The sequence below is a fragment of the Pseudoxanthomonas broegbernensis genome (assembly GCF_014202435.1).
In the GTDB taxonomy this organism is placed as follows: domain Bacteria; phylum Pseudomonadota; class Gammaproteobacteria; order Xanthomonadales; family Xanthomonadaceae; genus Pseudoxanthomonas; species Pseudoxanthomonas broegbernensis.
In genome coordinates this window covers 207,501-322,843 of record NZ_JACHGU010000004.1, presented here as the reverse complement: position 1 = coordinate 322,843, position 115,343 = coordinate 207,501, and the positions used below count along the sequence as shown (strand labels likewise).

The following is a 115,343-nucleotide window of genomic DNA, read 5'->3' as shown; positions in this document are numbered from 1 at the left end:
GGAAGTGCGCAAGGAGATGAAGGGGCGGTACCCGAAGCACCCATGGCCCGACGACCCCTGGAGCGCGACCGCCACCCATCGCGCGAAGCCGCGCGGGACGTGATCGGCCCCTGCCGTGGCGGCCGCCGCCGCCGGCCGGTTCGGTGCGGCGCCTGCATGAATCGCCGCCATCGCCGCGCCGGCGTATGGCTTGCGCGGGGCCGGCGCTGACGTATCGTCGACACGAGGTCGACGACACTGTCGGCCTTTCCCACCTCCTCCACGGGGACACGCATGAGCAAGCTGACCATCATCACCGACCGCGCCATGGAACTGGCCGGGCAGGCCGGAGCCGGGCTGCGCCATGCCGGTTCGAGCCTGCGCCACGCCGGCCACGGTGCCGAACAGTGGATCAAGACCGGTGCCGCGCTGGGCGCGGCCCGCGCCGGGGCCAAGGCCGCCGGCAAGGTGGCGCGCCGCAACCCGGTGGCGGTGGCCGCGGCGGCGGCGGTCGTCGGTGCAGGGGTCCTGGCCTACATGCTGTACCGCAAGCGCCGCGAGCAGCGGCAATACGCACCGCTGGAAGGCCAGTCGCGCCGGATCGACTCACGCCGCGAAAACGGCACCGCCAGCGCCACCCGGGCCCGTCCGGCCCGTGCGCGCAGCCGCGTCGCACCGCCGGCCTGACTGATCGGTTCGGTGGGGTTCCCTGCACGGCGGACCGCGCTTGCAGGGCTTGGTTTTGCAGGACCGGTACAGCCGGGCGACCGCCGTGCCGCATGCATGAGCTTCGAGCCAGTCGCCGGCTATCCGCGATTCCCGCAACGAAGGCGCCCGCGCGGCCGATGGGCGCCGGGAACCGCCGGGAGATCAGGCCGGACCGGCCGGGACGTCCAGCCTGCGCCAATGGCCGGGCGCCAGCCAGCGGTCGCCCTCGCCCATGGCATCCAGGCGGTGCCGGCCCATCCCCACCCGTACCAGCCGCAAGGTCGGCAGTCCCACCGCGGCGGTCATGCGCCGCACCTGGCGGTTGCGGCCCTCGGCGATGACCAGTTCCAGCCAGGCATCGGGCACGCGCTTGCGGTAGCGCACCGGCGGATCGCGCGGCCACAGCGCCGGCGCCGGATCGAGGCGGCGCGCCCGCGCCGGCCGGGTCGGCCCGTCGTTGAGCGCGACGCCGTCGCGCAGCGCCTGCAACTGCTCCGGTCGCGGATCGCCTTCCACCTGCACCCAGTAGGTCTTGGCCTGCTTGTGCCGCGGGTCGGTGAGGCGATGGGCGAGGGCGCCGTCGTCGGTGAGCAGCAACAGGCCCTCGCTGTCGTGGTCCAGGCGGCCGGCCGGATACACGCCGGGCGGCAGGCCGAAGCCGGCCAGGGTGGGACGCGCGGGGACCGAGCGGTCGGTGAACTGGCACAGCACGCCGTGGGGCTTGTTGAACGCGACCACCATGGGGGCGTGGCGAGCGTGGGCTCAGGCCGCCGGCAGGCCCTGCCCGCCGAGCGGCCGGGTGCGCACCTGCGATTCGAAGCCGGCGATCAGCGGCCGCCCCTTGGCGATCGCCTCGCGCACGGCCGGCAGCGCCAGCGAGGCCTCGTGGCTGGCGGTGCCGTCCCAGACCTCGGTGATCCACAGGACGTCGGCGTCGGCCGCATCCTCGGCCACGATGTAGGACAGGCAGCCGGGCATGGCCGCGGTGCCTTCCAGCAGGATCGCGGCCAGGGCCGCGCGCTGGCCCGGCTGGGCGCGCATCTTTCCGATCAGTCCATGCATGCGGGGTGCTCCTCCGAAGCCGTGGCCGGGCAGCGCCGGCAGCGCCGCGCCGGCGATCAGGCTGGCGATGAAACCGCGCCGATCCATCCGTTCCCTCAGCCGGCGCGCAGGGCGAGGGCGGCGATGACGAGCGAGACTGCCGGCCGGAAGTGGGCGCGGGCGCGGGGCTTCGCGGCGCGCCCGCCGCCGCGGCGGCCCGGAGCGCCGGGTTCCGCGCGTGGCCCGGCCATCGTCGCCGTCCGCGTCATTTCCCGGCGGGCTTCACGAAGCGCAGGGTCATGCGGTCGCTCTCGCCGATGGCCTGGTACTTCGCGCGCTCGGACTCGGGATGGTTGTTCGATGGCGGCAGGGTCCACACGCCGTTGGGGTGGTCCTTGGTGTCGCGCGGGTTGGCGTTGACCTCGCTGCTGCCGGCCAGCTCGAAGCCGGCCGCCTGCGCCAGCGCGATCACCTGGGCCTGGCCGACGTAGCCGCTCTTGTCGTCGGCCGGCACGTCGGCCCTGGCCCGATGCTCGACCACGCCCAGCACGCCGCCGGGCTTGAGCACCCGGTAGAAGCCCTCGAACATGCCCTCGGCCTGGCCGGCGCCGCGCCAGTTGTGCACGTTGCGGAAGGTCAGCACCAGGTCGGCCGAGCCGGCCGGCCCGAGCACCGGGGCGGCGGGGTCGTAGCCGACGACCGCGGCCTTGCCGAACTGTGCCGGCGCGTCGGCGAACTTCTTCTCCAGCCCATCGCGCGAGCGCTGCTGGTAGTCGCGGCCGCCACCTTCGGCCACCGCCGCCGGGTCGACCACCGCGGCCACGTACCGGCCCTTGGCCTGCAGGTAGGGCGCGAGGATCTCCGCATACCAGCCGCCACCGGGGGTGATCTCGACCACCGTCTGTCCGGGGCCGATGCCGAAGAACGCCAGGGTCTGGCCCGGATGCCGGTACCGGTCGCGGGCGGTATTGGCCGGAGCCCTCCAACCGCCGTCGATCGACGCCTGCAGGGCCGCGTCGGGCGCAGGCAGGGCCGCACTGTCCGCAGGTTCGGCCGCCTGGGCCAGCGGCGCCGCCAGGGCGAGGGAAATGGCCAGCAGGCAGGCGCGGGAAAGTGACGTGCGGGTCATGGCGGTGCTCCAGCAGTGGCGGAAGCCGGCGAGCCTAGCATGCACCTGTGCCATCGCCTGCTGCAGGCGCGTGCGGGCGTGAACGCCGGCAGCGACCGGCCCGCGCCGCTGGACGATCGGACACCGGGGAACCCGTCACGGGCCCCCACCGACGTGCCGCGGGCCCGGCGGGGCCGCGCGCGCACCGGGGGCGGGGCGCTCAGCGCCGCACGTACACCCAGGCCTGGCCGCCGGAAGCCAGCCGCGCCCGTTCGCGCCGGTAATCGGCGACCTCGTAGCGGTCGGCCGCTTCCAGCTCGGCGGCGCTGATCCGAAACACGGTGCCGGCGACTTCGTCGTCCGGGTCGCCGCTGGCGCTGACGATCGGATGGAAGCGCTCGCCGCTGCTGGCCAGCACCTCCGGGTCGGTGATCTCGAGCATGGCCTTGGCGTAGCCGCGGATCGCGTCCGCGGTGCCTTCGAGGCGGCGCCCGAACGAGGCCAGTTGCACGCTTTCCGACTGCAGGGTGCCGTAGGAGAACAGCAGGATGTCGCGGGTGTCGTCCATGGGAAGGATCCGGAGGGATGCGGACGGGCGGGGGCGTGGTGCCCCTGGCCGTCCGGAAACGCGAAGCCCGGCACGTGGCCGGGCTTCGCAGGTCGGCGCATCGTGTCGACGCGCGCTCAGCCCCCGAGCGTGGCCAGCGCCGCGTTGAGCGTGGCCGACGGACGCATCGCCGGGCCGGCCTTGGCCAGGTCCGGATGGTAGTAGCCGCCGATCTCCACCGGCCGGCCCTGGGCACCGACCAGCTCGGCCAGGATCGCCGCCTCGCCTTCGCCCAGCGCCTTGGCCAGCGGCGCGAACTTCGCCTTCAGGCCCGCGTCCTGGTCCTGCGCGGCCAGGGCCTGCGCCCAGTACAGGGCCAGGTAGAAGTGGCTGCCGCGGTTGTCCAGCCCGCCGACCTTGCGCGCGGGCGAACGGTCGTTGTCCAGCACCAGGCCGTTGGCCTGGTCCAGCGCCGCGGCCAGCACGCCGGCGGCCTTGTTGCCGGTGCGCTCGGCCAGGTGCTCGAGCGAGGCGGCCAGGGCCAGGAACTCGCCCAGCGAATCCCAGCGCAGGTAGCCCTCTTCCACGAACTGCTGCACGTGCTTGGGCGCGCTGCCGCCGGCACCGGTCTCGAACAGGCCGCCGCCGGCCATCAGCGGCACCACCGAGAGCATCTTGGCGCTGGTGCCCAGCTCCAGGATCGGGAACAGGTCGGTCAGGTAGTCGCGCAGCACGTTGCCGGTCACCGAGATGGTGTCCTTGCCCTGGCGGATGCGCTCCAGCGAGAACCGGGTCGCGGCCACCGGCGCCAGGATGCGGATGTCCAGGCCGGCGGTGTCGTGGTCCTTGAGGTAGGTCTCGACCTTGGCGATCACCTGGCGGTCGTGCGCGCGCGCGCTGTCCAGCCAGAACACGGCCGGCGTATTGCTCAAACGGGCGCGGGAAACGGCCAGCTTGACCCAGTCCTGGATCGGCGCGTCCTTGGCCTGGCACATGCGCCAGATGTCGCCGGCCTCGACGGCGTGCTCGAACACCACCTTGCCGGCGTCGTCGGTGACGCGCACGGTGCCGTCGGCCGGGATGCGGAAGGTCTTGTCGTGGCTACCGTACTCCTCGGCCTTCTGCGCCATCAGGCCGACGTTGGGCACGCTGCCCATGGTGGTCGGGTCGAACGCGCCGTTGGCCTTGCAGTCCTCGATCACCGCCTGGTACACGCCGGCGTAGCAGCGGTCCGGGATCAGCGCCTTGGCGTCCTGCAGCTTGCCTTGCGCGTTCCACATCCGGCCCGAGTCGCGGATCATCGCCGGCATCGAGGCGTCGACGATCACGTCGCTGGGCACGTGCAGGTTGGTGATGCCCTTGTCCGAGTTGACCATCGCCACCGCCGGGCGCTGCGCGTACACGGCCTCGATGTCGGCCTTGATCGCGGCCTGCTGCGCTTCCGGCAGCGAGCCGATGCGCGCGTACAGGTCGCCGATGCCGTTGTCCGGGGAGAAGCCCACCGAGGCCAGCGCGTCGGCGTGCCTGGCCAGCGCGTCGTGGTAGAACCGCGAGACCGCCACGCCGAACATGATCGGGTCGGAGACCTTCATCATGGTCGCCTTCAGGTGCAGCGAGAACAGCACGCCCTGCGCCCTGGCATCGTCGATCTGCGCGTCGACGAACGCGGCCAGCGCCTTGCGGCTCAGGGTCGCCGCGTCGACGATCTCGCCGGCCTGGACCGCGGTCTTCTCCTTCAGCACCACGGTCTTGCCGTCGGCGCCGAGCAGTTCGATCTTCAGGCTGCCGGCCTTGTCGAGGGTGGCCGATTGCTCGCTGGCGTAGAAGTCGCCGGCGTCCATGTGCGCCACGTGCGACTTGGAGTCCTTGCTCCACGGGCCTATGCGGTGCGGGTGCTTGCGCGCGTAGTTCTTCACCGAGGCCGGCGCGCGGCGGTCGGAGTTGCCCTCGCGCAGCACCGGGTTGACCGCGCTGCCCTTGGTCCGGTCGTAGCGGGCCTGGATGTCCTTTTCCTTCTCGTCCTTCGGCGCGTCCGGGTAGTCCGGCAGCGGGTAGCCCTGGGCCTGCAGCTCCTTGATCGCGGCCTTGAGTTGCGGCACCGAGGCGGAGATGTTGGGCAGCTTGATGATGTTGGCTTCCGGGCGGGTCGCCAGTGCGCCCAGCTCGGCCAGGTGGTCGCCGATCTTCTGTCCCTCGCCCAGGTAGTCCGGGAACTGCGCCAGGATGCGGCCGGCCAGCGAGATGTCGCGGGTCTCCACGGCGATCCCGGCGGTGCCGGCGAAGGCCTGGACGATGGGCAGCAGCGACTGGGTCGCCAGGAACGGCGCTTCGTCGGTGAGGGTGTAGATGATCTTGGGCGAGTTCGACATGGTCTGCGGGGGCTCTCTTTCGTAACGGCGGAGACGGGCGCAGCCGGCGCGGCGTGCTGGCAGGGAGCGGGCAGCGGTCCGGCGGCGAAACCCCCATATTGTCGCGTGTTTTGCCGGGGGATGCGTGCCCCCCCGGTATGGTTCGGGCCGGGGGAGCGACGGGCGCGCGTGCGCAGGCGTCCATGCCGCCGCCGGCGAGTGGCCAAAACGGCCCTGGCCGCTGTCGTACCTGACGGATCGTCAACCGCGCGGCCGCGCGGCTGACGCTTTCCCGATTCTGTATCCGGCCGCCCCGCCCGAGACTGGCGGCCACGGGCGATGCGCCCGCAAGACCGGGGAAACCGCATGCAGCACTGGATTGACCAGCAGGATGGCCGCACCCAACTGATCGTCGTCACCGACGAGGCCGTGTACGCCGACAGGATGACGCCCGAGGCCGCCGCGCAGGCGGTCGAGGCGATGGGGTCCGGCCGCTCGCCGGCCGCGGTGTTCGGCAAGGGCGCCAAGCACGTCGGCTTCCGGGCGATGACGCGCGTGCAGTACAACGAGCACGAGACCGACATCGAGTTCCACCACCGCGACGGCAAGGACGACGAGGTGGTGTCGGTGTACATCGGCACCCCCGGCCTGCGCGAGCGCGTCTACGAGCACCTGCGCGAGCGCCTGGCCGGCCAGTTCGGCGCCTACCAGGCGCACTTCAGCCGCTGGCGCGCGGCGTTCGGGTCGCTGCTGGCGCTGACGGTGTTCGGCCTGGGCACGCTGCTCCTGCGCGCCGCCGCGATCGCGGTGCGCGCCGCCGGCGATATGGAGTACGAAGGCCGCCGCCAGGGCAGCAAGAAGCTGCTCGCCGGCCTGCTCGACCTGCTCGGCCCGACCGGCGTCAGCGTGATCGGCGGCTTCCTGGTGGTGCTGGCCGCGGTGGTGCTCTACAGCCGCCTGCGCGACCCCCAGCGCCTGCACATCCTCCAGGCCACGCCGTACGCGTTGCCGAGCCCGATCGTGCTGGGGCTGAAGTACGCGGCCCTGGGCGCGGTCTGGCTGCTGGCCCTGCGCGTCCTGTTCTGACCGGTGCAGGCGCGATGCCCGACCGGGTTGACATCACCGGCGTGGACGCTAGCGTGGGCGGCCGCCTCGCCGCCCACGCCGGTATGCCCGACCCGCGCTTCTCGCAGATGCTGTCCGCCCACATGCGCCGCATCCGGGCCAGTGCCGGCGCGGTGGCCGCCGAGATCGGCATGAGCCGCGAGTCGGTCAACAACTGGCGCAACGGCGACGCCATGCCCAGCGCCAGGCACCGCGACCGGATGGTGGCCTGTGCGAGCTACCTGCGCCTGACCGAGGCCGAGACCGACGCGTTGCTGGAGGCCGCCGGGTTCGAGCCGGAATACCCGGTGCAGCAGTCGGTCGCCGAAGGCCCGTTCGCGGCGACCGTGCGCGACGCGTTCGAGCGCATGGACCGGCTGATGCCGTATCCGATCCTCATGCTGCTCAGCCAGGCCCACTGGGGCCAGCCGCCGTTCCGCGAGGCCTTCATCGCCGAGGCGGGCCGCCGCTTCGGCGCCGCCTCGGTGCTGCACCTGCAGCCGCCGTACAGCCTGGCGATCGACCCGGCCGCGTACTTCCACGCCATCGGCGCGCAATGCGGGCTGGACGGGATCGACTCCGACCACGCCTTCGAAACGGCCTTGCGCCGCCGCCTGGCTGCCGGCGAGCGCGTGTTCTGCCTGGTCAGCCGCTTCGAACAGGGCGACCGCGCCCTGCGCGAAACCCTGGCCGGCGTGCTGCGCAGCCTCAGCGAAACCCACAGCGGCCGCCTGCATCTGCTGCTGTGCGGCGGCGAGGCGCTGGCCGACCTGAAGTACCAGGGCGGCGACCTGTCGCTGCTCAACATCGCCGACGTGCAGGTCTGGCCGGAGATGGACGAGGCCTCGCTGCGCGCGCTGCTGCGCCACGATGGCGGCGCCGCGCCGGCCGACGTCGACGCGCCCCGGCTGCTGCGCCTGAGCGGCGGCCATCCCGCGCTGCTGGATGCCGCCCATCGCCTGTTGCGCGCCGCGCCGGGGATCGACGATGCCGCCGCGACCGCGCGCCTGGCCGAACACCCGCTGCTGTGGCAGGCGCTGCTGCCGCTGGCCGTACCTGCCGAGGACCGCGCGCGCCTGTCCGGCCTGCTGGAGGCACCGCGCCTGGGCCGCGCCCGGCCCTACCTGATCGATCCGATGCTGCGCCGCCTGTACTGGGCGAACCTGCTCGCGCCGCGGGACGCCGCCGACGGCCGCTGGCTGGCGTGGCGCTGCGAGGCCGTGCGCGCGGCCGCGCGCCACGTGCTGGTGGACGCGTGAGATCGCATCCGGAGCGGGAGCGGCGCCCCCGACGCTGGCCGCGCATGGCGCTGCTGGCGCTGGCGACCCTGCTGCTGGTCGGCGCGGCGATCCCGGCGCGCTGGAACCCGCTGCTGGCCGTGCTGTTCCGGCAGGACCGCGAACTGGTCCCGGTGATGAGCCGGGGCTGGGGCGAGATCGCCTACGCCAGGGCGCTGCTGGCCGAGCGGGTCGCCGTCGAAGGCGAATGGCCGGCGACCCTGCTGCCCCCGGGCGAGACGCTGCCGGAGCACAGCGTGCTGGCCTTCGACACCGCCCGGCCCTGGGTGCTGGTGGTGGTGCTGCCGGCGCGCGGGCCCGACCGCGCGGGCCTGCACGGCGAGGTGGTGCGCTACCGCTACGATCCGGACACGCTGCTCTGGGAGTGCGACGGCCGCGGCAGCGTGCTGCCCCGGCGCTGGATTCCCGAGGGCTGCCAGGCGCCCCCCGGCTGGGGCGCCACGCAATGGCTGCTGGCGCTGCTGTCGGCGCTGCTGCTGGGCGCGATCGCCGCGGTGGCCTGGCTGTTCCACCGCAACCCGATGCTGGCGCCGCTGCAGCGCGATCCATCGCGCCTGCTGGAGGTGCCGCTCGACGACCTGCACGCGCTGGACCGCGCGCTGGGCTGGCTGCGCCAGCGCGGCGCCCTGCTGCGCGGCGCCGGCGTCGATGCCGATGCCTGGCGGCAGGCGCTGGGCTTCGACCGCGCCTCGCCGACCCAGAAGGCCGCGATCCTGGCGCTGGCGGTCGGCGCCCGTTCGCGGCGCAACACCGACTGGACCCTGCCCGGCGAGGTGTTCGAGTGGAGCCTGCCCGAGGACCTGCCGGTCAACCTCGCCCGCTGCCTGCTGTACGTGCCCGACCCGTCCTGTCCGCCGGCGGAGCTGGTGCGCGCCCTGCGCGAGCTGCGGACCGGCCAGGACGTGCTGCTGGTGCTGAGCCCGTCGCCCGCCGCCGACCGCCCGCTCTTCGCCGCCTGCCGCGATCCGGCCAACCTGCTGGTCGCGCTGGACCGGCGCGCGCAGACGCGCTGGCTGCTGGCGGCCGAGCCGGTCGATGCGCTGGTGCGGGCGATGGCGCGGCAACTGCAGGTCACCCGCATTTCGCCGTACCAGACACGCGGCGGCGTGTCGCGGCCGTCCTCGTTCTTCGGCCGGGCCCACCTGCTGGCGCAGGTGGTGAACCGGGAGCCGGGCAACCACGTGCTCGTCGGCGGCCGCCAGCTCGGCAAGACCAGCCTGATGAAGGCCATCCAGCGCCGCTTCCAGGCGCACCCGCGCGTGCGCTGCCTGTACCTGGCCCTGCGCGACCACCGCCTGGCGCCGCGCGTGGCCAGCGAGGCCGGGCTGGGTCCGGACACCGACCTGGACGCCGCGCTGTCCGCGCTGTCCGCGCAGGCCCAGGGTCGGACGCCGCTGTTGCTGATCGACGAGGCCGACCCGTTCCTGCGCCACGAGGCCGCGCACGGATATCCCGGGCTGGCGCGCCTGCGTGCGTTCAGCGAGGAAGGCCGCGGGCATTTCATGCTGGCCGGCTTCTGGGACGTCTACCAGGCCGCGACCCAGGACTACCAGTCGCCGCTGCGCAACTTCGGCGAGGTCATCGCCATCGGCGGGCTCGAGACCGCGGCCTGCCGCGCGCTGGCGACCCAGCCGCTGGAACGGCTGGGCATCGCGTTCCAGGCCCCGGCGCTGGTCGACGCGCTGGTCGAGGCCAGCGGCGAGCGCGCCAACCTCGTCGCCATCCTCTGCCAGGAATGCCTGCAGGCGCTGCCGCCGGGCAGCACTCGCATCCGCCGCGAGCACGTGCAGGCGGCGCTGGCCTCCCAGGCCGCGCAGGACGCGCTGGCCGGCTGGGCGCGATTGACCCAGGACGACGCGGCCTCGCGCCTGGACCGGATCGTCGTCTACCGCATCGCCCGGACCGGCGCGCAGCGCCTGGCCGACCTGGTCGCCCTGCTGGATGCGCACGGCGTCCGGGTGGACATCGAATCCCTGCGCCAGTCGCTGGCGCGCCTGCGCCTGGCCTGGGTGCTGCGCCAGGACGGCGACCGCTACCGCTTCGCCGTGCCGCTGTTCGAGCGCCAGTTCGACCCGTCCGAGCTGGACCTGTTCCTCGAACGCGAGCTGCGCGCCGCCACGGCGTGATGAAGATTCCTGGCCCGCGCCTGGGCTTTCCCGGTGGCGGGCGCCGGAACGGGCCACGAGCGCCAGCCCGTACAATTGCCCCAATGAATACCCCCTACCCCACCGTGCGGCTGAAGAACGCCTGGCGTTCCAGCCATCCCTGGATCTTCCAGAAGCTGGTCGAGCGGCCCGCGCAGAAGCCGCGGCCGGGCGAGATCGTCGATGCGTTCGACGTGGACGGCCAGTTCATCGGCCGCGGCTTCTACAACGGCCACTCGCGCATCGCCCTGCGCATCCTGGAGACCGACCCGGCGACGGCGGTGGATGCCGGCTGGTTCGCGGGCAGGATCGGCGAGGCGGTGGCGCTGCGGCGGGACGTGCTGAAGCTGGACGAGGTGTCCGATGCCTGGCGCGTGGTCCATGCCGAGGGCGACGGCCTGTCCGGGCTGGTGGTGGACCGCTACGCCGACCTGCTGGTGGTGGAGTTCTTCAGCGCCGGCATGTACCGCCACCGCGAATGGGTATACGCGGCGCTGCGCGAGCACTTCCCCGGCGCGCGCATCTACAGCTTCGCCGACGAGCACGTGCAGAAGCAGGAGAGCTTCGACTACCGCCCGGTGTACAGCGAAGGCGGCGCGCCGGAGCCGGCGGTGATCGTCGAGCACGGCATCCGCTTCCGCGCCGATCCGGCCGGTGCGCACAAGACCGGCTTCTTCGCCGACCAGCGCGAGAACCGGCAGTGGTTCTCGCAGCAGGTCGCCGGCAAGCGGGTGCTCGACCTGTGCTGCAACACCGGCGGCTTCGCGGTGTATGCGGCGGTGCGCGGCGCGGCCGAGGTCACCGGCATCGACATCGACGCGGACGTGATCGAGATCGCCAAGGGCAACGCCAGGCTCAACGGCGTGCGCCCGAAGTTCGTCCAGGCCGACATCTTCCCCTGGCTGCGCGAGGCCGCCGTCCGCGGCGACCGCTACGACGCGGTGGTCCTGGACCCGGCCAAGATGACCCGCGACCGCGACCAGGTGATTCCCGCGCTGAAGAAGTACCTGGACATGAACAAGCTGGCCCTGGGCGTGGTGAAGCCGGGCGGGCTGCTGGCCACGTTCTCCTGCACCGGGCTGGTGGCCGAGGACCAGTTCCTGGACATGCTGCGGCGCGCGGCCTTCTTCGCCGGGCGCACGGTGCAGGTGCTGAAGGTGGCCGGCGCCGGCGCCGACCATCCGTTCCTGGCCAGCGTGCCCGAGTCGCGCTACCTCAAGGCGGTGTTCTGCCGGGTGCTGGATTGAGCCGGCCGGTCTGAAACGGGCGGCGCGGCCTTACCGGCGGCCGGAAGCCGGCTTGGACTGCAGCCACTGGCGCAGCGCCACCGCGTTGTTGTGGGTTTCGTCGCGGGCGCCGTAGAGCAGGGTCACCGCGCCGCGGTCGAGATATGCGCGCAATTCCGCCACCGCCTGCGGGTTGGCTTCCAGCTCGGCGAAATAGCGTTCGCGGAACGCTTCCCAGCGCGCCGGGTCGTGGCCGAACCATGTGCGCAGCGCGGTGCTGGGCGCCAGGCCCTTGAGCCAGGCCTCGGCCTGCAGCGCCTCCTTGGACACCCCGCGCGGCCACAGCGCGTCGATCAGCAGGCGCTGGCCGTCCTCCGGCGCGGCGGCCGCGTAGGCGCGCTTGAGGTGGATGGCGTGGCGGCGGCGGGCCATGCGGCCAGTCTACGCCCGCCATATCGGGAGGCGTAGCGCGCGCGCGACCGGCCGGGCACCGCGCGCACCTGCCGCGACCGCCGCCGCTACACTGCCCGGATGAACCTCGAAATCGCCTCCGTGCTGGTGGTGTTGCTGCTGGCGGCCGTGCTGGTCCTGCTGTTGATGTTGCTGCGGCGCAGCGTCGCCGCCAGGGGCGATGCCCCGCTCGCACTGGAGGCCGAGCGCGCCCGCGCCCAGGCCGCGGCGGTGGAGGCCGGGCAGTTGCGCGGCCGGCTGGAGGCGCAGGAGGCCGAGCGGGAAGACGAACGCGCCCGCGCGGCCGTCCAGGCCCAGGCCCTGGCCGAGGCCTTGCAGAGGGTGGAGCGCGAGACCACCCTGCTGGCCACGCTGCAGGCCCGGCTGGTCGAGCGCGAGGCGGCCCTGGCCCAGGCGCAGGCGCGCGGCGCGGCCCTGGAGGGGCAACTGGAGGCGCTGCGCGGGGAACACCGGCACCTGCATGGCGAGCACGCCCGCGTGGTGGCCGACCTGCGGCATTCGCGGCAGGCGCAGCAGGAACTGCGCGCCTACCTGGACACCGCGCAGGAGAAGCTGTCCGGCGCCTTCGCCGAGCTGGCCGGCAAGGTGTTCGAGGAACGCGGCCGGCAGTTCGAGAAGAACGTGCTGCAGGCGACCGTGCAGTCGCGCACCGACATCGAGGGCCTGCTCAAGCCGTTCTCGGACAAGCTGGGCGAGTTCCGCCAGCGGGTGGACGCGGTCTACGGCGAGGAAGCGCGCGAGCGCGCCAGCCTGCTCGGCGCGGTGGGCGAGCTGAAGACGCTCAACCAGGACATGGCGGCGCAGGCCGCGGCCTTGACCCGCGCCCTGAAGGGCAGCGCCAAGGTGCGCGGCGACTGGGGCGAGCTGATGCTGGACAGCGTGCTGCGCGGCTCCGGCCTGGAGGAGGGCACCCACTACCAGCGCCAACAGCACGCGGTGGACGACGAGGGCGCGCGGCTGCGGCCGGACGTGGTCGTGCATTTCCCCGACCAGCGCAAGGTGGTGGTCGACAGCAAGCTCAACCTGGTGGCCTGGCAGGAGGCGATGAACGCGGCCACGCCCGAGCAGCACGACGAGGCCCTGCGCCGGCATGCGGTGGGCCTGCGCCAGCACGTCAAGGATCTGGGCGAGAAGAACTACCCCAAGGCCGTCGGCGGCGACGCCCTGGACATCACCATCGCCTTCGTGCCGATCGAGGGCGCGCTGTCGGCGGCGCTGGGCACCGACTCCGACCTGCAGGGCTACGCCTTCGACCGCCGGGTGGTGTTCGCCTCGCCCAACACCCTGATGGCGCTGCTGCGCGTCACCGAACGCCTGTGGACCCGCGACAAGGTGCAGAAGCAGGCGTTGGAGATCAGCGAGGTCGGCGGCCGCGTGCTCGATGCGCTGTCGGCCTTCCTCGCCGAGTTCGATACCGTGGGCAAGCGCCTGGACGACGCCAGCCAGGCGTTCAACCGCGCGCGCAACCGCCTGGTGGATTCCCCGCAGTCGGCGCTCAACCGCGCCCGCCGCCTGGCCGAACTGGGCAGCAAGGCGCGGCGCGCGTTGCCGGCCGAGCTGCAGCCGGACGCGATCGAGCCGTTGGCGCCGCCGGGCGCCGCGCAGGACTGATCGCCCTGCGCGCCGGAGCCGCTAATCCGGCCCCTGCACGCCCCGATCCATCGCTTCCATCGCTGCCTTTCCGTAGGGGCCGGCTCCAGTCGGCGGCCGTGCCCGGACCAAGAGCGCGCAACCGCGGCAAGCCTCGTGCACACACTTGCGCGCCGCGCACGCGCTATGACCCGTCGGTCCGTCCTGCGCCGCCCGCGCGGAGCGGGAGAAAATCCCAGGCCGCGCGATCGCGCGCTCAGCCGCCGGGAATCGGCATCGCGCCCGCCGGTACGGTCGGGTCGCGCTCCTCGTCGCGCAGGTAGTCGGGCAGCTCGCCCGCGTCGTGGCGGCGGCGATCGACGTCGATCATGTAGTTGCGCCGCTGCAGCCAGGCGTCGCGGGTCATCGCGTACTCGTCCGGCGCCGCCTCGCGCAACGCGTCCAGCGACAGAAGCTGCACGCGCGTATCCACCAGTTGCAGGCCCTGCAGGCCGATGCGCACCTTGTCTTCCTCGATCTGCCGGATCGGCGACAGCGGCGCGTCGCCCGCCAGGCCCAGCACGTCGCGCACCGTGCGCGGGCCGAAGAACGGCAGTTCGACGTAGCGCGAGGTCGACCAGCCCCACACGCCCAGGGTCTGGCCGAAGTCCTCGCGCCGGCGCTTCATCTTCAGGTCGCTGGCCGGGTCGAACAGGCCGCCGATGCCCAGGGTGGAATTGACCACGAACCGGCCCAGCGTCTGCACCGCGTCGCGCGGCCGGCCCTGCAGCACCTGGTTGACGAAGGTGAGCGGCGAGCCGAGGTTGTCGAAGAAATTGCTCACGCCCAGGCGCAGCGGCGGCGGGACCACGGCCACGTAGGCCTTGGCCAGCGGCTTGGCGATGGCGCGGTCGACGGCGTTGTTGAAGCCGTGGATGCGGCGGTTCAACGGTTCCCACGGATCGTAGGCCGGGCGCGCGGCGTCCGCCGCCGCCTCGACGGGGGCGCCATAGAGTGCGGCGTAGTCGTCCTCGGCCTCGGTCGGTACGGGCCTGTCGACGCTGGCGGATGCGTCCTCCTCGGCCGGCATGGCCTGCGCAGCGGGGGCGGCCACGGCCGCCGGGTCGCTGGGCGCGGCATCGGTATCGGCATCGGCATGCGCTGCGTCGTCGCTGGCGACGGGCATGGCGCTGGCCGCCACCGCGGCGGGTGCGGCGGGTGCGGCGGGTGCGGCGGCGGTGCGCGGCGCGCTGGCGCAGCCGGCCAGCAGCAGGGCCGGCAGCACCAGGGCCGGCAGCACCAGGCCGGCGAGCGGGCGGATCATCGGGTCGCTCCCGCGTAGTCCAGGTTCGGGTCCATCCGGTAGGCGGCGCACAGTTCGGCCAGGCCGGGCGGTTCGCCGGCCACGCGCGGCCGGGTGCCGGCGGCGGCGATGCGCGCGGCCAGTTCGGCCAGCAGCGCCAGCCCGGCGCTGTCCAGCGAGCGCACCCCGCTCAGGTCCAGCGCCTCCACGCCGGCCGGCAGCGGCTGCGCCGCCCGCCACAGGGCCGGCACGGCGGCGCGGTCGAGGTGGCCTTCCACGTGCAGTACCGCGCCGTCGCGGCGCAGGGCCGCCGGCTCAGGGGTTGCCATGCGCCGCCTGCAGGGTGCCGCTGCGCAGCTCGGCGGCCACCTGGGCGATCGGCTTCTGCCGCAGCGGGGCGTCGAACTGGCTGCGGAAGGTCTGCACGTAGGACACCCCTTCCACCATCACGTCGAAGATCTTCCAGCCGCCGTTGTCGCGGACCAGGTAGTCCACCGGCACGGGGTCGGCGCCGTCGCGCAGCAGCTCGGTGGCGACCTTGACCCCGCGGTTGCCCGGCAGCGGGGTCTCCGACTTGAGGCGGATGCGCGGCTTGCCCTCGAAGCTGAGCAGGGCCGAGCCGTAGCGTTGCATCAGGTTGTCGGACATCGCGTCGGCGAACAGGCGCACGTCGGCGTCGCTGGCGCCGCGGCCGTGCGGGCCCAGTACCAGGCGCGCGGCGTACTCGCGGTCGAAGCTGGTCCGCAGCTCGCCGTCGATGAAGGTCTTCAGCGCGGCCGAATCCTTCAGGAACTCGGTGCGGCGCTGCTGCAGCGTGGCCAGGATGCGGGTGCCGTTCTCGACCACCTGCTTGCCGGGCGTGGCGGCCGTGGCGGCCTGCTGGGCGTGGACGCCGGTGGGAACGCCTGCCAGCAGCGGCAGGGCCAGGGCGAGGGACAGGATCAGGGGCTTCATGGCAGGGGTTCTTCCATGGGTTGCGGGGGAGACGCGCCGGCTTCGCCACCGGAGGCGCCGCCGAACATGTACTTGCCGACCAGTTGGATCAGGTCGATGGCCGGCTGGGTGAAGGCGATCTCGTCGCCCGGGCGCAGCGCCTCGGGGTCGCCGCCCGGCTGCAGGCCGATGTAGCTCTCGCCCAGCAGGCCGCTGGTGAAGATGCCGGCCGAGGTGTCGGCGGGCAGCTCGGCGTAGCGCTGGTCGATGGCCAGGGTGACGATGGAGTCGAACCTCACCGGGTCCAGCTCGACCTTGTCGACCCGGCCCACGACCACGCCGCCGATCTTCACCGGCGCCTGCAGGCGCAACTGGCCGAGGTTGGAGAAGCGCGCGGTCAGCGGATAGCTGCCGCCGCCGAGTCCGAACTGGCGGTTGGTCGAGGCGAAGGCCAGCACCAGCAGCGAGGCCAGCGCCAGCACGAGGAAGGCGCCAACCGCGAATTCGAGCCTGGGACCACGGATTGCCATGGGCGGATTACCTATCGGAACGGGTCTGAACAAAGGGCATCCAGGGACGCATCACTGGAAGAGCAAGGCGGACATCACGAAGTTGAGCATCAGCACCAGCAACGAGGCGTTGACCACCGCGCGGGTGGTCGCCACCGAGGTGCCCTCGATGGTCGGCTCGGCGTGGAAGCCCACGTAGGCGGCCACCAGCGCGGCCACGCCGCCGAACACGGCCGACTTCAGCAGGGCCACGCCGAAGTCGTCCCAGAAATCCACGCTGCCCTGCAGCGCGGCCCAGAACGTGCCGTTGTCCAGGCCCAGCACCTTGACCGCCTCGAACCAGCTTGCGCTGATCGCCAGCGAGCAGAAGAAGCCGGTCAGCAGCGGCACGCACAGCACCGCCGCCCAGAAGCGCGGCGCCACCGCCTTGGCCACCGGGTCGATGGCCATCAGCTCCAGCGCCTTGATCTGGTCGGTGGCGCGCATCAGGCCCAGCTCGGCGGCGATGGAGCTGCCGGCGCGGCCGATGAACAGCAGCGCGGTCAGCACCGGCCCCAGCTCGCGGTACAGCGACAGGCCCAGCAGGGTGGACAGCGCGTCGGAGGCGCCGAAGGTGGTCAGGGTGCGGTAGCCCTGCAGGGTCAGGACCAGGCCGACGAAGGCGCCGCCCACCGCGATGATCGGCAGCGAGCGGCCGCCGGTCTTGTAGATCTCGCGCACCAGCTCGGCGAAGAAGTCGCGCGTGGGCAGCGAGGCGCGCAGCACCGACAGCGAGAACAGGCCGGCACGGCCCAGCGACTGCACGGTGGCGGTCATGGCGGCGACGCTCATTCAGGCGGCCTGCGCGCGCGCGGCGCCCGGGGCGGCCCCGCCCTCGAACGGGATCGGCCCGTCCGGCTCGCCACGCAGGAACTGGCGCAGCAGCGGGTCGTCGCTGGCTTCCAGCGCGGCCGGGGTGCCGTCGAAGACGATGCCGCCGTTGGCGATCACCACGGCCTGGTCGGCGATGGGCAGGGTCTCGCGCACGTGGTGGGAGACGATGATGCTGGTCAGCCCCAGGCTGCGCGACAGGCGCTGGATCAGGCTGGTGATCACCCCCGAGGCGATCGGGTCCAGGCCGGTGAGCGGCTCGTCGTACAGCATCAGCGGCGGGTCCAGCGCCAGCGCGCGGGCCAGCGCCACGCGCCGGGCCATGCCGCCGGACAGCTCGCGCGGGTACAGGCCGGCGGCGTCGCGCAGGCCCACCGCGTTGAGCTTCATCGCCACCAGCCGTTCCAGCACCGGCGCCGGCAGGTCGGTATGGGTGCGCAGCGGCAGGGCCACGTTGTCGGCCACGCTCAGGTCGGTGAGCAGGCCGTTGCCCTGCAGCAGCACGCCGATGCCCTTGCGCATTTCCAGCAGCGCGCGCGCGCTGCGCGGCACCTGGCGGTCGAACACCCGCACCTGGCCCGCGGCCGGGGCCAGCTCGCCGGTGAGCGCGGCCAGCAAGGTCGACTTGCCGGTGCCCGACGGGCCCAGCACCGCGGCGATGCTGCCGCGCCGGACCGTCAGGTCCAGGTCGCGCAGGATCGTGCGCCCGCCACGGTCCAGGCGGGCTCCCTGCAGGGCGACGGCATTGGCGGAAGAAGCGGACATGCGTGGGCGTGCTTTCCCTGGCGGAGGTAAGCCATCAAGCGGCGCATCATGCGCAAGGCAAACTGAATCTTAACCCATCGATTGAACCGCCAAGTACAGGAATTATCGCCGTGCGTGGTCCGTTCTGTCGCGGACGCGGCGTCGGCGATGCCTCGGCACCGGCCGTGGCGGGCCGGGCGCCCGGCTCCTGGAGGGCGTGCAACCGGAACGCCCTCTTCCGTGCGCCGCGCCCTCGCCTAGGCCCGCTCCGGCACCGCGTCTCCCGCCAGCCGGCGCAGCCGCTGCAGCGAATCGGGTTCCTCGGCGAAGGCGAGCGCCTGGCGCAGGCTGCGGTAGATGCGTTCGACGTAGCCGTGGTCGTTGAGCAGCGAGCCGGCTTCCAGCGCGTCGAAGCGGCCCGCCCGCACCTGCTCGAACAGTCGCGTGCGGAAGCGTGCGTCGAACGCGGCCGCTTTCCGGTCCAGGTCCCGCAGCCGCGATGCGCCGTCGTCGCCATCGGCCAGGGCGATGGCGCGCAGCGCCCGGATCTGGCCGAACAGGTGCCGGCGCAGGTCCACGTAGGCTGCCCGCACCGGCGAGTCCGGCCCCTGCAGCCGCTGGCCCAGGTTCTTCTGCAGGTGCTTGGCGTCCTTGACCGCGTTGACCATCTGCAGTGCCGCCATCTGGCTGCCGGTCCAGAAACGCCGGTGTTCCTCGTCCAGCGGCAGCTCCAGCCGGCTCATGAAGGCCAGCAGGTCGCCGTACACGCCCTTCACCCGCTGCTGGCACAGCAGTTCGGCGTCGACGCAGGTGCCGGGGTCCGGTGCAACCCCGGCTTCGTCCGGCCGCGCCGCGGTCAGTTGGCTGGCCGGCAGGCGCAGCGCCTGGCAGATCACTGCCAGGCTCAGGTGGCCCAGGTGGCGCAGTTCGAGGGCGACCGCGGCGGCGGCATCGGCCGATTCAAGCGCCGCATCGCCGAGAGGGCGCGCGCGCAGCCGCTCGACCCGCACCGGGCCGTCCGCCACCGCCAGAACAGGGCCACGCCGCCGGCGTTGAACAAGGTGTGGAACGGCGCCAGTTGCAGCAGCGCATTGTCGCCGAAGCCGCCCAGCCGCGCCAGCGCCTGCATGCCCCACGTCAGCGGCACCAGCAGTACCAGCGCCGGCGCCGCGGTGACCACGTTGAACAGCGTGCGCCAGCGCCAGGCGCTGCCCGCTGCGGTTGCCGCCGAGCATGCCGACCAGGTCGGTCCCCACGCTGCTGCCCACGTTCGAGCCGCTCGCCATGGCCAGCCCCTGTTCCAGTTGCAGTTGCCCACCCGCCAGCGCGGCCAGGGTCAGCATCAAGGTGGCGTGGCTGGACGGCAGGATCATGGTGACCACCAGCCCGCCCAGCGCGAACAGCTAAGGTCCCGGCCATGCCGCCCTGCTGCAGCGCGCCCATGTCCAGGCCGCCGCCGGCCAGCGCGAAGCCGCCCTTGCCGGCGTTCCGCCCGGCACGGCCATCGCCGGTACGCTCTCGCCCGCGGCGACGCCGCTGCGGCAAGATGGAGCGATGCCCGCCGCGCCGCCCGACTTCCGCCTCTACCACTCCAATTCGCTGGAAGTGCTGGCCGGGCTGCTGGCGCAGGCGCTGCGCGAACCGGTGCCGGGGCAGTCGCCGCTGGCGCCGGATATCGTGCTGATCCCGCAGGTGGCGATGCGCCGCTGGCTGCAGGCGCACCTGGCCGCCACCCACGGCGTGGTGGCCAACGTGGAGTTCCTGGCGCCGGGCCAGTTCGTGGCGCATGCGCTGGCCGCCAACCTTGGCGCCGGCGACGACGACCTGGATGCCGCCGGCCTGCACTGGCGCCTGTATGCCGCGCTGACCGACCGGGCATTGCTCGCGCAGCCGGCGATGGCCCGCCTGGCCGGCTACCTGGCCGGCGCCGATCCGCTCAAGCCCTGGACCCTGGCCCGCGAACTGGCCTCGGTGTTCGAGAAGTACCAGGCCTGGCGCCGCGACTGGCTGCTGCGATGGGAGGCCGGCGCCGACCCGGACGACCCGCAGGCCATCCTCTGGCGGCGGGTCGCCACGGGCCTGGACCACCGCGCACGCCGCATCCAGGCCTACCTGGAACGCTTCGCCGGCCCCGAGCGGCCGCTGCCGCAGGGGCTGCCGCCCCGGCTGTTCGCCTTCGCCACCCTCAACGTCTCCCCGGACGTGCTGCGGGTGCTGGCCACCCAGGCGCGCGCGGGCACCCTGCACTTCTACCTGCCCACCCCGACCCAGGAATACTGGGGCGACCTGCAGGCCCTGGGCGCGCGCCTGCGTGCCGGCGCGGCCGACCCCTTCGGCGCCGAGGACCAGGAGAACCCGCTGCTGCGCGCCTGGGGCGCGGCCGGGCGCGACTTCATGGCCCTGCTGGGCAGCTACGAGGCGGTGCATCCGTCCGGCGAGATCGCCGCCTATGCCGATCCGGAGGCCGGCCCGGGCGGCAGCCTGCTGCGGCGGCTGCAGGCCGACCTGTTCCACCGCCGCGCGCAGCCGGGCGCCGCATTGCGCCCGCAGGTCGAGGCGGACGACCCCAGCCTGCAACTGCACGCCTGCCACACCCGGCTGCGCGAGTTGCAGGTGCTGCACGACCGCCTGCGCGCGCTGCTGGAGGACCCGCGCTTCGACCCGCCGCTGCAGCCGCGCCAGATCGCGGTGATGGCGCCGGACATCGATCCGTACGTGCCCTACCTGGATGCGGTGTTCGGCGGCCACGGCCAGGGCGACCCGATCCCCTGGGCGGTGGCCGATGCCAGCCCGCTGGCCGGCGAGCCGCTGGCCGCCGCGTTCCTGCGCCTGCTGGCGCTGCCGGTTTCGCGTTTCGGCCTGGACGAGGTGCTCGACCTGCTGGCCAGCCCGCCGCTGGCCGAGGCGGCCGGGCTGGATGCGGCCACCCTGGAACGCCTGCGCGGCTGGCTGCATGCCGCCGGTGCGCGCTGGGGCCTGGACGCGGCCCATCGCGGCCGCCACGGCGCGCCGCAGGACGACGCCTATACCTGGCAGTTCGCCGTGGATCGCCTGCTGCTGGGCCACGCCACCGGCGACCCGGCGCCGGTGGCCGGGCCGGCGCAGGCGGTGGCGCCGCTGCCGGCGCTGGAAGGCGGCGCGCTGGACGCGCTGGACCTGCTGCTGCGCCTGCTGCGCGTGCTGGCCCGGTACGAGCGCGCCTTGGCCGAGGCCATGCCGCCGGCGCGCTGGCGCGAGCGCCTGCTGGGCCTGCTTGAGGCCCTGGTCCCGCACCCGCCGTCCACCCCGCGCGGGCAGCGCGCGCTGGACCGCCTGCGCACGCTGATCGACGCGTTCGCTTCGGAGGCGGACAAGGCCGGCTTCGAGGCGCCGGTCCCGGGCGAGGCGGTGCGCGCGCACTTCGCCGCGGCGCTGGGCGAGGCCGACACCCGCGCCCCGCTGCTCACCGGTGGGGTCAGCTTCGCGCGCATGGTGCCCATGCGGCTGCTGCCGTTCCGGGTGATCTGCCTGCTGGGCATGGACGACGGCCAGTTCCCGCGCCGCGACCCGGCCGCCGGGCTCAACCGCCTCACCGCCGAGCTGGGCACGCAGCGCCGCCGCCATGGCGACCGCTCCACCCGCGACGACGACCGCTACCTGTTCCTGCAGTTGTTCGCCTCCGCGCAGGACGTGTTCTACCTGAGCTGGCTGGGCGCCGACCCGCGCGACGGCAGCGCGCGCGAACCGTCGGTGCTGGTGTCCGAACTGATCGAGGCGGCCGCGGCCCAGCACCTGCCCGATGCGGACGCGGCGCGCGCGCTGGTGTTGCGGCACCCGCTGCAGCCGTTCTCGCCGGCGGCGTTCGGCGCCGGTGGCGATCCCCGCCAGTTCTCCTACCAGCGGCCGTGGCGCGCCGCCGCCGCCGGGTCGGCCGCGGCGCGCGCGATGCCGCCGCCGTGGTTCGCGGGCGACGCGCTGGAACCGGCCGCGGCCGATGCCTCGCTGCCGGTCGAGGCGCTGCGCCGCTTCCTGCTGCATCCGGCCGAGGCGTGGCTGAAGCGGCTGGGGCTGCGCCTGGCGGAGGCCGAGGCCCGCGGCGAGGACGTGGAGCCGCTGGTCGCGCCCGGCCCCGGGCTGGAGCGCGCGCGCCTGCAGCGCGCGGTGTTCGACACGCTGCTGCAGGACGACAGCGAGGCGGCCATCCATGCCGACCTGCGCGCGCGCGGGCTGCTGCCCAGCGGCGCGCCGGGACGGCGCGTGCTGGCCTCGCTGCGCCGTGAGCTGGCGCCCTACGCCGATGCCTTCGGCCAGTGGCGCGGCCAAGCGCAGCCGCGGTCGCTGGCGGTGGAGACGACCCTCGACGGCGTGCGCCTGCACGGCCGCATCGGCGAGGCCTACCCGCAAGGCATCGCCCGCCTGCGTTTCGGCAAGCCCAACGGCCCGGCCACGATCCGCAGCGGGCTGGACTGGCTGCTGGCCTCCGCTGCCGGAATCGAGCTGCCGCTCGCGGGATTCCACGAGGGCGAAGGCCGCCGCCTCGGCCCGCACCTGCGTCCGCCGCTGGCGCCGGAAGCCGCGCGCGCGGCGCTGCGCCGGCTGCTGGAACTGCGCGCGCAGGGGCTGCGCGAACCGCTGCCGTTCGCGCCCTACAGCGCGTGGGAGCTGTTCAGCGCGCCCGACCCCGTGCGCGGCGTGAAGGCCGCCGCCACGCGCTGGCACGGCAACGGCCAGAACGGCTTCGCCGAAGGCCGGCAGGCCGCGCTGCGGCTGGCGCTGCGCGGCCTCGATCCCTTCGCCGACCCGGCCCTGCTGCTGCGCTTCGCCGACCTGGCCATGAGCGTGTTCGCCGCCGTGCAGGACGGCGAGGTCCACGCCGGCGTCGATCCCGGCGCGCTGGCGGGGCTGGCCGCCGCGTTCGACGCGGAGGACGCCGGATGAGCGCCGCGCAGGACGCCTACCTCACCGTACCGCTGGAAGGCGTGCGCGCCATCGAGGCCTCCGCCGGGACCGGCAAGACCTTCACCCTGGCCACCCTGGTGGTGCGGCTGGTGCTGGAACGCGGCCTGTCGGTGGAACGGATCCTGGCCGTCACCTTCACCGAGGCCGCCACCCAGGAGCTGCGCGCCCGGGTGCGCAAGCGCCTGCTGCTCGCCGCGGAGCTGGCCGTCGACCCGGCGCGGCCCGGCCAAGGCGCGCACGATGACGCCCAGCCCGAGGCCGCGCTCACCCACGGCCTGATCGAGGCGCACCTGGCGCGCAGCGGCGAACCGCGTGCCTCCGTGTGCAGGCGCCTGCGCCAGGCCGCCGACGGCATCGACCTGGCCGCGGTCTTCACCATCCACGGCTTCTGCGCCCGGGTGCTGCGCGAGCATGCGCTGGAGAGCGGCCAGGGCTTCGACACCCCCGAGCTGCTGGCCAACGACGATGCCCTGCGCGCGGCCATCGCCGCCGACCTGTGGCGCACGCACGCGGCCGATGCCGACGGCGTCGACGACCTGGCCGCGCTGTGGCCGGAGGGCCCCCGGGCGCTGGCGCGCGACCTGTCGCTGCTGGCGCGCGAACCGGAACTGCGTCCGCCGCCGGCGCCCGCGCTGCCGGACCCGGCGCCGATGCTGCGCGCGGCGGCCCGGGGGCTCGCCGCCGCCGGCCGCGAACACGGCGCGGACTTCCGCACCGCGCTGCTGGCGGCGGTGGACGGCAAGGTGTTGCACGGCGGCAGCTACAAGGCGGCGTGGATCGAGGACCTGTTCGCCACGCTCCAGGCCTGGTGCGCGGCCGGCGACCCGGACGTGCCGTTCGACCACGCCAAGCTGCCGCAACTGCAGCGCGACACCCTGCGGGCGCGCACCAGCAAGGCCGGCGCCGGGCGCACCCCCGACTCGCCGCTGTGCGGCGCGGTGGAGGACTACGCCGCCGCGCTGGCCCGGCTCGACGAGTACCGCCAGGCGCGCCAGGTGGCGCTGCTGCACCGCCTGCGCGACGACGCCCGGCGCCGGCTGGCCCTGCACAAGCGGCAGCGCCGCGTGCAGACCTACGACGACCTGATCGACCGCCTCGCCGATGCGCTGGACGGCGCCCAGGCCGACGCGCTGGTCGCGCGCCTGCGGGCGCAGTACCGCATCGCCCTGGTCGACGAGTTCCAGGACACCGACCCGCGCCAGTGGCGCATCTTCGACCGAGTGTTCGGCGCGCGCAGCGGCGACCCGGCGCTGTTCGTGATCGGCGATCCCAAGCAGGCGATCTACGGCTTCCGCGGCGGCGACGTGGAGACCTACCTGGCCGCGCGCGCCACCGCCGAGCAGGCGCCGCCGCTGACGCACAACTTCCGCTCGCGGCCGGCCGTGCTGCGCGCGATCGATGCGCTGTACGCGCGGGCCGACGCCGCGCTCGCGGGTGGCGACCCGGCGGCGGGAACCTCGGCCTTCGCCGATCCGCGGATCCGGTTCCGCCCGGTCGCGCCCGGCGGCAACCGCGCCGATGCCGACTACCTGCGCAACGGCGCGCCGGCGCCGGCGCTGGTGCTGTGGCGCGCGCCCCCGCCCCCGCCGGACGCGGACGGCCGACACAAGCCTTACAGCGCGCCGCACTCGTGCGAGTTGGCCACCCGCGCTTGCGTGGCCGCCATCCATGCCGTGCTGGCCGACGCGCGCGCGGGCCGCGCCATGGTCGATGGCCGTCCGCTGCAGCCCGGCGACATCGCCGTGCTGGTGCGCCGGCACCACGAGGCTGCGCGCATCCGCGAGGCGCTGGCGGCGGCGGGCATCCCGGCCGTGGCCGCCGGCCGGCAGAGCCTGTTCGCCACCGCCGAGGCGCACGAGCTGCACGCGCTGCTGCAGGCCCTGCTGCACGGCGCCGACGACGGCCGCCTGCGCGCCGCCCTGGCCACCGTGCTGGTCGGCGAGGACGCGCGGCGCATCGCCGCGCTCGACGCCGAGGGCCAGGCCCTGCACCGGTGGCGGATGACCACCCTGGCCTGGCGCGACCGCCTGCAGCAGGGCGGCCCGCTGGCCCTGGTGAACGATCTGTGCGCCCAGCACGCCCCGCGCCTGCTGGGCCTGCTGGACGGCGAGCGCCGCCTCACCAACTACCTGCAACTGGCCGAGCACCTGCAGGAAGCCCAGCGCGGCGCGCTCGGCCTGCAGGGCCTGGTCGAGGGGCTGGGGCGCGCCATCGGCACCGCCAGCGCCGAGGACGATGCGCAGTTGCTGCGCCTGGAGTCGGACGCGCGCCGGGTGCAGGTGGTCACCCTGCACAAGAGCAAGGGCCTGGAATACCCGCTGGTGTTCCTGCCGTACGCCGGCATCGGCGGCAAGCCGCCGGACCCGGGCCGGCGCGTGGTGGTGCACGACGGCGCCGACGGCCGCGTGCTGCAGTGGAAGCTGCCGGAACGGGCCGGCGGATGGGAGGAGGCCAGCGAGCGCTGGAAAGCCGCCCAGCGCGCCGAGGACGCGCGCCTGCTCTACGTGGGCCTGACCCGCGCGCGCGATGCGCTGTGGCTGGCCGGCGGGCAGTTCTACAACCACGCCCAGTCGCCGCTGTGGCCCATGATCGCCGATGCGCACGCGCTCGCCGCCCTGGCGCCCGGCGCCATCGTGCTCGACGACGCGCCGCCGCCGGAGGCCCTGCCCTGGCTGCCGCCCGAGGCCGAAGGCGCGGTGCCGCCGGCGCGCATGGCCACCCGGCCGCTGGCCGGCGACTGGTGGGTCTACAGCTTCACCCAGCTCGCCCACGCCGATGCCGGCGGCGATACCTCCGCCGCGGCCACCCAGCCCGTCCCGGGCGGCGGCGACGAGCCGGCCATCGATGCCGCCACGCCCGACGAAGAAAGCGATGCGCGCTTCGGCGGCACCCGCTTCGGCGTGGTGATGCACGAGGTGTTCGAGCACGCCGACTTCGCCGCCTGGCGCCATTGGCGCGCGGGCGATCCCGCGCCGGAGGCGGAACGCGCCAGGATCGTCGAGGCCCTGGGCCACGGCGGCTATGCCGCCGCCGACATCGACGAGGGCGTGGCCGCGCTGGCCGCACTGGTGGGCCACACCCTCACCGTGGTCCTGCCCGAGGGCATCGCCCTGGCGGCGCTGGCGGACGCGCAGCGCCGGGCGGAGATCGAGTTCCAGTTCGCGCTCGCGCCCACCCGTGTCGACCGGCTGCTGGCGCTGCTGCACGCGCACGGCCTGCTGCGGGGCCGCCAGGGCTTCGGCGCGCGCCGCACCCTGGAAGGCCTGATGACCGGCCTGATCGACCTGACCTACCTGCACGACGGACGCTGGTACGTGCTCGACTACAAGTCCAACCGCCTGCCCGGCTACGGCCCCGCGCACCTGGCCGAGGCCATGGAGCACAGCGAATACCCGCTGCAGGCGCTGATCTACACCCTGGCCCTGCACCGCTGGTTGCGCTTCCGCCTGGGCGGACGCTACGACTACGCGCGCGACTTCGGCGGCGTGCGCTACCTGTTCTGCCGCGGCATCGACGCCGGCCGCGCCGATTCGCCCGGCGTGCAGGCCTGGACCTTCGCGCCGGAACTGGTGCATGCGCTCGATGCGCTGTTCGCCGGCGATGCGCCGCGAGGGCCGGCGGCATGAGCCTGCTCGAACGCCTGCGCCGCGACGGCCGGCTGCGCACCCTCGACCACGCCTTCGCCCACAGCCTGCGACGGCTGGACCCGGACACGCCCGGCGAGGTGCTGCTGGCCGCCGCGCTGGCCTCGCATGCGGTGGCCGCCGGGCGTGCCGGCTTCGATCCCGCGCAGCCGCAGGCGCTGGCCGGTGCCGACGTCGACTGGCCCGCGCCCGAGGCGTGGATGCGCGCGCTGGCCGCCTCGCGCTGGGTGTGGCGATCGGAAGACGGCGGCGCACCGGCGCCGGCCGACGCGCCGCTGGTGCTGGAACATGGCCTGCTCTACCTGCGCCGCTACCGCGAGTACGAGCGGCGCCTGGCCGCCGGCCTGCGCCGCCTCGGCGGCCAGGCGCCCGAGGCGCCGGGCATCGCGGCGCTGGCGCCGTTGTTCGCGCGCCTGTTCCCGCGGACGGGCAGCGGCGACGACCGCCAGGCGCGCGCCGCGGCCGTGGCCCTGCGCCACTCCCTGGTGCTGGTCACCGGCGGCCCCGGCACCGGCAAGACCACCACCATCGCGCGCCTGCTGGTGCTGCTGGCCGCACAGGCCGCGCAGGCCGGACGCGCCGCGCCGCGCATCGCCCTGGCCGCGCCCACCGGACGCGCCGCCGAGCGCATGGCCGAGAGCCTGCGCAAGGCCGCGCAAGGGCTGGCCGCCGAGGGCATCGACGCGCCGCTGCTGGCGCCGCTGGCCGCCGCCGGCAGCACCCTGCACCGCCTGCTGGGCACGATTCCCGATTCGTCCGGCTTCCGCCACCACGCCGACAACCCGCTGGAGCTGGACGTGGTGGTGGTGGACGAGGCCTCGATGATCGACCTGCCGCTGATGGCCAAGCTGGTCGACGCGGTGCCCGACGGCGCCCGCCTGGTCCTGCTCGGCGACCCCGACCAGTTGCCCTCGGTGGAAGCCGGCGACGTACTCGCCGGCATCCTCGCCGCCGCCGGCGACGGCCTGCGGCTGCACCCGGACGATACCGAAGCGCTGCAGCCGCTCCTCGGCGACCCGGTCGACGCCCCCCCGGCCGCGCCGGTGCGTATCGACCGCGGTCCCGGTGCGGGCGCGGACGCGGTGGGCACCGGTGCCACGCAGGCCCGGCCGCCGGACTCCCGCCTGCGCGGCGACCCCCCGCAAGCCCTGCCCGCCCGCCACGTCCGGCTCACCCGCGGCTGGCGCCAGTCCGCCGCGCTGGACCTCGCCCCGCTGGCCGCGGCCGTGCGCGAGGGCGATGCCGGGGCCGCGCTCGACCTGCTGCGCGGCGGCCGCCTCGACGGCGTGCACTACCATCCCGACGCCGCCGACCCGCTGCAGCATCCGCTCCAGCGCGAACGCTTCCTCGCCCACTGGACCGCCCTGGCCGAGGCCGGGACCCCCGCGCAGGCGTTGATCCGGGCCGGCGCCTTGCGCATCCTCACCGCCGTGCGCGAAGGCCCGCAGGGCGCGCAGACCCTCAACGCCCGCATCGAGGCGTTGCTCTCCCAGCGCCTGGCCGCCGCGCCGCAACGCAGCGCGGCCCGTGCCGGCCGCGCCCAGGGCGGCTTCTTCCACGGCCGCCTGCTGCTGGTCACCGAGAACAGCTACCGCCACCGCCTGTTCAACGGCGACATCGGCATCTGCCTGCGCGACGACGACGGCCAGCTCATGGCCTGGTTCCCCGGCGAGCATCCCGACCGGCCGCGTGCCTTCCACCCGGCCACCCTGCCCGCGCACGACAGCGCCTTCGCCATGACCGTGCACAAGGCCCAGGGCTCGGAGTTCGATGCCGTGTGGCTGGCGCTGCCGGCGAAGGACAACCGCGTGCTGTCGCGGGAGCTGGTCTACACCGGCATCACCCGCGCGCGGTCCGAGCTGCACCTGGCCGGCCGCGCGCAGGTGCTCGATACCGCCCTGCGCCGGCACGCCGTGCGCTGGTCGGGATTGGGATGGCGGCTGGGCGAACGGTCCGGGGAATGAGCCTTCCGCCTGCATCCACGAGGCGGCCGGCGCCGGCGTCGCGGATGCGGACGGAAGGGGTGCACCCGTGGTGCGGGGCGGTGCTCAGCCCAGCAGGCGGTTGATCCGCTGCACGAACGCGGCCGGGTCGGCCAGCGGCGCGCCGGCGGTCAGTTCGGCCTGTTCCAGCAGCAGGGTGGCCAGGTCGGCGGCGCGGGCCTCGTCGGTCTCGTCCTCGATCCTGCGCAGCAGCGGGTGCTGCGGGTTGATCTCCAGGGTGGGCCGGTTCTCCGGCACGGCCTGGCCGGCCTCGCGCAGCAGGTGCGCCAGGTGCGGGGCCATCTCGTGCTCGGCCAGGGCCAGGCAGGAAGGCGAGTCGGTCAGGCGCGCGGATACGCGCACCTGCTCCACGCGCTCGCCCAGCAGCGCGCCGAGCCTGTCCAGCAGCGGCGCGGCGGCCTTGGCGGCGTCTTCCTGCCGCTTCTTCTCCGCCCCGTCCAGCGGCAGCTCGCCCTTGGCCACGTGGCGCAGCGGCTTGCCCGCGTATTCGTGCAGGTGGCCCACCATCCACGCGTCGATGCGGTCGGACATCAGCAGCACCTCGATGCCCCGGGCCTTGAAGGCTTCGAGCTGCGGGCTGCCGGCGGCGGCCTTGTGGCCGTCGGCGGTGACGTACCAGATGGCATCCTGGCCGGCGGCCATGCGCCCGACGTAGTCGTCCAGCGAGACGGCCTGCGCCGCGCCCTCGCCCTTGGTCGAGGCGAAGCGCAGCAGTTTCGCGATGCGCTCGCGGTTGCCGGCGTCCTCCACGATGCCTTCCTTCAAGGTGTTGCCGAAGGCCTTGAGGAAGGCGGCGAACGCCTCCGGCGCGTCGCGCGAGAGCTTCTCGACCAGGTCCAGCACCCGCTTCACGCACGCGCCCTTGATGCGTTCGAGCTGGCGGTTGTGCTGCAGGATCTCGCGGCTGACGTTGAGCGGCAGGTCGTCGGCGTCGACCACGCCGCGCACGAAGCGCAGGTAGTTGGGCAGCAGTTCCTGCGCCGCGTCCATGATGAAGACGCGCTTGATGTACAGCTTCAGGCCCTTGCGCTCGTCGCGCCCGCCCATCAGCACGTCCAGCGGCGGCTGCGCGGGCAGGTACAGCAAGGTGGTGAAGCTCTGGCTGCCTTCCACCCGGTTGTGGGTCCAGGCGGCCGGCGCGTTGAAGTCGTGGCCCAGCGAGGCGTAGAAGCGGCGATAGTCCTCGTCCGGGATTTCGGACTTGGGCTTGGTCCACAGCGCCGAGGCATCGTTGGCCGTCTCCCATTCCGGCGCGGCATCGGCCTGGGTTTCGTCGTCCTTGCCGGCCGCGGCCCGCTTCGGCACGCGGATGGGGAAGGCGACGTGGTCGGAATAGGCGCGGATCAGCGAGCGCAGCTTCCAGTCGTCGAGGAACTCGTCCTCGCCCGGCTTGAGGTGCAGGATCACCGTGGTGCCGCGCTCCGGCACGAGGGCCTCCTCCAGGGTGTACTCGCCGCGGCCGTCGCTTTCCCACTTCACCCCGGCCTCGGCCGGGGCGCCGGCGCGGCGGGTGAGGACGGTGACCCGGTCGGCCACCACGAAGGCCGAATAGAAGCCCACGCCGAACTGGCCGATCAGGCGCGCGTCGGCCTTCTGCTCGCCGCTCATCGCCTCCAGGAAGCGGCGGGTGCCGGAACTGGCGATGCTGCCCAGGTTGGCCACCACCTCGTCGCGGTCCATGCCGATGCCGGTGTCGCGCAGGGTGATGGTGCGGGCGGCCTTGTCGCTGCCGACCTCGATCCGCAGCTCGCCCTCGCCGGCCAGCAGTTCGGGACTGGCGATCGCCTCGAAGCGCAGCTTGTCGCAGGCATCGGAGGCGTTGGAGACCAGCTCGCGCAGGAAGATCTCCTTGTGCGAGTACAGCGAGTGGGTCACCAGGTGCAGCACCTGGGCGACTTCGGCTTCGAAGGGGCGGGTCTGGGGAGCGGCGGCGGTGGTCATCGGGAGGTCCTTGTGGATGGCCGGGTCGAGCCCCCGATGTGCGAGCAGGCGGTGCGATTTCAAGGGGCATGGCGGCCGCGGCGGTCCCGCCGCCGTCGTGCGGGCCCTTCTCGCGCGGCGCCCGCCCGCTCAGCGCGGCAGGGCGTAGGCGATCACGTAGTCCCCCACCGGCGTCTCCATGAAATGGTGGCCGCCGGCCACGATCGCCACGTACTGGCGGCCGCCGGCCTCGTAGACCATCGGGGTGGCCTGGCCGCCGGCCGGCAGCACGTCCTTCCAGACCGTCTTGCCGGTGCGGATGTCGATGGCGCGGACCAGGCCGTCGGTGGCCGCGGCGATGAACACCAGGCCGCCGGCGGTGACCGCCGGGCCGCCGTTGTTGGGCGTGCCGATGTCCAGCGGCAGCCCGGAGCGGATCCCGAACGGGCCGTTGGCGCGGGCCTCGCCGAATGGGCGGTCCCACAGGGTGCGGCCGGTGGTCAGTTCGATCGCGCGGATGCCGCCATAGGGGGGCTCCTTGCACAGCAGGCCGGTGACGGGCATGCGCCAGCCGGCGTTGACGTCGATGGCGTACGGGGTCCCGGCCTGCGGGTCGCCGGCGCCTTCGGCACTGGTCTCGCTCAGGCTGCCGCCGCGGGCTTCCTCGCGCGGTGCCCAGCCGCGCCGGTCGGCCTCCTCGCGCGGGACCAGGATGTTGTAGTTGGGCATGTCGTTGTAGTTGGCCACGATCACGCCGCGGCTGGGATCGACCGCCACGCTGCCCCAGTCCGAGCCGCCGTTGTAGCCGGTGTACTCGATGAAGTGGCGGTCGGCGGTGGGCGGGGTGTACAGGCCCTTGTAGCTGGCGCGGCGGAAGTTGATCCGGCACGCCAACTGGTCCAGCGGGGTCAGCCCCCACATGTCCCGCTCGGTCAGCTCCGGCTGGGCGAGGGTGGCGTAGAGCGAATGCGGCTGGGTCCTGGCGCGGCGTTCCGGCTCCACCCCGCCGGTGGGCGCGGGCCGTTCCTCGACCTCGAACAACGACCGGCCGGTACGGCGGTCGAGGACGTAGATGTCGCCCTGCTTGCTGGGCAGGATCACCGCCGGCACGCTGCCGTTGGCGGTGGGCAGGTCCACCAGGGTCGGCTGCGAGCCGAGGTCGTAGTCCCACACGTCCATGCGCACGGTCTGGAAGTGCCAGCGCGGGCGGCCGGTATCCACGTCCAGCGCCACCAGCGCGCTGCTGTAGGCGTTCTCGATGTCGGTGCGCAGGCCGCTCCAGTAGTCGGCGGCCGAGTTGCCCATCGGCAGGTACACCAGGCCCAGGGCTTCGTCGCCCGCCGCGGTGGTCCACATGTTGGGCGTGCCGCGCGCGTATTCCTCGCCCGGGCCGGGCGGGGCGCCATCGCGTTCCGGGTGCAGCATGTCCCAGGCCCAGCGCAGGCGTCCGGTGACGGCGTCGTAGCCCTGGATCACGCCCGACGGTGCCCAGCGCATCTGCCCGTCCAGCACCTGGTGCCCGGTCACCACCACGCCGCGGACGATGGTCGGCGCCGAGGTGATGGAGACGTAGCCCGGCGGGGTGTCGCCCATGCCCACGGTGATGTCGACCTGGCCGTTGTCGCCGAAATCCGCGCAGGGCAGGCCGGTATCGGCGTCCAGCGCCAGCAGCCGCGCGTCCAGGGTGCCGCTGACGATGCGGCGGCGGCAGGCCGGCGCCGCGGACGCGGCGGTGTCGGCGGCGGGGACCTCGTAGTACGCCACCCCGCGGCAGGCGGCGGTGTAGGGAATGGACGCATCGTCCACGCCCGGGTCGAAGCGCCACTGTTCCTCGCCGGTGGCCGCGTCCAGCGCGATCACCTGGCTGCGCGCCGTGCACAGGTACAGGCGGTCGCCGACCTTCAGCGGCGTGGTCTCCGCGCCCCAGTTGCGCTCGGGGATGTCGCCGGTGCGGAAGACCCAGGCACGCCGCAGGTCGCCGACGTTGTCCGCGGTGATCTGCGCCAGCGGCGAGAACCGGGTGCCGGCATTGTCGCGGCCCCAGGCGGCCCAGTCTCCCGGGGCGGGGGCATCCTTGGGCTGGGCGCCGGGCGCGGCCGGCACCTGGGCCAGCCCGCCGGGCGCCGGCACCTGCCCGGGCTGCCGCGCGCCATGCGGCAGGAACGCCAGGGCGAAGGCGGCCACGAACACCGCCGCCAGGCTGCCGGCCAGCACCGGCACGGCGCGCCGGCGGGGCGGACGGTCCAGTCGCGGCAACAGCAGCGCCAGCACCAGGCCCAGGGCGACCATGAGCCCCAGCCGCGGCACCCAGCGCCAATAGTCCAGGCCCGATTCCCAGGCGGTCCACGCCACGGTGCCGGCCAGCACGATCCAGAACGTCCAGGCGCCGAGGTGGCGGCCGCGCCACAGCAGCGCCGCCGCCGCCAGGAGTCCGGCCCCGGCCAGCGCGTAGTACCAGGAACCGCCGAGGAACAGCAGCCACAGCCCGCCGGCCGCCATGGGCAGCCCGACCAGGACCAGGAGCGCCGCGAAGCCGCGCACCATCCAGCCCGGGTTCGGTGCGGTGACGGTGACGGGACGGTTCATCGGAAGTCTCCGGCGATGGGGTCCGCGCCACCGTAGGACGATGCGCGGCAGCGCCGGGTGAAATCGCCCGGCGGCCGGGCGCCGGCACGGGCCGGCGATGTCGTCGGCCCGGATCGCGGGGATCGCTCCGTCCTTGCCGGCCACGGCCGTGCCTTGCTCGCCATGGCCGGCGCGCGCGCCGCCGCCGGCATGCGGGGCGCGGCCGTGGGTCAGGGAGGGGGTGGGCCGTGGTCCGGCCCTCGCGTGCCCCCGGCTTGGTCGAGAGGCTCAGGCCCGCTTGCGCGCGGCGATCCATCGGTCCACGCGTTGCTCCAGCAAGTCCAGCGGCAGCGCGCCGCCGCCGAGCACGGTGTCGTGGAAGCCGCGGAGGTCGAAGCGCTCGCCCAGTTCGGCCTCGGCCTTCGCGCGCAGTTCCTGGAGCTTGATCATGCCGATCTTGTAGGCCGTGGCCTGGCCGGGGATGACCAGGTAGCGCTGCACCTCCGAGCGGATGGCCGCGTCCGGCACCGAGCTGTTGGCGCGGAAGTAGTCCACCGCCTGCTGCTCGGTCCAGCCCTTGGCGTGCAGCCCGGTGTCCACCACCAGGCGGATGGCGCGCCACATCTCCGACATCAGGCGGCCGTACTCGGAGTAAGGGTCACGGTAGGTGCCGGGCATCTCCTTGGCGAGCCATTCGGCGTACAGGCCCCAGCCTTCGGTGTAGGCGGTGCTGCGGTACTGGGTGCGGAAGGTCGGCACGCCGGTCAGTTCCTGGGCGATGGAGATCTGCATGTGGTGGCCGGGCAGGCCCTCGTGGTAGGCGATCACCTCCAGCTCGGTCCTGGGCATGGCGTCCATGTCCGCCAGGTGCGCGTAGTAGATGCCGGGGCGCGAACCGTCCGGGGTGCCGGGGTAGTAGTGCTGGGCGGCGCCGGGCTGCTCGCGGAACGGCTCCACCCGGCGCACCACCAGGTCGGCCTTGGGTAGCAGGCCGAAGTACGCGGGCAGGTGCTGCTTGATGTTGTCGATGTCGGCGGTGGCCTCGTCGATGTAGGCCTGGCGGCCGGCGTCGGTGTTGGGGAACAGGCGCGCGCCGTCGTCCTGCACGTGCGCGAAGAAGGCCTGCAGGTCGCCCTGGAAGCCGATCCGGCGCTGCACCGCCTCCAGTTCGCCGCGCAGGCGCGCCACCTCGGACAGGCCGAGCTGGTGGATCTGTTCGGCGCTCATCGCGGTGGTGGTGTTCTGGCGCAACTGGTGGCGGTAGTACGCCGCGCCGTCGGCCTGGGTGGCGCCCACGCCGGCGGCGTTCTCCGTGGCCGCGGGCAGTTCTTCCCGGGCGAAGGCGACCAGGCGGGCGTAGGCGGGGGCGACGCTGTCCAGCAGCGCCTGGCGCGCCAGCGCCTTCAGTTCGGCCGCGCGCGCGGCGGAGATGGCGCCCTTCCCGGCCAGCGCGTCGGCCTTGGCCTGGGCATCGGCCCACAGCGCGCTGTCGGCGCCGGCGTCGAACGGCGCGCCGCCGACCACCTTCAGCGACTGGTCGATCACGCCCTGGTAGGCGAAGCGCGGCGGGCGGATGCCCTGCGCGGCCGAGGCGGCGGCGCGTTCCAGCAACTGGCCGAACATGGCCGGCACCGCGTTCAGGCGCGCGACGTAGGCCAGGTAGTCCCGCTCGTCCTCCACCTTGTGGAAGTTGATCAGGAACGTGGGCAGCGAGGCATGGGTACCGCTCATCTGGTTGAACAGGTAGGTGTTGGCCATGAACGGCAGGGCGTCGCGCGCGTCCTCGTACTGGCGTTTCCACAGGTCCCAGGACAGGCGCGCCTCCGGGTCCAGGCGGTCGCGGTCGAAGTCCGCCTCCATTTCCGCCACCGAGGCCTCCAGCCAGGCCAGGCGGTCGCGCGCGGCGGCCTCGGACATGTCGTCCAGGCGGTCGTTGAGTTCCTTGCGGCCCAGGAAGGTCAACTGCATCGGGCGCAAGCGCAGCAGTGCCTCGTACTTGGCGTCGAACCAGGCGTTCAGGCGCTGCGACTCTTCCTGCGAAGGCGCCTCGGCGGCCACGGACGCCGAGGCCGACGGCCCCGTGGACGGCGACGGGGAACAGGCGGCCAGGGCCAGGGCGAGCAGGCTGAGGGCGGATGCATGGCGCACGGGAGCTCTCCGGGCAAAGGGGATGGCCCGCATTGTGTTGCCGGGCGGCGGGGCAGGCCAATGCGGAAGGTCATGCCGCCGCCGGTCTTTGCGGTACCCAGGACCACGCCCCGTGGCGGCGCCCGCGGTGGGCCCGCGCGCGACGCCGCTGCGCCGCGTGGCGCGATCATGGCCGGAGAAGGACGATGGCGCGGACGCGGTACCATGGCCGTCCTCGCCGTTTCCGCCGCAGGCCATGTCCGATTCCCCGCGCAGTGCTGCTTCCGTCACCCAGGCCCAGGCCGAGGAGGCCGTGCGCACGCTGCTGCGCTGGGCCGGCGAGGACCCCTCGCGCGAGGGCCTGCTGGACACCCCGCGGCGCGTGGCCGAGGCCTACGGCGACTGGTTCAGCGGCTACCGCGAGGACCCGCGCGAATACCTGCAGCGCACCTTCGAGGAAGTGGCCGGCTACGACGAGATGATCGTGCTGCGCGACATCGAGTACGAAAGCCATTGCGAGCACCACATGGCCCCGATCATCGGCCGGGTGCACGTGGGCTACCTGCCGGACGGCAAGGTGGTGGGCATCAGCAAGCTGGCGCGGGTGGTGGAAGCCTACGCGCGCCGCTTCCAGGTGCAGGAGAAGATGACCGCGCAGATCGCCCATTGCATCCAGGACGTGCTGCACCCGCTGGGCGTGGGCGTGGTGGTGGAAGGCACGCACGAGTGCATGACCACCCGTGGCATCCACAAGCGCGGGGTGAGCATGGTGACCTCGAGCATGCGCGGCAGCTTCCGCGCCGATGCGCGCACCCGTGCCGAGTTCCTGCGCTTCATCGAGGCGGGGCGCCGCTGAAGGCGCCTCGGGAGCCGAAGGCCATGCTCTGCCCCTGCGGGATCGACCGCGAGTACGAGGACTGCTGCGGCCGCTGGCATGCCGGCGCGCCGGCGCCCGACGCGCTGGCGCTGATGCGCTCGCGCTACAGCGCCTACGTGCTGGGCCTGCCCGACTACCTGCGCGCCACCTGGCACCCGTCCACCCGCCCCCCGGCGCTGGACCTGGACGACCCCGAGGCCCGGCGCGTGGTCTGGCTGGGCCTGCAGGTGAAGGAGCATCGCGCCGCCGGGGACCGCGCCGAGGTCGAGTTCGTCGCCCGCTACCGGGTCGGCGGCGGCAGCGCGGTGCGCATGGCCGAGCGCAGCCGCTTCGTCCGCGAGGGCGGACGCTGGTACTACGTGGACGGCGATACGGCCTGACCCGCGCGCGGCCGTGACGCGGCGCTCATGGCGACGGCGCTAGCGTGGGCGCATGCCGTCCGTCGCCGCCCCCGCCCCGCCCCCGGCCGCCGTGGCGCTGGAGCCGCGCTACCGCCAGGTGCGCGCCGCCAGCCGCGCCCTGGCCGCGCCGCTCTCGGCCGAGGACGCCATGGTGCAGAGCATGGACGACGCCAGCCCGGCGAAGTGGCACCTGGCCCATACCACCTGGTTCTTCGAGCGCTTCGTGCTGGAGCCGGTTGGCCAGGCGCCGTTGCGGCCGGAATGGAACTACCTGTTCAACAGCTACTACGACAGCGCCGGGCCGCGCCACCCGCGCCCGCGCCGCGGGCTGCTGTCGCGGCCGTCGCTGGAAGAAGTGCTGGAGTACCGCGAGCGGGTCGACGCGCGCGTGCTGCAGGCGCTGCAGGCCGGCGACCTGCCCGCCGTGGCGCGCGACCGGCTGGAACTGGGCCTGCACCACGAGCAGCAGCACCAGGAGCTGCTGCTGACCGACATCAAGCACGCGCTGTGGAGCCATCCGCTGCGTCCGGCCTACCGCGACGACCTGCCCGCGCCGCCGGCCGCCGCGCCCATGCCGCTGGCGTGGATCGCCGTGGACGAGCGCATCGTGCGGATCGGCGCGCCGCGCTGGCCGCAGGCGCCCGGCTTCGCCTACGACAACGAGTCGCCGCGGCACCGTGCGCTGGTCCCGGCGCACGCGCTGGCCAGCCGGCCGGTGAGCAACGCCGAATACCGCGGCTTCGTCGAGGACGGCGGCTACCGCGCGCCGGCGCTGTGGCTCAGCGACGGCTGGGCGAAGGTCCGGGCCGAGGGCTGGCAGCGTCCGCTGTACTGGGAACCGGACCTGGAGCGGGCCTACACCCTGGGCGGGCTGCGCGCGCTGCCGGCGCACGCGCCGGTCTGCCACCTGAGCTACTACGAGGCCGATGCCTTCGCCCGCTGGGCCGGGGCGCGGCTGCCGGGCGAGGCGGAATGGGAGCAGGCCGCCGCGCCGCTGGCGGCCGAGGGCCACTTCGCCGACGACGGCCTGCTGCAGCCGCGGCCGGCCACGGCCGCCGGGCTGCAGCAGCTCTACGGCGATGTCTGGGAATGGACCGGCAGCGCCTACCTGCCCTATCCGGGCTTCCGCCCGTGGCAGGACGCCACCGGCGAATACAACGGCAAGTTCATGTGCGGGCAGTGGGTGCTGCGCGGGGGCAGTTGCGCCACCCCGCGCGGGCACGTGCGCGCCAGCTACCGCAACTTCTTCCCGCCGCACGCGCGCTGGCAGTTCTCCGGGTTGCGCCTGGCCCGGGACGCGGCATGAGCGTGGCCGCGCGCGCCGCGCCGCCGGACCCGCACGCGGCGCTGCGCGCGGACGTGCTGGCGGGCCTGGCGCACCGGCCGCAGCGGCTGCCGTCCAAGTATTTCTACGATGCGCGCGGGTCGGCCCTGTTCGAGGCCATCACCCGGCAGCCGGAGTATTACCTGACCCGGGTGGAGCGGGCGCTGCTGGCGCGCCACGCCGGCGACATCGCCGCCGGGGTCGGGCCGCGCGCGCGCGTGGTCGAGTACGGCAGCGGCAGCGGCCTGAAGACCGAGTGCCTGCTGGGCGCGCTCCCGGAACCGGTGGCCTATACCCCGGTGGAGATTTCCGCCGCCGCGCTGGACGCCTGCGTGGCGCGCCTGCGCCTGCGCTTCCCGCGCCTGCCGATGCTGCCGCTGTGCGCCGACTTCACCGCGCCGCTGGCGCTGCCGCATCCGGCCACGGCGGCGGCGCGCACGCTGGCGTTCTTCCCCGGCTCGACCCTGGGCAACTTCGAGGACGCCGAGGCGGTGGCGCTGCTGCGGGCGATGGCCGCCACCGTGGGCGAGGACGGCCTGGCCCTGGTCGGGATCGACCTGGTCAAGGACCCGGCGGCGATCGAGGCCGCGTACAACGACGCGGCCGGGGTCACCGCCGCGTTCACCCTCAACCTGCTGGCGCGGATCAACCGCGAGCTGGGCGCGGACTTCGACCTGGACGGGTTCGCCCACCGCGCCCGCTACGTGGCGGCGCGCGAGCGCATCCAGACCCACCTGGTCAGCCGGCGCGCGCAGGCGGTGCGGGTGGCCGGCCGCCGCTTCGCCTTCTCCGCCGGGCAGGCCATCCTGGTGGAGTACAGCCACAAGTACCGCGACGCGCGCTTCGCCGCGCTGGCCGCCGCCGCCGGCCTGGAGGTGGCAGGCGCCTGGGGCGGCGAGGCCGACGGCTTCGGCCTGCGCCTGCTGCGGCGCAGGCGCGCGGCGGACTGACCGCGGCGCCTGGGGCGGCCGCGCGGCACGGATCGGCGCCACGAAGCGCACCGACGATGCGATGGCGCTCACCCGGGTGCTGCCGGGGAGCCGGGTGCGCTTGGCTATCATGGCCGCCTTCCCGATCGGCGCTGCGGCATGAATCCCGTGCCTTCCCTGCTGTTGAACCTGGCCGCCCTCGGCCTGGCGGCCTGCGCGCCTGCGCGCGGCCCCGCGCAGGCTTCGGTCGCGCCGGCCGGCACGGACCTCTCCAGCGGCGTGGATGCCGCACCTGCGCCCACCGCCTTTCGCCTGCCCCCCGGCTACGGTGGGCTGGTGCACTCGCCTTCCCCCGTTTCGCAGAGGATCTCCTCGATGCCGCACGACATCCCCGGCCTGCGCCTGGGTACCTTCCAGGGCCTGGATGCACTGCTGGTCCGGACCCCGCACGCCAGCGCCGCAGTGGCGCTGTTCGGCGGCCAGTTGCTGTCCTTCGTGCCGGCCGGGCAGGCCGATGCGCTGTGGGTGTCGCCGCAACGGGCCGCGCTGCCCACGCCGATCCGCGGCGGCACCCCGGTATGCTGGCCGTACTTCGGCCGCCAGGGGCAGACCGCCGAGGTGCCGGCGCACGGCCTGGTCCGCACCCTGCCCTGGCAACTGGCCGGTGCCCGGCGCGAGGACGACGGCACGGTGGTGCTGGAACTGGAGCCGCCGCCGCTGGCCGAGCTGGCCCTGCGCCTGCGCATGACCCTGCGCATCGGCCGCACCCTGGAGCAGGCCCTGGTCACCGAGAACGCCGGCCCCGAACCGGTGCGCTACACCGAGGCGCTGCACAACTACTTCCGCGTGGCGGACGCCGCGCAGGTGCGGGTGGAAGGGCTGGACGGGCGGGCCTACCTGGACAAGAACGACGGCATGGCCACGCACGTGCAGCATGGCGACTGGACCTTGCTGGACCCGCGCGACCCCGGCCGCAGCGACCGCCTCTACGGCGCGGCCGGCGGCGCGTACCGCCTGGTCGATCCCGGCCTGGGCCGGCGCATCGAGCTGAGCGTGCGCGGCGGGCGCACCGCGATCGTGTGGAACCCGGGCGAGTCCGCCGCGGCACGCATGGCCGACGTCGGCGCGCACTGGCGCGAGTTCCTCTGCCTGGAAGCGGCCAACGCCGGGCCGGACGTGGTCGAGCTGGCCCCGGGCGCGCGCCATGCGCTGGTGCAGACGATCGCGGTGCTGCCCCTGGAGGACTGAGCGCCCTTCTGCAGGAGCCGGTACCGTCGCCGCCGCGGCGGCTACACTGCGCGGCCATCCGGGTCGACGGCCGCGCCTGAGGCGTGGCGTCCGGGCCATCCCCTGCACACGAAAAGGCGGACGCGTGGATTCCTCCCAGCGGCAACGGCCGGGCGCACGGCGCGCGGCGCTGGTCTTCATCTTCTTCACCGTGCTGATCGACGTGCTGGCCTTCGGCGTGATCATCCCGGTGCTGCCGCACCTGGTGGAGCGGTTCACCGGCGGCGACATCGCCGCCGCGGCGCGCTGGGTGGGCGTGTTCGGCATGGTGTTCGCGGCGGTACAGTTCGTGTCCACGCCGGTGCAGGGCGCGCTGTCGGACCGCTACGGGCGGCGGCCGGTGATCCTTCTGTCCTGCCTGGGGCTGGGCCTGGACTTCGTGTTCATGGCCTTGGCCACCTCGCTGCCGATGCTGCTGGCCGGGCGGGTCATCTCCGGCGTCGCCGCGGCCAGCTTCACCACCGCCAACGCCTACATCGCCGACGTGACCGCGCCGGAGAAGCGCGCCCGCAGCTACGGCATGATCGGCGCGGCCTTCGGCCTGGGCTTCGTGGTCGGCCCGCTGATCGGCGGTTGGCTGGGCGGGATCGACCTGCGCCTGCCGTTCTGGTTCGCCGCCGGGCTGGCGCTGTTGAACTTCCTCTACGGCCTGTTCGTGCTGCCCGAGTCGCTGCCCCCGCAGCGGCGCACCGCGCGCTTCGACGTCTCCCACGCCAACCCGTTCGGCGCGCTGGCGCTGCTGCGCCGCTACCCGCAGGTGTTCGGCCTGGCCGCGGTGGTGTTCCTGGCCAACCTGGCGCACTACGTGTACCCGAGCGTGTTCGTGCTGTTCGCCGACTACCGCTACGGCTGGGGCCCGCGCGAGGTGAGCTGGGTGCTGGCGGTGGTGGGGGCGCTGAGCATCGCGGTCAACGCCGGGCTGGTCGGGCGCACGGTCAAGGCGCTGGGCGAGCGGCGCACGCTGCTGCTGGGGCTGGGCTGCGGGGTGGCCGGGTTCGCGGTGTACGGGATGGCCGGCAGCGGCTGGGTATTCATGCTCGGGCTGCCGGTGAGCGCGCTGTGGGCGCTGGCCGCGCCGGCCACCCAGGCGCTGATCACCCGCCAGGTCGGCGCCCAGGTGCAGGGCCGCATCCAGGGCTCGCTGATGAGCCTGGTGAGCCTGGCCGGCATCGCCGGACCGCTGCTGTTCGCCAACGTGTTCGCGCTGTTCGTCGGCGCCGATGCGCCGGCGCACCTGCCGGGCGCGCCCTGGTTCCTGGCCGCGGCGCTGCTGGCCTGCGCGTGGGCGGTGGGCTGGCGCTACGCGCGGCCGGGCGCGGCGACCGAGGGGGAGGACGCCGCCGCCGCGCCCGGCGGCTGAAGGCCAGGGAGGGTCAGTCGTTCTCGATGCCCAGGATGCGGCCGTCGGTGGGGTCGACCCGGATCTTCACGTCCTTGCCGTCCGGGCGCTCGGCCTCGGCCTCCCAGATGCCGTCGTCGTAGTCCACGTCGTGGACCTTGGAGTAGCCGGCGGCGGTCAGCCTGGCCTTGACGTCCTCGGCGCTCAGGCGCGAGACCATGCCCTCGGCGAAGACCTTGCCGCTGGCCGGGTCCACGCGCACGTCCACGCGGTTGCCGTCGGCGCCGGTGGCGTCGGTCTCCCACATGCCGTCCTCGAATTCCAGGTCGTCGATGCGGGTGAAGCCCTGCTCGGCCAGCAATGCGCGCACCTGCGGTTCGGTCAGGGTCTGCTTGCCGCCGGAGCCGGCCATCGCCGGCGCGGCGGCCAGCGCGGCGGCCAGCAGGGCCGGGAGGATCAGGGCGGTGGAGTTGCGCATGGGGACGTTCCTGTTTTGCGGGTTCCGGGGGCGCCACCGTGCCCGTGGCCGCTTCAGCGCCGGGTGAACGGGCGCGCGCGGCGACGGCGTGCGTTCATCGCGGTGAAGGCCGCGTATCGGTGCGTGATGCCGCGGGCGGTGCGGAACGTGCGCGTCCCATGCCTGCGAACACCTGCGCCTGGACCGTCGAGCGCGGCGGGACATGCCCCGCAGCGCCGGCAAGGGAAGGGGGGCGAGCCGCCGCATTGCCTCGGCGCGATGCGCGTTTCGGATGTGCGGACCCGGGGCATGCCCCTATGCCGGCGAGGGCAGCTCCAGCCGGGTTTCGCCCAGCGCCGCGCCCATCGGCCCCCAGCGCCGCTCGACGATCGTGCCGCCGCCGCCGCGGTCCAGTGCGATCACGGTGCTGGCCCGGGTGCCGTAGTCGGCTCCGCGGATGAAGGCCGCCGACAGCCGCCGTTCCCGTTCCGGGCCGACGCCGGTGTCGGGCAGTTGCGCGTCCGGCCAGGTGCGCTCGTCGGCCAGGGCTTCCAGCAGCGGGGCGAAGTCGTCGGTTTCACCGCCGCCCAGCCAGGCGTGCAGGCGCATGCCCAGCGCCGTGGCCTTGGGCCAGGGCGTGTCCAGCTCGGCGTTGGACAGCACGTGCACGCCGTCGGCCGGACGCAGCGCGCGCGGCCGCGGGGTGTTGCCGATCCAGGCGCAGGCCTGGCGGTCGAACAGCACCAGGTTGAATGGACGGTAGTCCGCCGCCGATGCCAGCAACGCGCGGGCGTGCTCCACCGCGCCTTCGTCCCCGCGCAGCCAGTCGCCGGCCAGGTGGCCGCGCGAGGCACCCTCCTGCGGCGCGCGCGGGTCGCGCACGTTGGTCACCAGCGCGCAGCGGCCGGCCGCGTCCACGCCCAGCCAGGTGCCGCCGGCTTCCAGGTCGCGTCCGGCCGCCACCTGCGGGGCGTCGTCCCAGCGCGCCAGCGGCGCGGTCGGGCGGGCGTGGAATTCGTCGCGGTTGCCGGCCAGGACCAGCCGCCAGCGCGGATGCGCGTTCCAGGCGAAGGCGACGACGCACATGCGGGCGGCCGGCGATGCCGGCTCAGGCGCCGCGCAGGGCCTGGCGCAGGCGCACGGCCGCCACCCAGCGCGCGGCCACCGCCGGCGAGGTGATGCACACGGCCTCGTCGGTGACGGTGGTCACCGCCCGCTCCAGCAACTGGATGTCGGCCTCGTGCTGGCGCGCCACGTGCGGGTCCTCGAAGAACACCGCGCGCTGGCAGCGCCGCTCCAGCACCAGGTCGGCGATCTGCGCGTCGCCGCCCATCGGGCCGCTGAGGTAGCGGTGCACCCAGGGCGTGTCCTGCGGCCAGCCGCGGCTCCAGGCCATCTCGTTCAGGCGCTGGCCGGTGGTGCCGGTGGCCACGCGCCGGGCGAAGCGGCTGAGCACGTCGTAGTGCTCGGCGGCGAAGGCCAGCATCTGCGGCTTCATCGCATCGTGCGCGATCAGCGCCAGGGTCTGCGACTCCAGCGCGTGGAAGCGGTCGGCGCCGGGGTCGGGCGCCAGGCCGGCGTGGACGCGCTCGTTCTCGACCCAGTCGCGCGCGCTGGCCACGGTGGAGATGAAGGGCTTGCCGTGGATCACGCACTGGCGCTTGAGGGCGATGGCCTCGGGGAAGATCGAGGACGGGTCCACCGGATCGATCAGGTAGATCGCCCCGTCCAGGGTGCGCGCCTGGCCCTCCACCCCCACGACCTCGGCCACCAGCTTCATCAGCCCGCCCTCGCGCCCGTAGGGATAGCGCTTCAGCCCCGCGTGGCCGGCGAGCATGCCCGCCGCGGCGATGGCGTCATGGGTGCGGCCCACCGCATGCAGTTCCAGGCCCAGTTCGCGGATGCCCTGGCCGCAGGCGCGCAGCCAGCGGAACAGCGCGGCGTCCTCGGTGCTGTGGTGCAGTCGGTTGGCGGCCAGGCCCAGGCGCATGGGGGGTTCCTTTCGCGTGGTGGGTGCGTGCGGCCAGTCTAACCGGCGCGGTGCGGCCGCCGCGCGACGCTCACAGCAGCCACAGCTCCACGCGCTCGTTGCGCAAGCGCGCCCACTCGCCGTCGCCGCCGGCCAGCGGCCGCAATGGACCCAGGCCGCGGGTGCGCCGCACCGGGATGCCACGCTCGATCAGCCAGGCGGCGACGATGTCGGCGCGGTTGCTGCTGGTGGTCATGGCGAACAGCTTGTTGTGCGGGTCGGCCTGGGCGAAGCCGACCACGCTGACCGCGCGGCCGCGGTTCTCCGGTTGCTGCAACCAGGCGGCCACGCGTTCCAGTTCCTGCGCCGAACTGCTCTCGAAGATCGTGGTCAGCGAGTTGAGGTTGAAGCGCAAGGTCAGTGGCAGGCGCGCGGCGCCATCGACCGCGTCGCGGTAGGCGGGTGGCAGGGCGGCCGGATCGGCGCCGGCGGCGGCCGGCGCCAGGCCCATCGGCACCAGGCCCTGCGCGCGCACCACGCGCTGGGCGCGCGGGGTGATGGAATGCAGGGCGAGGCTGCGGCCGAGCGCGGACATCATCTGCCCGCCGTAGACGTGGTAGCGCCAGACCAGGGGATAGTCCTGGCTGCGGATGCCCACCGTGTCCGGCGCCACCGCCAGGCCGCCGTCGGACACGGCCAGCGCACGCACGCCTTGCGGCAGCGGGGTGCCCAGTTCGACCACGGCCAGCGCCGCGGGGTCGTCGGCGACGGCCAGCGCCGCGCTGCGCAGATCGCGGTGGCGGCGCAGCGCCGCCGGCCGCAGCGGCCGGCCGCCGGTCAGGCGCTCGCGCAGGAATTCTTCCAGTCCGCCGGCGGCCGGGCCCAGTTGCACGCGCGGCGAGCCGATGCCGTCGTGCGCTCCGCCGGCAAGCAGTGCGCGCAGTTGCGCCAGGTCGATCCGCCGCAATGGGCTGTCGCGATGGACCACCACCCGCGCGCCGTTGAGCGCCACCAGGAACTCCTGGTCGGGCGAGGCCAGGTCGCCGAGCTGCCAGCCGGCCTCGCGCTCGCGCCGGTCCGGGCGGCGCGCCAGCATCGCCAGTTCGGCGCGGCCCTGGACCAGCGCGTCGAAGCCGGCGCCGGCACCGTGCCGGTCGATCTCCACCACCAGCGGCATGCCCTCGCGTTCGGCATGGATCTCCAGCCGCGCGGGCGCGCGCGCCACGCGGCGGATGCCGGTGTACTCCAGCGCGCGCAGCCAGTCCTCCACCAGCGCCGGCATCAGCGCCTGGCCGATCGTGTTCGAGCCGTGGATGCGCAGCCGTTCCGGTTCGTCCCCTGCGTGCGCCGGCGCGGCCGACAGGGCCGATAACGGCGCCAAGGCCGCCAGAAACCACGCGATGCGTATCAACCAAGCCGCCATGTCCGATCCCTGTCGCCGAGGCGCGGGGAGTGTGGCGGGACGGGATGACACCCGCGTGACCCGGCGGCGGCGATGCCCGCGTGCGCCCATCGCACCGCCCTGGCGGCGATGCGTGGCGGCGGCGCGGCCGCGGCCCGATCAGGCCGCGGCGGAGCGCTGCATCGTGCCCAGCAGTTCGGCGATGCTCGCCGCCGCATCGCGGCCCTCGGCCACCGCGGTGACCACCAGGTCGGCGCCGCGCACCGCGTCGCCGCCGGCGAACACGCGCGGGTGGGCGGTCTGGTAGGGCAGGCGCGGGCTGCCGTCGGCGGCCGTGCCGCCGGCCACGATGCGGCCGTTGGGCGTGCCCTTGATGCCCAGCGCGCGCATCCACCGCGGCACCTGCGGCGAGAAGCCGAAGGCGATCACCACCACGTCGGCCGCGATCACCGACTCGCTGCCCGCCACCGGCACCGCGTTGCGGCGGCCGCGCGCATCCGGCTCGCCGAGCAGGGTCTCGACCACGCGCACGCCGGTGACGCGGTCGTCCGCATCGGCCTCGATCGCCAGCGGCTGGCGGTTGAACAGGAAGTGCACGCCTTCCTCGCGGGCGTTGCCCACCTCGCGCGCCGAGCCGGGCATGGAGGCCTCGTCGCGGCGATAGGCGCAGGTGACCTGGCCGGCGCCCAGGCGGATGGCGCTGCGCACGCAGTCCATGCCGGTGTCGCCGCCGCCCAGCACCACCACCCGCTTGCCGGCCAGCGCGGGCAGGGCGAGCTGGTCTTCCCATCCGGCGATGGGCCGGCCCCAGGGGTCGTTGCCGGTGACGATGCGCCCGTTCTGGACCAGGAACGGCAGCGCCGGCAGCACGCCGTCGGCGTCCTGGCCGGGCAGCCCGCCGTCGGTGTAGCGGTAGGCGCCGGTGCCCAGGAACACGGCGTCGTATTCGTCCAGCAGCCGTTCCAGGGTCACGTCGCGGCCGACCTCCACGCCCAGGCGGAACTGGATGCCCATGCCTTCCAGCACCTCGCGGCGCTTGGCGATCACCTCCTTGTCCAGCTTGAAGGTGGGAATGCCGAACTGGAGCAGGCCGCCGATCTGCTCGTAGCGGTCGTACACCACCGCCTGGATGCCGACGCGGGCCAGCCGGTCGGCGCAGGCGATGCCGGCCGGGCCGGCGCCGACCACCGCCACGCGCCGGCCGGTCGGGGCCACCTCCGACAGGTCCGGGCGCCAGCCCTGCTCGAAGGCGGTGTCGACGATGTACTTCTCCACCGCGCCGATGGTCACCGCGCCGAAGCCGTCGTTGAGGGTGCAACTGCCTTCGCACAGCCGGTCCTGCGGGCAGACCCGGCCGCAGACCTCCGGCAGCGGGTTGGTGCTGTGGCACAGCTCGGCCGCCTCCACGATGCGGTTCTCCTGGACCAGTTGCAGCCATTGCGGGATGGCGTTGTGCACCGGGCACTTCCAACTGCAGTAGGGGTTGCCGCAGTCCAGGCAGCGGCCGGCCTGGTGCTGGGCCTCGGGCAGGCCGAACTTGCCGTACAGCTCGCCCCAGTCGCCGGCGGTGCGCAGCTCGATGGGGATGCGCCGCGGCATCTCGCGCGGCAGTTCGAGGAATTGGAACAGGTGCTTGCGGCTCATCGAAGGGGTTTCCGGCTGTTTCCCGCGCGGGCGGGGAGCGGAGAGGACCGGGCATCGCGTCCGCCGGGAATCGGGGACACGCGATCCGGCCGCGTGGCGGCGGCCAGGTGCATCGGCTCGGTCGGAAGGGCCGGGCCCGCGCGTCCGGCCCATGCGGGGCCGGCGGGGCGGGCCTGGAAGCGGCGCGCTGTCAGGCCCGGGGTGCGGGCGGCACGCCGGAGACGGCGCGTTTCTTTCGATTGCCGTGCAGCACGGCCACCGCCAGCGAACCGCAATGGCGGCCGCAGCGGGAGAGCGGGGGATGGGCGCGGCGGGCGTTCACGCCGCGCGCCTGAGGGTGTCGGCCAGCGACTCGATGCTCGCCGCCTTGGGCTTGACCAGCCAGAACTTGCCCACGTAGTCGCGGAACTCGTCCAGGATCTGCTGCGCCCAGATGCTGCCGGTCAGCTCGCGGTGGCGGCCGACCAGGCGGTGCAGGTGCTGGCGGTAGCTCTCGAAGCCTTCCGGGCTGATCCGGTGGATGTCGATCAGCTCGTGGTTGTAGCGGTCCACGAAGTCGCGGTCCTGGTCGAGCACGTAGGCCAGGCCGCCGGTGAACCCGGCGCCGAAGTTCAGGCCCACCTTGCCCAGCACCAGCACCACGCCGCCGGTCATGTACTCGCAGCAGTGGTCGCCGGCGCCCTCCACCACCGCCAGCGCGCCGGAGTTTCGCACCGCGAAGCGTTCGCCGGCGCGGCCAGCGGCGAACAGCTCGCCGCCGGTGGCGCCGTACAGGCAGGTGTTGCCCACGATCGGCGTGCTGCGCGCCTCGAACCGCGCGCCGCGCGGCGGCCGCACCACCAGGCGGCCGCCGGCCATGCCCTTGCCGACGTAGTCGTTGGCCTCGCCTTCCAGCTCCATGTGCAGGCCGCCGGCGTTGAACGCGCCGAAGCTCTGCCCGGAGGTGCCGCGGAAGTGGAGCTGGATCGGCGCCTGGTCCATGCCGTGGTTGCCGTGCGCCTGGGCGATGGCGCCGGACAGGCGCGCGCCGATGCTGCGGTCGGTGTTGTGGATCAGGTAGCGGTGCTCGCCGCCGGCCTTGTCGGCGATGGCGCCGGCCAACTGCAGGTCCAGTTGGGTGGCCAGGCTGTCGGGCGACTCGTACAGGCGCGGCGCGGCGCAGCGGCCTTCCTCGCGCGGGGCCGGGGCCAGCAGCCGCGACAGGTCCACGTTCACCCCGGCGCGCGGCGCGGCCTCGATCTGGCGCAGCAGGTCGGTACGGCCGACGATCTCGTCCAGCGAACGGGCGCCCAGCAGCGACAGCCACTGCCGCACCTCCTCGGCCAGCAGGCGGAAGAAGTTCTCCACCCGCTCGGGCAGGCCGGTGAAGTGGTTGGCGCGCAGGCGCTCGTCCTGGGTGGCCAGGCCGGTGGCGCAGTTGTTGAGATGGCAGATGCGCAGGTACTTGCAGCCCAGCACGATCATCGGCGCGGTGCCGAAGCCGAAGCTGTCCGCGCCCAGCAGCGCGGCCTTGACCACGTCCAGGCCGGTCTTCAGGCCGCCGTCGGTCTGCAGCACCGCGCGCTGGCGCAGGTCGTTGGCCACCAGCGCCTGGTGCGACTCGGCCACGCCCAGCTCCCACGGCCCGCCGGCGTAGCGGATCGAACTGATCGGGCTGGCGCCGGTGCCGCCGTCGTGGCCGGACACGGTGATCAGGTCGGCGCCGGCCTTGACCACGCCAGCAGCGATGGTGCCCACGCCGGCGTGCGAGACCAGCTTCACCGAGACCAGCGCCCGCGGGTTGACCTGCTTGAGGTCGTAGATGAGCTGGGCCAGGTCCTCGATCGAGTAGATGTCGTGGTGCGGCGGCGGGCTGATCAGGCCGATGCCCGGGCGCGCGTAGCGCAGGCGCGCGATCAGTTCGTTGACCTTGTGCCCGGGCAGTTGCCCGCCCTCGCCCGGCTTGGCGCCCTGGGCGACCTTGATCTGCAGCACTTCGGCGTTGACCAGGTACTCGGGGGTGACGCCGAAGCGGCCGGAGGCCACCTGCTTGATCTTGCTGCGCTTCTGCGTGCCGTAGCGCACCGGGTCCTCGCCGCCCTCGCCGGAGTTGGAGCGCCCGCCGAGGCGGTTCATGGCGATGGCCAGCGCTTCGTGCGCCTCGGGCGAGAGCGCGCCCAGCGAGATCGCGGCGCTGTCGAAGCGGCGCAGCAGGTCGGCGGCCGGGGCCACCTCGTCCAGCGGCAGCGGGGTGGCGGCCGGCTGGAGCGCCAGCAGGTCGCGCAGCGCCGACGGCGGGCGCGCATGCACCGCCTCGGTGTAGGCCTTCCAGTCCGAGGCCTCGCCCGAGCGCGTGGCCTGCTGCAGGGTGGTGACCACGTCCGGGTTGTACATGTGGTATTCGCCGCCGTGCACGTACTTGAGCACGCCGCCGATCTCCGGCTTCTTCAGCTCGTTCCAGGCCGCGGCCTGCAGCTCGCGCGCGTCGCGGTCCAGGCGCTCGAAGCCGGCGCCGCCCACCCGCGAGGGCGTGCCGCCGAAGCACAGGTCCACGACCTCCCGCTCCAGGCCCACGATCTCGAACAACTGCGCGCCGCGGTAGCTGGCGATGGTGGCGATGCCCATCTTGGAGATGATCTTGGACAGGCCCTTGTACAGCCCCTTGCGGTAGCTGCGGCCGATCTGCGCGGTCTCCCCGCCCTTCTTCAGTTGCAGGATGCCCTGCCGGCCCATGTCGAACAGGGTCTGGTAGGACAGGTACGGGTACACCGCGGTGGCGCCGTTGCCCAGCAGGCAGGCCACGTGGTGCGCATCGCGCGCGGTGCCGGTCTCGATGATCAGGTTGACCTCGCAGCGCAGCCCGGTCCGGCACAGGTGGTGGTGGACCGCGCCGGTGGCCAGCAGGGCGTGGACCATCGGCCGTTCCGGCACCGGGTAGCGGTCGGACAGCAGCAGCATGACCACGCCTTCGCGCGCGGCCTGCTCGGCTTCCCGGCAGATGCGCTCGATGCCGGCCTTCAGGCCCTCCCCGTCGCCGTAGGACAGGTCGATCAGCCGGTTGCTGCGCGCGTATTGCGGCATCTTCAGCAGCTCGCGCAGCTTGCGCTGGGACAGCACCGGCGAGTTGAGGATGACGTGGTTCACCGTCTCCGGGCCGGCATGGAAGATGTTGGTCTCCTTGCCGAGCTGGGTGACCAGCGACATCACGCAGTCCTCGCGCAGCGGGTCGATCGGCGGGTTGGTGACCTGCGCGAACGCCTGGCGGAAGTAATCGTACAGCGGCCGGTTGCGCTGGCTGAGCACGGCCATGGGCGTGTCGTCGCCCATCGAGCCGGTGGCTTCCTGCTGGGTCTCGGCCATCGGCCGCAGCACCAGCTCCACTTCCTCGGAGGTGAGCTGGAACAGCTTGTGGTAGCTGCGCAGGGTCTTCTCGTCGAAGGGTTCCTCGGCCAGCGAGGGGTCGATCAGCTCGGTCTGCAGGTAGGTCGCGCCCTGGTGCAGCCATTGCTTGTAGGGCGCGCGGCCGCGGTTGATGCGGTCCACCGCCTCGGAGTCGAGCAGGTCGCCGCGCTTGAGGTCGATGGCGATCATCTCGCCCGGCCCCAGCTTGCCCTTGCGCACGATGCGCTCGGTCGGCACCTCCCACACGCCGGCTTCGCTGGCGACGATGAAGTGGCGGTCGGAGGTGAGCAGCCAGCGCGAGGGGCGCAGGCCGTTGCGGTCCAGGGTGCAGGCGGCGTAGCGCGCGTCCATCGAGACGATGCCGGCCGGGCCGTCCCACGGCTCGGTGTTGAGCGCGTAGTACTCGTAGAACGCGGCCAGGTCGGCGTCCTTGAATTCCAGCGACTGGGTGGCCGGCGGCACCAGGATGCGCAGCGCCTGGATCAGCTCCATGCCGCCGGACACCAGCAGTTCGAGCATGTTGTCCAGGCTCTGCGAGTCCGAGCCGTGCATGGACACGACCGGGTCGAACTGGGCCAGGTCGAACTTGGGGGTGTGCCAGACCTTGCCGCGGGCCTGCGCCCAGCGGCGGTTGCCCTCGATGGTGTTGATCTCGCCGTTGTGGGCCAGCATCCGGAACGGATGGGCCAGCGGCCACCGGGGCAGGGTGTTGGTGGAGAAGCGCTGGTGGAAGACCACGGCGCTGGAGGCCAGGTCGGCGCGCTGCAGGTCGGGGAAGAACTGCGCCAGCTTGTCGGGCAGGACCATGCCCTTGTAGCCGATGGCGTGCGCGCACAGGGTGACGACGTAGAAGTCGGCGGCGTCGCGCAGTTGCTGCTCGGTGCGGCGGCGTGCGGTGAACAGCGCCAGGTTGAAGCTTTCCTCGTCCTGCCCGGCGCCGGCCTGGACGTAGATCTGTTCGATGGTGGGCAGTGTGTCCTTTGCCAGTTCCCCACAGACGCTCCTGTCTGTGGGCGGAGATCGCCAGCCCAGGATGCTGAGGCCGGCGCGTCGCAGTTCGTGTTCGAGCAGCGCGCGGCAGCGTTGCGCCAGCAGCGCCTCGTCGGGCAGGAACACCAGGCCGGAGGCGAAGCGCAGATGGTCGTCCAGGGCGATGCCGGACTCCCGGGCCAGTGCGCGCAGGAACGCCTCGGGCCGGCGGATCAGCAGGCCGCAGCCGTCGCCGGTCAGGCCGTCGGCGGCCACGCCGCCCCGGTGGGTCATGCGCGACAGGGCGGCGATCGCGGTGTCGACCAGCGCCCGCGAGGGCTGGTCGTCGAGCTGGGCGATCATGCCGAAGCCGCAGGCGTCGCGTTCGGAGTCGGGGTCGTAGAGCCCGTGCTGTCCCTGGAGCCCTTGGCGGTTGCGGGGGGCCATCTGTGCCTCGAAAAACAGGTGCGCCGGATGCTGCCATCCCGAACGCGGGCGAGGGCGACACCGCACACAGTTTCTCTCGAAACTTGCGCTACCTGGATGCCACCGGAAATCCGATAAAAACACAGTTGTTGCGGTGCCGCAACTGGCGGCGGCGGCCTCCCGGGAGGGTTTCGGCCATGGTTTCCCGCCGCCGGCTCCGTGCGCGTGCGCAGGGTGCGGCGCGCGGGCGCGTTCAGCCGCAGCGCAGGGCGACGATCCGCCCGTCTTCGCCCAACTCGATGTTCAAGCGCGCGCCGTCGAATTCCAGGGTGACCGCCTGCCCGGGCCGGAGCACGCGCACGCGTGCCGCGCCGGTGTCGATCCGGGCCTGTTCGGCGGCGGCTTCCTCGAACGCCTGCCCCACCAGCCCCAGCGCCTGGCTGGCATCGCACACCGGGGCCGGCGGCGTATCGGCGGCCGGCGCCTCGGCCGCCTGTTCGGCGGCGCGTTGCGCGGCGACGATCGCCTGTTCCTGCTCGGCCGCGTCGTCTTCCGGAGCGGTGGCCGGGGCGCATGCCGCCGTCAGGGACACCAGGGCCAGGAAAAGCAGGGAGTGAATCGTGCGTGCGCTCATCGCGGTGCCCGGTCGGTTCGCCGTGCGCAGAGTGCAAGAGAAGGGATTTGCAATGTGTTAATTCCGGCACGCCGCATGCGCGCGATCGCGCTTGGCCGGCACGCAGGGGAACGATGCGCCGGAGCGCCGGGCGGAGCGCCGGCGGTAGTTCGGTGTCTGCTGCGGGTGCGTCCGATGCGCTGCGCGCGTCCTAGCCGCAGCGCATGCCGGTGATCGCGTTGTTGTCGCCGGTCTCGATGATCAGGCGCGGCCCGCCGGTGGACACGGTCTGCGCTTCGGGCAGGGTCGCGGTCGCCGGACGTTCGCCGCTGCCGGGGACGACCTGCACCTGGGGGCTGTCGCTGTCGATGCGGGCACGTTCGATGGTGGCGTCGGAGGCGGCCAGCCCGACCGCGCCGCGGACCATGTCGGTATGGCACTGCCCGGAAACGATGCCGTCGATCGGGGCGACGCCGGCGATGCGCGGGCCGGCGCAACCGGCCAGCATCGTGGCGGCCAGCGCGAAGCCGGGAAGGAACAGGGGGCGGAGGGACGGTCGAGGCATGGCGCGGTGTCCGGTGACGGGGGACGCCAGCGTGGGCGACGGCCTGTGGGCGGCCGATGAAGGTGCACGGCGACGGCCAGGAAGCGACCGGTTGAAAACCCCGGAATCCTAGGGTAACGTTACCTTGTTGCGTCGAGGGGGCGGCGGGGCGGGGCGGCCGCACTGGGGCCGGACGATCGCGTCACGCGCGGGCTTGGGGAGGATTTCTGATGCTGGATTGCCTGAGGCGGGCCGTGCGCGGCCTGGTATTGGCCGTCGCCGTGGTCGGGGCGCCCTGCGCGCTGGCCACCGAGGGGCCATGGAACGTGGAGCTGCTGGAGGGCGGCTCCGGCCTGGAGAAGCCGCTGCCGGCCGACTCGCCGGTCCTGGCGGCCGATGCCGAATGGACCCTGCATGCCTGGCTCCGTGCCGACCGCCTGCCGTCCGGGAGCGTGCTGCTGGCCGGCTATGGCGATCCGCAGGCGGCCGGCCGCTTCTTCAGCAGCGAGGCCGGCGCCCTGGGCCTGCGCTGGAGCCCGGACAGCGTGCTGGCATCGCGCGCGCGCCTGCAGGCCGGCCGCTGGCAGGCGCTGGCCGCGGTCGCGCAGGGTGGCCGGCTGGCGCTGTACCTCGACGGCAAGCGCGTGGCCGAGGGCCCGGCGCCGCGCGCTGCGGTGGCCCCGCGCCTGCACTTCGGCCCGCGCACGGCCGCCGATGCGGAACGCTTCGGCGGCGACATCGCCGGCCTCACCCTGGAGCCGCGCGCATTGCCGGCCGCGGCGCTGGCCGAGCTGGCACGCCACCCGCCCGACGACGCCCTGCTGCGCCTGGAACCGGCCGCGCCGCACTGGCCGGTGCAGACCCGGCAGATGGCCGGGCAGGTCACCCCGCAGCCGCCGGCCACCCTGCCGCGCGCCCGGACGGCATTCGACCGCCCCGTCGCGCGCGCGCCCGGCACCCGCCGCGGGCTGGACGCGCGCGACGCGCATGCATGGACGGTCGGCGACTGGCACCTGGCCTCGGCCAAGGCGCTGGGCGAGGCCGGCGGCGCGGAGCTGTCGCGCACCGGTGCGGGCGCCGTGGGCGCCTGGTACCCGGCCACCGTGCCGGGCACCGTGCTGGGCACCCTGGTCGACCGCGGCGTGTACCCGGACCCGGACCATGGCCTGAACAACATGGCCATTCCCGAGTCGCTGAACCGCCAGGACTGGTGGTACCGCAGCGAGTTCGAGGCGCCCGCCGCCCTCGCCGGCCGTCACCTGCGGCTGGACTTCAACGGCATCAACTATGCCGCGGAGGTGTGGCTCAACGGCCAGCGCCTGGGCCGCACCCGCGGTGCGTTCGCCCGCGGCCGGTTCGACGTCACCGGACATCTGCTGCCCGGCCGGCGCAACGCGCTGGCGGTGCGAGTGTCGCCGCCGCCGCACCCGGGCGTGCCGCACGAGCAGTCGATGAGCGCCGGCGTGGGCCAGAATGGCGGCATGCAGGCGCTGGACGGCCCCACCTTCATCGCCAGCGAAGGCTGGGACTGGATCCCGGCGGTGCGCGACCGCAACACCGGCCTGTGGCAGGACGTGGTGGTGCACGCCAGCGGGCCGGTCGCCATCGGCGACGCCTGGGTGAGCAGCCGCCTGCCGGCGGGCGACCCTGGCGTGGCCGAGCTGGGCATCGAGGTGCCGCTGCGCAACGCAACCCAGGCCGTGGTGCGGGGAGAACTGTCGGTCGAATTCGAAGGCGTGGCGCTGCGCAAGCCGGTGGAGGTGGCGCCGGGCGAGAGCAGCGTGCGCCTGGGCGTGGACGAGTTCCCGCAGCTTCGCCTGCGCAACCCGCGGCTGTGGTGGCCCAACGGCTACGGCGAGCCGGCGCTGTACACCTTGCAGGCGGCGTTCGTGGCCGATGGCGCCGAGTCCGACCGCGCGCAGGTGCGCTTCGGCATCCGCGAGGTCACCTACGAGCTGTCGCTGTTCGATGCGCACGGGCGCCTGCGCCGGGTCGAGTTCGATCCGGCCGCCACCCCGGGCCAGCGGGTGGTGGACGTGCGCCACGAGGCGATCCGGCGCACGCCCGGCGGCTGGGCGCAGTCGTTCCTGCCCGGTGCCGAGGATTCGCCGGCGGTGCGCGCGCTGGACGACGCGCGCCTGGCGCCGCACCTGGCGATCCGGGTCAACGGCGTGCGCATCGCGGTCAAGGGCGGCAACTGGGGCACCGACGACTGGCGCAAGCGCACCTCGCGCGAGCGGCTGGAGCCGTACTTCCGCCTGCAGCGCGACGCGCACATGAACGTGATCCGCAACTGGGTCGGGCAGAGCACCCAGCCGTCGTTCTACGAGCTGGCCGACGAATACGGCATGCTGGTGTTCAACGACTTCTGGGCCTCCACCCAGGACTTCCAGCTCGAACCGCAGGACGAGGCGCTATTCCTGGACAACGCCGCCGACGTGGTCCGCCGCTACCGCCACCATCCGTCGGTGGTGCTGTGGTTCGGCCGCAACGAGGGCGTGCCGCATCCGCTGCTCAACGAGGGCCTGGACCGCACGGTCGCCGAGCTGGACGGCACCCGCCTGTACATGGGCAGTTCCAACGAGGTGAACCTGCAGGGCAGCGGCCCGTACGCCTACCGCGAGCCGGAGCAGTACTTCACCACCCTGGCGCAGGGCTTCTCGGTGGAGGTCGGCACGCCGTCCTTCGCCACGCTGGAGGCATTCGAAGCAATGGTGCCGGAGCCCGACCGCTGGCCGATCGGCGACACCTGGGCCTACCACGACTGGCACCAGGACGGTAACGGCGACACCGCCACCTTCATGCAGGCGCTGGCGCGCAAGCTCGGGCCGGCCACCGGCCTGGCCGACTTCGAGCGCAAGGCGCAATTGCTCAACTACGAGACCCACCGCGCGATGTTCGAGGGCCTCAACGCGCACCTGTGGTCGAAGAACAGCGGCCGGCTGCTGTGGATGAGCCACCCGGCCTGGCCCAGCCTGATGTGGCAGATCTACAGCCACGACTACGACACCCACGCGTCCTACTACGGGGCCAAGAAGGCCGCCGCGCCGCTGCACGTGCAGATGAACCTGCCGGCGCACGACCTGGCCGTGGTCAACAACACCGCCGGCGCGCGGCCCGGCTTGCGGGTGGCGGTGGCGGCGTACGGCCTGGACGGCCGCCCGCTGGGCGAGGACGAGGTCGGCGTGGACGCGCCGGCGGTGGCGGTCACGCCGGTGCCGGCCGCGCTGGACCTGGACGGCATCGTGCGGCGCGAAGGGCTGGCCTTCGTCGCCCTGCAACTGCGCGATGGCGAGGGTCGTGCGCTGGGCGACAACTTCTACTGGGCCTCGCGCACGCCGGACGACCTGCGCGGCCTGGACGCGCTGCCGCAGGTGGCGCTGGAGGTGGCCGCCGCGCTGCAGGCGCCGCAGCGGCTGCGGGTGAGCGTGCGCAACCCCTCGCAGGCGGTGGCGCTGGGCGCCAAGCTGACCCTGGTCGATGCGCATGGCGCGCGCATCCTGCCGGCCTACTACGACGACAACTACCTCAACCTCGCCCCGGGCCAGTCGCGGGAACTGTCCATCGAGGTGCCGGCAGGCGCGTCGCTGCGACAGGCACGGCTGCGGGTGCGCGGCTGGAACGTGGCCGCGGCCACGGTGGTGCCGGATACCGATACAAAGCGTGCCATCCCGGGCGATGATGCCCGTCCCACCGCACAGCACCAGGAGTGACCGATGCATCTTGCCGGCCAACAGCCTTCCGGAGCCGCCGGCTCCACCGGATCGTCGCGGCTGCTGCCGCTGGTGATCGCCCTGTTCTTCGCCTGGGGCTTCTGCACCGTCCTGGTGGACGTGCTGATCCCCAAGCTAAAGGCCACCTTCGCGCTCAGCTACGCGGAGGCGATGCTGACCCAGTTCTGCTTCTTCCTGGCCTACTTCGTGGTCTCGATCCCGGCCGGGCTGCTGGTCAGCCGGATCGGCTACCTGCGCGGCATCGTGCTGGGCCTGGTGATCATGGCCGGCGGCTGCCTGATGTTCTCGCCGGCCGCCTCGATGGGCTGGTATCCCGCGTTCCTGGCCGCGCTGTTCGTGCTGGCCGGCGGCATCACCATCGTCCAGGTGGCGGCCAACCCGCTGGCCGCCGGGCTGGGCGACCCGGCACGGGCGCACAGCCGGCTGACCCTGGCCCAGGCGTTCAACTCCGTGGGCACCATGATCGGCCCGCTGTTCGGCTCGGCGATGATCCTGGCCGCCGGCGTGGCCGAGCCGGAGCCGGGCATGGCCGATGCCGCGCTGGCCGCGTTCCGGGTCGAGCAGGCCGGCCACGTGCGCCTGCCGTACATGATCATCGCCGCGGTCCTGCTGGGGCTGGCGGCGCTGTGCTGGTGGGTGCGGCGCGCGCCGGTGCCGGCGGTGCGCCCGGTCAACCATGGCGACTACCTGCGCCTGCTGCGGGTCCCGCAACTGAGCCTGGGTGCGCTGTCGATCTTCCTGTACGTCGGCGCGGAGGTGGCCATCGGCAGCGCCCTGGTCAACTACCTGATCATGGTCGGCGCCACCGGTTCCGAGCACGCGGCCGGCAACCTGATCGCGGTGTACTGGGGCCTGGCCATGGTCGGCCGCTTCATCGGCTCGTGGGTGCTGCGCTTCGTCGCCCCGGGCCTGGTGCTGGCCGCCTGCGCGGTGGGCGCGGCCACCCTGGCGCTGCTGGCCGCCACCACCCTGGAAGGCACCGTCGCGGCGGTGGCGATCCTGTCCATCGGCCTGTTCAACTCGGTGATGTTCCCCACCATCTTCACCCTGTCCATCGACGGCCTGGGCGAGGACACCGCCGGCGGCTCGGGCATCCTGTGCCTGGCCATCGTGGGCGGCGCGGTGGTGCCGCTGCTGATGGGCGTGGTCGCCGACCGCGTGGGCCTGGCGCTGGCGCTGCTGGTGCCGGTGGTCTGCTACGCCTGGATCGCCGGCTACGGCCTGCTGGTGCGTTCCGGGGTGATCGGCGGCCGGCCGCGGGTGGCCGCCATGGCGGTGCCGCCGGAGGCCTGACCCCGGGTGGGAATGAAGGCCGGCGTCGCCGGACGCCGGCCTCTCGCAGGGGGGCGTTGATACAGCCTTAAGATATCGTTACCTTCTTGGCGCCGGGCGTATCGAGGTACCGGGAGGAAACAGGCCGGTGCGGCGGCATCGCGGAGGTACCGGCCGGTCCGGCCGGATAACCGCCGGCATGCCGCATGGCAGGCGATCCAACCGCCGTTCCATGAGCGGCGGGGACGACGGAGGCCGGCACGGGTAGCGGTGCCGGCCCCGGAGCGACGGGGGGTTTTCGTCGCGCAAAGATATCGTTACCCCAACCGCGGCCCAGCCGCACACGCAAACGGCGCAGATCTCTGGGAGGAGAGGCCAATGAAGAAGAAGCCGCAGCACCGCAGCACCCACCCGCCCGCCGGGCCACGACCGATCGGCCTGCTGCACAGGGCATTGCTGCCCGACGCCTGAGCGCCGGACCCCGCGCGAAACCGGGCCGCTGCCAGGCGTCGGTCCCCGTGTGGCATTCCGCACCGCAAAGGTATCGTTATCTCAAAAAACACCGCCCTGGCGCACGCATGCGACGGCAGGGAACCCTGGGAGAAAACACATGAAGAAGTCGCAACCCCGCAAGAGCCCATTGGCGGCGTCGATCGCCGCCGCCGTGTTCGGCCTGGCCGCCGCCCTGCCCGCGATGGCGCAGGACGCCGCCCCGCGGCCGGAGGAAGGTGCCGTGGAACTGGACCGCGTCGTCGTGCGCGGCGTGCGCGGGGCGCAGGCCAGCGCGATCAACGCCAAGCGCGAGGCCCACCAGATCGTCGATTCGATCTCGGCCGAGGACATCGGCAAGCTGCCCGACGTGACCATCGCCGATTCGCTGCAGCGCATCACCGGCGTGCAGTTGCGCCGCTCGGCCGGCGAGGGCGCGCTGGTCAACATCCGCGGCGTGCCGCAGGTGCAGACCACGATGAACGGCGAGCTGTACCTGGGCGCCGGCGGCGGCGACCAGTACGGGCAGCCGAACCTGGGCCGCGCCCAGCCGGACTTCGTCGACATCCCGCCGACGCTGTTCAGCGGCGTGGACGTGGTCAAGTCGCTGACCGCCGCGGACCTGGACGGCGGCATCGGCGGCACCATCTCGCTCAAGACCCATCGCCCGTTCGATTTCCAGAAGGGCTGGACCTTCAGCGCCCAGGCCGAGGGCAGCTACGGCGACATGGTCGAGAAGCTCAACGAGCAGTACTCGGCGCTGGCCAACTACCGCTCCGACCGCTGGGGCGCGCTGTTGACGGTGTCGTACTCGGACGCGTCGCTGGCCAACAAGCGCCCCAGCGTGTGGAGCAACGGCGCGCAGAAGTCCAGCGAGGAGAACGTCGGCTTCGACTTCAACGGCGACGGCGCGATCGGCGGCAACTTCGACCCGGCCAACCGCCCGCGCGAATACTTCTACAACTGGGTCGCCACCGAGCTGGAGAACCGCTACACCGAGCGCGAGCGCCTGGGCGTCAACGCCGCGCTGGAGTTCGCGTTCACCGACTCGCTCAAGCTGAACGCGGACGTGGCCTACACCGACATGCAGAACCTGGACAAGTCGGTGGCTGCGCAGTTGCACACCAGTTGGGCCACCAACCAATTGCAGCCCGGCTCGGTCGTCGACCCCAACGGCGTGCTCGAATACGGCATCTTCAACTACGGCCGCTTCCAGGCGCATTCGCTGGCCGGGGTCAGCGACTCGGATGCGCTCAACGCCAACATCGAGCTGGCGTTCGACAACGGCGGCGCGTTCCGCGGCAGCCTGCGCTACGTGCACGGCAAGTCCAAGCGGGTGTACGAGGAAGCCCGCGCCGACGCGGTGGTCAGCCGCGGCGACCCGATCACCCTTCCGGACGGCAGCACGCGCTACGCCAACATCAACGGCCTGGAGCGCATCGACGCCTCGATCGACTTCCGCGGCGCCTATCCGCGCGTGGACATGATCACCGACGTGACCGACCCGGAGAACTGGCAGCTCATGTCCACCTGGGCGCAGGGCAACCGCATGGAAGCGACCATGGACGTGTTCCGCGGCGACGGCGTGTGGGAGTTCCAGGACGGCGGCGTGCTGCGTTCGCTGCAGTTCGGCGCCCGCTACGGCGAGCGCGACTACGACTACCGGGCCTACAAGTACCTGTCGCCGGTGTCGCCCGGCCCGTGCGCCGACCCGAACCTGGCGCTGTACTACTACAAGGACCCGCTGATCGTCGATTCGTGCACCGGCGTGTCCGAGGCGCGGCTGCTGCCGTTCTCCTCGATTCCGGACTACTGGGCCCGTTTCGGCGACTTCAACCCGGTGGCGGTCGACGGGCTCGGCGGCGTCGGCCTGCCGGCGGTCGACCCGAACGTGATGAGCGACCCGGTGAAGTACCTCAACAGCCTCTATCCGGGCAACGTGGCCTACGCCCACGCGCCCGATTCGTTCGCGGTCAAGGAGCAATCCACCTCGGGATACTTCCAGGCCAACCTGGAGGGCGAGACCGGCGCCAACGGCATCCCGTGGTACGCCAACCTCGGCGTGCGCGTGGTCAACACCAAGCTGACCATCGACCAGTACCTGACCGCCGACTCGGTGTTCGTCGGCAGCCATAGCTGGAACGGGGTGAACCCGGCGCTGGGGGTGAACCGCATCGTCAACGAGTACACCGACGTGCTGCCGTCGGCCAACATCAGCTTCGACCTGTCCGACGAGCAGAAGCTGCGCTTCGGCTACAACAAGGGTGTGGCCCGGCAGAACCTGCCCGACCTGGGCCGCGGCCTGGTGGTGTTCTACGCGGCCAATGGCTCGGCGCCGGACGCGCGCCACCCGGAACTGCCGCCGGACGCGCAGATCTTCCTCAACGGCCGCGCCGGCAACCCGGACCTGGAGCCGTTCCGCTCCAGCAACTACAACATGTCCTGGGAGTGGTACTTCGCCGACGCCTCGCTGCTGAACCTGGGCGTGTTCCTGATGGACGTGGAATCCTTCCCCGGCGGCACCACCCAGAACGAGCCGCAGCCCGACGCCGACGGCGTGGTCCGCGACGGCGGCCCGGTCGAGCGCATCGTCAACGGCGGCGGCGGCACCATCAAGGGCTTCGAGATCGGCTACCAGCAGGCGTTCGACTTCCTGCCCGGCTGGTGGAGTGGCCTGGGCGTCAATCTCAACTACACCTACTCCGACGCGGCCACCGGCGGCGAGGACATCGACGGCAACGTGTTGCCGATCGGCGACAACTCCAAGCACCAGGCCAACGCGGTGGTGTGGTACCAGAAGGACAAGGTGCAGGCGCGCGTGGCCTATAACTGGCGCAGCAAGCGGTTCGGTGAAACCAACTCGGCCGCCTGGGGCGACCAGTTGGCCATCTGGAACGACGAGGTCGGCTACCTGGATGCCTCGCTGAGCTACGACGTCAATCCGCATTTCACCCTCTACCTGCAGGGCACCAACCTGACCGGCGAGAACGAGCGCCGCTACGCGCAGTGGAGCAACCAGTTCTACGACATGAACATCTACGAGCGTCGTTACTACCTGGGCGCCCGCTTCCGCTTCTGAGCGGGACGCCCGAGGGTGCCGGCCCGCCCTTCCCTGCGATGGCGGGCCGGCGCGTGGCGGGCGGGCCGGTCACCGCCGCCCGCCGGCTGCGCTAGAGTTCCAGTCCACTCCCCGGACGCCTTCGGCCGTGCCGTCCCCCTCGGCGCGGCCGCCTTTTATGGGAACGTCCGGGACCGATCCTTCCACCGACACAGGCGATCGCCCATGGTTCCTTCCACCGCCCTGCCCCGCCTGGCCGTCTTCGGCGAGGCCCTCACCGACTTCGTGCGCACCGGCGCCGACGGTTGGCGCAGCGTGGCCGGCGGGGCGTGCTGGAACGTGGCCCGGGTGGCGGCGGTGCTGGGCCTGCCCACCGGCTGGGGCGGCGCGGTGAGCGAGGACCTGTTCGGGCGCGAGATCGCCGACAAGTCGAAGGCCGCCGGGCTGGACGCGCGCTTCCTGCAGGTGGTGGCCAAGCCGCCGCTGCTGGCGATGGTCCACCAGCTCGACCCGCCGCGCTATTTCTTTCTGGGCAACGACAGCGCCGACCTGGCGTTCGACGAGGCGCGCCTGCCGGAAGGCTGGGAAGCGGCCTGCGAGTTCGCCCATTTCGGCTGCATCAGCCTGGTGCGGCAGCCGCTGGGCGCGCGCTTGGTGGCGCTGGCGCAGCGGCTGCACGCGGCTGGAGTGCCGGTCAGCTTCGATCCGAACTGCCGCAACCTGATGGATGAGCATTACCCGCCGCTGTTCGAGCGCCTGGCCGTGCTTGCGGCGGTGCTGAAGATCTCCGACGAGGACCTGCGCCATATCTACCCGGCGCTGGATGCCGGCCAGGCGCTGGCGCGGGTGCGCGCGTTGGCCCCCGGGGCGGTGCTGCTCTATACCCGCGGCGGCGAGGGCATGACCGCGTTTGCCGGCGATGCGTGCATCGAGCAGCCGGCGTTCCGGGTGCCGGTGGCCGACACGGTCGGGGCCGGCGATGCCTGCATCGGCGGCTTCCTGGCCAGCCGCCTGCTGCGCCCGGATGCCGGCCTGGCCGCGCACGTGCGCTTCGCCGCGGCGACCGCGGCGGCGGCCTGCACCCGTCCCGGTGCGCACGCGCCGACGCGGGACGAGGTGGAGCGCCTGCTCGCCTGAGGCGGGCAGGCCGTCGCAACGGCGCGCCCTTGGGCGCCGCCGCGGCGCGGCGCGCTCACACCACCTTCAACACCTCGTAGCAGGCGCCCATGGTGTGGTAGTCGGTCTTGCCGGCGGGGCTCTTCTCGTCGTCGTACTTGCGGTTGTCGCGGCCGAGGATGCGGTACCAGGCGCCATGCTCGTGGTCGACGAAGCGCGCCCAGCAGTATTCCCACAGGCGCCCGTACCACTGCCAGTAGCGCGGCTCGCCGGTGCGCGCGCCCAGCAGCGCGGCGGTGGCCAGCGATTCGGCCTGCACCCAGAAGTACTTGTCCTCGTCGTAGAAGCGGCCTTCGCGGTCGTTGCCGTAGACCAGGCCGCCATGCTCCTCGTCCCAGGCCATCGCCACGGCGCGGTCGAACAGTTCGCGCGCGCGCGGCAGGCGCCAGTCCGCCGGCGCGTGGCGGTCCAGGATCAGCAGCAGCTTGGCCCATTCGGTCTGGTGGCCGGGCTGGTAGCCCCAGGGGCGGAAGATGTTGCTGCGGTCGCCGCGGTTGTAGTCCCAGTCCACCGACCAGTCGCGGCGGTAGTGCTCCCACACCAGGCCGTCGGCGAGCGCGGCCTGGCGGCGGGTCATGTTGTCGGCCAGCAGTGCGGCGCGGCGCAGGTAGCGTTCCTCGCCGCTGGCCTCGAAGGCGGCCAGCCAGGCCTCGCAGGCGTGCATGTTGGCGTTCTGGCCGCGGTAGGGCGATACGCGCCAGTCGGCGGTGGCCTCGTCGGCGTACAGGCCGTGTTCCGGTTCCCAGAAGTGGCGCTCCATCAGCGCCCAGGTCTCCTCCAGCCAGCCGCGGGCCTCGTCCATGCCCGCCTCCAGCGCCTTGGCATAGGCCAGCACCACGAACGCCAGGCCGTAGCAGTGGTTGGTCGCATCGGCCACCTGGCGGTCGTGCAGCACCCAGGCGTAGCCGCCGGTATCGGGGTTGCGGTGCGCCTGGCGCAGGAAGGCGACGCCATGCCCGACCGCGTCGCGGTAGTCCGCCTGGCCGAAGGCCTGCCACGCCATCGAGTAGTTGAAGACGAAGCGGGTGCTGCTGACCAGGTGCCGCGTGTGCGGGTCGTAGACCGAACCGTCGTCCTTGAAGAACTGGAAGAACCCGCCGGCCGGGTCGATGCAGCGCGGATGGTAGAAGGCCATGGTGTCGCGCACGTGGCCCAGCAGGAACCGCCGCGAGCGGAAATCGGGGTGGATCGGCGAGGTGGCCGGAGCCTGGTTCATGCGGATCGTTCCATGGCACGGAATGGGAGGAGCCGGTGCGACGACGCCCGGAACGCCCGCGGCGGCGGGCAAGGTAAGGTTACCACCGATATCGCGCCGTGAATCCTTCCGGCATGGGACCGCCCGCGCGGCGCGCGGGGATCAGGAGGCCGCGGCCGAGGACTGCCGCTTGATCAGGGTGTGCTTCATCACCTGGTGGGTCGCCTCGCGGCGGCGCCCGCTGCGACGCGCGCGGATCTCCTCGAGCATCAGCGCCACCGCGTTCTTGCCCAGTGCCGTCACCGGCTGGCGGATGGTGGTCAGCTCCGGCCACAGCGTGGTGGCCACCGGGGTGTCGTCGAAGCCGACCACGGTCAACGCGTCGGGGATGCGCACGCCCGCGCCGTGGGCCACCGCCATCGCCGCGGCGGCCATGTCGTCGTTGCTGCAGAAGATCGCGGTCGGGCGCCGCTCCAGGTCCAGGAGCTGGCGCGCGGCGGTCAGGCCCGAGCGGTAGGTGAACATGCCCACCACCATGTATTCCTCGGGCATCCGCAGCCCGGATTCGGCCAGGGTGTCGAGGAAGGCCTGCCGGCGCAGTTGCGCGGAGGTATGGCTGGGATCGCCCTGGATGAAGCCGATGCGGGTGTGGCCCAGCTCCAGCAGGTACAGGGTCATCGCGCGCGAGCCCTGGTAGTCGTCGATGCGCACCGAGGAGACGCCGGCCACCGGCGCACCGGCCACCGCCACCACCGGGATGCCGCGCTCGTCCAGTTCGCGCAGGGTCTGCGGCGAATCGCACAGCGGCGGCGGCAGGATGATGCCGTCCACGCCCGCTTCCAGCAGGCGCTGGGTGGCCGCGCGCTGGCTGGCGATGCCGCCGCACTTCTCCACCAGCACCTGCGCACCGCTCAGGCTGCTCTGCTCGAGGATGCCGAGCATCAGCTCGTTGAGGTAGGCGGCCGACGGGTTGCTGTACAGCACGCCGATGCGCGCCGAGCCGGTGGTGCGCAGCGAGCGCCCGGCGAGGTTGGGCCGGTAGCGCAGCGTCTGCACCGAGGCCTGCACGCGCTCGCGCAGGTCCTGGCCCACGCGCGGGTTGCCGTTGATGACGCGCGAGGCGGTCATCGGCGAGACCCCGGCGTGCTTGGCCACGTCCAGGATCGTTACCGCGCCTGGCTTCTGGCTTTCGCGCTTGGGCATTCGCTCTTGAGGCACCGAGTCGGAATGGCGCGCCTGGAGGGATTCGAACCCCCGACCAATGGCTTCGGAAGCCACTACTCTATCCGGCTGAGCTACAGGCGCGTGGCCGGCTAGTGTAGCGGAAAACGTTTTCCGCAGAACGGCCTGCACCCCCGGTTCCGCCGGGCGAAGTCCCGCTCCCCGAAGGGCGCGGGCCGCATCGCCCGGGCGTCGCGCGCCTCAGGGCAGCAGCACCGCCCGCCCGCGGATCTTCCCCTCGCGCAGGCGCCGGTACACGTCCAGCGCCTGCTCCAGCGGAAAGGTTTCCACCTCGGTCCGGATGTGTCCGTCCTGGGCCAGGGAGATCACCTCCATCAGCTCGGTGCGCGAACCCCAGTAGGGCACGGTCACCTGGCAGCCGTAGGGCGGCCGGTTGGCCGCGTAGTGCACCACGCCGCCGCCCAGGCCGACCACGGTCAGCCGGCTGTTGCGGCCGACCACGCGCGCGCCCAGGTCCACGGTCGCCTGCGCGCCGACGAAGTCCAGCACCACGGTGGCGCCGCGCGGCCCGGCGATCTTGCCGATCGCCTCGGCCGCCGCGTCGCCGTCGCGGGTGTCCAGGGCGTGCGACGCGCCGAGCTGGCGGGCATGGTCGAGCTTGGCCGGGTCGTTGTCGGCGGCGATCAGGGTCGCCGGGGTGAGCGCCTTGAGCAGTTGCACCGCCATGTGGCCCAGCCCGCCGATGCCGATCACCACTACGGTCGCTTCCGGGGTGAGCAGCGGCAGCGCCTGCTTGATCGCGTGGTAGGGCGTGAGGGCGGCGTCGGACAGCGGCGCGGCCCGCACCGGGTCCAGCCCGCCCAGCGCCACCAGTTGCCGCGCCGAGGGCACCAGCATGTACTCGGCCATGCCGCCGTCCGCGCCCAGTCCGCCGCCCATGGTGCCCAGGCTTGCGTGGTTGTCGCAGTAGTTCTCCGCCGAGCTCTGGCAGGTGCGGCAGCGGCCGCAGCCCCAAGGCCCGTACACGGCGACCGGATCGCCTTCCTTCCAGCCCTCCACGCCCTGACCCAGGGCCTGGATCCAGCCGGCGTTCTCGTGGCCGAGCACGAATGGCCCCTTCAGCCCCAGGTCTTCGTCCAGGATGTGCAGGTCCGAATGGCATACCCCGGCGCCGGCGATCTTCAGCACCACCTGGCCGGGGCCGGGCGTGGGCCGGGGAATGTCCACGATCTCGGCCGGGCGGCCGGTCCGGATGAAACGCACGGCTTTCATGCCCGCCTCCGCAGCGTCGATGAGCCGCCAGCCTGCGCACGGGGCGGTTACATGCCGGTGAAGCCGGACGGTGCGCGCCGCGCGGGCGCCGGTGGCGGCCCGGGACGATAGACTTCCGCCATGGCATACGAACGCTACGAGACGCCGGCCCCGGCACCCGTGCCGCGCTGGCGCGAGCGCCTGGGCCAATACTGGAAGCTGCTCCGCGGCGACCGCCCCATCGGCGTGCTGCTGCTGCTGTGGCCCACCTGGTGGGCGCTGTGGCTGGCCGCCGGCGGGATGCCGCCGCCGTGGGTCCTGTTCGTGTTCACCGCCGGGGTGTGGCTGACCCGCTCGGCCGGCTGCGTGATCAACGACTACGCCGACCGCTGGCTGGACCCGAAGGTGGAGCGCACGAAGCGGCGGCCGCTGGCCACCGGCGCGGTGTCCGGGCGCGAGGCGCTGGCGGTGTTCGCGGCGCTGATGCTGGTGGCGTTCGCGCTGGTGCTGACCCTCAACGCGCTGACGGTGGGGCTGAGCCTGGTCGGCCTGTTCCTGGCCGCGAGCTATCCCTACCTGAAGCGCTACACCTACCTGCCGCAGGTCTACCTGGGCATGGCCTTCGGCTGGGGCATCCCGATGGCCTTCGCCGCGGTCCAGGGCGAGGTGCCGGCGCTGGGCTGGCTGCTGTACTGCGCCAACATCCTGTGGGCCACCGCCTACGACACCTGGTACGCGATGGTCGACCGCGAGGACGACATCCGCGCCGGGGCCAAGTCCACCGCGGTCCTGTTCGGCGACCTGGACCTGGTCGCGCAGGGCGTGCTGTACGCGCTGGCGCTGCTGGCGCTGGCGCTGGCCGGCAGGCAGGCGCAACTGGGCCCGGCCTACTGGGTCGGGCTGGCGCTGGCGGCGGCGCTGGTCGCCTGGGAGTTCCGGATGGCGCGGCATCGCGAGCGCGGCGCCTGCTTCCGTGCGTTCCTGCACAACAACTGGGTCGGCGCGGCGGTGTTCGCCGGCATCGCCGCGCATTACGCGCTGGCGGGCTGAAGGCGGGCGGCACCGGGAAGGAGCGCGGCGGTGCGCTGGCCTGCGCGGCGCCCAAGCGGAAGGCGGGCGCGACCGTGCGGATGCTTGAGCTTTGCGGCGCGGGTCGAGGGCCGCGGCGGGGGATGAATTGCAGCGGCCCATCGTCACGGCGTGCGAGCGCAGACCCAGGCATCGACCCGCGCCACCCCGGCCCGCCGCAAAGCCGCGGCGGCCGCATGCAGGGTCGCGCCGGTGGTCATCACGTCGTCGACCAGGGCCACGTGCGCCGGCAGTGGTTGCCGCGCGTCGGCCAGGAAGGCGCCGCGCAGGTTGCGCCGGCGCCGGCGGGCGTCCAGTTCCGACTGGGCCGCGGTCGCGCGTACCCGACGCAGGGCGCCGGCCCGCAGCGGCAGGTCCAGCGCCGCCGCCAGCGGGCGCGCCAGCTCCAGTGCCTGGTCGTAGCCGCGGCGGCGCAGGCGGCCGGGGTGCAGGGGCACGGGGACCAGCGCCAGCGGTCGCTCGCAGGCGACCAACGAGGCGGCCATCGATTGCGCCAGCAGCCGGCCGGCGGCCAGGTCGCCGTGGAACTTGTAGCGCGGCAGCAGCCGGTCCAGCGGTGCGGCGTAGACGAACGTGGCACGGGCAGCGTGCAGGGGGGGCGGCCGGCGCAGGCAGGCCCCGCAAGTGGCGGGCGCGGGCAGGGGCAGGGCGCAGCTTGGGCAGGCGGGGCCGGCGTACGGCAGGCGCCGGCGGCATTCGCCGCACAGGTCCAGGCCGGGGCCGCCGGACTCCCCGCACAGCAGGCAGCGCGGCGGCAGCAGGGCGGCGCCGATCCGCGCCAGCAGCGGACCGGTCCCCGCCCAGGGCGGGCGCAGGCTGTAAACCATCACGGGCGCACTCCGGTTGACAGGGCGAGGGGCGCTTTCCAGACTGCCCGCGTCCGGCCGCTGCGGCCGTCAGGAAATCCCGCTCCATGGCTTCGGAAATCCGCCACGACTGGCGCCGCGAGGAACTGCTGGCCCTGTTCGGCCTGCCGCTGCCGGAATTGCTGTTCCGCGCGGCCACGGTCCACCGCGAGCACTTCGATCCGAGCGAGGTCCAGGTCTCCACCCTGTTGTCGGTCAAGACCGGCGGCTGCCCGGAGGACTGCAGCTACTGTCCGCAGGCCCAGCGCTACCACACCGGGGTGGACGCGACCAAGCTGATGGAGGCCGACCAAGTGCTGGAGAAGGCGCGCCAGGCCAAGGCCGCCGGCGCCTCGCGCTTCTGCATGGGCGCGGCCTGGCGCAGCCCCAAGGACCGCGACATCCCCAAGGTGGCGCAGATGATCGCCGGGGTGAAGGCGCTGGGCCTGGAGACCTGCGCCACCCTGGGCATGCTCTCGCCCGGCCAGGCCGACGCGCTGCGGGACGCCGGCCTGGACTACTACAACCACAACCTGGACACGGCGCCGGAGTTCTACGGCGACATCGTCCACACTCGCCAGTACCAGGACCGCCTGGACACCCTGGAGCACGTGCGCCAGGCCGGGCTGAAGACCTGCTGCGGCGGCATCGTCGGCATGGGCGAGACCCGCGAGCAGCGCGCCGGCCTGCTGCAGGCGCTGGCCAACCTGCCCGCGCACCCGGACTCGGTGCCGATCAACCGCCTGGTGCAGGTGGCCGGCACGCCGCTGGCCGGCACCGCCGAGCTGGACCCGTTCGAGTTCGTGCGCGCGATTGCCGTCGCCCGGATCGCGATGCCGCGCTCGATGGTGCGGCTGTCGGCCGGGCGCGAGGCGATGAGCGACGAACTGCAGGCACTGTGCTTCATGGCCGGGGCCAATTCCATCTTCTACGGCGAGAAGCTGCTGACCACCGGCAACCCGGACACCGGCCGCGACCAGGCGCTGTTCGCCCGCCTGGGGCTGGTGCCGATGCCGGTCCGGGTGGATGCGGACGGGCACGACCATCCCGGCACGGTGCATGCCGACATCACCGCCCCGGCCCGCGGCTGCGCGGCATAATCCGGACGGCGGGTCGGCGGGTTGTCCGCCGGCCGGTCCCAGGGGGGAAACGCCGATGAGCCGTATCGATATCCACGAGCGCGTCCAGGCGCAGGGCCGCCTGCGCGTGGCCCAGGGACGCCAGCGCAGGCGCCGCACCGTCACCCGCCGCGACGGCGTGCGGGTGGAGGTCGACGGCCGCTGGCTGACCGGCTTCTGCAGCAATGACTACCTGGGCCTGGCCTCGCAGTTCGAGGTCGGCGCCGCGCTGCAGGACGCGGCCGCGCGCGAGGGCGCCGGCGCCGGCGCCTCGCATCTGGTCTGCGGCCACCACGCCCTGCATGAACAGTTGGAGCGGGAGATGGCCGACTGGCTGGGCGTGCCGCGCGCGCTGCTGTTCGGCAGCGGCTTCGCCGCCAACCTCGCCGTGCAGCAGGCGCTGCTGCTGGAAGAGGACGACGTCTGCGTCCAGGACCGGCTCAACCATGCCAGCCTGATCGACGCCACCCGCCTGGCCGGGTGCCGCCTGCGCCGCTACCCGCACCTGGATGCGGAGGGCGCGATGCGGCAGTTGCGCAACGCCACCGGCGGCGCGGCGATGCTGGCCACCGACGGCGTGTTCAGCATGGATGGCGACATCGCCCCGCTGCGCGCGCTGGCGCGGGTGGCGCGCGACGAGCAGGCCCTGCTCTACGTGGACGACGCGCACGGCATCGGCGTGGTCGGCCCGCAGGGGCGCGGCAGCATCGCCGAGGCCGGGCTGGGCGTGGACGAGGTGCCGCTGCACCTGGCCACGCTGGGCAAGGCGCTGGGCGGCTACGGCGCGGTGGTGGCCGGCGACGCCGGGCTGATCGAGCACCTGGCCGGCACCGCGCGGCCCTACCTGTACACCACCGCGCTGCCGCCGGCGCTGGCCGCCGCCTCGCTGGCCGCGTTGAAGCTGGCCCGGCGCGACGACTGGCGCCGCGAGCGGCTGCACGAGCTGATCGAGCTGTTCCGCGCCGGCGCCGGCCGCCTGGGCCTGGACCTGATGGCCTCGACCACTCCCATCCAGCCGCTGTTGTGCGGCGGGGAAGCGGCGGCCAGCGCGATGTCCGCCGCGGTGGAGGCGGCCGGCTTCATGGTCACCGCGATCCGCCCGCCCACCGTGCCCGAGGGCCGCTCGCGGCTGCGCGTGACCCTGTCGGCGCTGCACACGCCGCCGCAGGTGCAGGCGTTGCTGGCGGCCATCGCCCAGGCGCGCGATCGCGTGCCGGCCGCGGACCGGCACGATACGGACAGGTGAGCGCGGGACGTTGCGCGGCCAAACGCGCCAGCGGCGCGGCGGCCCGGCGGCGTGGCCTCGGCCCGCCCGCCGCCTGCGCGGACACGGGCCACCCGGCCGCGGCCATCCCGCCCGCCCGCGTGCCGGTGGCCATCGCATCGGCGACAATGGCGCCATGCACATCGAAACCCTGGGCAGCGGCCCGGACCTGGTCCTGATCCACGGCTGGGCCCTGCACGGCGGCGTGTTCGCGCCGCTGGCCCAGCGCCTGGCGCCGCGTTTCCGCCTGCATCTGGTCGACCTGCCCGGCCACGGCTTCAGCCGCGGCACCGGCCTCGCGCTGGACCCGGCCAGCGTGGTCAGCGCCATCGCCGCCCGGGTCCCGCCGGCGATCTGGCTGGGCTGGTCGCTGGGCGGGGTGTTTGCCCTGCGCGCGGCGGCGACCCTGCCGACCGTGCGCGGGCTGGCGATGGTGGCGGCCACGCCGCGCTTCGTGCGCGGGCCGGACTGGCCGCACGCGGTGGAGCCGGCCGTGTTCGAGCGCTTCGGCGAGGAACTGGGCCGCGATTTCGCCGGCACCCTGGACCGCTTCGTCGCCCTGGACACCTTGGGCTCCGAACACGGCCGCGCCGAGCTGAAGGCCCTGCGCGCGCTGCTGCACGAACGCGGCGAGCCCGACCCGGACGCGCTGCGGGCCGGCCTGGCGCTGCTGGACGGCAGCGACCAGCGCCGTGCCCTGCCCGGCCTGCGCGCCCCCAGCCTGTGGCTGGCCGGGCGCCGCGACCGGCTGGTGGACCCGAAGGGCATGGCCGCCGCCGCCGCGCGGGCGCCGCGCTCGCGCTTCGTCGAACTGGCCGGTGCCGGCCACGCCCCCTTCCTCGGCCACGTCAAGGCGGTGGCGGCCGAGCTGGCCGCCTTCGCCGACACGGCGGGGCCGTGAGCCGCACCCGCCCATCCTCCAGCGCCCCGATGGATCCCCTATTCGACCCCCGCCACATCCGCCGCGCCTTCTCGCGCGCGGCCGGCGGCTACGACGCCGCCGCCGCCCTGCAGGCGGAAGTGCGCACGCGCCTGCTGGAATCGCTGGCCTACCTCGACGACGCCGTGCCCTCGGTGGTCCTGGACGTGGGCAGCGGCACCGGCCATGCCGCGGCGGCGATGAAGAAGCGCTGGCCCAGGGCGCAGGTCCTGGCCCTGGACCTGGCCCTGCCGATGCTGCGCCAGGCCGGGAAGCAGTCGGGCTGGTGGAAGCCGTTCGCCCGCGTCTGCGCCGACGCGCGCGCGCTGCCGCTGGCCCAGGGCAGCGTCGACGTGATCTTCAGCAACCTGTGCCTGCAATGGGTGGAGGACCTGCCGGCGGTGTTCGCCGGCTTCCGCCGCGCGCTCAAGCCGGGCGGGTTGCTGCTGTGCTCCAGCTTCGGCCCGCAGACGCTGGCCGAACTGCGCGAGGCCTTCGCCGGCGCCGATGCGGCGGCGCACGTGAGCCCGTTCGCCAGCATCGCCGGGTTCGGCGACGCGCTGGTCGACGCCGGGTTCCGCGACCCGGTGCTGGACCGCGACCTGTTCACCCTGACCTATCCCGACCTGCCGGCGCTGATGCGCGAGCTGCGCGCAATCGGCGGTACCAACGCGCTGGCCACGCGCCGGCGCAGCCTCACCGGGCGGGCGCGGTTCGCGGCGGCGGCGGCGGCGTACGAGCCGCTGCGCGACGGCGCCGGACGCCTGCCCAGCAGTTGGGAGGTGATCTACGCGCAGGCCTGGGCGCCGGCGCCGGGCGCGCCCATCCGCGAGGGCGGGCACGAGATCGCCGCGGTGCCGCTGGCGGCGATCCCGATCCGGCGGCGCCAGCCCTGAGTCCCGCGCCCGGCGGCACCGCGCGTCCTTCAGGCGGCGCGCTGCACCAGGTCGCGGTGGAAGAAGTAGACCTCCTGCAGCAGGAACTTCCACTGGGTCTGGATGCTGCGGAACCGGGTGCTGGGCGTGGGCGAGCCGGCTGCGTCGATGCCCAGCCGGCGGCACAGGCGCAGCGCGCGGGCCATGTGCAGCGGATCGCTGACCACGATGGCGCGGCGCAGGCCGTGGCGCTGCATCAGCGCGCGCGCCTCCAGCAGGTTCTCGCGGGTGGTGCGCGAGGAGGTCTCGATCAGGATCGCCGAGTCCGGCACGCCGTGGCGCAGCGCATAGCGGCGCGCCACCTGCGATTCGGCGAAACGCGCGCCGCTGCCGTAGCCGCCGGTGAACAGCAGCACCGGCGCATGCCCGCGCCGGTACAGGTCCAGGCCGTGGCGGATGCGCTCCTCGAACACGGGCGATGGCCGGGCGTCGTAGGCGGCCGCGCCCAGCACGATGATCGCGTCGGCGGGTCCGGCCCGATCGTGCTGGCCGACCCAGACGATCCACGCGGCCACGCCCGCCAGCCACAGCGCCACCACCAGCACGAGGCGCAGGAGCCAGGCGATGCGCCCGCGCCTGCGCTTCATCCGCGCCACGGGCGTCCTCCCTGGCCGATCGCGCCCGGACGTGGGCCGGCGGCGCGTCCCGCCGGGTCCGGTCGCCGCGGTCCGCGGCCGCGTGGGCGGCGCGCACCGGTGTCGGCGTCGGGCGGATCGGTGTGCGGGGCCCCAAGCATGGTCCAAGGGTAGCGCATGCCCCGGACACCCCGGCAGGCGCGCAGGCTGTCCCCAGGCTGAGCGAGCCGGCGTCGCAACGGCGGGATTAAGCACCGATTCAATGCGCCATGCGAAGCTGGAGCCTCACCGGACGGGGGAATGCCCATGAAAATGCCCATAAAAGCGCGATCGCTGGCCGGCCTGGCGCTGGTATTGGCACTGGGCGGCTGCAGCACCTACGGCTACGTGGACCAGGGCGGCGGCTACTACACCGGGCAGACGGTGACCCGCTACTCCTCGGGCTCGGTCGTCTACCCCTACGGCTACAGCCCCGGCCTGTCGTACGGCCTGGGCTACTACACGCCCTACCTGTCGCCGTACGCCACACCCTACCGGGGCGGCTACTACTCCCGGCCGCCGGTCTACCGCCCCCCGCACGTGCAGCCGCCGCGTCCGGGCCACAACGGGCCGCCCACGCGACCGCATCCGGGCCACGGCGGGCCGCCGCCGCGCCCGCCCGCCGATGGCCACCGGCCCGATACGCCGCGCCAGGACGGCGCGCCATGGCGCAACCTGGAGCGCCTGCGCCGCGGCGAGGGCGCGCAGCCGCCAAGGCCGCAATACGGGCCGCGGGCACCGCAGGGGAACCGTAGCGGCGTGGAAGGTCCCAGAGCATCGCCGCCGCAGAGTCCGAGGCCGGCCGACGGGATGCGCGCGCCACGGCCGCCGGCCGCCGCCGCCGAAGGCGGCCGGATCGAGCGCGCCGCCCAGGTGCCGGTGCGGCCGATGAGGCCCAGCATCGAATCCGCGCCGCGGCGCGATTCCAGCGGGCCGGTGCGCGCACAGCGCCCGGCTTCGACGCGGACTGTGAGGCGCGACACGCCCCGGCGCTGAGTTCCCTCTTGCGTTGTGCCGCTTCTGGCCGCAAGCTAACGCGCGCATGACCATGTGCGTCACCTTCTGACCCGCATGGCACGTCCATGTCGATGTCCGGCAGGAAATCTGGATCCCCCCTGTTCCGGCCCTGTCGGACATCGACGCCCCTTCCAGCCCGGCTCGCGCCGGGCTGTGTCGTTGAAGGCTCCGGGGGCCGTTGCGGCCTCTTCGGCCAAGGGCGGGCGGGAACGAAAAAGGGGCCGGCAGTCCCCCGACTACCGGCCCCCGTGCTTCCCCGCCGCGCGCGTGGCTGGTCCCTGTTCCAAACCCAGCCGCGCCCCTGACGCATGCCGCTGCGGGTGCAGGGTAGTCGCAGCAGGAACCATGCCAAGTCCGCGCCGGGCCGCCGCCGCGACCGCAGTAGAATCGCGGCCTTGCGCCGCCATCGCCCGTGCGCGGCCAGCCGGCTTATTCCCCATGACCATGAACTCCTTCCACCGCTACGACGTGATCGTGATCGGCGGCGGCCACGCCGGCACCGAGGCCGCGCTGGCCGCGGCGCGCGCGGGTGCGCGCACCCTGCTGCTGACCCACAACATCGAGACCGTCGGCGCGATGAGCTGCAACCCGGCCATCGGCGGCATCGGCAAGGGCCACCTGGTCAAGGAGATCGACGCCCTGGGCGGCGCCATGGCCCATGCGGCCGACCTGGCCGGCATCCAGTGGCGCACCCTCAACGCTTCCAAGGGGCCGGCGGTGCGCGCCACCCGCTGCCAGGCCGACCGCGGGCTGTACCGCAGCGCCATCCGCCGCATCGTCGAGCACCAGCCGGGCCTGACCGTGTTCCAGGCCGCAGTGGACGACCTGCTGATCCAAAACGGCACGGGCGATGCCGGCGACGCCGTGCGCGGCGCGGTCACCCACACCGGCCTGCGCTTCGAGGCGCCGGCGGTGGTGCTGACCGCGGGTACCTTCCTGGCCGGCAAGATCCACGTCGGCCAGGCCCAGTACGCCGCCGGGCGCATGGGCGACCCGCCGTCCACCGCCCTGGCCGCGCGCCTGCGCGAGCGGCCCTTCGCCGTGGACCGGCTCAAGACCGGCACTCCGCCGCGGATCGACGGCCGCACCCTGGACTACTCGGTGATGGAGCCGCAGCCCGGCGACGACCCGCTGCCGGCGATGTCCTTCCTGGGCGATGCGCGCGAGCACCCGCGCCAGGTCCCGTGCTGGATCACCCACACCTCCGAGCGCACCCACGACATCATCCGCGGCGCGCTGGACCGTTCGCCGCTGTACAGCGGCCAGATCGAAGGCATCGGCCCGCGCTACTGCCCGTCCATCGAGGACAAGGTGGTGCGCTTCGCCGAGAAGCCCAGCCACCAGATCTTCGTCGAGCCCGAGGGCCTGGACGTCGCCGAGATCTATCCCAACGGCATCTCCACCTCGCTGCCGTTCGACGTGCAGCTCGAACTGGTGCACAGCATCCGCGGCTTCGAGCGCGCGCACGTCACCCGCCCCGGCTACGCCATCGAGTACGACTTCTTCGACCCGCGCGGGCTCAGGCCCACGCTGGAGACGCGGGCGGTGTCGGGCCTGTTCTTCGCCGGCCAGATCAACGGCACCACCGGCTACGAGGAGGCCGCCGCGCAGGGCCTGCTGGCCGGGATCAACGCCGCGCGCCAAGCGCGCGGGCAGGACGGCTGGGCGCCGCGCCGCGACCAGGCCTACCTCGGGGTGCTGGTCGACGACCTGATCACCCACGGCGCCCCCGAGCCCTACCGCATGTTCACCAGCCGCGCCGAGTACCGGCTGCAGTTGCGCGAGGACAACGCCGACCTGCGCCTGACCGAGATCGGCCGCGGGCTGGGCGTGGTGGACGATGCGCGCTGGGCGCGCTTTTCCGCCAAGCGCGAGGCGATCGAACGGGAAACCGAGCGCCTGCGCGCGCTGTGGGCGGCGCCGGGCAATGCGCTGGGCCGCGCGGTGGAGGCGACCCTGGGCGTGGCCGTGAGCCGCCAGGCCACCGCCCTGGACCTGATCAAGCGCCCGGAACTGGGCTACGCCGCGCTGATGCGGGTGCCGGGCCTGGGGCCGGGCACCGGCGATGCGCAGGTGGCCGAGCAGGTGGAGATCGGGGTCAAGTACGCCGGCTACCTGGACCGCCAGCACGAACAGATCGCGCGCCAGCGGCGCCACGAGGAAACCGCGGTCCCGGAAGGCTTCGACTACGCCGCCGTGCGCGGCCTGTCGGCCGAGGTGCGGCAGAAGCTGGAACGGGTGCGCCCGCTCACCCTCGGCCAGGCCCAGCGCATCCCCGGCATGACCCCGGCGGCGATCTCGCTGCTGCTGGTGCACCTGGAGCGGGTGCGGCGCGGCCGGGTGGCGTGAAGGAACGGACGGCACGTCGCAGTCCTCGCAGGCCCATGGCGAGCGCGCACTGGCAGCCGGCGTGGCTCGCTTGCCTAGGGGGTGCGCAACGCCTTGTTCCAGGGCATCCGCGCCAGCAGCCGGGCCATGCCGCAGAAGCCGGACAGGCCGGCGAACAGCAGGCCGGCACCGAGGAAGCCGGGCAGCAGCAGGAACCAGGGCGAGGCCGTCGCCGCCAGCGCGGTGCCGAGCAGTAGCAGGCCGCCGACGGCGACCTGCACCTGGCGGTTGAGTTCCGGCGGTGCGCGGCGATCGCGCGCCACCGGCAGGCCGGCGCGCTTCCAGGCATCCAGCCCGCCTTCCACGATATAGGCTTCGCAGCCGGCGGCCGCTGCCTGGAGGGCGGCGGCGTTGGCCCGGGTCCGCATTCCCGAGCGGCAGTGGAACAGCAGCGTGCGGCTTGCGCCCTGGCGCAGTTGCGGCGCGTCGGCCAGGCGGGAGACGGGGACGCAACAGGCAGCGGGGATGCGCTCGCGTGCGTGCTCGTCGGCCTCGCGGATGTCGACCAGCAGCGCGCCCTGGTCGAGCAGGGCGAGGGCGGCACGGGGAGGGATCGTTTTCATCGGCATGCCTGGGGGGAATCCGGGGGTTCGGGGACAGAGCGGTTCAGGGGCAGAACACGGACTTGAGCGCCGCCACCAGGGTCCGTACCCGAGGGTCGGCGATGCGGTAGTGCATCGTCTGCGCCTCGCGGCGGCAGGCGACCAGGCCGTCGTCGCGCATGCGCGCCAGGTGCTGGGACAGCGCCGACTGGCTGAGGTCCACCTGTTCCAGCAGCGCGCCGACGGTCATCTCGCCGTGGCCGATCAGCAGGCACAGCACCAGCAGGCGCTGCTCGTGGCCGAGGGTGCGCAGCATCGCCGCCGCCTCGGCGGCGCCCTGCTGCATGAACTTGCGGTCGGTGCGGGTGACGGGCGGGCTCATACGGCTAGTATATTAGAAGTTTCTAATTTAGAGTAACCTTAATTAACGGTTGCCGGCCCTTCCGCCCGCCGTCCAAGACAGATGACAGGAGCCAACGATGAGTACCCCGTCCTACCAGGAGCTGACCCGCGGCATCTCCCGCAACCTGACCGCGCTGCGCAGCCACAATGCCGATGTCATGCACGGCTTCGGCGCCTTGAGCAAGGCGGCGATGGCGCCCGGCGCGCTGGACGAGAAGACCAAGGAACTGATCGCCATGGCCATCGGCGTGGCCAACCGCTGCGACGGCTGCCTGGGCTTCCATGCCAAGGCGCTGGTGAAGCTGGGCGCGACCCCGGAGGAGTTCCGCGAGATGCTGGGCGTGGCCGTCTACATGGGCGGCGGGCCTTCGTTGATGTACGCGGCCAACGCGCAGGCCGCCTACGACGAGTTCGCCCGCGCGGCGGCGGCCTGAGGCGCTGGCCGGGCGATTTCCCGTAGCTGCTTGCCCGGCCGTCGTCCCCGCCTGCGCGGGGAGGCGGTGATGCGATGGCGAGCGGGAAGCCTGCCCCCGATCTACGCCCTCAGGACCGGCGCAGGCCCTTGAGCGCATCGGCCATGGCGCTGTTGAACGGCGCGGCCTGCTGCTGCGGGCGCGATGCGCCGCCGCGGGCGTTGCCGCCACCCCGTGCGTCGCGCGGCGGCCCACCGGGGCGGCTGCCGTCGCGGCGGCCCGGATCGCGTTCGCCTCCGCGCGGGTTCGCCTGCCCCGGCTCGTCGTCCAGGCGCCGGGTCAGGGCGATGCGCTTGCGCGCCACGTCCACCTCCAGCACCTTGACCTTGACGATGTCGCCGGCCTTGACCACTTCGCGCGGGTCCTTCACGTAGCGGTCGGACAGGGCGGAGATGTGGACCAGGCCGTCCTGGTGCACGCCGATGTCGACGAAGGCGCCGAACGCGGCCACGTTGCTGACCACGCCTTCCAGGATCATGCCCGGGCGCAGGTCCTTGATGTCCTCCACGCCGTCGGCGAAGCGGGCCGCCTTGAACTCCGGGCGCGGGTCGCGGCCGGGCTTCTCCAGCTCCTTGAGGATGTCGCGCACGGTCGGCAGGCCGAACTTCTCGTCGGTGAACTGCTCGGCCTTGAGCGCGCGCAGGAACGCGCCGTCGCCGATGATCTGCTTCACCCCGCGGCCGCTGCCGGCGAGGATGCGCTCGACCACCGGATAGGCTTCCGGGTGCACGGAGGAAGCGTCCAGCGGCTGCTCGCCTTCGGCGATGCGCAGGAAGCCGGCGCACTGCTCGAAGGTCTTCTCGCCCAGCCGCGGCACCTTGAGCAGCGCCTTGCGCGAGGGGAAGGCGCCGTTCTGGTCGCGGAAGGCGACGATGTTCTCGGCCACCGTGGACGACAGGCCGGAGACGCGCGCCAGCAACGCGCTGGATGCGGTGTTCACGTCCACGCCGACCGCGTTCACGCAGTCCTCGACCCGGGCGTCCAGCGCGCGCGCCAAGCGGTACTGGTCCACGTCGTGCTGGTACTGGCCCACGCCAATCGCCTTGGGCTCGATCTTGACCAGCTCGGCCAGCGGGTCCTGCAGGCGCCGGGCGATGGACACCGCGCCGCGCAGCGACACGTCCAGGTTCGGGAATTCCTTGGCCGCCAGCTCCGAGGCCGAGTACACCGAGGCGCCGGCCTCGCTGACCACGATCTTCTGCATCGCCGGCTCGGGTACCAACTTGAGCAGGTCGCCGGCCAGCTTGTCGGTCTCGCGCGAGGCGGTGCCGTTGCCGATGGCGATGAGCCGCACGCCGTGGGCGAGGCACAGCTTCTTCAACGACGCCAGCGAGGCGTCCCACTGCCGGCGCGGTTCGTGCGGGTAGATGGTGTCGGTGGCCACCAGCTTGCCGGTGGCGTCGACCACCGCGACCTTCACCCCGGTGCGCAGGCCCGGGTCCAGGCCGAGCACCGCCTTCGGCCCGGCCGGCGCGGCCAGCAGCAGGTCCTTGAGGTTGTCGCCGAACACGGCGATGGCCTCGGCCTCGGCCTTCTCGCGGGCCTGGTTGAACAGGTCCAGCAGCAGGTGCAGGTGGATCTTGGCGCGCCAGGCCAGGCGGCAGGCATTGCGCAGCCAGGCGTCGGCGGCGCGGCCACGGTCGGCGATGCCGGCCTGCAGGGCGATGCGGCCCTCGGCATAGGCGTTGCCGGCCTCCGCGTCGCTGCCCGGCTCCAGTTCCAGTTGCAGGAATTCCTCGCGGCGGCCGCGGAACAGGGCCAGCAGGCGGTGCGAGGGGATCTTCGCCAGCGGCTCGGCGTGGTCGAAGTAGTCGCGGTACTTCTCGCCGGCGGCCTCCTTGCCCTCGACCACCTTCGCGCGGATCACGCCCTCGCGCTCCAGCCAGCCGCGCAGCTCGCCCAGCAGGGCGGCGTCCTCGCCCCAGCGCTCGATCAGGATCGCGCGCGCGCCTTCCAGTGCGGCCTTGGCGTCGGCCACGCCCTTGCCGGCGTCGACGAACGACGCGGCGAACTCCTCGGGCACCTGCGACGGATCGGCGAGCAGGCCGTCGGCCAGCGGCTCCAGCCCGGCCTCGCGTGCGATCTGGGCGCGGGTGCGGCGCTTGGGCTTGTACGGCAGGTACAGGTCCTCCAGCCGCGACTTGCTGTCGGCGGCCTCGATCTGCGCGCGCAGATCGTCGCTCAGCTTGCCCTGCTCGTCGATGCTGGCCAGGATCGTGGCGCGGCGCTCCTCCATCTCGCGCAGGTAGCCCAGGCGCGTTTCCAGGTTGCGCAACTGGGTGTCGTCCAGGCCGCCGGTGACCTCCTTGCGGTAGCGGGCGATGAACGGCACGGTCGCGCCCTCGTCGAGCAGGCCGACGGCGGCGTGCACCTGCGCGGTCTGCGCGCCGATCTCCTCGGCGATGGTCTGGGCGATCTTGCGCGCGAGCGCGGCGGACATCTCGGTCATGGAGTGCGGGTTCTGCGGCGGAAAAGCGAAGGGCCGATTGTGGCAACCGCATCGTGGCGATGTAACCCGTTGACAATGCGCCGCCCGTCGCGCAGCGATGCGGCCGGCGGCGCCGGAATCCGCCGCCGTGTCCCGGTCAGCGGCCGGATGCCCGCGCCGCCGGCGTAACAGCGGGCGCGTGCGGCGGGCGGTTCATCGCTCCAGGCCCATTTCCCGCAGCAGGTGCGGCGCCGGGTACACCTTCTCCATCAGCCAGCGCATGTAGCGCATGTCCACGTGGATGGCGCGCTTGTAGCGCGGGTCGAACCACCAGCTCGCGCTCACCGCCTCCCAGTTGCTGTCGAAGTTCAGCCCGATCAGCTCGCCGCGGGCATTGAGCACCGGCGAGCCGGAGTTGCCGCCGGTGGTGTCCAGGTTGGTGAGGAAGTTCACCGTCTGGGTGCCCAGCGCCGGGTCGGCGGTGTGGCCGAAGTCGCCCGCGGCGATGGCGTCCAGCAGCGGCCGCGGGGCGTCGAAGGGCGCCTGGCCGGTGTGCTTCTCGACGATGCCGGCCACCGTGGTGACGGGAGCGTAGGCCACCGCGTCGCGCGGCTGCAGGGCTTCCACGCGGCCATAGCTCACCCGCAGGGTGCCGTTGGCGTCGGGATAGGCCGCGCCGCCCTGGCGCGGGCGCCAGGCGGTGAGCGCGCGCATGTAGGCCGGGCGCAGGCGCAGCAGCTCGCCGTCGCGGGCCTTGCGTTCGTCTTCCAGGCGCAATTGCGCCGGCAGCAGTTGCGCGGCCAGGTGCAGCAGCGGGTCGGCTTCCAGCGCGCGGCCCTGGCGCGCGGCGGCCAGGCGCGACAGCCGCGCGGGTGCCTCGCCCAGGGCAGTGGCGGCGTACAGCGCGTCCAGCCGGGCCGCCAGTTCGGCCGGCGCGCGGCCGAAGGCGGCATCGAACTCCGGCAGCCGCTGCGCATCGGGCAGGCGCTGGTAGCGGCCCAGCAGCTCGCCCAGCAGGGCCTTCTCCACCGCCGGGTCGTAGCGGCGCTGGACCTGTTCGAGCATGCCCTCGATCAGGGCCAGGTCGCGTTCCTGGTAGCCGCCTTCGCGCTGCGCGTCGGGCTTGGCCGACTCGATCCGCAGCCGTTCCAGTTGCAGGGCCGCGCGCAGCAACTGGGTCTGGCTGGCGACCAGGGCCAGCAGCAGGTCGCGCTCGCCGCTGGCCGAGGCCCGGGCCAGCACCTGCGCCAATGCGGCGATGTCGCGCGCATCGCGGCCACCGGTGGCCGCGAGCATGGCGCGCTCGTCTTCCCCGCGCAGGCGCACCGCGTCGCTGCGGCGCAGGCCCTGGAGTTCGCCGACCGCGCGCTTGCGGTTGTTCTTCAGCGATTGCAGTTGCGCGGCGTAGCGCGTGCGCGCCTCGGGCGCGTCGCGTCCGGCGCGCTCGATGGTGGCGGCCAGGGCGTCGAACACCTCCACGCGCGCCGGCAGGGTCGCGCCCACCTGCTGGGCGAACTCGGCCGCGGTGCGGTTGCGATAGGTGATGCCGGGATAGCCGGCGAGCATGGCGAAGTCGCCGGCCTTCGGGCCTTGCGCGGACACCTGCAGGTGCGAGGACGGATGGTAGGGCACGTTGTCGGGCGAATACGCCGCCGGCTTGCCGTCGCGGCCGACGTAGGCCCGCAGCAAGGTGAAGTCGCCGGTGTGGCGCGGCCACATGAAGTTGTCGGTTTCGTCGCCGTAGTTGCCGATGGCACGCGGCGGCGCGTAGGCCAGGCGCAGGTCGCGCAGCTCGAGCTGGCGGACCAGGTAGAAGGCGCTGCCGTAGTCCGTGTTGGCCACGCTGCAGCGCATCTGGCCGTCCTGTTCGCAGGTGGCGACCAGGCGCTTGGCGGCCGCGTCCACCGCGTCGTGGTAGGCACGGCCGTGCTTGCCGCGAGCGGCGCGCAGCACCGTGCCGGTGACCTCGTCGAAGCCCACGGTCACCCGCACCCGGAAATCGGGATTGGCCGGCAGTTCGGCGGCGCGGTCGGCGGCGACGTAGCCGGCCTCGATGAGGTCGCGTTGCGGCGTGCTGTTGTACTGGATCGTGCCGTAGGCCACGTGGTGGTTGGTCAGTACCAGGCCGTCGGCGGAGACGAAGGCGCCGGTGCCGCCGCCGGCGCGCACCACCGCGTTCATCGGCGCGGCGGTGAGGTCGGCCAGCGCGGCCGGGTCGCCGGCGTAGCCGGCCTGGCGCAACTGCGCGGCGACCTGCGGCAGTTGCGAAGGCATCCACATGCCTTCGTCGGCGTGCGCGGCAGTGGCCAGGGCACAGAGGCAGGCCAGGGACAGGCGGATGGGCCGGCCGATGCGCGTGTTCGGGGTCATGTCGGGTATCCGTGCGGGTGCAGCCCCGGACCGTAGCCGGCGGCGTTGCCCGGAACAACCGTCGCCGGTCATGGATGCGACGGCCGTGGTGTTTCGCGCCGATGCGAGCCCGCGTGCCGCCCTTGCAGGAGCCGGCTTCAGCCGGCGGCCGCGCACTGCGGCCAGGCATGCCCACGCCGCCATCGCGGTCGCCGCCGCGTCCTGCCGCTATCGCTCCCTTCGCCAGTTCACCGAGCCGCGCGTCTCCACCGTGCTCGACTCGATCTCCAGGTCGAAGCCCTTGCGCAGCAGGTACTTCAGGATCAGCACCTGGCCGCTGCCGACCATCGACACGCCGTAGCCGATGTAGAGCTTGGGCGAGAGGTACTTGCCCACGCCCACCACCGAGCCGCCCAGGGCGCGCGACTGGGTCACGCCGGCGTCGTCGAAGCCGAGCTTGGCGCCCAGGCGCGCGGCCAGCAGGCTGGTGCCGGCCGACATCGCCGCCGAGGCGGCGGTGACCTGATTGGCCTGGGCGCGGGTGGCGCCTTCCAGGCTGCGGCCGAGGATGAGGTAGGACAGCGCCTCGGACTGCGGCATCGACGGGTTGGACCACACCTCCACGCGCGGCTGCAGGGCGTTGCCGGTGACGTCGATGCCGGCGGTGACGTCGCCGATGCGGCGCTCGGCGCGCAGGTTCACGCGCGGGTCGGTCACCAGGTTGTTGCTCCAGGTCATCTGCCCGCGCGAGATCTGCAACTGCTGGCCGTAAGCCTCGTACTTGCCGGCCACGTCCAGCGCGCCGGTGGCGGTCATCTCGCGGCCGGGCCGGGCGCGTACCTGCAGGCGCCCCTGCAGGCTGCCGTCCAGGCCGTAGCCGCTCAGCTCGACCTGGTCGCCCAGCACCAGGGCCAGGTCCATCTCCAGCGGCGCGCTGGGGGCTTCCTCCGGGTCGACCGGGTCGGCGACGACCACGTCCTCGGACACCGAGGCGCCCTGGTCGAGGCGTTCGAGGTTGATGGTGGCGCTGGGCACGGCGACTTCGCCATCGAGGACCATGGTCTTGCCGCGGAGGCTGAACCGCAGGTCGGGCGCGGCGACCGCGCGCAGCATCGCGGTGTCGGAGACCAGCACGTCGCGGCCGTGGATGCGCAGTTGCAGCGGCGTGGCCTGGCCGTACCAGGACAGGCCGCCGTCGACATGGAGGGTGCCTTCGCCCGACTTCACCGAGGCGGCGATCCGCGCCGAACCGTCCGGTTGCGCGTCCAGGCTGCCCTTGCCCTCGCTCAGGGCCAGGCCCAGCACCGGCAGCTCGCCCTGGAAGTCCTCCAGCAGCAGTTGCCCGCCCAGCGCCGGCTGGCCGCGGGTGCCGCGCAGGCTGACGTGGCCGCGGACCACGCCGCGCGGACGCACCAGGTCCGGCGACAGCAGCTCCAGCCAGAACAGTTGCGACATGTAGGTGTAGATCTCGCCGGTCAGCGGCGAGTGGCCGTCCCAGCCAGTGTCGAAGGTGGCGTCGATGTAGCCGTCGCCCTTGAAGCCGCTGCCGAGGCGGCCGTGGATCCGGGTGGGGTCGAAGGCCAGGTCGAAGCTGAACTGGTCGTAGCGGAAGATCTCGCGGCGGGTGCGGTCGCCCAGGCGCAGGCCGCCGTCGGGCGAGGCCAGGTGCACCTCGCCGGTCCAGCGGTTGGCCTGCGGGCGCAGGTGCGCGTCCAGGGTGAGGTCGCCGCGCAGCACCAGGGCGCGGCCTTCGTTGCGCGGCAGCCAGGGATGCAGCAGGGTCAGCGGCAGGCGCTGGCTGGTGACCGACAGGCCCTGGCGCGGCCAGTCGGCCTGCGCGCACAGCGAGGCGTCGCCATCGCCGCTTTCGGCGACCGCCAGGCAGGCCGGCTGCAGCACGGTGCGGGCGCCGGCGATGGAGAACTCGGCCGGCGCCTGCAGCGACCAGGGCTGGCCGCGCACCGGCGCGATCCGCAGCCGCTCCAGCGTGCCCTGCCAGCCGCCGCCGCGGCGGCGCGCGTGGCCGGCCAGGGACAGGCGGGCGGCTTGCGCGCTCTCGGCTTCCGCCTCCAGTTGCAGGTCCTCGACCGCGCCGCGCGCACGCACGGCCAGGCGCTGCACCGGCAGGCCGGCCTGCAGGTCGGTGGCGGTCAGGGCCAGGTCGCCGCCGCGGCCGCGCCAGGGCAGGTGGCCTTGCAGGTCCAGGGCCTGGGCGGCCCAGTCGTCCCAGCGCAGGCCACGGACCTGCAGCGCCGCGTGCAGGTCCGGTGCGTGGCGCGAGCCGGTCAGGCGCAGCTCGCCCTGTACGTTGCCGGCGGCATCGGGCAGCAGGTCGTCCAGGCGCAGGGGCTGCGCGTGCGCCTGCACGTCGATGCGCTCGCCGGCGATGCGGCCCTGGGCACGCAGGCGGCTCTCGCCCAGCGCCAGCGCCAGGGCGCCTTCGCCTTCCTCGCCGCGCAGGGCGAAGCGGCCGCTGCCGTCCAGCGCGCGTCCGCGCAGGCGCCCGCCCAGGTCTTCCAGCTCCACCTGCGCATCGAAACCGGCGTCGTCGCGCGCCTGGCCGCGGCTGGCGAGCCGGCCGTTCACCCGGCCGTCCCAGCCGGGGACGAAGTAGCCCGGGTCGAAGCCGTCCAGCGCCAGCGTCAGGTCCCAGTCCAGCCGCGGGTCCCAGCCGGCCTCGCCGCTGGCCTGCAGGGTGCCGGTGGGCATGCTGGCGCGCAGCGCATGGATGCGGGCGCGGGCCGCGTCGCCGCGCACGTCCAGTTCCACTGCGGCCTGTTCGCCGCCGCGCTGCAGCGTGGCCTCGCCGTAGGCGGCCCAGCGCTGGAGCGTGCCGGCCAGGCCCAGCGTCGCCTCCACGCCGATGGCCGGCGCCGCCGGGTCCTGGCCCTGCAGCCGGATGCCCTGGGTGTCGAGCGCGAAGCGGAAGCGCGCGTCCTGCGGATCGGTGAAGTCGGCAGTGCCGCGCAGCCGCACGCGGCCCTCGTACAGTTCGAGCACCAGCGGGAGGACCTCCAGCACCTGGTTTTCCAGGCGAAGCTGCGAGGGCGCAACGACGATGTCCTGGCCGCCGTGGCGCACCCCGCCTTGCAGTTGCGCTGCGCCGCCCTCGCCCTGGGCCTGCAGGTGGAAGGCCAGCGGTTCGGGCATGGGCTCGCCGCCGAGCAGCAGCGCCGGGTCCAGGCCGTCGCTGCGCGCCTGCAGGCGCCAGCGCGGGGCGTCCTGGTCGCCGCCCAGGCTGAGCGTGGCCCGCAGCGGTTCCGGTGCCCGCCCGCCGATTCCCACTTCCATCCCCGACAGGTCGCCGCGCGCGATCAACCCCAGCCGCGCGGGGCTGCGCCCGCGCGGCGCGGGGAACACCGCGGTCACCTGCAGGTCGGCGCGGTAGTCGCGGGCCGGCTGGTAGTCGCCATGCACCGAGAACAGGCCCAGGTCGCTGTCCACCTGCAGGCGTTCGGCATGCAGCGAGCCGTTGGCGACGTCGATGCCGCCGCGCAGGCTGCGGATGTCGATGAGCGGTTCGCCACCGGAGCTCACCTTCAGGCCGTCGACCGCGATGCGGTCGGCCTGGATCGCGATCGGCATCTCGATCGCCGGCAGCGACTGCGGCCAGCGCGGCAGCTCGAACGGCTCGTCGCTGCGGGCCAGGCCCAGCTCGGCGCCTTCCAGCTCGAACGCGTCCAGGCGCAGGCGCCGGCCCAGCAGCGGGCGGATGTCCGGGTCCAGGTAGGCGCGGCGCGCGGTGAAGCGGTAGTCCTGGTAGCGGAAATCCAGGCCGTGCAGGGTCAGCGGCCCGGCCAGCGGGCCCTCGGCCCGGTCCCAGCTCAGCGAGGCGCCGGCCGGCAGGCGCGAGACGATCTGCGCCAGCAGCACGTCGCGCCCGGCCACGGTCTGCAGCAGCCAGTACAGCAGCCCCAGCGCGGCGATGGCCGCGGCCAGCGCGGCCAGGCCCGACCAGGCCCAGAACCGCCGCCGCCGGTAGAAGCGCGGCCGTGGCGCGCCGGGCGCGGGCGCGCTCACAGGTTGGCTCCCAGGCTCAGGTACACCTGGAACTGCGAGTCCGGGCGGTCCAGGCCATGGGCGATGTCCACCCGCACCGGGCCCACCGGCGAGCGCCAGCGCAGGCCCACGCCCACGCCCACGCGCGCATCGAAGCCGTCGTCGAAGGCGTCGCCGGCATCCACGAACACCGCCCCGCCCCAGGGCCCGCCGCGCAGGTAGTGCTCGTACTCCACCGAGCCGGTGACCACGTTCTTGGCGCCCAGGGCGTAGTTGTCCGGCGGCGGCGTGCGCGGGCCGACCTCGCGCCAGGCGTAGCCGCGGATGCTGCGGTCGCCGCCGGCGAAGAAGCGCAGGCTCGGCGGCATGTCCACCAGCGCGTCGGTCCAGGTGGTGCCGGCCTCGCCGCGCACGATCAGGCGGCCGTCCGCGCCCATGCCCTTGAACCAGGTGGCGCTGGCCCAGGCCTGGACGAAGCTGGCGTCCGAGCCGGCGCCTTCCACGCCGCCGCGCAGGGACACGCTGGCGCTGATCCCGCGCCGCGGGAACAGGCGGTCGTCCACGTCCACGTAGTTGGCGGTCAGCTCCGGGTACAGCAAGGTGGCGTACGCGTACAGACGCTGGCCGGTGTCCAGGTCCATGTCGTAGCTCCAGCGCTCGCGCAGCGCGTTGAGCGAGGCCACCGCGGTCCAGTGATCGTCGATCTCGCCGCTGCGGCTGGCGGTGAGCCTGAGGTTGCGCAGGTCGATGTAGTCGGTCTGCTCGTCGTAGGCGCCCAGGGAGAAGCCGTACCAGCCGTCCAGCCAGGCGAAGGCCGGCACCCGGTACTGGGTGAGCAGGCTCTTGCGCCGCTGCGCCCAGTCCAGGTCCCAGTTGAGCTTGTGCCCGCGGGCGTTGACGTAGCGCCGCTCCACGCCCAGGCGCACGCCGGTGCCGCTCTCGGTGCCGTAGCTCAGGCCGGCGGTGTAGACGTTGCGCCTGGCCAGCACCAGGTTGACGTCCACCGGCACCTGGTAGTCGTCGCCGGCGTCCTCCGGGTGCGCCTGGATGTCGATCGCGCCGAAGTAGTCCAGCCGCACCAGCGACTCGCGCAGGCGGTCCAGCTTGCCCTGGTGGAAGTAGCTGCCTTCCTCCCAGGTCACCAGCTTCTCCAGCAGGCCGGGGCGGAAGTAGTCCTGGTGGAATGCCGTCGGCCCCATGTCGTAGCGGGCGCCGCTGTCCCAGACCAGCTCGATGTCGGCGGCCTGCTCGGCACGGGTCACCCGCACCCGCCGCTGCATGAAGTCCGCGTCGAAATAGCCGCGCTCGGCCAGGCGCCGGGTGATGCCGTCCTTGCTGGCCTCGTAGACGGCGTGGTCGAACGCCTCGCCGCTGCGCGGGCGGAAGTCGTCCACGTCGCTGCGCATGTAGCGGTCCTGGCTGGCCGGGCCGATGATGGCCACGTGCGCGTCGCGCACGGTCACCGGCTCGCCCTTGTCGATGTGCAGGGTGACCACGATGTCGCCGTCGGCATCGCGCGGAGCCTCCACCTCGATCGTCGGCGAGTAGTAGCCGAACGGCTCCAGCGCCTGCCGTGCTTCCTTCTCCGTGCGTAACAGCAGGTATTCCAGCCGCGACTCGCCCTGCGGCTGGCCCAGCGAGTCGTTCAGGCTCAGGGCCAGGCGCACGTTCTGCAAGATCGCCTCGTCGGCATCGGCCTCCAGCCCGCGGATGTGCACCCGCTCGATGGTGCCGCGCGCCAGCGCCGGCCCCGCGAACGCGCCCGCCAGCACGAGAGCCAGAACGCAGTTGCGGACGAAGAGGCCTGACGACATCGGCGCAGGATACCGGGAACGGCCCGGTGCAAGCTGAAGAACGCCTTCGCCTGCGTGCTAGCATCAAGGCCGTGTGAAGGCTTGCCGGGGACGCGGTGACCGATTGTGCTGTTGCGATGGCGGACGACGACGCACGCGCGTTGTCCGGCTTGCGCGTGGCGGTGGTGGAGGACGATCCCGAACTGCGGGCCCTGCTGATGGCCGAGCTGGTCGATCGCGGCGCCTGCCCGGTCGAGCTGGACAGCGCCGAAGCGCTCTATCGCCACATGGCGGTCCATGCCTGCGACATCGTGCTGCTCGACCTGGGGCTCCCGGGCGAGGACGGCTGCAGCGTGGCCGCGCACCTGCGCCAATCCTCGCAGGTGGGCATCGTGATGCTCACCGGCCGCGGCGCGGCGCACGACATGGCGCACGGGCTCGAGCGCGGTGCGGACCTGTACCTGGTCAAGCCGGTGGACCTGGACGTGCTGGCCGCCGGCCTGATCACCCTGCGGCGCCGGCTGGAGCCGGCCGCGAGCGGGCATGCGGAGGTGCCCGTGCCAGCGCTCCCCCCGGCCTGGCGCCTGGAGGCGGCCGGCTGGCGCCTGTGCGCCCCGGACGGAAGCACCCTGGATCTGGGCCGGGCCGAGCGCGGCTTCCTGCAGAAGCTGTTCGCCACGCCGGGCCAGCCGGTCGATCGCGACACCCTGATCGCGGCCATCACCGATGCGCCCTGGGACTTCGACCCCCATCGCCTGGAGATGCTCGTGCACCGGCTGCGCGGGCGGGTGCGCAGGTCCACCGGCCGCACCCTGCCGGTGCGCGCGCTGCGCGGCGCCGGCTACCTGGTCCTGCCCGAAAACGACTGAGCCGCCCCACTCGGCGTGAGCGAGCGTGAGCGAAGGAGAGGCCCGGCTACTGATCCGGGTCTCGCCTTTATCAACAATCCCCCTGCAGCGGGTCGCCAGGCCCGCGGTATTCCGGCGCGTGTCTGCAACCGCTGCCGGCACTGGAACGATGCCCGCCGCCCGGCCAGAGCCGGGCTCAGGCAAAGGGGAAATCAGCGTGAACAAGCAGGACGACGCGACGCCGGCCACGGTGGATGGCCGGTATTCGGCCGCAGGCGGGCATTGCGCGCCCAAGCACTCGGGGCGCGGATGGCGCCGCCTGGCCGCATTGGCCCTGGCCGTCCTGGCACCGGCCGCGCTGGCCGTCGATCTCCAGTTCAGCGGGCTTTCCGATGCCGGCTACGACGGCCAGCCGGCGGGCACGGAAGTCGTGTACACCGTCCAGGTCGAGAACGGGGACATCGACATCGCCACCGGCGTGTCCGTCATCTTCGACCTGCCGGCGGGCACCACCGCCGGCACCTTGCCGGGCTTCTGCGCGGCCGATGCGATCGTGCCGCAGCGCGTGGTGTGCACCGTCGGCACCCTGTTCAGCCAGACCCCGCAGACCTTCCAGATCGGCGTGCTGACCGCCGGCCTTGCACCCGCCACCTACACCCTGCGCGGCGCGATCGGCTTCGGCGGCAACCTGCCGCATGCCACCACTCCGGTGACCAGCCTGACGGCGGACGACTTCTTCTTCGCCGACGACATCAACCCCAACAACAACACCGCCAACGAGCCGACCACGCTGATCGACTCGGGCGACCTGCGGGTCGAGAAGTCGGGCTCGCCCGACCCGGTGATCGGCGGCGGCGAGATCACCTACACCGTCACGGTCCACAACGACGGTCCCAGCGCGTCCACCGACTTCCGGGTGGTCGACAGCCTGCCGCCGGAGCTGCAGTACGCCGGCGGCTTCAACGGCGGCGGCAACTGGACCCTGGACCCAGGCACCATGACCGCCACCCACGCCGGCACGCTGGCCGCCGGCGGCAGCCGCAGCTTCACCTTCCGCGCGCGGGTGATCGCGGCCGTCGGCACCGTCACCAACAGCGCCAGCGTCGCCCCCAATCCCGGCGGCACGCCCGATACCAACCCCAACAACAACACCGCCACCGAAAACACCACGGTGACCCCGGGCGCGGACCTGGCCATCGAGAAGGTGGCCCTGCCGGCGCCGGCGGTGGCCGGCGAGCAGGTGACCTTCACCCTGACCGCGCGCAACCACGGTCCCAGTCCGGCGCAGAACGTGGTCGTGCGCGATGCGATGCCGGCCGGGCTGGTCATCGCCAGCGCGACGGAGCCGGCCGGCTGGACCTGCACCACCGATCCCACCGACACGGTCCGGGAGTGCACCATCCCGGCATTGGCCGCGGGCACCACCACGGTCTTCCAGATCGTCGCCGACCTGCCCGTCGTCGGGGCCGGCAGCAGCGGCACCATCGTCAACACCGCCACCATCGCCTCGGGTACCGCCGACCCGGACGCCAGCAACAACAGCTCCGACGACAGCTTCACCGTGCTGCCGGACGGCGCCGACCTGCAAGTGGGCAAGAGCAAGCTGCCGGCCCTGGTGGCGATCTGGAACGCGGGCGATCCGCCGGGCAGCACCGACAGCCACATGACCTCCACCATCATCGTGCACAACCATGGGCCGCGCGCGGCCCACGGCGGCATCCAGGTGGTGGACACCCTGGCCGCGGGCGAGGAGTTCCTGCAGGTCGAGGCGCCCTCGTCCTGGACCTGCACCGTCGACCAGCCGTATGCGGCGCCGCCGGCACGCCAGGCCGTGACCTGCGATCTCAACGGCGGCTATCCGGTCAACGTCGGCAACGATGCGCCGGCGCTGGCGATCGTCACCCGCGCGCGCGCGGCCTCGGCCAGCCTGGTCAACCGCGCCTGCTCCATCGATACGGGGCTGCAGACCGTGGGTGCCGCGAGCATCGTCGATCCGTACGCGGCCAACGACTGCGACAACGGCACCGGCGTGCGCACCACCGTCGAGCGCACCGACCTGACCATCGCCAAGGCGACCACCGCGCCGGCCGCCAAGGTGGTGACGATCGCCGACACCGAGGTCGTCTACACCCTCACGGTGACCAACAACGGCCCGAACGACACCGCCGGCGTGGTGGTCAACGACACCATCCCCGGCTACGTCTCGGGCGTGGGCGGCACGGCGATCACCGTCACCCAGCCGCCGGGCTGGCCCGCCTGTACCGTCTCCAACGCATCGGTGATCTGCAACTCGGGCAACGCGGTGCTGGCCAACGGCGGCACGGCGGTCATCACCATCCGCGCCACCCGTCCGCTGTACGACTCGGTCGGGCAGGGCGGCGGCACCTGTGGCGTGGCCGAGGCGCACTGCAACGTCGCCGGCGTCGGCGTGGACTCGCTGGTGCCGGGCGCCGTGGGCGAGATCGACTCGTCCAACAACCAGGCGCGCGATTGGGTGCGGGTGGAACGGATGGCCAACGTCCGGACCAGCAGCAAGACCATCACCAGCGGCGCCACCGGCCGTGCCGGCGTCGAGTCCACCTACGTGGTCACCTACATCAACCAGGGCCCGTCGACGGCGCGCGGGGTGGCGTTCCGCGACGTGTTCACCCTGCCGGCCGACGACGCCGGCTTCGTGCTGGTCTCGGCCCAGCGCAGTGGCGGCGGCGGCGCGGCCTGCACCGCCCAGCACGGCTTGGACGTGACCGCCACGCTCACGGCCGGCGGCTACAGCTATGCCAACTCGACGGGGGCGCCGGCCGAAGTGGCCATCGTCTGCCCGCGGATCGACCTGACCAACGGCGGCACCGAGAGCCTGACCATCAGGATCCGGCCGAACGTCAACGCCACCAACAGCGCCCGCAGCTTCACCAACACCGCCGATTTCTTCTTTGCCGACGCTTTGGGCAGCCCGGTGCCGGCGACCGGCAGCGACGCCAGCGGCCCCTACAACTACAACTCCGATCCCAGCATCGCCGACGACCGGAAGGACGCCACGCTGGCCTTCGACCAGGGCGAGGTGGAGCTGGTGCCGAACAAGCGCGACACCGGATTCGTCGGAGGCGTGGATCCGCTCGGCTACAGCGTGATCGATCCGGCCAGCAACATGATCACCTACGAGGTGACGGTGCGTAACGGCGGCCCTTCGGTCGCGACCAACACCCGCATCCTCGACACGATCACGCCGGAGCCCGGGCGCGAGGTGGAATTCATCGGCGCCTCGGACACCGTGGCCGGCCCGTTCCTCGGCCTCGCCGATCCGTCCTCCCGGTGCACGATCGCCGCAGGTGCCAACCCGGCCACCGGGCCCGCCACGCTGGCCCTGGACTGCCTGATGCCCGGCGCCGGCTTCGGCGGCAACGTCGATGGCGTGGTGGCCAGCGGCTCGACCGGCTCCCTGTACCTGCGCTACCAGTACAAGACCGCGCCGGCGGCCATCGGCGACGTGCTGAACAACTTGGTCGTCGCCAGCTCCGCCGAGGTCGATACCAATCCCGGCAACAACACCGTCGACGAGGACACCACCATCCGCGCCCGCGCCGACATGGCGGTGAGCAAGCGCGCGGTGGCCACCGCGCCGGATGCCGACCCGAGCGTGGCGCTGCCCGCCGCGGTGACCGAGGTCAGCGTCTGGCAGCCGTTCCATTACGTCATCGAGGGCGACAACAACGGGCCGGGCGCCTCGCTCTCGCGCGACCGCACCGGCAGCAGCCCGTTGGATGGCACCGGCACCGTCATCACCGACACCCTGCCGGCCGGCCTGGTCGTGACCGGCCCCGTCACCTGGCGCAAGGCCGGCCCGGCCCAGTTGGGTACGGTTCCCAACGGCGGCGGGTCATGCACCCTGGCCGGCCAGGTGGTCACCTGCAACGTCGGCGACGTCACCAGTAACGGCCGGGTGCGGGTGATCGTGCCTGCGCGCTGGGAGAGCTACCCGACCGGTGGCACGGCCAACAACGTGGCCAGGGTCGCCACCGAGCAATTCGACCCCGCTCCGGGCAACAACGAGGTCACCGTCCCCCTCGACGTCACCCGCGCCTCGTTGTCCGGCGTGGTGTACGAGGACCGCGACCGCAGCCCCGGCAACGGCGGCACCCGGCAGACGACCGGCGAGCCCGGCATGGACGGCGTGAGCCTGGAACTGACCGGCACCGACGCGTTCGGCCAGACGGTCAGCCGCACCGCCGTCACCAACCCGGACGGCAGTTACGCCTTCGAGGACCTGCCGCCATCGGACGCCAGCGGCTACACCATCGTCCAGACCCAGCCATCCACCCATATCAACGGGCCGGTCGACCCGCCGGCCGCGCCCGACCCGCAGGCCGCCTCGCTGGGCGGCACCTACGCCGCCGCCGTGGACGGCGCGGGCAATTCCGCCTATGCCGGCGTGGCGGTGGTCGCCGGGGATGCCGGCGTGCGCTACGACTTCCCGGAAGTGCGGCGTCCCACGCTGTCGGGCTACGTGTACGCCGACGCCAACCGCGACAACGTGCGCAACGTCGGTCCCGACCTGATCATCGCCGGGGCGACGGTCAACCTGCTAGACGCGGCCACCGGCACGCTGCTGACTTCGGCCACCACCAATGCCAGCGGCTACTACGAGTTCACCAACCTCGACCCGCTGGTGGTCTACACGCTGTCCGAACCGCTGCCAGGCAGCGGCCAGTACGACAACCGCCCCAGCGCGATCAACCCGGGCCTGATCGGCGGCAACCCCTGCCCGCCGGGGCCGGGCAACTGCGAGCCGGGCACCGGCATCGGCGACGATGCGATCACCACCGACCGCATCTCCTTCATCGACCTGGGCGCCGGCCTGGACGGCACCCAGTTCAACTTCGGCGAGGAGCTGATCAGCGCGATCACCGGCACCGTCTACCTGGACCGCAACCGCGACGGTACCCAGGACCCGACCGATCCGGGCATCCCCGGCGTGACCGTGACCGTCCAGAGCGCCGGCCCCGACGGCAACTTCGGCACCCTCGACGATCCGCCGCCGGTGGTGCTGACCACCGATGCCAACGGCCAGTACCTGTATCCCAACGCGCCGATCGGCTTCGACTACCGCATCACCGAGACCCAACCCACCGGCCTGGCCGAGGGCCAGACGCCCTTGAACGAGATCACGGTGAACAACCTCACCGATCTGGGCTCGTTCGACAACGACTTCGGCGAAGTCGCCGGCACGGTCGCCGGCACCGTGTTCCTGGACGAGAACAACAACGGCGTGCGCGACCCGGGCGAGCCGGGCATCCCCGGCGTGCAGGTCGAGCTGCCGGCCGGCACCGTGGACGCCCTGGGCAACCCGGTCACGGCCGCGACCACCGACGTCAACGGCGACTACCTGTTCGAGCACATGCTGGCGGGCACGTACACGGTGACCGAGCAACTGGCCCAGCCGGTGGTGGGCGGCACCGCCACGCTCAACGGCACCACCCTGGTCGGCAACATCGGCGGCGTCCCGATCGGCACGGTCACCGCCGTGGGCACCGTGCCCAGCGCGGTGAGCGGCATCGTGCTGCCGGCGGGGGCGCAGTCGGTCCAGAACGACTTCGGCGAGATCCTGCCGGTCTCCATCTCCGGCACCGTCTTCCTCGATCTGGACAACGACGGCGTCATCGACGTGGGCAGCGATACCGGCATCGGCTTCGTGACCCTCGTGCTGACCGGCACCGACGATACCGGCGCGGCGGTCAACGTCAGCACCACCACCGATGCCCTGGGCCGCTTCGCGTTCCCGAACCTGCGCCCGGGCATCTACGTCCTGACCGAGCCCAACCAGCCACCGGGCACCCGCAACGGCATCACCACCGCAGGCACCGCCGGCGGCGCCGCCACCGGCCCGGGCATCACGCCCAGCGCGATCACGGCCATCGACCTGCGGGTGCCGGGCAGCGTGTCGGACGACAATCTGTTCGGCGAGGTCCCAGAGAACAGCTCCATCTCGGGCCGGGTGTGGCTGGACCTGGACAACGACGGCGTGATCGATCCGGTCGAGACCGGCATCGCCGGCGTGCGCGTGCGCCTGACCGGCATCGACGCGCTGGGCAACCCGGTGCAGCGCGACACCGTCACCGACGCCCAGGGCCGCTACATCTTCGACGGCCTGTTGCCGGGCACCTACACGGTGACCGAGCCGGACCAGCCGGACGGCACCTTCAACGGCAAGACCGTGCCCGGCAGCCTGGGCGGCGCCCCCACCCCGACGTCCACCACGCCGTCGGCCGTCGCCGGCATCGTCCTGGGCCCCGACCAGCATGCCGTGGACAACAACTTCGGCGAGGTGCTGGGCGGTTCCATTTCCGGGCGGGTCTACAACGACACCGACGACGACGGCCAGGTCGACCCCGGCGAGACCGGCATCCCCGGCGTGGAGATCGTGCTCACCGGCACCGACGACACCGGCACCGCGGTGCACCTGACCACCACCACCGACAGCGAGGGCCGCTACCGCTTCGATGGCCTGCGCCCGGGCACCTACACGGTGACCGAGCCGGTGCAGCCGCCGGACACCTTCAACGGCATCACCACCCCAGGCAGCCTGGGCGGCACCGCCACGCCGCGCGCGACCACGCCCTCGGCCATCAGCGACATCGTGCTGGGCGGCGGCGAGGAGTCGGTGGACAACAACTTCGGCGAGATCGGCGACACGCCCGACCTGCGCGTGAGCAAGTCGGTCGCGCCCGAGGTGCTGCTCAGCCAAAACCCGGCCACCTACCGCATCGTGGTGCGCAACGCCGGGCAGGGCCCGACCGTGGGCGAGTACACCGTGCGCGACCGCCTGCCGGTGGGCGTGACCCTGAGCGATACGCCCTCGGGCCAGGGCTGGGCCTGCGAAGGCCAGGCCGGCGAGGACCGCTTCGCCTGCCGCAGCAGCGAGGTGCTGGCCGCCGGCCAGGTCTCGGCCGCGCCGATCGAGGTCCCGGTGGCGGTGGGCGAGGCGGCGGCCGATGCGCAGACCGTGCACAACGCGGTACTGGTGGAAGGCGGCGGCGAGCGAGCGCCCCATGCGCCCACCCCGGACGAGCGCGATGCGTTCGAGAACGACGTGCCGCGCCTGCCGGTGTGCGACCCGGCCATCACCGAGAACGCCTGCCGCCTGTCCAGCCAGGTGCTGCGCGCCTGGCCGGACCTGGCGGTGAGCAAGGCCGCCGACACCGAGGTGTTCACCGTGGGCATGCCGGCCAGCTACAGGATCGACGTGCGCAACATCGGCGAGCGCGCCAGCAGCGGCGAATACGTCGCCGAGGACCGCCTGCCCGCCGGCATCGTGCTGGCCGCCGCGCCCACGGGCGAAGGCTGGACCTGCACCGGCGCGGCCGGCGACAGCCGCTTCCAGTGCGCGAGCGACCGCGTGCTGGCCGTGGGCGAGGTCCACCCCGGCGCCATCGCCGTACCGGTGCAGGTGCTGCCCGAGGCGCTGGGCAACGGCCCGGTGAACAACGCGGTGCTGGTGGCCGGCGGCGGCGAAGAGCCCTCGCGCGAGCCGGGCACCGAGGAGCGCGCCACGTTCGAGGAGCGCCCGGGCGAGCTGGATCCGTGCGAGGCGGACATCACCCAGAACCTGTGCCGGGTGCCGAACGAAGTGCGGCTGTCGCAGCAGCCGAGCGTGCTGAGCATCGCCAAGCGCGGCGACCGCTCGGTGGCCGAGATCGGCGACATGGTCCTGTACACCGTCGAGATCCGTCACGTATCCGGTGCCGGCCTGAACCAGGTCGACGTGGTCGACCGCCTGCCGCGCGGCTTCACCTACGTCGACGGCACCGCCCGCGTGGACGGTACGGCGCTGGCCGACCCGGCCGGCAGTCCCGGCCCGGTGCTGGTGTTCGATGCCGGCGCGCTGCCCATCGACGGGCACAGGACGCTGACCTACCGCGTCCGCATCGGCGTGGGTGCCGACCAGGGCGATGGCGTCAACCGCGCCCAGGCCCACGGCTGCCAGCGCGACGACCACTGCGTGGATCCGTCCAGCAAGACGCCGCTGCCGGGCAGCATGCCCTCGAACAATGCCGAGTACCGGGTGACCGTGCGCGGCGGCGTGTTCGCCAGCGAAGGCTGCGTGTTGGGCAAGGTGTTCGTGGACTGCAACAACAACCATGTGCAGGACCGCGAGGAACTGGGCATCCCCGGCGTGCGCATGTACTTCGAGGACGGCACCTGGATGGTGTCCGACTCGGAGGGCAAGTACAGCTACTGCGGCCTGCCGCCGCGCAGCCACACGCTGAAGGTGGACGGTTCCACCCTGCCGGTGGGCGCGCGCCTGACCACCAGCTCCAACCGCAACCTGGGCGACGCCGACAGTCTGTTCGTCGACCTGAAGAACGGCGAGCTGCACCGCGCCGACTTCATCGAGGGCAGTTGCTCCAACCCGGTGCTGGAGCAGGTCAAGGCCCGCCGCGCCCAGGGCGAGGTGCGTGCGCCCGAGACCGAGACCGGCCTGCCGGCGCTGCGCTTCGACAGCAAGCCCGAGCGCAGCCCGCGACAGGGCACCGACTCGGCCAACCAGAGACCGATCGTGGACCCTAGACCCGTGACGCCCGGGCGCAGTGCCGCCGCCGGCGACCAGGAGGCGCAGCCGTGAGCCGCCTGCCCGCGTTCCGTCCCCTGCGCGGCCCCCGCCCGAGCGCGCTGGCCTGCGCCCTGGCCGTCGCCGTGCCCCTGGCCCTGCCCGCGCTGGCCCAGGACGTGTCCGGCAGCGGCCGCTTCACCCCGGCGCTCGGCCGTGCCGATGCGCTGTACCCGCAGGCGCCGGCCGCCACCGCCGCCGCGCCGCGCGTGGTCGATGGCCGCTCCGGCGCGGTGGACTACAGCGCCAACCGCGCCGTGGACCACGTGCGCGTGGAACTGGACCGCGACGGCGTGCCGGCCGACGGCCAGTCCACGGTGCACGTGCGCGTGGCGCTGCTCGGCGCCGACGGCCTGCCGCTGGCCGGCCAGGCCTTCGCCACGATCGAGCACAGCGGCGGCCGCATCCGCCTGCCCGGCTCGCGCACCGACGAGTTCGGCCCGGGCGCGGCCGATGCCGACAAGGCCACGCCCGGCATCCAGTTGGCGGTGGAGAACGGCGCGGCCGAGTTCGACCTGATCGCCCCACACGACCCGCAGGACGTGCTGCTGCGGATCACCGCCGGCGGCCAGTCCGCCGAGGGCGTGATCGGCTTCCTGCCGGAGATGCGCGAGCTGCTGGCCACCGGCCTGATCGAGGGCATCCTCAACTTCGGCCGCAAGGGCAACCGCGACCTGATCGCGCCGGTGGAGCGCGGCGACGCGTTCGAGCGCGAGATCCGGCGCTGGGACCGGCAGTTCGGCAACGGCAAGGCCAGCGCCTCGGCGCGCACCGCGTTCTTCGTCAAGGGCCGGATCAAGGGCGAGTACCTGCTCACCGCCGCCTACGACTCGGACAAGGACCTGCGCTCGCGCCTGCTGCGCGACGTGCGCCCGGAGGAGTTCTACCCGGTGTACGGCGACTCGGCGCTGCGCGGCTTCGACGCGCGCTCGGCCGAGCGCCTGTACGTGCGCGTGGACCACGGCCGCAGCTACCTGCTGTACGGCGACTTCCAGACCGGCGAGACCCTGGCCACCGCGACCGGCGTGGGCGGCGGCGGGCCGATCCCGCAGCGCAGCCTGGGCACCTACAACCGCACCGCCACCGGCCTGGGCTGGCACTTCGAATCCGAGCGCGTGCGCGGCAACGTGTTCGCCATCCAGGACTCGCTGCGCCAGGTGATCGACGAGTTCGCCAGCCAGGGCAGCGGCCCGTACGCGCTGCGCAACAGTGCGGTGCTGGAGGGCAGCGAGCGGGTGGAGGTGGTGGTGCGCGACCGCAACCAGCCCTCGCGCATCGTCGAGGTGCGCCCCCTGGCGCGGCTGGTGGACTACAGCTTCGAACCGTTCTCCGGGCGCATCCTGCTCAACCAGTTCCTGCCCGCGTTCGACGCCAACCTCGACCCGGTCTCGCTGCGCGTGACCTACGAGATGGACCTGGGCACGGAGAAGTTCTGGACCTATGGCGCCGACGCGCAGTTCAAGCTCACCGACAAGCTGGAAGTCGGCGGCTCGGCGGTGGACGACCGCAACCCGTTTGCCGAATTGCGCATGGCCAGCCTCAACGCCGGCTATCGCTTCGGCGCGAACACCTTCCTGGCCGCCGAGTTCGCCCGCACCCGCGGCGAAGTCAACACCAACCCGGTCAACCAGGTGGCCACGCCCGGCCTGGCGGGGATGACCGGGCAGGTCGAAGGCGATGCCTGGCGGGTGGAGTTCGGCCATGAGGGCGAGAAGCTGGAGGCGCGCGTGTTCGCCGCGCGCACCGACCCGGCCTTCAACAACCCCGCCTCGCCGCTGTACGGCGGCCGCGGCGAGTACAGCGCGCGCCTGGCCTGGAAGGTCAATGCGCGCTTCGAGCCGTACGTGGAGGCGCTGCGCAGCGAGGACCGCAACCCCGACGGCGGGCAGCGCGACGCGGCCGGCCTGGGCCTGCGCATCGGCGCCACCGAGAAGCTGACCGTGGACCTGGGCCTGCGCAGCATCCGCGAGACCGTGGGCGCGTATTCGCCGTGGACGATGAATGCGCCCTTCGGCAGCGCCGGCGGCCTGACCGGTGGCCTGGCCACCGGCGCCGGCGGCGGCGCGCTGGGCTACGGCCAGCAGCCGCTGGACCCGCTCACCGGCCTGCCGGTGCTCGGCGCCAGCGGCGCGCAGGGCGAGTGGACCAGCAGCCTGCCGGTCGGGACCGAACTGGAATCGGACACCGCCCGCCTCGGCCTGGGCTACAAGGTCAGCGAGAAGCTCTCGCTTGGCGGCGAGATCGAGCAGGAGGTCCGCGGCGAGGACCGCAACCGCCTGGCCCTGGGGATGGACTACCAGGTCTTCGAGCGCAGCCGCCTGTACGGCCGCTACGAGAAGCAGACCGGCCTGACCAGCGCCTACGGCATCACCGAGGTGGGCCGGCCGGCCGACGCCTTCGTGTTCGGCGTGGACACCCGCTACGTCAAGGACACCCAGGTGTTCAGCGAGTACCGCATGCGCGACGCGGTGAACGGGCGCGACCTGCAGGCCGCCTCCGGCATCCGCCACACCTGGGACATCGCCCAGGGCCTGCGCCTGAGCAGCTCGGCCGAGCACGTGAAGGTCTACGATGGCGCCACCGGCGACGCCACCGGCCTGGCCTTCGGCCTGGACTACACCGCCAACCCGCTGTGGCGCGGCAGCGCGCGCGTGGAGCACCGCATCTCCGGCGACGTGGCCGGGACCGAGGCTGACGAGGCCTTCGACACCACCCTGGTGCAGTTGCTGGCCGCGCGCAAGCTCGGCCGCGACTGGACCGTGCTGGCCCGCAACTACCTGCTGGCCACCGACTACCGCAGCCGCGGCGACGTGCTGCAGGACCGCTTCCAGGTGGGCCTGGCCTATCGCGACACCGACACCAACCGGATCAACGCGCTGGCCCGCTACGAGTACAAGCTCGAGCGCGACGAGAGCGGCCTGGCGCTGGACCAGGGCCGGGCGGTGGACGGCACCGGCCAGGACGTGCGCACCCGCGCCCACATCGTCTCGATGCACGCCGACTGGCATCCCTCGCGGCCGTGGTGGCTGACCTGGCGGGTCGCCGGCAAGTGGCAGCAGGATCGCTTCGCCTACGCCGACGGCGGCCGCGTGGACAGCCGTTTCGACGCGGTGCTGCTGTCCGGCCGCGTGGTCTACGACGTCACCGAGAACTGGGACATCGGCGCGCTGGCCTCCACCTTCCGCGGCCAGCACGGCGCCAACCAGTACGCCTGGGGCCTGGAGGTGGGCCGCCTGCTGCGCCAGAACCTGTGGCTGTCGGCCGGCTACAACTGGACCGGCTTCGCCGGCGACCGCGACCTGTCCGGCTACGAGTACACCCAGCAGGGCGCCTACCTGCGCCTGCGCTTCAAGTTCGACGAGGACCTGTTCCGCAGGGAGCAGCCCCGCTACCGCGAGCCCGTGCGCCACGGGACGACCACCGAATGAAGGCCAAGCCCATGACTTCTTCCCGCCTCCATGGCGCCGCGCCGCTGCTGTGCGCCGCCATCCTCGCCACCCTGGCCGGCGCCGGCCACGCCCAGGACGCGGTGCGCCTGGCCGCGCAGCAGGACCGGATCAGCGACGAGGCGATCCATGCCGACCTGGGCAGCTACGACGTCACCCAGGGCCGCATCCAGGCGCTCAACGACGCCGGCCGCCCGGTGGCCGACTACCACCTGTCCAAGGCCCAGTGCTGGCTGGACGTGTCCTTCCACGAGTACAGCCGCAACGACCGCAGCGCCTTCCCGCAGGAGGCACTGGACGAGTCGGTCAAGCTGATCGCGGGCATGGAGCACGGCGTGGAGCCGCTGCCCGTCGACACCGCGCTGGTCAACGACGCCCGCTACCTGCGCCATGACCTGTGGCAGCGTCTGCGCGCGATCCACGGCACGCCCGGCTTCGCCTGCGCGCAGCAGGCCGTGGCCTGCGGCGAGGTCGATCTGGTCCATGCCGGAAACGAGTTCAACCAGCAGCAGTGGCGCCACGCCAAGCCGTACGTCCAGATCGCCGAGGACTGGGTCAACGACGCCGAGGCGCTGGCCCGCCAGTGCGGCGGCCCGGCCGCGTCCACCGCCACCCCGGCGGCCGAGCTGCCGCTGGTGGTCAACCTGCTGTTCGAGTTCGATCGCCACGGCCGCGGCGACATCCGCGACCATTCGCTGCAGACCCTGGAGCGGGCGCTGGCGCGGATCGCGGAAGAAGGGCTGGCGGTGGAGCGGGTGGAACTGGTCGGCCACGCCGACCGCATGGCCGGCCGCGGCCACGGCTACAACCAGGATCTGTCCGAACGGCGTGCGCAAACCGCGCGCGCGCTGCTGGCCGAGCGCGGCGTCGACCCCGGCGCGATCCAGTACGCCTTCCGCGGCGATACCGAGCAGGTGCAGCGCTGCGAGGGCGTGACCCCGCGCGCCGCGCTGCTGGAGTGCCTGTTGCCGAACCGCCGGGTGGAAGTGCGCTTCATCGTGCGCTGATGGAGGCATGCCGCCCGCAGGCCCGCGCGGCGGCGGCGCGGGCGGGTGCCGTGGGGGGCTCAGCCCGTCTCGCCGCCGCGCCGCGGCGTGCGCTCCTCGCCCTCGCGCAAGGGCGCATGGCGGTAGGAGGCGTCCGGCTCGCCCTCGCGCACCGGCGACCACGACATCGGCCGGTTGCCGCCGATGGCGATCCAGCCCTGGGCCAGCGCGGCCTCCGGGTTCTGGCGGACGCTGTACAGGTCCACGCCGCGGCCCTCGGCCAGCCCCCACAGGCCCGCCCAGGCATTGCGGCCGGCGTGCTTGGCCACGTACAGCGCACGGTCGGCCAGGCCGACCGCTTCCTGCCAGCCGCCGTCCTGCGCGCCGGGGAAGAACGGGGACGACGCCACGCCCAGCGAGACCGTCACCTCGATGCCGTCCCCGGCCAGGGCATCGGCGCGCTGGATGCTCTCGCGCAGGTGCTCGGCCAGGGCGAAGGCGGCTTCCTGGCTGGTGTTCGCACGCACGACCAGGAACTCCTCGCCGCCCCAGCGGGCGACGATGTCGTCGTCGTCGCAGCATGCCCGCAGCACCGCCGCGATGCGGACCAGGATCTCGTCGCCGGCGACATGGCCTTGCTGGTCGTTGATCGCCTTGAACCGGTCCACGTCGACGAGCAGCACGGCGTTGCGGCGTTGGCCGCCGATTTCCAGGGCCTCGATGCGGCGGCCGGCCTCGCGCCGGTTGAGCAGGCCGGTCAGCGGATCGGTGGCGCCCGCCTCGATCAGGCGCCGCTGGCGGCGGCGCAGGCGCGCCAGGGCGATCCCGCCGGCCAGCACCAGCAGCGCCAGCACGGCCAGCAGGCTGTTGCGGACGAACTCGCGCCGGTTCCAGGCCAGGTCGTCCGCGATCCGCGCCGGCGCCTGCGCCCGCTCGCGCATCCGCGCCATCGGCGCGTCCATCTGCGCGGCCGCCGCCTCGCCGGCCAGTGCCTGCAGGCGCGCGCTGTACTCGGCGGCACGGGCGGAGTCGCCCAGCGCCTCGTGCACCTCGGCCATCTGGGTCAGTGCTTCGACCAGCAGCAGCGGCCCGCCGCCGCCCCGCTCGGCGATCTCCAGCACCTTGGCGGTGTCGGCCAGCGCCTGCCGCGGCTGCCCGGACTTCAGGTCCACCTTGGCCAGGTACAGCATGCTCGCCGTCTCGCCCATGCGGTCGCCCAGCCGGCGCTGGAGGGTCAGCGCCTCGCCGAGCCTGAGGCGGGCCTGGTCGTAGCGGCCGTTCTCCAGTTCCAGCAGGCCGCGGGTGCCGATGGCCCGCGAGCGCAGGCCGTCCGCGTTCGGCAGCGAGCGCAGGATGCGTTCGGCGCGCTCCACCTGCACCCGTGCCTCGTCCAGCTTGCGCCGCTCCAGCAGCGAGGCCGCGTAGCCCAGGTGGAGCCCGGCGTCCTGCGGCAGCGGCGGCCGCGCCACGCTCTGGACGATGGCGATGGCCTGCTGGAAGTAGGGCTCGGCCCCCGCCGGGTCGTGCAGCACGAAGGCATGGGTGTTGGCCAGGTTGACCAGCGCATTGAGGCGCACGGTGGGCGAGCCGAGGCGCTCGCCCAGGACCAGGGCCTCGTCGAGCCGGGCGGCCGCGCGCCGCGGCTGGCCCAGGAACTCGGATATGCGCGCGAGTTCCAGCAGGGCGTTGACCCGGGCGATGTCGCCCATCGCCGGGTCGTCGAGCGCGGCGGCCAGTTCCTCGGCCGTGGCCTGGGCGCCATCGCGCTGGCCGGAGAACATCTCCGACAGCATCCTGCACCCCAGCGCCGCCGCCCGTGTCGCCGGGTCCAGCGCGGGGCGGGCGAGCATGGATTCGGCCAGGGTCAGCGATTGCCGTGGCGCCCGCTCGACCAATTCGCGGCAGCGCTGCATCTCCATCATCTGCGGGCTCATCCCGGGCAGGGCCTGGGCCAGGGCGCCGCCGGCCAGGAACGGCCCGGACAGCAGAAGCAGGATTGCGGACATCGCGAGGCGCGCTTGCATGGGGATCCCCGGGAATGAGCCAACGGTGCAGCGTTGCGGCGCCAGGCAGGCGCCGCTGGAAACGTTATCTTCGCATCCCGGCCCGCCGTGCAGGCGCGGGGGGATGAGCGCCGTGGTTCCGTCAGGGTTCGATCGAGGTCTTTCGCGCATGCCAGCCAATCCCCGTTTTCGCCGTGCCGGCGCCCCGCCCCGGGCGGGCCTGAGCCGTGCGCCGGCCGTCGGCGCGCGGGCGGCCGATGCGATCGAGCGACGCAACGCGTCCACCCTGCGCATCGTGCTGGGGTTCATGGCCGTCTATCAGCCGCTGGTGCTGCTGGGCGCCTTCCAGGCACAGGCCGGCTACGTGCCGGCCCCGGCCGCGGTGGTCCTGTCGGCGGTCAACACGCTGGTGGTCGTGGCCTGCCTGCTGGCGGCGCGGCGCGGCCATTTCCGGTCGGCCGCATGGGTGTTCATCGCCACCACCCTGGGGATGCTGGCCTATTCGCACCTGCGCTGGGGCCTGAGCGTCCAGGTCGGCTCGCAGTTGACCCAGATCTGCCCGGTGCTGGTGGCGGGACTGCTGCTGGGCCATCGCGCGCTGTGGGCGTCGACGGCGGCCACGGCGCTGGTGATCGTGATGGGCGCGTGGTGGGAGGCGGCGCGGTTCTTCTTCGATCCGATCATGGGCCGGCAGGTTTTCGGCATGGCCCTGATCACCCTGATCGGCCTGCTCTCGATCGCGGTGATCCTGGACCGCACCGTCGCCGCGCAGCGCGAGAGCGCGATCGCGCTGCGCCGCCGCAACGACCGCCTGGCGCGCGTGCGCGACCTGCTGCAACTGGAAATGCAGGAGGGCGAGCGCTCGCGCGAGCAATTGGTGCACGCGCAGAAAATGGAGGTGGTGGGCCGCCTGGCCAGCGGCGTGGCGCACGACTTCAACCACCTGCTCAGCCTGGTGGTGGGCTACGCGCAGCGCGGGCAGCGCAGCGACGACCCCGAGCAGATGCGGCAAGCGCTGCTCGGCGCCGAAGCGGCCGCGCGCCGCGCCACCGCGGTCACGCGCAGGCTGCTGGATTTCAGCCGCCACGAGGCCACCCAGTTGACGGTGTTCGACGCCCGCCGGGCGCTGGCGGGGATGGAGTCCATGCTCCGCCAGTTGTTCCATCCGGGAGTGGTGCTGGAGCTGGAGGCGGGTGTGGCCGGGCAGGCGCCGCTGCCGGTGCGGTTCGACCGGGCGCAACTGGAACTGATCGTGCTCACCCTGGCCAGCAATGCCGACCAGGCCATGCCCGGCGGCGGCCGGTTCCGGCTGTCGCTGCACGAGGAACCGGCGGCGAAGGCGGCCGACGCGCACGGCTGGGTGCTGATCGAGGCCGCCGATACCGGCACCGGCATGGACGCGCGGACCCTGGCGCGCTGCTTCGAGCCGTTCTTCACCACCAAGCCGAGCGGCGTGGGCACCGGCCTGGGCCTGGCGGTGGCGCGCAACCTGGTGGAGGCTTCCGGCGGCGGGCTGGAGGCCGAGAGCGCGCCCGGCCGGGGCAGCACCTTCCGGATCCGGCTCCCGCGGTGCGCGGCCACCGGCTGAGCGGCCGCGACGGCGCGTGCCGGGCCGGACAAGGCGGCGCACCCGCTCCGATCACACATCCCGATGATGCCGGCGCCGTTGAGCGTGGCGTCGGCGGGCCGGCATGCGGATTCCCGGCGCGGGTGACGGCGCCGGAAAATCCGCCGTTGCGGTCAGGCCGACAGGTGCTCCACCGCCGCCACCGCGCGGAAGCGCTCGGCCAGGCGCCGGAGCAGGGCCAGGCGATTGGCGCGCAGGGCCGGGTCCTCGGCATTGACCATCACCTGGTCGAAGAACGCGTCCACCTGCGGGCGTACCCGGGCCAGCCGTTCCAGCACGCGCACGTAGTCGCGCTGGTGCAGTGCGGCGGCGGTGTCGTCCAGCGCCGCGGCCACCGCCTCGGCCAGGGCGCGCTCGGCCGGTTCGGCCAGCAGCGCGGCGTCTTCCATCGCCGGGATGGCGATGTCGGCCTTCTTCAGGATGTTGCCGATGCGCTTGTTGGCCGCGGCCAGCGCCTCGGCCTCCGGCAATGCGGCGAAGGTGCGCAGCGCGTCGATGCGGGTGTCGAAGTCGGCCAGCGAGGCCGGCTTGAGCTCGGCCACCGCATGGAAGTGCGCGGGCGGCACGCCCCTGTCGGCGTAGTAGCCGCGCAGGCGGTCGAGGATGAAGTCGTAGAGTTCCCCGACCTCGTCGGCGGTGGGGAAGCGGACCTGGATCTGGTCGGCGCCCAGCCCGCCGACCTGTCCCGAGTCCGCCCGGCCGTACATGCCGGCCAGGGTTTCCAGGAGCTTCATCCGTTCGACGAACTCGATCCTGGCCTTCACCGTCTCGATGGAGGCGTTCGCGCCCAGGCAGGCGTTGAAGACCAGCTTGCGGATGTCCAGGTCGTACCCGCTTTCGATCACCGTCCGCGCCAGGCCCAGCGCGTTGCGCCGCAGCGCGAACGGGTCCTTGTTGCCGGTCGGCTTCAGGCCCGCGGCGAAGCCGCTGGCCAGCGCGTCCAGCCGCTCGGCGATCGCCAGCACCTTGCCCAGCGGCGAGGCGGCGATGTCGTCGCCGGAGAAGCGCGGCCGGTAGGCCTCGTCGATCGCCAGCGCGATCGCCGCCGGCTCGCCGGCGGCCAGCGCGTAGTGGCGGCCGGCGATGCCCTGCAGTTCCGGGAACTCGTTGACCATGCGCGACTGCAGGTCGTTCTTGGCCAGCCCGGCGGCGCGGCGCGCCTGCGCCGGGTCGACCCCGGCCTGCGCGGCGACGGCTTGCGCCAGCGCGGCCACGCGCGCGACCTTGTCGGCGACGGTCCCCAGCTTGGCCTGGTAGGTGACGGTCTTCAGCCCCTCGCCCATCGAGGCCAGGCCCTGCTTGAGGTCCTCGTCGAAGAAGAAGCGCGCATCGGCGAAGCGCGGGCGGATCACCCGCTCGTAGCCCTTGCGCACCTCGGCCACGTCGCGCGACTGGATGTTGGCGATGCCGATGAAGCGCTCGGTCAGCCTGCCGGTCCCGTCCAGCACCGGGAAGAACTTCTGGTTGACCTCCATGGTCTCGATCAGCGCTTCCTGGGGCACGGCCAGGAAGTCGCGCTCGAAGCCGCACAGCACCGCCGCCGGCCATTCGGTCAGGCATACCACCTGTTCGAGGTTGTCGTCGGTGATCCGCGCGCCGCCGCCGGCCTGGCGCGCCGCCTGTTCGGCCTCGGCCACGATCCGGGCGCGGCGCTCGGCCGGGTCGACCAGCACGCGCGCCTCGCGCAGCGCATCGACATAGTCCTCCGGCCGGCCGATCGGTACCGGCCGGTCGTGCTCGAAGCGGTGGCCGCGGCTGGTCCGGCCGGACGCCACCCCCAGCACGGAGGCATCGACCACGTCCTCGCCCAGCAGCAGCACCAACCAGTGCACCGGGCGGGCGAAGGCGTAGTCGTGGCCGCCCCAGCGCATCGGCTTGGGAATCGGCATGCCGGCCAGCGCTTCCGCGACGATTTCCGGCAACAGGTCGGCGGTGCGCGCGCCCGGCGCCACCGCGCGGTGGACGAAGCGCTCGCCCTTGGCGTCGGTGATGCGCTCCAGCGCCGACCATGCGACCCCGGCCTTGGCCGCGAAGCCTTCCAGCGCGCGGGTCGGCCGGCCCTCGGCATCGAGGGCGGCGTTCACGTAGGGGCCGAGCGTTTCGCTGCGCTGCTCCGGCTGCACCGTGTCCACCGCCGGCAGCAGCACCGCCAGGCGGCGCGGGGTATGCAGCGGGCGCGCATCGCCGCGCTCGACGCCGATGCCGCGCTTGTCCAGCCCGGCGGCCACGCCGTCGAAGAAGGCCTGGGCCAGGCCTGGAAGCGCCTTGACCGGCAGCTCCTCGGTGCCCAGTTCGACCAGCAGGGATTTGCGTTCGCTCATTGCCGTACCTTGTCCTCGTGTTTCCCCGCTGCGGCGCGGGTGGGAGCGGACGCGGGTCCGCCGGCCCAGGCGCACCGGCTCCCGCGCATGGGAGCCGGCCGGATCATGCGTGGGCGCGCTTCAGGCCCGGGAAGCCCAGCTTCTCGCGCTGCGCGTGATAGGCCTCGGCCACCCCCTGGGCCAGCCGGCGCACGCGCAGGATGTAGCGCTGGCGCTCGGTGACGGAGATGGCGCGTCGCGCGTCGAGCAGGTTGAAGCTGTGGCTGGCCTTGCACACCTGCTCGTAGGCCGGCAGCGGCAGGCCGGCCTCGACCAGCTTCAGCGCCGCCGCCTCGCAGGCGTCGAAACGGTGGAACAGCTCGGCCACGTCGGCATGCTCGAAGTTGTACGTGCTCTGCTCCACCTCGTTCTGGTGGTAGACGTCGCCATAGGTGACCACGCCTTGCGGGCCGACGGTCCACACCAGGTCGTAGACGTTGTCCACGTTCTGCAGGTACATGCACAGGCGTTCCAGCCCGTAGGTGATCTCGCCCAGCACCGGCCTGCACTCCAGCCCGCCGGCCTGCTGGAAGTAGGTGAACTGGGTCACCTCCATGCCGTTGAGCCACACCTCCCAGCCCAGGCCCCAGGCGCCGAGGGTGGGCGATTCCCAGTTGTCCTCGACGAAGCGCAGGTCGTGCACCCGCGGATCGATGCCCAGCGCCTTCAACGAACCCAGGTATCGCTCCTGGATGTCGTCCGGGTTGGGCTTCATCACCACCTGGTACTGGTAGTAGCGCTGCAGGCGGTTGGGGTTGTCGCCGTAGCGGCCGTCGGTGGGCCGGCGGCTGGGCTGCACGTAGGCGGCGTTCCACGGCTCCGGGCCGAGCGCGCGCAGGAAGGTGGCCGGGTGGAAGGTGCCGGCGCCCACTTCCAGGTCCAGCGGCTGGATCAGCACGCAACCCTGCTCGGCCCAGTAGGCGTTGAGCGCCTGGATCAATCCCTGGAATGTCGGACCTGTCATCGGCATTTTTGCAGTGCGGAAAAGCGGGCTAGTATAGGACGCAGCCCCGCCCCATGCGGGTTTTCCGCCCTTTCGCAGGCCCAGTACCGCCCCGTGAACGCCGCCCGTCGCGCGCCCTTCCTGATCGTCGAGACCGGCCAGCCGGTGGACAGCCTCAAGCGCTACGGGCGTTTCCCGCACTGGATCCGGGTGGCCGCGGGGCTGTCGGCACGCGAGGTGGTGGAGGTCAATGCCGAGCGCGGGGAGCCGCTGCCGGTGGCGGACGGACTGGCCGGGGTGATCGTCACCGGCTCGGCCGCCTTCGTCACCGACCGCGCCGAGTGGAGCGAATCCACCGCCGGCTGGCTGCGCGAGGCGGCGCAGTCGGGCATGCCGCTGCTGGGCATCTGCTACGGCCACCAGTTGCTGGCCCACGCCCTGGGCGGCCAGGTGGACTACAACCCGGCCGGGCGCGAGTCGGGGACGGTGTTCATCGACCTGCACCCGCCGGCGTTCGAGGACCCGTTGTTCGCAGCCATGCCTTCGCGCTTCGCCGCCCATGCCACCCACCTGCAGACCGTGCTGCGGCCGCCGCAGGGCGCCACGGTGCTGGCCCGCTCCGAGCAGGACCAGTGCCACGCCTTCCGCTGGGGCGCCAACGCCTGGGGCATGCAGTTCCACCCGGAATTCGCCACCCACCACATGCGCGGCTACGTCAACGCCCGCGCCGACTGCCTGCGCCGGCACGGCCGCTGCCCGCGCACGGTCGCCCGCGAAGTCAGCGCCGCACCCCAGGCCCGCCAGTTGCTGCGCCGGTTCGTCCAGCACGCCCGCGGCACCGCCGGGCGTCCGGGCCCGGCGTGAACGCCGCCGCCGGGCGCCCGGATCGCCGATAATCGCCGGGCGCCGGCTCCCGCCGCACGCACCCCACCCCTCGATCCGCACCACCCGCGCCTCTCCACGGCGCACCATCGGAACCGGAATGGACACGATTCGCAGGCTGCCGGCCTCGGCCGGCGCGGAATGGCTGCTGGGCGGCTTCGCCCTGTTGCGGCGGGCGCCGCTGGCGCTGGGCACGCTTGGCGCGCTGTGGGGCGTGCTCGGCGCGCTGGTGCTGGCCTTCGCCCTGGCGGTGCCGGCGCTGGCCGCCGGCCTGCAGTTGCTGCTGGCGCTGGCCGGGCCGCTGCTGTTCGCCGGCCTGGTCTGGGCCGTGCGCGAGGTGGCGCAGGAGCGGCCGGCGCAGCCCGGCCATTTGCTGCAGGGCCTGCGCCCCGACTGCGCGCCGCGGCTGCTGGCCACCCTGCTGCCGCAATTGGCCGCCGGCCTGGTCCTGGGCGTGCTGCTGCTGGTGATGGTCGGGCCGCAGCACCTGCAGGAGCTGTACGCGGCCAGCGAGGAGCTCAATGCCCTGGCCCGTTCCGGTGCCCAGCCCACGCCCGAGCAGGTCCAGGCCCTGGTCGCCGGCCTCCCGGCCGGCCGCATCCTGCTGTGGCTGCTGCTGGGCGTGTCGGCCGCGGTGCTGGTGGCCATGACCGTGTTCGTGTCGGTGCCGCGGATCGTGTTCGACGGCCGCGGCGGGCTGGCGGCGATGGGCGACAGCCTGCGCGCGTGCATGCTCAACCTGCCCGCCATGCTGGTGTTCTTCCTGCTGGCCTGGATCGCGCTGTTCGCGATCTATTTCGCGGTGCTGCTGGTGATGCTCGTGGTGCAGGCGCTGGTCGGGCCGGTACTGGCCGCGTGGCTGGCGCAGTTGCTGCTGATGGCGGCGGTGATGCCGCTGCTGGCCGGGGCGGTGCTGACCGCGTGGGGCCAGTTGTTTCCGCCCTCGGCAGCGGCGTCGCCACCGGCGCCCGATGCGGCCAGCGGCCGCATCGAGGCCTGAGGGGTCGCGTACTTTCCCTTGGTTGGCGACGGCCGGCGGTTCGCTTTGCCATGCGGGGCGTCTGCCCGGCCGCGTCGCGCCGCCGAAGGTTCCAGCCCCGGCGCCTCCCGATTTTCCGCACGGGCGTGACAGGCCGGGCGCGGCACTCAGAGTGCCGTCGGGCGGGCCGGCGCAGGCTTCACCGGCCGCGCCGGTCGATCAGCTTCGCCGCCAGGATGCCGGCTTCGTACAGCAGGCACATCGGGATCGCCAGCAGCAATTGCGAGATCACGTCCGGCGGCGTGATCACCGCGGCCAGGACGAAGATGCCGACGATCGCGTAGCCGCGGCCGGCCTGCAGTTGCTGCGGCGTCACCCAGCCCAGCAGCACCAGGATCACCAGTGCCACCGGCAGCTCGAAGCTGGCGCCGAAGGCCAGGAAGATCACCAGCACGAAATCCAGGTAGGCGTTGATGTCGGTCATGATTGCCACGCCATCGGGCTTGATCGCGGCCAGGAAGGCGAACACCGAGGGCAGCACCACGAAGAAGGCGAACGCGCAGCCGGTGTAGAACAGCGCCACCGCCGAGACCAGCAGCGGCACCGCCAGCCGCTTCTCCCGCCGGTACAGGCCCGGCGCGACGAACGCCCAGGCCTGGTACAGCAGCCATGGCGCCGAGAGCAGCAAGGCGGCGAAGAAGGCGAGCTTGATCGGGGTGAAGAACGGCGAGGCCACCTCCACCGCGATCAACTGGCCCCCGGCCGGCAGCTTGTCCAGCAGCGGTGCGGCCAGCCAGGCGTAGAGGCGGTTGGCGAACGGCAGCAGCGCCAGCAGCGCCAGCACCAGCCCGGCCAGCGCCCGCATCAGCCGCGAGCGCAGCTCCAGCAGGTGCTCCATCAGGCTGCTTTCGGCGTCCGGGTCAGGGCTGGCGCGGTTCATCGCCTTCCTCGCCTTCCGCGCGCTGCGCCGGCACATCCTCTTCCGCCGGTGCCGGCGGGGCAGCGTCCTCGACCTGGCGGCGCAGGGTTTCCAGCCCCTGGCGGGCGCCTTCGGCGTCTTCGCTCAGCCGGGCCTGCGCCTGGCGCAATGCGGCCTGCGTTTCCTGCAGGCTGCGCTTGAGTTCGTCCGCCTGCAGTTCGCGCTCCAGTTCGGCCTTGACCGAATACCACTGCGCGCGCGCGCGCCGCACCCACAGCCCGGCAAAGCGCGCCGCCTTGGGCAGCCGCTCAGGGCCCAGGACCACGAGGGCGACCACCGCGATCAGCAGCAGTTCGCCGAAGCCGATGTCGAACATCCGCGCGCTGCCGCCGACGGATCAGTGCTGGGAGCGGTCGCGCTCGGACTCGTTCTGCGACGACTCGGCGCTGCGCTCGTCGCCGAGCTGGCCGGCCGGCTTCTCCGGGTCGCGCATGCCGTCCTTGAAGCCCTTCACCGCCTCGCCCAGGTCGCGGCCGGCGTTGCGCAGCCGCTTGGTGCCGAAGACCAGCAGCACGATGACCAGCACGACGATCCAATGCCAGGCGCTACCGAAACCCATGATCCATCTCCTGGCCGTGACGGGAAAACGAAACCGCGCATGTCCTGCGCCGGCCGTCGCGGTCCCGTTACCGCGCTTCGTTAAGTCAAGTTGCCAATGCGACGGCGGGCGGCAGCGAGGGCGATGGGCCGTGCCCGGTGCCGAAGCCGCCGGTGGTGTCCATGCCGGCCTGGGCGCCATCGGCGGTCGTCCGGCGACAAGGTACAGCATAGCGCAGGCCGGTGGCCGGCCGGGTCAGGCCCGATCAGGGCAGGGGCTCGCTGTGCACGGTGTCGTCCACCGGCTCGAAGCCGCGGGTCGGTGCCGGGCCGACGGCCGGCTCGGCCGTCGCCGGTACTGGTGCCGGGGTCGCCGCGCCCTGGGCCGTAGCGACCGGCGGTTGCGTCGCCGGCTCCCGGGCGGCGGTACCGCCGCCGCGGGCCAGGCGCGCGCTGTACGTCGCCTCCTCGAGCTGGTCGCGGAACGCCACCGTCGCTGCGCTGGGCGCGTTCTGGGCGCGGCCCTCGAACACCATTCGCGGAGTGGTGCGAGACCCGTACACGGCCGCCTGCGCATCGCGGTCGATCTGCAGCACCGCCCCGTCCAGGGCCACGCCGGCGAACAGGCCGCGCGCGCGCGACCACGACCAGATCTCGGCCTTGAGCTGGCCATCGGTGGCGGCGGCGGCATTACGCCCCACCGGCCCGGCGGCCACGCTGGCGTCCGCGCCCAGGGTGAACTTGCCGTTGACGATGTTGTCCAGGCTCCGGTCGTTGCGGAACACCAGCACCACGTCGGAGGACTGCAGGCCGACCTGGAAGCCGATGCTGGCGCCGGTGAGCTTCACGAACACCGGGTTGGACCAGGTGCCGTCCTGGCCCTTGACCGACATCAGGCCATGGCCGCGGCGGCCGCCCAGCACCAGGCCGGCCTTGATGGTGTCGGGGATCACCACGATCCCGCGCGCCTCGTCCAGCAGCTTGTCCGGGATGGCCTGCTCGGGGATCTGCTGGATCTCGGTCAGCACCCGCAGCGCGTTGCGGGCGCGATCGTCCTCTTCTGGACCGGCCACGGCATGCCCGGCGACGCACAGCAGGGCCAGCGGCAGCAGGAGTTTCGACAGGCGCGACATCGACATGCTTTGGGCTCCGGACGGTTGACCAAGGATTAAGGGCGAGCGATGCCTCCGAACTTAGGCGCGGGGCAATGAATCGGGCCTGAGGCCGCGCCGCGCCGGCCGCCGGCGCGACCGGCGCATCGGGTCTGTCAGAATGGCGCCATGCATGAAATCGCCGATACCGCGCTGGTCGCGGTCAACCTGGGAACGCCCGAGGCGCCGACCGCGCCGGCCGTCCGCCGCTACCTGGCCGAGTTCCTCGGCGACCCGCGCGTGGTGTCGATCCCGCCCCTGCTGTGGAAGCCGTTGCTGCACGGCCTGATCCTCCCGCTGCGCGGTCCGCGCTCGGCGGCCAACTACGCCAAGGTGTGGATGGAGGAAGGCTCGCCGCTGCTGGTGCATACCCTGCGGCTGGCGTCGGCCCTGCAATCCCGCCTGCCCGACTGGCGGGTGCTGCCGGCCATGCGCTATGGCCAGCCTGCCCTGCGCGCGACCCTGCGCGAATTGCGCGCCTCGGGCGTGCGCCGGCTGGTGGTCCTGCCGCTGTACCCGCAGTACTCCACCACCACCACCGCCTCGGTGGCCGACCTGGTGGCCGAGGAAACCGGAGGCATGGACGTCACCCTGATCGAGGACTACTCCACCGATGCCGGCTGGGTGGGTGCGGTGGCCGATTCGGTCGCCCGGTTCCGCGATGCGCACGGCGAGGGCGACCACCTGCTGTTCTCCTTCCACGGCCTGCCGCAGCGCGTGGCCGACGCCGGCGACCCGTACCCGCAGCGATGCCAGGGCAGCGCCGGCGCGGTGGCGGCGGCGCTGGGGCTGGAGCCGGCGCGATGGTCGCTGTCCTATCAGTCGCGCTTCGGCCGCGAGCGCTGGCTCGAGCCGGCCACCCAGGACGAGCTCGACCGCCTGGCCGATGCCGGCGTACGCCGACTCGACGTGGTCTGCCCCGGCTTCGCGGTCGACTGCATCGAGACCCTGGAGGAAGTGGCGCTGGGCCTGGCCGAGCGCTTCGCCGCCAGGGGCGGGAGCCTTCGCTACATTCCCTGCCTCAACGACGCGGACGGGCATGCCGACGCACTGGCGCGCCTTGCCCGCTGCGCCGCCGGCAGCGGCAAGTGCGGCCCGGACGCGCGGTAGCGGGCAGTACCCGCAGGGGGCATCCGGCGGTGCATAACCTGCGTTGCACGCTACGCCGACGCCCGATGGCGTCGACATTCCGGCCTGCAACCGACAGGATGCCGGGTATTCATTCCCGAAGGAGCCTCGGGGCATGGCCCTGTATCCGTTGTTCGCCGACCTCGAAGGGCGCGACGTCCTGGTGGTGGGGGGCGGCGAGGTCGCCGCGCGCAAGATCGCGGCCCTGCTCAAGGCCGGTGCCCGGGTGCGGCTGCATGCCCGCGCCATCCTTCACCCGGACGTGGCCGCCGCGCTGGCCGCCGGCCGCATCGACCGCCTGGGCGGCGACTTCGATCCCGCCTGGCTGGAGATGGTCTGGCTGGTGGTCGCGGCCACCGACGACACCGCATTCAATGCCGCCCTGGCTGTCGAAGCGGGCACGCGCAGGCGCCTGATCAACGTCGTCGACGATGCCGCCCTGTCCACCTTTCAGGTGCCGGCAGTCGTGGACCGGTCCCCGCTGGTGATCGCCATCTCTTCGGGCGGCGTAGCGCCGATGCTGGCGCGGCGCGTGCGCGAGCAGATGGAAACGTTGCTGGATCCGGCCCTGGGCCCGCTGGCGGCCCTGTTCGGACGCTATCGCCAGCGGATCAGGCAGGCACTGCCCGATATGGGGCTGCGCCGGCGCTGGTTCGAACGCCTGCTCGATGGCCGGCTC

Annotated in this window: 79 protein-coding genes, 1 tRNA gene and 2 pseudogenes (2 of these 82 cut by a window edge); 38 read left to right on the top strand and 44 right to left on the bottom strand. The window is 73.2% G+C overall.

Going from position 1 to position 115,343, the window contains the following annotated elements; all coding sequences use genetic code 11:
- Together hrpB and HNR76_RS10500 are read left to right on the top strand one after the other, a co-directional pair.
- Positions 1-103: the end of an ATP-dependent helicase HrpB gene (gene hrpB, locus HNR76_RS10505; RefSeq protein ID WP_162310480.1), read on the top strand. 2,405 nt of this gene lie to the left of the window's left edge; the window shows 103 of its 2,508 coding nt (coding positions 2,406-2,508); the start codon falls outside the window, past its left edge; it ends in the stop codon at positions 101-103.
- Positions 104-273: 170 nt separating this feature from the next.
- Entirely contained in the window at positions 274-666 is a 393-nt protein-coding gene (locus HNR76_RS10500) for a hypothetical protein (RefSeq protein WP_162310481.1), read from the top strand.
- A 183-nt stretch (positions 667-849) separates the two neighbouring features.
- Here HNR76_RS10500 and HNR76_RS10495 read toward each other — a convergent pair whose 3' ends face one another.
- The 5 genes from HNR76_RS10495 to HNR76_RS10475 form a co-directional block, all read right to left on the bottom strand.
- Positions 850-1,428 carry a pseudouridine synthase gene (locus HNR76_RS10495; protein WP_162310482.1) on the bottom strand — a complete coding sequence of 193 codons (579 nt, stop codon included), beginning with the start codon at positions 1,426-1,428 and terminating at the stop codon, positions 850-852.
- A gap of 21 nt (positions 1,429-1,449) precedes the next feature.
- Positions 1,450-1,749, bottom strand: coding sequence for a putative quinol monooxygenase (locus HNR76_RS10490; protein WP_162310483.1), 300 nt, complete (start codon positions 1,747-1,749; stop codon positions 1,450-1,452).
- A gap of 244 nt (positions 1,750-1,993) precedes the next feature.
- A complete protein-coding gene (locus HNR76_RS10485; RefSeq protein WP_162310484.1) occupies positions 1,994-2,857 on the bottom strand; it encodes a class I SAM-dependent methyltransferase in 864 nt (287 codons plus the stop codon).
- A 199-nt stretch (positions 2,858-3,056) separates the two neighbouring features.
- Positions 3,057-3,404, bottom strand: coding sequence for a gamma-glutamylcyclotransferase family protein (locus HNR76_RS10480; RefSeq protein ID WP_162310485.1), 348 nt, complete (start codon positions 3,402-3,404; stop codon positions 3,057-3,059).
- Positions 3,405-3,520: 116 nt separating this feature from the next.
- Positions 3,521-5,752 carry an NADP-dependent isocitrate dehydrogenase gene (locus tag HNR76_RS10475; protein ID WP_162310486.1) on the bottom strand — a complete coding sequence of 744 codons (2,232 nt, stop codon included), beginning with the start codon at positions 5,750-5,752 and terminating at the stop codon, positions 3,521-3,523.
- Positions 5,753-6,097: 345 nt separating this feature from the next.
- On the opposite strand from HNR76_RS10475, the gene HNR76_RS10470 reads away from it, so the two are divergent.
- The 4 genes from HNR76_RS10470 (at position 6,098) to HNR76_RS10455 (ending at position 11,524) form a co-directional block, all read left to right on the top strand.
- Positions 6,098-6,817 (top strand): hypothetical protein, encoded by a 720-nt coding sequence (locus HNR76_RS10470; RefSeq protein WP_162310487.1) that lies wholly within the window; start codon positions 6,098-6,100, stop codon positions 6,815-6,817.
- A gap of 14 nt (positions 6,818-6,831) precedes the next feature.
- Positions 6,832-8,094 (top strand): helix-turn-helix domain-containing protein, encoded by a 1,263-nt coding sequence (locus HNR76_RS10465; protein ID WP_162310488.1) that lies wholly within the window; start codon positions 6,832-6,834, stop codon positions 8,092-8,094.
- 44 nt (positions 8,095-8,138) lie between these two features.
- Positions 8,139-10,259 carry an ATP-binding protein gene (locus HNR76_RS10460; RefSeq protein WP_162310489.1) on the top strand — a complete coding sequence of 707 codons (2,121 nt, stop codon included), beginning with the start codon at positions 8,139-8,141 and terminating at the stop codon, positions 10,257-10,259.
- A gap of 83 nt (positions 10,260-10,342) precedes the next feature.
- Entirely contained in the window at positions 10,343-11,524 is a 1,182-nt protein-coding gene (locus tag HNR76_RS10455; protein WP_162310490.1) for a class I SAM-dependent rRNA methyltransferase, read from the top strand.
- Positions 11,525-11,554: 30 nt separating this feature from the next.
- Here HNR76_RS10455 and HNR76_RS10450 read toward each other — a convergent pair whose 3' ends face one another.
- The gene (locus HNR76_RS10450; protein ID WP_162310491.1) at positions 11,555-11,935 is read right to left on the bottom strand and encodes a DUF488 domain-containing protein; all 381 of its coding nucleotides are present in this window, start codon (positions 11,933-11,935) and stop codon (positions 11,555-11,557) included.
- 99 nt (positions 11,936-12,034) lie between these two features.
- Here HNR76_RS10450 and HNR76_RS10445 point away from each other — a divergent pair, with 99 nt between their 5' ends.
- Positions 12,035-13,585 carry a DNA recombination protein RmuC gene (locus HNR76_RS10445; protein ID WP_162310492.1) on the top strand — a complete coding sequence of 517 codons (1,551 nt, stop codon included), beginning with the start codon at positions 12,035-12,037 and terminating at the stop codon, positions 13,583-13,585.
- Positions 13,586-13,820: 235 nt separating this feature from the next.
- On the opposite strand, the gene HNR76_RS10440 is transcribed toward HNR76_RS10445, so the two are convergent.
- The 8 genes from HNR76_RS10440 to HNR76_RS10405 form a co-directional block, all read right to left on the bottom strand.
- Positions 13,821-14,867, bottom strand: coding sequence for an MlaA family lipoprotein (locus HNR76_RS10440; RefSeq protein WP_162310493.1), 1,047 nt, complete (start codon positions 14,865-14,867; stop codon positions 13,821-13,823).
- A complete protein-coding gene (locus HNR76_RS10435; RefSeq protein WP_162310494.1) occupies positions 14,864-15,175 on the bottom strand; it encodes an STAS domain-containing protein in 312 nt (103 codons plus the stop codon). Before HNR76_RS10435 ends, HNR76_RS10440 begins: the two co-directional genes overlap by 4 nt.
- Positions 15,162-15,800 (bottom strand): MlaC/ttg2D family ABC transporter substrate-binding protein, encoded by a 639-nt coding sequence (locus HNR76_RS10430; protein ID WP_162310495.1) that lies wholly within the window; start codon positions 15,798-15,800, stop codon positions 15,162-15,164. The genes HNR76_RS10435 and HNR76_RS10430 overlap by 14 nt, the downstream gene beginning before the upstream one ends.
- On the bottom strand, positions 15,797-16,309 hold the full coding sequence (mlaD, locus tag HNR76_RS10425) for an outer membrane lipid asymmetry maintenance protein MlaD (RefSeq protein WP_162310496.1): 513 nt from the start codon (positions 16,307-16,309) through the stop codon (positions 15,797-15,799). The genes HNR76_RS10430 and mlaD overlap by 4 nt, the downstream gene beginning before the upstream one ends.
- A 51-nt stretch (positions 16,310-16,360) precedes the next feature.
- Positions 16,361-17,119, bottom strand: coding sequence for an MlaE family lipid ABC transporter permease subunit (locus HNR76_RS10420; RefSeq protein ID WP_246429097.1), 759 nt, complete (start codon positions 17,117-17,119; stop codon positions 16,361-16,363).
- A complete protein-coding gene (locus HNR76_RS10415) occupies positions 17,120-17,923 on the bottom strand; it encodes an ABC transporter ATP-binding protein (RefSeq protein WP_162310497.1) in 804 nt (267 codons plus the stop codon).
- Positions 17,924-18,159: 236 nt separating this feature from the next.
- A complete protein-coding gene (locus HNR76_RS10410; RefSeq protein WP_183982227.1) occupies positions 18,160-18,912 on the bottom strand; it encodes a hypothetical protein in 753 nt (250 codons plus the stop codon).
- Positions 18,807-19,082: a hypothetical protein gene (locus HNR76_RS10405; RefSeq protein WP_183982225.1), complete on the bottom strand. Its 276-nt coding sequence runs from the start codon at positions 19,080-19,082 to the stop codon at positions 18,807-18,809. The genes HNR76_RS10410 and HNR76_RS10405 overlap by 106 nt, the downstream gene beginning before the upstream one ends.
- Positions 19,083-19,135: 53 nt before the next feature.
- On the opposite strand from HNR76_RS10405, the gene HNR76_RS10400 reads away from it, so the two are divergent.
- From HNR76_RS10400 to recD, 4 genes are all read left to right on the top strand, one after another.
- Positions 19,136-19,309 (top strand): hypothetical protein, encoded by a 174-nt coding sequence (locus tag HNR76_RS10400; protein WP_183982223.1) that lies wholly within the window; start codon positions 19,136-19,138, stop codon positions 19,307-19,309.
- Between the two features lie 147 nt (positions 19,310-19,456).
- The gene (gene recC / locus HNR76_RS10395) at positions 19,457-22,819 is read left to right on the top strand and encodes an exodeoxyribonuclease V subunit gamma (protein ID WP_162310499.1); all 3,363 of its coding nucleotides are present in this window, start codon (positions 19,457-19,459) and stop codon (positions 22,817-22,819) included.
- The gene (locus HNR76_RS10390; RefSeq protein ID WP_162310500.1) at positions 22,816-26,466 is read left to right on the top strand and encodes a UvrD-helicase domain-containing protein; all 3,651 of its coding nucleotides are present in this window, start codon (positions 22,816-22,818) and stop codon (positions 26,464-26,466) included. The genes recC and HNR76_RS10390 overlap by 4 nt, the downstream gene beginning before the upstream one ends.
- Positions 26,463-28,448, top strand: coding sequence for an exodeoxyribonuclease V subunit alpha (recD, locus tag HNR76_RS10385; protein WP_183982221.1), 1,986 nt, complete (start codon positions 26,463-26,465; stop codon positions 28,446-28,448). The genes HNR76_RS10390 and recD overlap by 4 nt, the downstream gene beginning before the upstream one ends.
- Positions 28,449-28,532: 84 nt before the next feature.
- On the opposite strand, the gene htpG is transcribed toward recD, so the two are convergent.
- From htpG to HNR76_RS10370, 3 genes are all read right to left on the bottom strand, one after another.
- Positions 28,533-30,428: a molecular chaperone HtpG gene (htpG, locus tag HNR76_RS10380; protein ID WP_183982219.1), complete on the bottom strand. Its 1,896-nt coding sequence runs from the start codon at positions 30,426-30,428 to the stop codon at positions 28,533-28,535.
- Positions 30,429-30,557: 129 nt separating this feature from the next.
- Positions 30,558-32,951 carry a membrane-bound PQQ-dependent dehydrogenase, glucose/quinate/shikimate family gene (locus HNR76_RS10375; protein ID WP_246429112.1) on the bottom strand — a complete coding sequence of 798 codons (2,394 nt, stop codon included), beginning with the start codon at positions 32,949-32,951 and terminating at the stop codon, positions 30,558-30,560.
- Positions 32,952-33,260: 309 nt separating this feature from the next.
- Positions 33,261-35,120: a DUF885 domain-containing protein gene (locus tag HNR76_RS10370; protein ID WP_249065616.1), complete on the bottom strand. Its 1,860-nt coding sequence runs from the start codon at positions 35,118-35,120 to the stop codon at positions 33,261-33,263.
- Between the two features lie 235 nt (positions 35,121-35,355).
- Between HNR76_RS10370 and folE the strand changes: the two genes are divergently transcribed.
- The 6 genes and pseudogenes from folE (at position 35,356) to HNR76_RS10340 (ending at position 41,277) form a co-directional block, all read left to right on the top strand.
- Positions 35,356-35,955, top strand: a complete 600-nt coding sequence (gene folE, locus HNR76_RS10365) for a GTP cyclohydrolase I FolE (RefSeq protein ID WP_162310505.1) — start codon at positions 35,356-35,358, stop codon at positions 35,953-35,955.
- A gap of 23 nt (positions 35,956-35,978) precedes the next feature.
- Positions 35,979-36,356 (top strand): YchJ family protein, encoded by a 378-nt coding sequence (locus HNR76_RS10360; protein WP_162310506.1) that lies wholly within the window; start codon positions 35,979-35,981, stop codon positions 36,354-36,356.
- Positions 36,357-36,408: 52 nt separating this feature from the next.
- A complete protein-coding gene (egtB, locus tag HNR76_RS10355) occupies positions 36,409-37,683 on the top strand; it encodes an ergothioneine biosynthesis protein EgtB (RefSeq protein ID WP_162310507.1) in 1,275 nt (424 codons plus the stop codon).
- Positions 37,680-38,651, top strand: coding sequence for an L-histidine N(alpha)-methyltransferase (gene egtD, locus HNR76_RS10350; RefSeq protein ID WP_162310508.1), 972 nt, complete (start codon positions 37,680-37,682; stop codon positions 38,649-38,651). The genes egtB and egtD overlap by 4 nt, the downstream gene beginning before the upstream one ends.
- 264 nt (positions 38,652-38,915) lie before the next feature.
- Positions 38,916-39,878 (top strand): annotated as a pseudogene (locus tag HNR76_RS10345) (D-hexose-6-phosphate mutarotase); the annotation flags it as partial.
- A gap of 124 nt (positions 39,879-40,002) precedes the next feature.
- Positions 40,003-41,277, top strand: coding sequence for a TCR/Tet family MFS transporter (locus HNR76_RS10340; RefSeq protein WP_162310510.1), 1,275 nt, complete (start codon positions 40,003-40,005; stop codon positions 41,275-41,277).
- A 13-nt stretch (positions 41,278-41,290) separates the two neighbouring features.
- On the opposite strand, the gene HNR76_RS10335 is transcribed toward HNR76_RS10340, so the two are convergent.
- The 8 genes from HNR76_RS10335 to HNR76_RS10300 form a co-directional block, all read right to left on the bottom strand.
- Positions 41,291-41,734: a PepSY domain-containing protein gene (locus HNR76_RS10335; protein WP_162310511.1), complete on the bottom strand. Its 444-nt coding sequence runs from the start codon at positions 41,732-41,734 to the stop codon at positions 41,291-41,293.
- Positions 41,735-42,028: 294 nt separating this feature from the next.
- A complete protein-coding gene (locus tag HNR76_RS10330; protein ID WP_162310512.1) occupies positions 42,029-42,799 on the bottom strand; it encodes an NRDE family protein in 771 nt (256 codons plus the stop codon).
- A 22-nt stretch (positions 42,800-42,821) separates the two neighbouring features.
- Positions 42,822-43,703 carry a methylglyoxal synthase gene (locus HNR76_RS10325; RefSeq protein WP_162310513.1) on the bottom strand — a complete coding sequence of 294 codons (882 nt, stop codon included), beginning with the start codon at positions 43,701-43,703 and terminating at the stop codon, positions 42,822-42,824.
- Between the two features lie 70 nt (positions 43,704-43,773).
- Positions 43,774-45,105: an OmpA family protein gene (locus HNR76_RS10320; protein WP_162310514.1), complete on the bottom strand. Its 1,332-nt coding sequence runs from the start codon at positions 45,103-45,105 to the stop codon at positions 43,774-43,776.
- A 138-nt stretch (positions 45,106-45,243) separates the two neighbouring features.
- A complete protein-coding gene (locus HNR76_RS10315) occupies positions 45,244-46,728 on the bottom strand; it encodes an FAD-dependent oxidoreductase (protein ID WP_162310515.1) in 1,485 nt (494 codons plus the stop codon).
- Between the two features lie 318 nt (positions 46,729-47,046).
- Entirely contained in the window at positions 47,047-51,525 is a 4,479-nt protein-coding gene (gene gltB / locus HNR76_RS10310) for a glutamate synthase large subunit (protein ID WP_162310516.1), read from the bottom strand.
- A 232-nt stretch (positions 51,526-51,757) separates the two neighbouring features.
- Entirely contained in the window at positions 51,758-52,138 is a 381-nt protein-coding gene (locus tag HNR76_RS10305) for an I78 family peptidase inhibitor (RefSeq protein ID WP_162310517.1), read from the bottom strand.
- A 190-nt stretch (positions 52,139-52,328) separates the two neighbouring features.
- Complete coding sequence (locus tag HNR76_RS10300) at positions 52,329-52,682, bottom strand: hypothetical protein (protein WP_246429096.1); 354 nt, start codon at positions 52,680-52,682, stop codon at positions 52,329-52,331.
- Between the two features lie 212 nt (positions 52,683-52,894).
- Between HNR76_RS10300 and HNR76_RS10295 the strand changes: the two genes are divergently transcribed.
- The 4 genes from HNR76_RS10295 to HNR76_RS10280 all read left to right on the top strand — a co-directional run bounded on the left by HNR76_RS10295 (position 52,895) and on the right by HNR76_RS10280 (position 62,351).
- Positions 52,895-56,374, top strand: coding sequence for a glycoside hydrolase family 2 protein (locus HNR76_RS10295; RefSeq protein WP_425501776.1), 3,480 nt, complete (start codon positions 52,895-52,897; stop codon positions 56,372-56,374).
- Positions 56,375-56,377: 3 nt separating this feature from the next.
- On the top strand, positions 56,378-57,688 hold the full coding sequence (locus HNR76_RS10290) for a sugar MFS transporter (RefSeq protein WP_162310519.1): 1,311 nt from the start codon (positions 56,378-56,380) through the stop codon (positions 57,686-57,688).
- 589 nt (positions 57,689-58,277) lie between these two features.
- Positions 58,278-61,235, top strand: coding sequence for a TonB-dependent receptor (locus HNR76_RS10285; protein ID WP_162310520.1), 2,958 nt, complete (start codon positions 58,278-58,280; stop codon positions 61,233-61,235).
- 204 nt (positions 61,236-61,439) lie between these two features.
- Positions 61,440-62,351 (top strand): carbohydrate kinase family protein, encoded by a 912-nt coding sequence (locus tag HNR76_RS10280; RefSeq protein ID WP_162310521.1) that lies wholly within the window; start codon positions 61,440-61,442, stop codon positions 62,349-62,351.
- A 55-nt stretch (positions 62,352-62,406) separates the two neighbouring features.
- Here the strand turns inward: HNR76_RS10280 and HNR76_RS10275 are convergent, their stop codons facing one another.
- The 4 genes from HNR76_RS10275 to HNR76_RS10260 all read right to left on the bottom strand — a co-directional run bounded on the left by HNR76_RS10275 (position 62,407) and on the right by HNR76_RS10260 (position 66,039).
- Positions 62,407-63,606 carry an AGE family epimerase/isomerase gene (locus HNR76_RS10275; protein ID WP_162310522.1) on the bottom strand — a complete coding sequence of 400 codons (1,200 nt, stop codon included), beginning with the start codon at positions 63,604-63,606 and terminating at the stop codon, positions 62,407-62,409.
- Positions 63,607-63,747: 141 nt separating this feature from the next.
- Positions 63,748-64,788, bottom strand: coding sequence for a LacI family DNA-binding transcriptional regulator (locus tag HNR76_RS10270; RefSeq protein ID WP_162310523.1), 1,041 nt, complete (start codon positions 64,786-64,788; stop codon positions 63,748-63,750).
- A gap of 25 nt (positions 64,789-64,813) precedes the next feature.
- Positions 64,814-64,890 (bottom strand) — tRNA-Arg (locus HNR76_RS10265).
- Between the two features lie 117 nt (positions 64,891-65,007).
- The gene (locus HNR76_RS10260; protein ID WP_162310524.1) at positions 65,008-66,039 is read right to left on the bottom strand and encodes an NAD(P)-dependent alcohol dehydrogenase; all 1,032 of its coding nucleotides are present in this window, start codon (positions 66,037-66,039) and stop codon (positions 65,008-65,010) included.
- Positions 66,040-66,159: 120 nt separating this feature from the next.
- Between HNR76_RS10260 and ubiA the strand changes: the two genes are divergently transcribed.
- A complete protein-coding gene (ubiA, locus tag HNR76_RS10255; RefSeq protein WP_162310525.1) occupies positions 66,160-67,068 on the top strand; it encodes a 4-hydroxybenzoate octaprenyltransferase in 909 nt (302 codons plus the stop codon).
- A gap of 143 nt (positions 67,069-67,211) precedes the next feature.
- Here the strand turns inward: ubiA and HNR76_RS10250 are convergent, their stop codons facing one another.
- Positions 67,212-67,934: a ComF family protein gene (locus HNR76_RS10250; RefSeq protein WP_162310670.1), complete on the bottom strand. Its 723-nt coding sequence runs from the start codon at positions 67,932-67,934 to the stop codon at positions 67,212-67,214.
- A gap of 86 nt (positions 67,935-68,020) precedes the next feature.
- Between HNR76_RS10250 and bioB the strand changes: the two genes are divergently transcribed.
- The 4 genes from bioB to bioC all read left to right on the top strand — a co-directional run bounded on the left by bioB (position 68,021) and on the right by bioC (position 72,149).
- Positions 68,021-69,052 carry a biotin synthase BioB gene (bioB, locus tag HNR76_RS10245; protein WP_162310526.1) on the top strand — a complete coding sequence of 344 codons (1,032 nt, stop codon included), beginning with the start codon at positions 68,021-68,023 and terminating at the stop codon, positions 69,050-69,052.
- Between the two features lie 55 nt (positions 69,053-69,107).
- Complete coding sequence (gene bioF, locus HNR76_RS10240) at positions 69,108-70,316, top strand: 8-amino-7-oxononanoate synthase (protein ID WP_162310527.1); 1,209 nt, start codon at positions 69,108-69,110, stop codon at positions 70,314-70,316.
- Positions 70,317-70,470: 154 nt separating this feature from the next.
- Positions 70,471-71,235 carry a pimeloyl-ACP methyl ester esterase BioH gene (gene bioH / locus HNR76_RS10235; RefSeq protein WP_162310528.1) on the top strand — a complete coding sequence of 255 codons (765 nt, stop codon included), beginning with the start codon at positions 70,471-70,473 and terminating at the stop codon, positions 71,233-71,235.
- A gap of 29 nt (positions 71,236-71,264) precedes the next feature.
- A complete protein-coding gene (gene bioC, locus HNR76_RS10230) occupies positions 71,265-72,149 on the top strand; it encodes a malonyl-ACP O-methyltransferase BioC (RefSeq protein WP_162310529.1) in 885 nt (294 codons plus the stop codon).
- Between the two features lie 29 nt (positions 72,150-72,178).
- Here the strand turns inward: bioC and HNR76_RS10225 are convergent, their stop codons facing one another.
- Positions 72,179-72,775: a YdcF family protein gene (locus HNR76_RS10225; protein WP_162310530.1), complete on the bottom strand. Its 597-nt coding sequence runs from the start codon at positions 72,773-72,775 to the stop codon at positions 72,179-72,181.
- 294 nt (positions 72,776-73,069) lie between these two features.
- Between HNR76_RS10225 and HNR76_RS10220 the strand changes: the two genes are divergently transcribed.
- Positions 73,070-73,798 carry a hypothetical protein gene (locus HNR76_RS10220; protein WP_162310531.1) on the top strand — a complete coding sequence of 243 codons (729 nt, stop codon included), beginning with the start codon at positions 73,070-73,072 and terminating at the stop codon, positions 73,796-73,798.
- Positions 73,799-74,263: 465 nt separating this feature from the next.
- Positions 74,264-76,168, top strand: a complete 1,905-nt coding sequence (mnmG, locus tag HNR76_RS10215) for a tRNA uridine-5-carboxymethylaminomethyl(34) synthesis enzyme MnmG (protein WP_162310671.1) — start codon at positions 74,264-74,266, stop codon at positions 76,166-76,168.
- Between the two features lie 74 nt (positions 76,169-76,242).
- Here mnmG and HNR76_RS10210 read toward each other — a convergent pair whose 3' ends face one another.
- The gene (locus tag HNR76_RS10210) at positions 76,243-76,770 is read right to left on the bottom strand and encodes a rhodanese-like domain-containing protein (protein WP_343059302.1); all 528 of its coding nucleotides are present in this window, start codon (positions 76,768-76,770) and stop codon (positions 76,243-76,245) included.
- A 43-nt stretch (positions 76,771-76,813) separates the two neighbouring features.
- Positions 76,814-77,131: an ArsR/SmtB family transcription factor gene (locus tag HNR76_RS10205; protein ID WP_162310533.1), complete on the bottom strand. Its 318-nt coding sequence runs from the start codon at positions 77,129-77,131 to the stop codon at positions 76,814-76,816.
- A gap of 97 nt (positions 77,132-77,228) precedes the next feature.
- Here HNR76_RS10205 and HNR76_RS10200 point away from each other — a divergent pair, with 97 nt between their 5' ends.
- Positions 77,229-77,585, top strand: coding sequence for a carboxymuconolactone decarboxylase family protein (locus tag HNR76_RS10200; RefSeq protein WP_162310534.1), 357 nt, complete (start codon positions 77,229-77,231; stop codon positions 77,583-77,585).
- Positions 77,586-77,694: 109 nt separating this feature from the next.
- Here the strand turns inward: HNR76_RS10200 and HNR76_RS10195 are convergent, their stop codons facing one another.
- From HNR76_RS10195 to HNR76_RS10180, 4 genes are all read right to left on the bottom strand, one after another.
- Positions 77,695-80,073 (bottom strand): Tex family protein, encoded by a 2,379-nt coding sequence (locus HNR76_RS10195; protein ID WP_162310535.1) that lies wholly within the window; start codon positions 80,071-80,073, stop codon positions 77,695-77,697.
- A gap of 192 nt (positions 80,074-80,265) precedes the next feature.
- Entirely contained in the window at positions 80,266-82,422 is a 2,157-nt protein-coding gene (locus HNR76_RS10190; RefSeq protein ID WP_246429095.1) for a S46 family peptidase, read from the bottom strand.
- A 207-nt stretch (positions 82,423-82,629) separates the two neighbouring features.
- Complete coding sequence (locus HNR76_RS10185; RefSeq protein WP_162310536.1) at positions 82,630-86,421, bottom strand: translocation/assembly module TamB domain-containing protein; 3,792 nt, start codon at positions 86,419-86,421, stop codon at positions 82,630-82,632.
- The gene (locus tag HNR76_RS10180; protein ID WP_162310537.1) at positions 86,418-88,214 is read right to left on the bottom strand and encodes an autotransporter assembly complex protein TamA; all 1,797 of its coding nucleotides are present in this window, start codon (positions 88,212-88,214) and stop codon (positions 86,418-86,420) included. The genes HNR76_RS10185 and HNR76_RS10180 overlap by 4 nt, the downstream gene beginning before the upstream one ends.
- 116 nt (positions 88,215-88,330) lie before the next feature.
- Between HNR76_RS10180 and HNR76_RS10175 the strand changes: the two genes are divergently transcribed.
- From HNR76_RS10175 to HNR76_RS10160, 4 genes are all read left to right on the top strand, one after another.
- Positions 88,331-89,062: a response regulator transcription factor gene (locus HNR76_RS10175; RefSeq protein WP_162310538.1), complete on the top strand. Its 732-nt coding sequence runs from the start codon at positions 88,331-88,333 to the stop codon at positions 89,060-89,062.
- Between the two features lie 196 nt (positions 89,063-89,258).
- Positions 89,259-97,658 carry an SdrD B-like domain-containing protein gene (locus tag HNR76_RS10170; protein WP_162310539.1) on the top strand — a complete coding sequence of 2,800 codons (8,400 nt, stop codon included), beginning with the start codon at positions 89,259-89,261 and terminating at the stop codon, positions 97,656-97,658.
- Positions 97,655-101,071: a hypothetical protein gene (locus tag HNR76_RS10165; protein ID WP_162310540.1), complete on the top strand. Its 3,417-nt coding sequence runs from the start codon at positions 97,655-97,657 to the stop codon at positions 101,069-101,071. The genes HNR76_RS10170 and HNR76_RS10165 overlap by 4 nt, the downstream gene beginning before the upstream one ends.
- A gap of 11 nt (positions 101,072-101,082) precedes the next feature.
- Positions 101,083-102,096, top strand: a complete 1,014-nt coding sequence (locus tag HNR76_RS10160; RefSeq protein WP_162310541.1) for an OmpA family protein — start codon at positions 101,083-101,085, stop codon at positions 102,094-102,096.
- Positions 102,097-102,155: 59 nt separating this feature from the next.
- Here HNR76_RS10160 and HNR76_RS10155 read toward each other — a convergent pair whose 3' ends face one another.
- Complete coding sequence (locus tag HNR76_RS10155; RefSeq protein ID WP_162310542.1) at positions 102,156-104,081, bottom strand: GGDEF domain-containing protein; 1,926 nt, start codon at positions 104,079-104,081, stop codon at positions 102,156-102,158.
- A 166-nt stretch (positions 104,082-104,247) separates the two neighbouring features.
- Between HNR76_RS10155 and HNR76_RS10150 the strand changes: the two genes are divergently transcribed.
- Positions 104,248-105,666, top strand: a complete 1,419-nt coding sequence (locus tag HNR76_RS10150) for a sensor histidine kinase (RefSeq protein ID WP_162310543.1) — start codon at positions 104,248-104,250, stop codon at positions 105,664-105,666.
- A gap of 152 nt (positions 105,667-105,818) precedes the next feature.
- Here the strand turns inward: HNR76_RS10150 and glyS are convergent, their stop codons facing one another.
- Both glyS and glyQ read right to left on the bottom strand, forming a co-directional pair.
- The gene (gene glyS / locus HNR76_RS10145) at positions 105,819-108,026 is read right to left on the bottom strand and encodes a glycine--tRNA ligase subunit beta (protein WP_162310544.1); all 2,208 of its coding nucleotides are present in this window, start codon (positions 108,024-108,026) and stop codon (positions 105,819-105,821) included.
- Between the two features lie 103 nt (positions 108,027-108,129).
- On the bottom strand, positions 108,130-109,029 hold the full coding sequence (glyQ, locus tag HNR76_RS10140; RefSeq protein WP_425501771.1) for a glycine--tRNA ligase subunit alpha: 900 nt from the start codon (positions 109,027-109,029) through the stop codon (positions 108,130-108,132).
- 93 nt (positions 109,030-109,122) lie between these two features.
- Between glyQ and HNR76_RS10135 the strand changes: the two genes are divergently transcribed.
- Together HNR76_RS10135 and HNR76_RS10130 are read left to right on the top strand one after the other, a co-directional pair.
- On the top strand, positions 109,123-109,872 hold the full coding sequence (locus HNR76_RS10135) for a glutamine amidotransferase (RefSeq protein ID WP_162310546.1): 750 nt from the start codon (positions 109,123-109,125) through the stop codon (positions 109,870-109,872).
- A 118-nt stretch (positions 109,873-109,990) separates the two neighbouring features.
- Positions 109,991-110,890, top strand: a complete 900-nt coding sequence (locus tag HNR76_RS10130) for a BPSS1780 family membrane protein (RefSeq protein ID WP_162310547.1) — start codon at positions 109,991-109,993, stop codon at positions 110,888-110,890.
- 178 nt (positions 110,891-111,068) lie between these two features.
- Here the strand turns inward: HNR76_RS10130 and tatC are convergent, their stop codons facing one another.
- The 4 genes and pseudogenes from tatC to HNR76_RS10110 all read right to left on the bottom strand — a co-directional run bounded on the left by tatC (position 111,069) and on the right by HNR76_RS10110 (position 113,518).
- Positions 111,069-111,809, bottom strand: coding sequence for a twin-arginine translocase subunit TatC (gene tatC / locus HNR76_RS10125; RefSeq protein WP_162310548.1), 741 nt, complete (start codon positions 111,807-111,809; stop codon positions 111,069-111,071).
- Between the two features lie 70 nt (positions 111,810-111,879).
- Positions 111,880-112,164: pseudogene (gene tatB / locus HNR76_RS15440) on the bottom strand (Sec-independent protein translocase protein TatB); the annotation flags it as partial.
- Between the two features lie 21 nt (positions 112,165-112,185).
- Positions 112,186-112,407, bottom strand: coding sequence for a Sec-independent protein translocase subunit TatA (gene tatA, locus HNR76_RS10115; RefSeq protein ID WP_162310550.1), 222 nt, complete (start codon positions 112,405-112,407; stop codon positions 112,186-112,188).
- Between the two features lie 244 nt (positions 112,408-112,651).
- Positions 112,652-113,518 carry a lipid-binding SYLF domain-containing protein gene (locus HNR76_RS10110; protein WP_162310673.1) on the bottom strand — a complete coding sequence of 289 codons (867 nt, stop codon included), beginning with the start codon at positions 113,516-113,518 and terminating at the stop codon, positions 112,652-112,654.
- 147 nt (positions 113,519-113,665) lie between these two features.
- Here HNR76_RS10110 and hemH point away from each other — a divergent pair, with 147 nt between their 5' ends.
- Together hemH and HNR76_RS10100 are read left to right on the top strand one after the other, a co-directional pair.
- Positions 113,666-114,646 (top strand): ferrochelatase, encoded by a 981-nt coding sequence (gene hemH / locus HNR76_RS10105; protein ID WP_162310551.1) that lies wholly within the window; start codon positions 113,666-113,668, stop codon positions 114,644-114,646.
- Positions 114,647-114,779: 133 nt separating this feature from the next.
- Positions 114,780-115,343, top strand: partial view of a siroheme synthase gene (locus HNR76_RS10100; protein ID WP_162310552.1) — the 5' portion only. Its footprint extends 429 nt past the window's final position; the window shows 564 of its 993 coding nt (coding positions 1-564); its start codon is at positions 114,780-114,782; its stop codon lies beyond the right edge, outside the window.

What these genes read in the sequence shown, in the direction of transcription:
- ubiA (WP_162310525.1), top strand. Translation starts at nt 66,160, where the DNA reads ATGGCATACGAACGCTACGAGACGCCGGCCCCGGCACCCGTGCCGCGC.
- HNR76_RS10455 (WP_162310490.1), top strand. Translation starts at nt 10,343, where the DNA reads ATGAATACCCCCTACCCCACCGTGCGGCTGAAGAACGCCTGGCGTTCC.
- bioB (WP_162310526.1), top strand. Translation starts at nt 68,021, where the DNA reads ATGGCTTCGGAAATCCGCCACGACTGGCGCCGCGAGGAACTGCTGGCC.
- egtD (WP_162310508.1), top strand. Translation starts at nt 37,680, where the DNA reads ATGAGCGTGGCCGCGCGCGCCGCGCCGCCGGACCCGCACGCGGCGCTG.
- HNR76_RS10415 (WP_162310497.1), bottom strand. Translation starts at nt 17,923, where the DNA reads ATGTCCGCTTCTTCCGCCAATGCCGTCGCCCTGCAGGGAGCCCGCCTG.
- hemH (WP_162310551.1), top strand. Translation starts at nt 113,666, where the DNA reads ATGCATGAAATCGCCGATACCGCGCTGGTCGCGGTCAACCTGGGAACG.
- HNR76_RS10205 (WP_162310533.1), bottom strand. Translation starts at nt 77,131, where the DNA reads ATGAGCCCGCCCGTCACCCGCACCGACCGCAAGTTCATGCAGCAGGGC.
- HNR76_RS10420 (WP_246429097.1), bottom strand. Translation starts at nt 17,119, where the DNA reads ATGAGCGTCGCCGCCATGACCGCCACCGTGCAGTCGCTGGGCCGTGCC.
- HNR76_RS10175 (WP_162310538.1), top strand. Translation starts at nt 88,331, where the DNA reads ATGGCGGACGACGACGCACGCGCGTTGTCCGGCTTGCGCGTGGCGGTG.
- HNR76_RS10470 (WP_162310487.1), top strand. Translation starts at nt 6,098, where the DNA reads ATGCAGCACTGGATTGACCAGCAGGATGGCCGCACCCAACTGATCGTC.
- HNR76_RS10225 (WP_162310530.1), bottom strand. Translation starts at nt 72,775, where the DNA reads ATGAAGCGCAGGCGCGGGCGCATCGCCTGGCTCCTGCGCCTCGTGCTG.
- HNR76_RS10250 (WP_162310670.1), bottom strand. Translation starts at nt 67,934, where the DNA reads ATGGTTTACAGCCTGCGCCCGCCCTGGGCGGGGACCGGTCCGCTGCTG.
- gltB (WP_162310516.1), bottom strand. Translation starts at nt 51,525, where the DNA reads ATGGCCCCCCGCAACCGCCAAGGGCTCCAGGGACAGCACGGGCTCTAC.
- HNR76_RS10280 (WP_162310521.1), top strand. Translation starts at nt 61,440, where the DNA reads ATGGTTCCTTCCACCGCCCTGCCCCGCCTGGCCGTCTTCGGCGAGGCC.
- tatA (WP_162310550.1), bottom strand. Translation starts at nt 112,407, where the DNA reads ATGGGTTTCGGTAGCGCCTGGCATTGGATCGTCGTGCTGGTCATCGTG.
- HNR76_RS10190 (WP_246429095.1), bottom strand. Translation starts at nt 82,422, where the DNA reads ATGACCCCGAACACGCGCATCGGCCGGCCCATCCGCCTGTCCCTGGCC.
- HNR76_RS10275 (WP_162310522.1), bottom strand. Translation starts at nt 63,606, where the DNA reads ATGAACCAGGCTCCGGCCACCTCGCCGATCCACCCCGATTTCCGCTCG.
- htpG (WP_183982219.1), bottom strand. Translation starts at nt 30,428, where the DNA reads ATGACCACCGCCGCCGCTCCCCAGACCCGCCCCTTCGAAGCCGAAGTC.
- HNR76_RS10290 (WP_162310519.1), top strand. Translation starts at nt 56,378, where the DNA reads ATGCATCTTGCCGGCCAACAGCCTTCCGGAGCCGCCGGCTCCACCGGA.
- glyQ (WP_425501771.1), bottom strand. Translation starts at nt 109,029, where the DNA reads ATGACAGGTCCGACATTCCAGGGATTGATCCAGGCGCTCAACGCCTAC.
- HNR76_RS10180 (WP_162310537.1), bottom strand. Translation starts at nt 88,214, where the DNA reads ATGTCGTCAGGCCTCTTCGTCCGCAACTGCGTTCTGGCTCTCGTGCTG.
- HNR76_RS10160 (WP_162310541.1), top strand. Translation starts at nt 101,083, where the DNA reads ATGACTTCTTCCCGCCTCCATGGCGCCGCGCCGCTGCTGTGCGCCGCC.
- egtB (WP_162310507.1), top strand. Translation starts at nt 36,409, where the DNA reads ATGCCGTCCGTCGCCGCCCCCGCCCCGCCCCCGGCCGCCGTGGCGCTG.
- HNR76_RS10435 (WP_162310494.1), bottom strand. Translation starts at nt 15,175, where the DNA reads ATGGCAACCCCTGAGCCGGCGGCCCTGCGCCGCGACGGCGCGGTACTG.
- HNR76_RS10325 (WP_162310513.1), bottom strand. Translation starts at nt 43,703, where the DNA reads ATGCGCCTGGGCCTGGCCGCCAACCGACTGCACCACAGCACCGAGGAC.
- HNR76_RS10305 (WP_162310517.1), bottom strand. Translation starts at nt 52,138, where the DNA reads ATGAGCGCACGCACGATTCACTCCCTGCTTTTCCTGGCCCTGGTGTCC.
- recC (WP_162310499.1), top strand. Translation starts at nt 19,457, where the DNA reads ATGCCCGCCGCGCCGCCCGACTTCCGCCTCTACCACTCCAATTCGCTG.
- HNR76_RS10495 (WP_162310482.1), bottom strand. Translation starts at nt 1,428, where the DNA reads ATGGTGGTCGCGTTCAACAAGCCCCACGGCGTGCTGTGCCAGTTCACC.
- folE (WP_162310505.1), top strand. Translation starts at nt 35,356, where the DNA reads ATGTCCGATTCCCCGCGCAGTGCTGCTTCCGTCACCCAGGCCCAGGCC.
- HNR76_RS10285 (WP_162310520.1), top strand. Translation starts at nt 58,278, where the DNA reads ATGAAGAAGTCGCAACCCCGCAAGAGCCCATTGGCGGCGTCGATCGCC.
- HNR76_RS10485 (WP_162310484.1), bottom strand. Translation starts at nt 2,857, where the DNA reads ATGACCCGCACGTCACTTTCCCGCGCCTGCCTGCTGGCCATTTCCCTC.
- HNR76_RS10430 (WP_162310495.1), bottom strand. Translation starts at nt 15,800, where the DNA reads ATGAAGCCCCTGATCCTGTCCCTCGCCCTGGCCCTGCCGCTGCTGGCA.
- HNR76_RS10130 (WP_162310547.1), top strand. Translation starts at nt 109,991, where the DNA reads ATGGACACGATTCGCAGGCTGCCGGCCTCGGCCGGCGCGGAATGGCTG.
- bioF (WP_162310527.1), top strand. Translation starts at nt 69,108, where the DNA reads ATGAGCCGTATCGATATCCACGAGCGCGTCCAGGCGCAGGGCCGCCTG.
- HNR76_RS10465 (WP_162310488.1), top strand. Translation starts at nt 6,832, where the DNA reads ATGCCCGACCGGGTTGACATCACCGGCGTGGACGCTAGCGTGGGCGGC.
- HNR76_RS10335 (WP_162310511.1), bottom strand. Translation starts at nt 41,734, where the DNA reads ATGCGCAACTCCACCGCCCTGATCCTCCCGGCCCTGCTGGCCGCCGCG.
- HNR76_RS10490 (WP_162310483.1), bottom strand. Translation starts at nt 1,749, where the DNA reads ATGCATGGACTGATCGGAAAGATGCGCGCCCAGCCGGGCCAGCGCGCG.
- HNR76_RS10210 (WP_343059302.1), bottom strand. Translation starts at nt 76,770, where the DNA reads ATGAAAACGATCCCTCCCCGTGCCGCCCTCGCCCTGCTCGACCAGGGC.
- HNR76_RS10150 (WP_162310543.1), top strand. Translation starts at nt 104,248, where the DNA reads ATGCCAGCCAATCCCCGTTTTCGCCGTGCCGGCGCCCCGCCCCGGGCG.
- HNR76_RS10315 (WP_162310515.1), bottom strand. Translation starts at nt 46,728, where the DNA reads ATGAGCCGCAAGCACCTGTTCCAATTCCTCGAACTGCCGCGCGAGATG.
- HNR76_RS10195 (WP_162310535.1), bottom strand. Translation starts at nt 80,073, where the DNA reads ATGACCGAGATGTCCGCCGCGCTCGCGCGCAAGATCGCCCAGACCATC.
- bioH (WP_162310528.1), top strand. Translation starts at nt 70,471, where the DNA reads ATGCACATCGAAACCCTGGGCAGCGGCCCGGACCTGGTCCTGATCCAC.
- HNR76_RS10360 (WP_162310506.1), top strand. Translation starts at nt 35,979, where the DNA reads ATGCTCTGCCCCTGCGGGATCGACCGCGAGTACGAGGACTGCTGCGGC.
- HNR76_RS10450 (WP_162310491.1), bottom strand. Translation starts at nt 11,935, where the DNA reads ATGGCCCGCCGCCGCCACGCCATCCACCTCAAGCGCGCCTACGCGGCC.
- HNR76_RS10460 (WP_162310489.1), top strand. Translation starts at nt 8,139, where the DNA reads ATGGCGCTGCTGGCGCTGGCGACCCTGCTGCTGGTCGGCGCGGCGATC.
- HNR76_RS10320 (WP_162310514.1), bottom strand. Translation starts at nt 45,105, where the DNA reads ATGGCGGCTTGGTTGATACGCATCGCGTGGTTTCTGGCGGCCTTGGCG.
- HNR76_RS10260 (WP_162310524.1), bottom strand. Translation starts at nt 66,039, where the DNA reads ATGAAAGCCGTGCGTTTCATCCGGACCGGCCGCCCGGCCGAGATCGTG.
- HNR76_RS10200 (WP_162310534.1), top strand. Translation starts at nt 77,229, where the DNA reads ATGAGTACCCCGTCCTACCAGGAGCTGACCCGCGGCATCTCCCGCAAC.
- HNR76_RS10445 (WP_162310492.1), top strand. Translation starts at nt 12,035, where the DNA reads ATGAACCTCGAAATCGCCTCCGTGCTGGTGGTGTTGCTGCTGGCGGCC.
- HNR76_RS10270 (WP_162310523.1), bottom strand. Translation starts at nt 64,788, where the DNA reads ATGCCCAAGCGCGAAAGCCAGAAGCCAGGCGCGGTAACGATCCTGGAC.
- HNR76_RS10390 (WP_162310500.1), top strand. Translation starts at nt 22,816, where the DNA reads ATGAGCGCCGCGCAGGACGCCTACCTCACCGTACCGCTGGAAGGCGTG.
- mnmG (WP_162310671.1), top strand. Translation starts at nt 74,264, where the DNA reads ATGAACTCCTTCCACCGCTACGACGTGATCGTGATCGGCGGCGGCCAC.
- HNR76_RS10110 (WP_162310673.1), bottom strand. Translation starts at nt 113,518, where the DNA reads ATGTCGCGCCTGTCGAAACTCCTGCTGCCGCTGGCCCTGCTGTGCGTC.
- mlaD (WP_162310496.1), bottom strand. Translation starts at nt 16,309, where the DNA reads ATGGCAATCCGTGGTCCCAGGCTCGAATTCGCGGTTGGCGCCTTCCTC.
- HNR76_RS10220 (WP_162310531.1), top strand. Translation starts at nt 73,070, where the DNA reads ATGAAAATGCCCATAAAAGCGCGATCGCTGGCCGGCCTGGCGCTGGTA.
- HNR76_RS10440 (WP_162310493.1), bottom strand. Translation starts at nt 14,867, where the DNA reads ATGATCCGCCCGCTCGCCGGCCTGGTGCTGCCGGCCCTGGTGCTGCCG.
- glyS (WP_162310544.1), bottom strand. Translation starts at nt 108,026, where the DNA reads ATGAGCGAACGCAAATCCCTGCTGGTCGAACTGGGCACCGAGGAGCTG.
- HNR76_RS10475 (WP_162310486.1), bottom strand. Translation starts at nt 5,752, where the DNA reads ATGTCGAACTCGCCCAAGATCATCTACACCCTCACCGACGAAGCGCCG.
- HNR76_RS10500 (WP_162310481.1), top strand. Translation starts at nt 274, where the DNA reads ATGAGCAAGCTGACCATCATCACCGACCGCGCCATGGAACTGGCCGGG.
- HNR76_RS10155 (WP_162310542.1), bottom strand. Translation starts at nt 104,081, where the DNA reads ATGTCCGCAATCCTGCTTCTGCTGTCCGGGCCGTTCCTGGCCGGCGGC.
- HNR76_RS10330 (WP_162310512.1), bottom strand. Translation starts at nt 42,799, where the DNA reads ATGTGCGTCGTCGCCTTCGCCTGGAACGCGCATCCGCGCTGGCGGCTG.
- bioC (WP_162310529.1), top strand. Translation starts at nt 71,265, where the DNA reads ATGGATCCCCTATTCGACCCCCGCCACATCCGCCGCGCCTTCTCGCGC.
- HNR76_RS10300 (WP_246429096.1), bottom strand. Translation starts at nt 52,682, where the DNA reads ATGCCTCGACCGTCCCTCCGCCCCCTGTTCCTTCCCGGCTTCGCGCTG.
- recD (WP_183982221.1), top strand. Translation starts at nt 26,463, where the DNA reads ATGAGCCTGCTCGAACGCCTGCGCCGCGACGGCCGGCTGCGCACCCTC.
- tatC (WP_162310548.1), bottom strand. Translation starts at nt 111,809, where the DNA reads ATGAACCGCGCCAGCCCTGACCCGGACGCCGAAAGCAGCCTGATGGAG.
- HNR76_RS10400 (WP_183982223.1), top strand. Translation starts at nt 19,136, where the DNA reads ATGCCGACCAGGTCGGTCCCCACGCTGCTGCCCACGTTCGAGCCGCTC.
- HNR76_RS10480 (WP_162310485.1), bottom strand. Translation starts at nt 3,404, where the DNA reads ATGGACGACACCCGCGACATCCTGCTGTTCTCCTACGGCACCCTGCAG.
- HNR76_RS10375 (WP_246429112.1), bottom strand. Translation starts at nt 32,951, where the DNA reads ATGGTGCGCGGCTTCGCGGCGCTCCTGGTCCTGGTCGGGCTGCCCATG.